General features: G+C 69.3%; 106 protein-coding genes, 1 tRNA gene and 11 pseudogenes (2 of these 118 only partly in view). 62 read left to right on the top strand and 56 right to left on the bottom strand.

Going from position 1 to position 110,398, the window contains the following annotated elements; all coding sequences use genetic code 11:
- Positions 1 to 776, top strand: the 3' portion of a protein-coding gene (locus MMR14E_RS17405; protein ID WP_331315961.1) for an AraC family transcriptional regulator. 124 nt of this gene lie to the left of the window's left edge; the window shows 776 of its 900 coding nt (coding positions 125-900); the start codon falls outside the window, past its left edge; it ends in the stop codon at positions 774 to 776.
- Between the two features lie 51 nt (positions 777 to 827).
- Here the strand turns inward: MMR14E_RS17405 and uraH are convergent, their stop codons facing one another.
- Positions 828 to 1,193 carry a hydroxyisourate hydrolase gene (gene uraH / locus MMR14E_RS17400; protein ID WP_331315960.1) on the bottom strand — a complete coding sequence of 122 codons (366 nt, stop codon included), beginning with the start codon at positions 1,191 to 1,193 and terminating at the stop codon, positions 828 to 830.
- Positions 1,194 to 1,467: 274 nt separating this feature from the next.
- Here uraH and MMR14E_RS17395 point away from each other — a divergent pair, with 274 nt between their 5' ends.
- Together MMR14E_RS17395 and MMR14E_RS17390 are read left to right on the top strand one after the other, a co-directional pair.
- On the top strand, positions 1,468 to 2,643 hold the full coding sequence (locus MMR14E_RS17395; protein ID WP_331315986.1) for a urate hydroxylase PuuD: 1,176 nt from the start codon (positions 1,468 to 1,470) through the stop codon (positions 2,641 to 2,643).
- Positions 2,605 to 2,681, top strand: a tRNA-Arg gene (locus tag MMR14E_RS17390). Before MMR14E_RS17395 ends, MMR14E_RS17390 begins: the two co-directional genes overlap by 39 nt.
- 24 nt (positions 2,682 to 2,705) lie before the next feature.
- Here MMR14E_RS17390 and MMR14E_RS17385 read toward each other — a convergent pair.
- From MMR14E_RS17385 to MMR14E_RS17365, 5 genes and pseudogenes are all read right to left on the bottom strand, one after another.
- Positions 2,706 to 3,240 (bottom strand): annotated as a pseudogene (locus MMR14E_RS17385) (transposase); the annotation flags it as partial.
- A gap of 153 nt (positions 3,241 to 3,393) precedes the next feature.
- Positions 3,394 to 4,245, bottom strand: coding sequence for a fumarylacetoacetate hydrolase family protein (locus tag MMR14E_RS17380; protein ID WP_331315958.1), 852 nt, complete (start codon positions 4,243 to 4,245; stop codon positions 3,394 to 3,396).
- A 14-nt stretch (positions 4,246 to 4,259) separates the two neighbouring features.
- Positions 4,260 to 4,919: an alpha/beta hydrolase gene (locus tag MMR14E_RS17375; RefSeq protein WP_331315956.1), complete on the bottom strand. Its 660-nt coding sequence runs from the start codon at positions 4,917 to 4,919 to the stop codon at positions 4,260 to 4,262.
- Positions 4,916 to 6,310: an MFS transporter gene (locus MMR14E_RS17370; protein ID WP_331315954.1), complete on the bottom strand. Its 1,395-nt coding sequence runs from the start codon at positions 6,308 to 6,310 to the stop codon at positions 4,916 to 4,918. The genes MMR14E_RS17375 and MMR14E_RS17370 overlap by 4 nt, the downstream gene beginning before the upstream one ends.
- Before the next feature lie 80 nt (positions 6,311 to 6,390).
- Positions 6,391 to 6,879, bottom strand: coding sequence for a carboxymuconolactone decarboxylase family protein (locus tag MMR14E_RS17365; protein ID WP_331315952.1), 489 nt, complete (start codon positions 6,877 to 6,879; stop codon positions 6,391 to 6,393).
- Positions 6,880 to 7,088: 209 nt separating this feature from the next.
- On the opposite strand from MMR14E_RS17365, the gene MMR14E_RS17360 reads away from it, so the two are divergent.
- The 11 genes from MMR14E_RS17360 to MMR14E_RS17310 all read left to right on the top strand — a co-directional run bounded on the left by MMR14E_RS17360 (position 7,089) and on the right by MMR14E_RS17310 (position 19,756).
- Positions 7,089 to 7,991 (top strand): LysR substrate-binding domain-containing protein, encoded by a 903-nt coding sequence (locus tag MMR14E_RS17360; protein WP_331315950.1) that lies wholly within the window; start codon positions 7,089 to 7,091, stop codon positions 7,989 to 7,991.
- A 74-nt stretch (positions 7,992 to 8,065) separates the two neighbouring features.
- On the top strand, positions 8,066 to 8,716 hold the full coding sequence (locus MMR14E_RS17355; RefSeq protein WP_331315949.1) for a polysaccharide deacetylase family protein: 651 nt from the start codon (positions 8,066 to 8,068) through the stop codon (positions 8,714 to 8,716).
- Positions 8,717 to 8,917: 201 nt separating this feature from the next.
- Positions 8,918 to 10,294 (top strand): MFS transporter, encoded by a 1,377-nt coding sequence (locus MMR14E_RS17350; RefSeq protein ID WP_331315947.1) that lies wholly within the window; start codon positions 8,918 to 8,920, stop codon positions 10,292 to 10,294.
- A 612-nt stretch (positions 10,295 to 10,906) separates the two neighbouring features.
- A complete protein-coding gene (locus MMR14E_RS17345) occupies positions 10,907 to 12,514 on the top strand; it encodes a sigma 54-interacting transcriptional regulator (RefSeq protein ID WP_331315984.1) in 1,608 nt (535 codons plus the stop codon).
- A 211-nt stretch (positions 12,515 to 12,725) separates the two neighbouring features.
- The gene (locus MMR14E_RS17340; protein WP_331315946.1) at positions 12,726 to 13,277 is read left to right on the top strand and encodes an OsmC family protein; all 552 of its coding nucleotides are present in this window, start codon (positions 12,726 to 12,728) and stop codon (positions 13,275 to 13,277) included.
- Between the two features lie 58 nt (positions 13,278 to 13,335).
- Positions 13,336 to 14,532, top strand: a complete 1,197-nt coding sequence (locus MMR14E_RS17335) for an acyl-CoA dehydrogenase family protein (RefSeq protein ID WP_331315945.1) — start codon at positions 13,336 to 13,338, stop codon at positions 14,530 to 14,532.
- Positions 14,529 to 15,863, top strand: coding sequence for an FAD-dependent oxidoreductase (locus MMR14E_RS17330; protein WP_331315944.1), 1,335 nt, complete (start codon positions 14,529 to 14,531; stop codon positions 15,861 to 15,863). Before MMR14E_RS17335 ends, MMR14E_RS17330 begins: the two co-directional genes overlap by 4 nt.
- 155 nt (positions 15,864 to 16,018) lie before the next feature.
- Positions 16,019 to 16,513 carry a sulfite exporter TauE/SafE family protein gene (locus MMR14E_RS17325; protein WP_331315943.1) on the top strand — a complete coding sequence of 165 codons (495 nt, stop codon included), beginning with the start codon at positions 16,019 to 16,021 and terminating at the stop codon, positions 16,511 to 16,513.
- Between the two features lie 55 nt (positions 16,514 to 16,568).
- Positions 16,569 to 17,924 carry a CmpA/NrtA family ABC transporter substrate-binding protein gene (locus MMR14E_RS17320; RefSeq protein ID WP_331315942.1) on the top strand — a complete coding sequence of 452 codons (1,356 nt, stop codon included), beginning with the start codon at positions 16,569 to 16,571 and terminating at the stop codon, positions 17,922 to 17,924.
- Between the two features lie 3 nt (positions 17,925 to 17,927).
- Entirely contained in the window at positions 17,928 to 18,767 is an 840-nt protein-coding gene (gene ntrB / locus MMR14E_RS17315) for a nitrate ABC transporter permease (protein ID WP_331315940.1), read from the top strand.
- Positions 18,768 to 18,775: 8 nt separating this feature from the next.
- Entirely contained in the window at positions 18,776 to 19,756 is a 981-nt protein-coding gene (locus MMR14E_RS17310) for an ABC transporter ATP-binding protein (RefSeq protein WP_331315938.1), read from the top strand.
- A gap of 225 nt (positions 19,757 to 19,981) precedes the next feature.
- On the opposite strand, the gene MMR14E_RS17305 is transcribed toward MMR14E_RS17310, so the two are convergent.
- Positions 19,982 to 21,388, bottom strand: a complete 1,407-nt coding sequence (locus MMR14E_RS17305) for an amidase (RefSeq protein ID WP_331315936.1) — start codon at positions 21,386 to 21,388, stop codon at positions 19,982 to 19,984.
- Between the two features lie 111 nt (positions 21,389 to 21,499).
- Between MMR14E_RS17305 and MMR14E_RS17300 the strand changes: the two genes are divergently transcribed.
- A complete protein-coding gene (locus MMR14E_RS17300) occupies positions 21,500 to 22,063 on the top strand; it encodes a TetR/AcrR family transcriptional regulator (RefSeq protein WP_331315934.1) in 564 nt (187 codons plus the stop codon).
- A gap of 137 nt (positions 22,064 to 22,200) precedes the next feature.
- Here the strand turns inward: MMR14E_RS17300 and MMR14E_RS17295 are convergent.
- From MMR14E_RS17295 to MMR14E_RS17265, 7 genes and pseudogenes are all read right to left on the bottom strand, one after another.
- Positions 22,201 to 22,608: pseudogene (locus MMR14E_RS17295) on the bottom strand (SRPBCC family protein); the annotation flags it as partial.
- Positions 22,609 to 22,859: 251 nt separating this feature from the next.
- Positions 22,860 to 23,117 (bottom strand): annotated as a pseudogene (locus tag MMR14E_RS17290) (aldo/keto reductase); the annotation flags it as partial.
- A gap of 264 nt (positions 23,118 to 23,381) precedes the next feature.
- The gene (locus MMR14E_RS17285) at positions 23,382 to 24,260 is read right to left on the bottom strand and encodes a helix-turn-helix domain-containing protein (RefSeq protein WP_331315932.1); all 879 of its coding nucleotides are present in this window, start codon (positions 24,258 to 24,260) and stop codon (positions 23,382 to 23,384) included.
- Positions 24,261 to 24,754: 494 nt separating this feature from the next.
- Positions 24,755 to 25,438 (bottom strand): type 1 glutamine amidotransferase domain-containing protein, encoded by a 684-nt coding sequence (locus MMR14E_RS17280; RefSeq protein WP_331315931.1) that lies wholly within the window; start codon positions 25,436 to 25,438, stop codon positions 24,755 to 24,757.
- A gap of 51 nt (positions 25,439 to 25,489) precedes the next feature.
- Positions 25,490 to 25,738, bottom strand: coding sequence for a hypothetical protein (locus MMR14E_RS17275; RefSeq protein ID WP_331315930.1), 249 nt, complete (start codon positions 25,736 to 25,738; stop codon positions 25,490 to 25,492).
- A gap of 86 nt (positions 25,739 to 25,824) precedes the next feature.
- Positions 25,825 to 26,427, bottom strand: coding sequence for a TetR/AcrR family transcriptional regulator (locus MMR14E_RS17270; protein WP_331315929.1), 603 nt, complete (start codon positions 26,425 to 26,427; stop codon positions 25,825 to 25,827).
- Positions 26,428 to 26,649: 222 nt separating this feature from the next.
- Positions 26,650 to 27,573 (bottom strand): LysR family transcriptional regulator, encoded by a 924-nt coding sequence (locus MMR14E_RS17265; RefSeq protein WP_331315928.1) that lies wholly within the window; start codon positions 27,571 to 27,573, stop codon positions 26,650 to 26,652.
- Positions 27,574 to 27,694: 121 nt separating this feature from the next.
- Between MMR14E_RS17265 and MMR14E_RS17260 the strand changes: the two genes are divergently transcribed.
- The 8 genes from MMR14E_RS17260 to MMR14E_RS17225 all read left to right on the top strand — a co-directional run bounded on the left by MMR14E_RS17260 (position 27,695) and on the right by MMR14E_RS17225 (position 37,812).
- Entirely contained in the window at positions 27,695 to 28,399 is a 705-nt protein-coding gene (locus tag MMR14E_RS17260) for an isochorismatase family protein (protein ID WP_091682123.1), read from the top strand.
- 65 nt (positions 28,400 to 28,464) lie between these two features.
- Positions 28,465 to 29,529, top strand: coding sequence for an ABC transporter substrate-binding protein (locus tag MMR14E_RS17255; protein WP_331315927.1), 1,065 nt, complete (start codon positions 28,465 to 28,467; stop codon positions 29,527 to 29,529).
- A gap of 4 nt (positions 29,530 to 29,533) precedes the next feature.
- The gene (locus tag MMR14E_RS17250; protein ID WP_331315925.1) at positions 29,534 to 30,439 is read left to right on the top strand and encodes an ABC transporter permease; all 906 of its coding nucleotides are present in this window, start codon (positions 29,534 to 29,536) and stop codon (positions 30,437 to 30,439) included.
- A gap of 4 nt (positions 30,440 to 30,443) precedes the next feature.
- On the top strand, positions 30,444 to 31,250 hold the full coding sequence (locus MMR14E_RS17245) for an ABC transporter permease (protein WP_331315924.1): 807 nt from the start codon (positions 30,444 to 30,446) through the stop codon (positions 31,248 to 31,250).
- A 44-nt stretch (positions 31,251 to 31,294) separates the two neighbouring features.
- Positions 31,295 to 32,368 carry an ABC transporter ATP-binding protein gene (locus MMR14E_RS17240; RefSeq protein ID WP_331315923.1) on the top strand — a complete coding sequence of 358 codons (1,074 nt, stop codon included), beginning with the start codon at positions 31,295 to 31,297 and terminating at the stop codon, positions 32,366 to 32,368.
- A gap of 11 nt (positions 32,369 to 32,379) precedes the next feature.
- Positions 32,380 to 33,351 carry a dipeptidase gene (locus MMR14E_RS17235; RefSeq protein ID WP_331315922.1) on the top strand — a complete coding sequence of 324 codons (972 nt, stop codon included), beginning with the start codon at positions 32,380 to 32,382 and terminating at the stop codon, positions 33,349 to 33,351.
- Positions 33,352 to 33,382: 31 nt separating this feature from the next.
- On the top strand, positions 33,383 to 34,513 hold the full coding sequence (solA, locus tag MMR14E_RS17230) for an N-methyl-L-tryptophan oxidase (RefSeq protein WP_331315920.1): 1,131 nt from the start codon (positions 33,383 to 33,385) through the stop codon (positions 34,511 to 34,513).
- A 596-nt stretch (positions 34,514 to 35,109) separates the two neighbouring features.
- Positions 35,110 to 37,812, top strand: a complete 2,703-nt coding sequence (locus MMR14E_RS17225; protein ID WP_331315918.1) for an EAL domain-containing protein — start codon at positions 35,110 to 35,112, stop codon at positions 37,810 to 37,812.
- Positions 37,813 to 38,205: 393 nt separating this feature from the next.
- Here MMR14E_RS17225 and MMR14E_RS17220 read toward each other — a convergent pair whose 3' ends face one another.
- Entirely contained in the window at positions 38,206 to 41,367 is a 3,162-nt protein-coding gene (locus tag MMR14E_RS17220; protein WP_331315917.1) for an efflux RND transporter permease subunit, read from the bottom strand.
- Positions 41,368 to 41,480: 113 nt separating this feature from the next.
- Between MMR14E_RS17220 and MMR14E_RS17215 the strand changes: the two genes are divergently transcribed.
- Entirely contained in the window at positions 41,481 to 42,698 is a 1,218-nt protein-coding gene (locus tag MMR14E_RS17215; RefSeq protein ID WP_331315915.1) for an efflux RND transporter periplasmic adaptor subunit, read from the top strand.
- Complete coding sequence (locus MMR14E_RS17210; RefSeq protein WP_331315914.1) at positions 42,631 to 43,023, top strand: DUF3862 domain-containing protein; 393 nt, start codon at positions 42,631 to 42,633, stop codon at positions 43,021 to 43,023. Before MMR14E_RS17215 ends, MMR14E_RS17210 begins: the two co-directional genes overlap by 68 nt.
- 476 nt (positions 43,024 to 43,499) lie before the next feature.
- Here the strand turns inward: MMR14E_RS17210 and MMR14E_RS17205 are convergent, their stop codons facing one another.
- The 3 genes from MMR14E_RS17205 to MMR14E_RS17195 all read right to left on the bottom strand — a co-directional run bounded on the left by MMR14E_RS17205 (position 43,500) and on the right by MMR14E_RS17195 (position 46,413).
- Positions 43,500 to 44,804, bottom strand: coding sequence for a TRAP transporter large permease (locus MMR14E_RS17205; RefSeq protein WP_331315912.1), 1,305 nt, complete (start codon positions 44,802 to 44,804; stop codon positions 43,500 to 43,502).
- Positions 44,801 to 45,355, bottom strand: a complete 555-nt coding sequence (locus MMR14E_RS17200; RefSeq protein WP_331315910.1) for a TRAP transporter small permease — start codon at positions 45,353 to 45,355, stop codon at positions 44,801 to 44,803. The genes MMR14E_RS17205 and MMR14E_RS17200 overlap by 4 nt, the downstream gene beginning before the upstream one ends.
- 80 nt (positions 45,356 to 45,435) lie before the next feature.
- Positions 45,436 to 46,413, bottom strand: coding sequence for a TRAP transporter substrate-binding protein (locus MMR14E_RS17195; RefSeq protein ID WP_331315908.1), 978 nt, complete (start codon positions 46,411 to 46,413; stop codon positions 45,436 to 45,438).
- 673 nt (positions 46,414 to 47,086) lie between these two features.
- Here MMR14E_RS17195 and MMR14E_RS17190 point away from each other — a divergent pair.
- The 6 genes from MMR14E_RS17190 (at position 47,087) to MMR14E_RS17165 (ending at position 51,979) form a co-directional block, all read left to right on the top strand.
- Complete coding sequence (locus MMR14E_RS17190; protein ID WP_331315906.1) at positions 47,087 to 47,491, top strand: hypothetical protein; 405 nt, start codon at positions 47,087 to 47,089, stop codon at positions 47,489 to 47,491.
- Positions 47,492 to 47,961: 470 nt separating this feature from the next.
- Positions 47,962 to 48,777, top strand: coding sequence for a universal stress protein (locus MMR14E_RS17185; protein ID WP_331315904.1), 816 nt, complete (start codon positions 47,962 to 47,964; stop codon positions 48,775 to 48,777).
- 484 nt (positions 48,778 to 49,261) lie between these two features.
- Positions 49,262 to 49,678, top strand: coding sequence for a BA14K family protein (locus tag MMR14E_RS17180; protein WP_331315902.1), 417 nt, complete (start codon positions 49,262 to 49,264; stop codon positions 49,676 to 49,678).
- 696 nt (positions 49,679 to 50,374) lie between these two features.
- Positions 50,375 to 50,830, top strand: a complete 456-nt coding sequence (locus MMR14E_RS17175) for a hypothetical protein (RefSeq protein ID WP_331315901.1) — start codon at positions 50,375 to 50,377, stop codon at positions 50,828 to 50,830.
- A gap of 138 nt (positions 50,831 to 50,968) precedes the next feature.
- Entirely contained in the window at positions 50,969 to 51,493 is a 525-nt protein-coding gene (locus tag MMR14E_RS17170; RefSeq protein ID WP_331315900.1) for a PRC-barrel domain-containing protein, read from the top strand.
- A 249-nt stretch (positions 51,494 to 51,742) separates the two neighbouring features.
- Positions 51,743 to 51,979, top strand: coding sequence for a ribosome modulation factor (locus MMR14E_RS17165; protein ID WP_331315898.1), 237 nt, complete (start codon positions 51,743 to 51,745; stop codon positions 51,977 to 51,979).
- Positions 51,980 to 52,338: 359 nt separating this feature from the next.
- Here the strand turns inward: MMR14E_RS17165 and MMR14E_RS17160 are convergent, their stop codons facing one another.
- From MMR14E_RS17160 to MMR14E_RS17140, 5 genes are all read right to left on the bottom strand, one after another.
- The gene (locus MMR14E_RS17160) at positions 52,339 to 53,082 is read right to left on the bottom strand and encodes a DUF4396 domain-containing protein (protein WP_419539362.1); all 744 of its coding nucleotides are present in this window, start codon (positions 53,080 to 53,082) and stop codon (positions 52,339 to 52,341) included.
- A 5-nt stretch (positions 53,083 to 53,087) separates the two neighbouring features.
- Positions 53,088 to 53,834 carry a glutaredoxin gene (locus tag MMR14E_RS17155; protein ID WP_331315894.1) on the bottom strand — a complete coding sequence of 249 codons (747 nt, stop codon included), beginning with the start codon at positions 53,832 to 53,834 and terminating at the stop codon, positions 53,088 to 53,090.
- A gap of 388 nt (positions 53,835 to 54,222) precedes the next feature.
- Positions 54,223 to 55,521 (bottom strand): DUF2254 domain-containing protein, encoded by a 1,299-nt coding sequence (locus MMR14E_RS17150; protein WP_331315892.1) that lies wholly within the window; start codon positions 55,519 to 55,521, stop codon positions 54,223 to 54,225.
- On the bottom strand, positions 55,518 to 56,483 hold the full coding sequence (locus MMR14E_RS17145; RefSeq protein WP_331315891.1) for a mechanosensitive ion channel family protein: 966 nt from the start codon (positions 56,481 to 56,483) through the stop codon (positions 55,518 to 55,520). The genes MMR14E_RS17150 and MMR14E_RS17145 overlap by 4 nt, the downstream gene beginning before the upstream one ends.
- Positions 56,484 to 56,613: 130 nt before the next feature.
- On the bottom strand, positions 56,614 to 56,874 hold the full coding sequence (locus tag MMR14E_RS17140) for a hypothetical protein (RefSeq protein ID WP_331315890.1): 261 nt from the start codon (positions 56,872 to 56,874) through the stop codon (positions 56,614 to 56,616).
- A 336-nt stretch (positions 56,875 to 57,210) separates the two neighbouring features.
- Between MMR14E_RS17140 and MMR14E_RS17135 the strand changes: the two genes are divergently transcribed.
- The 4 genes from MMR14E_RS17135 (at position 57,211) to MMR14E_RS17120 (ending at position 59,937) form a co-directional block, all read left to right on the top strand.
- On the top strand, positions 57,211 to 57,516 hold the full coding sequence (locus tag MMR14E_RS17135; protein WP_331315888.1) for a hypothetical protein: 306 nt from the start codon (positions 57,211 to 57,213) through the stop codon (positions 57,514 to 57,516).
- 134 nt (positions 57,517 to 57,650) lie between these two features.
- Complete coding sequence (locus MMR14E_RS17130; protein ID WP_331315887.1) at positions 57,651 to 58,229, top strand: endonuclease/exonuclease/phosphatase family protein; 579 nt, start codon at positions 57,651 to 57,653, stop codon at positions 58,227 to 58,229.
- Positions 58,230 to 58,284: 55 nt separating this feature from the next.
- On the top strand, positions 58,285 to 59,556 hold the full coding sequence (locus MMR14E_RS17125) for a sodium:proton antiporter (protein ID WP_331315886.1): 1,272 nt from the start codon (positions 58,285 to 58,287) through the stop codon (positions 59,554 to 59,556).
- Positions 59,557 to 59,679: 123 nt separating this feature from the next.
- On the top strand, positions 59,680 to 59,937 hold the full coding sequence (locus MMR14E_RS17120; protein WP_331315885.1) for a hypothetical protein: 258 nt from the start codon (positions 59,680 to 59,682) through the stop codon (positions 59,935 to 59,937).
- Between the two features lie 95 nt (positions 59,938 to 60,032).
- Here the strand turns inward: MMR14E_RS17120 and MMR14E_RS17115 are convergent, their stop codons facing one another.
- The 5 genes and pseudogenes from MMR14E_RS17115 to MMR14E_RS17095 all read right to left on the bottom strand — a co-directional run bounded on the left by MMR14E_RS17115 (position 60,033) and on the right by MMR14E_RS17095 (position 65,357).
- Positions 60,033 to 60,209: a hypothetical protein gene (locus tag MMR14E_RS17115; protein ID WP_331315883.1), complete on the bottom strand. Its 177-nt coding sequence runs from the start codon at positions 60,207 to 60,209 to the stop codon at positions 60,033 to 60,035.
- 77 nt (positions 60,210 to 60,286) lie between these two features.
- Entirely contained in the window at positions 60,287 to 61,468 is a 1,182-nt protein-coding gene (gene nhaA, locus MMR14E_RS17110) for a Na+/H+ antiporter NhaA (protein WP_331315881.1), read from the bottom strand.
- Between the two features lie 168 nt (positions 61,469 to 61,636).
- Positions 61,637 to 62,047, bottom strand: a complete 411-nt coding sequence (locus MMR14E_RS17105; RefSeq protein WP_331315880.1) for a DUF1850 domain-containing protein — start codon at positions 62,045 to 62,047, stop codon at positions 61,637 to 61,639.
- Entirely contained in the window at positions 62,044 to 64,305 is a 2,262-nt protein-coding gene (locus MMR14E_RS17100; protein WP_331315879.1) for a TRAP transporter permease, read from the bottom strand. Before MMR14E_RS17100 ends, MMR14E_RS17105 begins: the two co-directional genes overlap by 4 nt.
- A gap of 82 nt (positions 64,306 to 64,387) precedes the next feature.
- A pseudogene (locus MMR14E_RS17095) lies at positions 64,388 to 65,357 on the bottom strand (TAXI family TRAP transporter solute-binding subunit).
- A 345-nt stretch (positions 65,358 to 65,702) separates the two neighbouring features.
- On the opposite strand from MMR14E_RS17095, the pseudogene MMR14E_RS17090 reads away from it, so the two are divergent.
- A pseudogene (locus MMR14E_RS17090) lies at positions 65,703 to 66,043 on the top strand (transposase); the annotation flags it as partial.
- Between the two features lie 655 nt (positions 66,044 to 66,698).
- Here MMR14E_RS17090 and MMR14E_RS17085 read toward each other — a convergent pair.
- Both MMR14E_RS17085 and MMR14E_RS17080 read right to left on the bottom strand, forming a co-directional pair.
- Entirely contained in the window at positions 66,699 to 67,082 is a 384-nt protein-coding gene (locus MMR14E_RS17085) for a hypothetical protein (RefSeq protein ID WP_331315877.1), read from the bottom strand.
- A 214-nt stretch (positions 67,083 to 67,296) separates the two neighbouring features.
- Complete coding sequence (locus MMR14E_RS17080; protein WP_331315876.1) at positions 67,297 to 67,707, bottom strand: cupin domain-containing protein; 411 nt, start codon at positions 67,705 to 67,707, stop codon at positions 67,297 to 67,299.
- 316 nt (positions 67,708 to 68,023) lie between these two features.
- Between MMR14E_RS17080 and MMR14E_RS17075 the strand changes: the two genes are divergently transcribed.
- On the top strand, positions 68,024 to 68,263 hold the full coding sequence (locus MMR14E_RS17075) for a hypothetical protein (RefSeq protein WP_331315875.1): 240 nt from the start codon (positions 68,024 to 68,026) through the stop codon (positions 68,261 to 68,263).
- Positions 68,264 to 68,586: 323 nt separating this feature from the next.
- Here the strand turns inward: MMR14E_RS17075 and MMR14E_RS17070 are convergent, their stop codons facing one another.
- Together MMR14E_RS17070 and MMR14E_RS17065 are read right to left on the bottom strand one after the other, a co-directional pair.
- A complete protein-coding gene (locus tag MMR14E_RS17070) occupies positions 68,587 to 69,636 on the bottom strand; it encodes an acyltransferase (protein WP_331315874.1) in 1,050 nt (349 codons plus the stop codon).
- A gap of 365 nt (positions 69,637 to 70,001) precedes the next feature.
- On the bottom strand, positions 70,002 to 70,340 hold the full coding sequence (locus MMR14E_RS17065; protein ID WP_331315873.1) for a hypothetical protein: 339 nt from the start codon (positions 70,338 to 70,340) through the stop codon (positions 70,002 to 70,004).
- 294 nt (positions 70,341 to 70,634) lie between these two features.
- Between MMR14E_RS17065 and MMR14E_RS17060 the strand changes: the two genes are divergently transcribed.
- Positions 70,635 to 70,844 (top strand): cold-shock protein, encoded by a 210-nt coding sequence (locus MMR14E_RS17060; RefSeq protein WP_020094851.1) that lies wholly within the window; start codon positions 70,635 to 70,637, stop codon positions 70,842 to 70,844.
- Positions 70,845 to 70,881: 37 nt separating this feature from the next.
- Here MMR14E_RS17060 and MMR14E_RS17055 read toward each other — a convergent pair whose 3' ends face one another.
- Positions 70,882 to 71,133, bottom strand: coding sequence for a hypothetical protein (locus MMR14E_RS17055; protein ID WP_331315872.1), 252 nt, complete (start codon positions 71,131 to 71,133; stop codon positions 70,882 to 70,884).
- Between the two features lie 207 nt (positions 71,134 to 71,340).
- Between MMR14E_RS17055 and MMR14E_RS17050 the strand changes: the two genes are divergently transcribed.
- Together MMR14E_RS17050 and MMR14E_RS17045 are read left to right on the top strand one after the other, a co-directional pair.
- A complete protein-coding gene (locus tag MMR14E_RS17050) occupies positions 71,341 to 71,961 on the top strand; it encodes a hypothetical protein (protein WP_419539364.1) in 621 nt (206 codons plus the stop codon).
- Between the two features lie 218 nt (positions 71,962 to 72,179).
- Positions 72,180 to 72,455: a hypothetical protein gene (locus MMR14E_RS17045; protein WP_331315870.1), complete on the top strand. Its 276-nt coding sequence runs from the start codon at positions 72,180 to 72,182 to the stop codon at positions 72,453 to 72,455.
- Positions 72,456 to 72,507: 52 nt separating this feature from the next.
- Here the strand turns inward: MMR14E_RS17045 and MMR14E_RS17040 are convergent, their stop codons facing one another.
- The gene (locus tag MMR14E_RS17040; protein ID WP_331315869.1) at positions 72,508 to 72,906 is read right to left on the bottom strand and encodes a TIGR02300 family protein; all 399 of its coding nucleotides are present in this window, start codon (positions 72,904 to 72,906) and stop codon (positions 72,508 to 72,510) included.
- A 633-nt stretch (positions 72,907 to 73,539) separates the two neighbouring features.
- Between MMR14E_RS17040 and MMR14E_RS17035 the strand changes: the two genes are divergently transcribed.
- Positions 73,540 to 73,773 carry a DUF2171 domain-containing protein gene (locus MMR14E_RS17035; protein WP_331315868.1) on the top strand — a complete coding sequence of 78 codons (234 nt, stop codon included), beginning with the start codon at positions 73,540 to 73,542 and terminating at the stop codon, positions 73,771 to 73,773.
- 624 nt (positions 73,774 to 74,397) lie between these two features.
- Here the strand turns inward: MMR14E_RS17035 and MMR14E_RS17030 are convergent.
- Both MMR14E_RS17030 and MMR14E_RS17025 read right to left on the bottom strand, forming a co-directional pair.
- Entirely contained in the window at positions 74,398 to 74,697 is a 300-nt protein-coding gene (locus MMR14E_RS17030; protein ID WP_331315867.1) for a hypothetical protein, read from the bottom strand.
- 209 nt (positions 74,698 to 74,906) lie between these two features.
- Positions 74,907 to 75,099, bottom strand: a pseudogene (locus MMR14E_RS17025) (transposase); the annotation flags it as partial.
- 160 nt (positions 75,100 to 75,259) lie between these two features.
- Between MMR14E_RS17025 and MMR14E_RS29295 the strand changes: the two are divergent.
- A complete protein-coding gene (locus MMR14E_RS29295; RefSeq protein WP_419539361.1) occupies positions 75,260 to 75,526 on the top strand; it encodes a GCG_CRPN prefix-to-repeats domain-containing protein in 267 nt (88 codons plus the stop codon).
- A 197-nt stretch (positions 75,527 to 75,723) separates the two neighbouring features.
- Positions 75,724 to 76,755, top strand: coding sequence for a fumarylacetoacetate hydrolase family protein (locus tag MMR14E_RS17020; protein ID WP_331315866.1), 1,032 nt, complete (start codon positions 75,724 to 75,726; stop codon positions 76,753 to 76,755).
- A gap of 285 nt (positions 76,756 to 77,040) precedes the next feature.
- Here MMR14E_RS17020 and MMR14E_RS17015 read toward each other — a convergent pair whose 3' ends face one another.
- A complete protein-coding gene (locus MMR14E_RS17015; protein WP_331315865.1) occupies positions 77,041 to 77,577 on the bottom strand; it encodes a hypothetical protein in 537 nt (178 codons plus the stop codon).
- Between the two features lie 256 nt (positions 77,578 to 77,833).
- Between MMR14E_RS17015 and MMR14E_RS17010 the strand changes: the two genes are divergently transcribed.
- On the top strand, positions 77,834 to 78,724 hold the full coding sequence (locus MMR14E_RS17010; RefSeq protein WP_331315864.1) for a hypothetical protein: 891 nt from the start codon (positions 77,834 to 77,836) through the stop codon (positions 78,722 to 78,724).
- A gap of 300 nt (positions 78,725 to 79,024) precedes the next feature.
- On the opposite strand, the gene MMR14E_RS17005 is transcribed toward MMR14E_RS17010, so the two are convergent.
- Positions 79,025 to 79,561 carry a DUF2867 domain-containing protein gene (locus MMR14E_RS17005; RefSeq protein WP_331315863.1) on the bottom strand — a complete coding sequence of 179 codons (537 nt, stop codon included), beginning with the start codon at positions 79,559 to 79,561 and terminating at the stop codon, positions 79,025 to 79,027.
- Positions 79,562 to 79,835: 274 nt separating this feature from the next.
- Positions 79,836 to 80,567: an SDR family NAD(P)-dependent oxidoreductase gene (locus MMR14E_RS17000; protein WP_331315862.1), complete on the bottom strand. Its 732-nt coding sequence runs from the start codon at positions 80,565 to 80,567 to the stop codon at positions 79,836 to 79,838.
- 82 nt (positions 80,568 to 80,649) lie between these two features.
- Between MMR14E_RS17000 and MMR14E_RS16995 the strand changes: the two genes are divergently transcribed.
- Positions 80,650 to 81,042 (top strand): helix-turn-helix domain-containing protein, encoded by a 393-nt coding sequence (locus MMR14E_RS16995; RefSeq protein ID WP_331315861.1) that lies wholly within the window; start codon positions 80,650 to 80,652, stop codon positions 81,040 to 81,042.
- A 321-nt stretch (positions 81,043 to 81,363) separates the two neighbouring features.
- Here MMR14E_RS16995 and MMR14E_RS16990 read toward each other — a convergent pair whose 3' ends face one another.
- Entirely contained in the window at positions 81,364 to 82,086 is a 723-nt protein-coding gene (locus MMR14E_RS16990) for a YafY family protein (protein ID WP_331315860.1), read from the bottom strand.
- Positions 82,087 to 82,182: 96 nt separating this feature from the next.
- On the opposite strand from MMR14E_RS16990, the gene MMR14E_RS16985 reads away from it, so the two are divergent.
- Positions 82,183 to 82,791: a glutathione S-transferase family protein gene (locus MMR14E_RS16985; protein WP_331315859.1), complete on the top strand. Its 609-nt coding sequence runs from the start codon at positions 82,183 to 82,185 to the stop codon at positions 82,789 to 82,791.
- Positions 82,792 to 83,512: 721 nt separating this feature from the next.
- Here MMR14E_RS16985 and MMR14E_RS16980 read toward each other — a convergent pair.
- Positions 83,513 to 83,674 (bottom strand): YqaE/Pmp3 family membrane protein, encoded by a 162-nt coding sequence (locus MMR14E_RS16980; protein ID WP_331315858.1) that lies wholly within the window; start codon positions 83,672 to 83,674, stop codon positions 83,513 to 83,515.
- Positions 83,675 to 83,757: 83 nt separating this feature from the next.
- Positions 83,758 to 84,714: pseudogene (locus tag MMR14E_RS16975) on the bottom strand (glucosamine inositolphosphorylceramide transferase family protein); the annotation flags it as partial.
- 451 nt (positions 84,715 to 85,165) lie between these two features.
- On the opposite strand from MMR14E_RS16975, the gene MMR14E_RS16970 reads away from it, so the two are divergent.
- Both MMR14E_RS16970 and MMR14E_RS16965 read left to right on the top strand, forming a co-directional pair.
- The gene (locus tag MMR14E_RS16970) at positions 85,166 to 85,492 is read left to right on the top strand and encodes a hypothetical protein (RefSeq protein ID WP_331315857.1); all 327 of its coding nucleotides are present in this window, start codon (positions 85,166 to 85,168) and stop codon (positions 85,490 to 85,492) included.
- A 120-nt stretch (positions 85,493 to 85,612) separates the two neighbouring features.
- Positions 85,613 to 86,305, top strand: coding sequence for a helix-turn-helix domain-containing protein (locus tag MMR14E_RS16965; RefSeq protein WP_331315856.1), 693 nt, complete (start codon positions 85,613 to 85,615; stop codon positions 86,303 to 86,305).
- Between the two features lie 103 nt (positions 86,306 to 86,408).
- Here MMR14E_RS16965 and MMR14E_RS16960 read toward each other — a convergent pair whose 3' ends face one another.
- The 4 genes from MMR14E_RS16960 to MMR14E_RS16945 all read right to left on the bottom strand — a co-directional run bounded on the left by MMR14E_RS16960 (position 86,409) and on the right by MMR14E_RS16945 (position 90,881).
- Positions 86,409 to 87,263, bottom strand: coding sequence for a universal stress protein (locus MMR14E_RS16960; RefSeq protein ID WP_331315855.1), 855 nt, complete (start codon positions 87,261 to 87,263; stop codon positions 86,409 to 86,411).
- Positions 87,264 to 87,373: 110 nt separating this feature from the next.
- Complete coding sequence (locus MMR14E_RS16955) at positions 87,374 to 87,670, bottom strand: hypothetical protein (RefSeq protein WP_331315854.1); 297 nt, start codon at positions 87,668 to 87,670, stop codon at positions 87,374 to 87,376.
- 42 nt (positions 87,671 to 87,712) lie between these two features.
- Positions 87,713 to 90,391 carry a cation-transporting P-type ATPase gene (locus MMR14E_RS16950; protein WP_331315852.1) on the bottom strand — a complete coding sequence of 893 codons (2,679 nt, stop codon included), beginning with the start codon at positions 90,389 to 90,391 and terminating at the stop codon, positions 87,713 to 87,715.
- Positions 90,392 to 90,434: 43 nt separating this feature from the next.
- Positions 90,435 to 90,881 (bottom strand): DUF6455 family protein, encoded by a 447-nt coding sequence (locus MMR14E_RS16945; RefSeq protein WP_331315851.1) that lies wholly within the window; start codon positions 90,879 to 90,881, stop codon positions 90,435 to 90,437.
- 225 nt (positions 90,882 to 91,106) lie between these two features.
- On the opposite strand from MMR14E_RS16945, the gene MMR14E_RS16940 reads away from it, so the two are divergent.
- The 6 genes from MMR14E_RS16940 (at position 91,107) to MMR14E_RS16915 (ending at position 96,114) form a co-directional block, all read left to right on the top strand.
- Positions 91,107 to 91,919 carry a universal stress protein gene (locus MMR14E_RS16940; protein WP_331315850.1) on the top strand — a complete coding sequence of 271 codons (813 nt, stop codon included), beginning with the start codon at positions 91,107 to 91,109 and terminating at the stop codon, positions 91,917 to 91,919.
- Positions 91,920 to 91,932: 13 nt separating this feature from the next.
- Positions 91,933 to 93,279 carry a S41 family peptidase gene (locus MMR14E_RS16935; protein ID WP_331315848.1) on the top strand — a complete coding sequence of 449 codons (1,347 nt, stop codon included), beginning with the start codon at positions 91,933 to 91,935 and terminating at the stop codon, positions 93,277 to 93,279.
- Positions 93,280 to 93,384: 105 nt separating this feature from the next.
- Positions 93,385 to 93,738, top strand: a complete 354-nt coding sequence (locus MMR14E_RS16930) for a DUF1476 domain-containing protein (RefSeq protein ID WP_419539360.1) — start codon at positions 93,385 to 93,387, stop codon at positions 93,736 to 93,738.
- Between the two features lie 97 nt (positions 93,739 to 93,835).
- On the top strand, positions 93,836 to 94,486 hold the full coding sequence (locus tag MMR14E_RS16925) for a BON domain-containing protein (RefSeq protein WP_331315846.1): 651 nt from the start codon (positions 93,836 to 93,838) through the stop codon (positions 94,484 to 94,486).
- Positions 94,487 to 94,497: 11 nt separating this feature from the next.
- On the top strand, positions 94,498 to 94,974 hold the full coding sequence (locus MMR14E_RS16920) for a hypothetical protein (protein WP_331315844.1): 477 nt from the start codon (positions 94,498 to 94,500) through the stop codon (positions 94,972 to 94,974).
- Positions 94,975 to 95,484: 510 nt separating this feature from the next.
- Positions 95,485 to 96,114, top strand: a complete 630-nt coding sequence (locus MMR14E_RS16915; RefSeq protein ID WP_331315843.1) for a Crp/Fnr family transcriptional regulator — start codon at positions 95,485 to 95,487, stop codon at positions 96,112 to 96,114.
- 149 nt (positions 96,115 to 96,263) lie between these two features.
- Here MMR14E_RS16915 and MMR14E_RS16910 read toward each other — a convergent pair whose 3' ends face one another.
- Positions 96,264 to 98,819, bottom strand: a complete 2,556-nt coding sequence (locus tag MMR14E_RS16910; RefSeq protein WP_331315841.1) for a phosphoketolase family protein — start codon at positions 98,817 to 98,819, stop codon at positions 96,264 to 96,266.
- 232 nt (positions 98,820 to 99,051) lie between these two features.
- On the opposite strand from MMR14E_RS16910, the gene MMR14E_RS16905 reads away from it, so the two are divergent.
- A complete protein-coding gene (locus MMR14E_RS16905) occupies positions 99,052 to 99,228 on the top strand; it encodes a hypothetical protein (RefSeq protein WP_331315993.1) in 177 nt (58 codons plus the stop codon).
- Positions 99,228 to 99,302: pseudogene (locus MMR14E_RS16900) on the top strand (ornithine aminotransferase); the annotation flags it as partial. The gene MMR14E_RS16905 and the pseudogene MMR14E_RS16900, both read left to right, overlap by 1 nt.
- 437 nt (positions 99,303 to 99,739) lie before the next feature.
- Here the strand turns inward: MMR14E_RS16900 and MMR14E_RS16895 are convergent.
- From MMR14E_RS16895 to MMR14E_RS16865, 7 genes and pseudogenes are all read right to left on the bottom strand, one after another.
- On the bottom strand, positions 99,740 to 100,186 hold the full coding sequence (locus tag MMR14E_RS16895) for a host attachment protein (RefSeq protein ID WP_331315839.1): 447 nt from the start codon (positions 100,184 to 100,186) through the stop codon (positions 99,740 to 99,742).
- Positions 100,187 to 100,207: 21 nt separating this feature from the next.
- Positions 100,208 to 101,017 carry a universal stress protein gene (locus tag MMR14E_RS16890; protein WP_331315837.1) on the bottom strand — a complete coding sequence of 270 codons (810 nt, stop codon included), beginning with the start codon at positions 101,015 to 101,017 and terminating at the stop codon, positions 100,208 to 100,210.
- 71 nt (positions 101,018 to 101,088) lie between these two features.
- Complete coding sequence (locus tag MMR14E_RS16885) at positions 101,089 to 101,736, bottom strand: BON domain-containing protein (protein WP_331315836.1); 648 nt, start codon at positions 101,734 to 101,736, stop codon at positions 101,089 to 101,091.
- 48 nt (positions 101,737 to 101,784) lie between these two features.
- On the bottom strand, positions 101,785 to 102,240 hold the full coding sequence (locus MMR14E_RS16880; protein WP_331315835.1) for a histidine kinase: 456 nt from the start codon (positions 102,238 to 102,240) through the stop codon (positions 101,785 to 101,787).
- A gap of 107 nt (positions 102,241 to 102,347) precedes the next feature.
- Positions 102,348 to 102,591: pseudogene (locus MMR14E_RS16875) on the bottom strand (hypothetical protein).
- Between the two features lie 10 nt (positions 102,592 to 102,601).
- Positions 102,602 to 102,817 (bottom strand): hypothetical protein, encoded by a 216-nt coding sequence (locus tag MMR14E_RS16870; protein ID WP_331315834.1) that lies wholly within the window; start codon positions 102,815 to 102,817, stop codon positions 102,602 to 102,604.
- Between the two features lie 85 nt (positions 102,818 to 102,902).
- Positions 102,903 to 103,283: a potassium channel family protein gene (locus MMR14E_RS16865; RefSeq protein WP_331315833.1), complete on the bottom strand. Its 381-nt coding sequence runs from the start codon at positions 103,281 to 103,283 to the stop codon at positions 102,903 to 102,905.
- Positions 103,284 to 103,597: 314 nt separating this feature from the next.
- Between MMR14E_RS16865 and MMR14E_RS16860 the strand changes: the two genes are divergently transcribed.
- The 4 genes and pseudogenes from MMR14E_RS16860 to MMR14E_RS16845 all read left to right on the top strand — a co-directional run.
- Complete coding sequence (locus MMR14E_RS16860; RefSeq protein ID WP_331315832.1) at positions 103,598 to 103,837, top strand: biotin/lipoyl-containing protein; 240 nt, start codon at positions 103,598 to 103,600, stop codon at positions 103,835 to 103,837.
- A 17-nt stretch (positions 103,838 to 103,854) separates the two neighbouring features.
- On the top strand, positions 103,855 to 104,226 hold the full coding sequence (locus MMR14E_RS16855) for an SPW repeat protein (protein ID WP_331315831.1): 372 nt from the start codon (positions 103,855 to 103,857) through the stop codon (positions 104,224 to 104,226).
- A complete protein-coding gene (locus MMR14E_RS16850) occupies positions 104,223 to 104,597 on the top strand; it encodes a cytochrome C552 (RefSeq protein WP_331315829.1) in 375 nt (124 codons plus the stop codon). Before MMR14E_RS16855 ends, MMR14E_RS16850 begins: the two co-directional genes overlap by 4 nt.
- 104 nt (positions 104,598 to 104,701) lie before the next feature.
- Positions 104,702 to 104,782, top strand: a pseudogene (locus MMR14E_RS16845) (hypothetical protein); the annotation flags it as partial.
- A gap of 385 nt (positions 104,783 to 105,167) precedes the next feature.
- On the opposite strand, the pseudogene MMR14E_RS16840 reads toward MMR14E_RS16845, so the two are convergent.
- Positions 105,168 to 106,035: pseudogene (locus MMR14E_RS16840) on the bottom strand (IS256 family transposase); the annotation flags it as partial.
- Positions 106,036 to 106,247: 212 nt separating this feature from the next.
- Positions 106,248 to 107,339 carry an AI-2E family transporter gene (locus MMR14E_RS16835; RefSeq protein WP_331315827.1) on the bottom strand — a complete coding sequence of 364 codons (1,092 nt, stop codon included), beginning with the start codon at positions 107,337 to 107,339 and terminating at the stop codon, positions 106,248 to 106,250.
- A 386-nt stretch (positions 107,340 to 107,725) separates the two neighbouring features.
- Here MMR14E_RS16835 and MMR14E_RS16830 point away from each other — a divergent pair, with 386 nt between their 5' ends.
- Together MMR14E_RS16830 and MMR14E_RS16825 are read left to right on the top strand one after the other, a co-directional pair.
- Positions 107,726 to 108,811, top strand: coding sequence for an efflux RND transporter periplasmic adaptor subunit (locus tag MMR14E_RS16830; protein ID WP_331315981.1), 1,086 nt, complete (start codon positions 107,726 to 107,728; stop codon positions 108,809 to 108,811).
- A gap of 4 nt (positions 108,812 to 108,815) precedes the next feature.
- A protein-coding gene (locus tag MMR14E_RS16825; RefSeq protein WP_331315825.1) for a multidrug efflux RND transporter permease subunit crosses the window boundary here: on the top strand, positions 108,816 to 110,398 show its beginning. Its footprint extends 1,597 nt past the window's final position; only the first 1,583 of its 3,180 coding nucleotides appear in the window; its start codon is at positions 108,816 to 108,818; the stop codon falls past the right edge of the window.

Genomic DNA, 110,398 nt, shown 5'->3' with positions numbered 1-110,398 from the left:
GGCCGGTCGCACCGGGCGGACGCCTGGATCTGGATGTCGGCGCAGGTCACGTCCTCGTGGTGGTCGCGGGCGCCCTCCGTCTCGACGGCGACGGCGAGCCGCTCGCGGTCGGCGCCGGCGACCTGCTGTTCCTGCCCCACGGCCTGGGCGCCGGGCGATTGGTCGCCGTCGAGGACGCGGAGGTCGTCGTCTGCCGGTTCCGGTTCGATCCCTACAGTCTCCGCAGCATGATCGCCCTCCTGCCGCGGCACATCTGCATCCGGCGCGCGGAAGGCGCCGGGTGGCTCGACGGCCTCGTGCATTTCCTGCTCGTCGAGACGACCGACGCCGAGCCCGGCGCGGCCCTGATGATCTCGCGCATCATCGACCTCGCGGTGATACGCACGCTGCGGACCTGGGTTCATCTCGGCCGGACGTCCGGGTGGCTCGCCGGCCTGGCCGATCCCCGCATCGCCCGCGCCCTCAAGGTCATGCACGAGAAGCCCCTGCAGCGCTGGAGCGTGGAGACCCTGTCGGACGTCGCCGGCATGTCGCGATCGAGCTTCTGCGAGCGGTTCAACGCGCTCGTCGGTCGCTCTCCCCTGCGCTACCAGAACGAGTGGCGCCTGAACCTCGCCCGGGACATGCTCGCGGCGGGCGACGGGCGCGTCGGCGAGATCGGTCTGCGCGTCGGGTACGAGTCGGAGGCGGCGTTCAGCCGGGCCTACAAGGCGCTGTTCGGCCATTCGCCCCGGGAGGCGGCCGGTCGCGCCGCCGGAGCGCGGCCGGAAGGCTGAGGTCCGGCGCTCCGGCAGGCTCCGCCTGGGCCGATGCCGGCCGATCCCGTGTCAGCTCCCGCGATAGGTGGCGTAGCTCCACGGGGTGATGAGCAGCGGGACGTGGTACTTGGCGTCCGGGTCCGAGACGCAGAAGCGCACCGGCACGCGGTCGAGGAACGGTCGCTCGGCGCCGGCGCCGGTCCCGGCGAAATAGGCGCCGACGGCGAAGACGAGTTCGTAGGTCCCCGGCGTCAGGGCGTCGCCCGCGAGCAGCGGGCCGTCGGTCCGCCCGTCGCCGTTGGTCGTGGCCGACGCGACGGTCTCCCCGGGACCGTCCCCGGTGCCGTCCCCGGCGAGGCGCCGGAGCTCGACCGTGACCCCGGCCGCCGGCTTGCCCGCGGCCGTGTCGAGGACGTGTGTCGAAAGATGGCCCATCGGCGTCCTCCCGGACGGAGAGGCCCGCGCCTGCCGCCCGCTGCGGGCGAAGGTCCGTCGGGCTGAAGGAGACGGGGAAGAGGAGCACGCGGCAGGGGCTCGGACAACCCGGAAAGCGCCCGGCATCTTCCGAACGATTTTGAAGGTCCTTGGTGACGGGGCGGGTCGCGGCCGGCCCCGGTTCCGGGCACACCCGGGGCAGCGGCTCGGGCCGAACCACGAGCCGCGATCGAGGCCGAACCCGGCCCCCGACAGATCGCGGAGGATCCGTCCCATGTATCCGATCCTGCACGAGTGGGGCGGGTTCCTCATTCGATGGACCCACGTCGTCGCCGCGATCGCCTGGATCGGCGCGTCGTTCTACTTCATGCATCTCGACGCCAGCTTGCGCGCCAGTCCGGCAATCCCGACCGGCAAGGGCGGCGAGGCCTGGGAGGTGCACGGCGGCGGCTTCTACCAGGTGCGCAAGTATCTCGTCGCGCCCGACCGCATGCCGGAGCACCTGATCTGGCACAAATGGCAATCCTACGCGACCTGGCTGTCGGGCTTCTCGCTGCTGTGCTGGGTCTATTACGGTCAGGCCGACCTCTACCTGATCGATCCGGCGGTCCGCGCGATCACGCCGATGACCGGGGCGGCCATCGGCCTCGGCGCCCTCGCCCTCGGCTGGCTGATCTATGACGGGCTCAACCGCTCGCCCCTGGCCAACCGGCCGCCGCTGCTCGCGGCCGCCGTGTTCCTCACGGTCGTCGCCTTCGCGTACGGCTTCCAGCAGGTCTTCTCCGGCCGCGCCGCGATGCTGCACACCGGCGCGGTGATCGCGACCTGGATGACCGGCAACGTCTTCTTCGTCATCATGCCCAACCAGCGCAAGGCGATCGCCGAGCTGGTCGCGGGCCGGCTCCCGAACCCCGCCTGGGGCAAGCAGGCGAAGAACCGCTCGTCCCACAACAACTACCTGACGCTGCCGGTGCTGTTCTTCATGCTGTCCGGCCACTACCCGATGGCGTGGTCCTCGCCCTACAGCTGGAGCATCGTCGGCCTCGTGGTGATCGCGGGCGGCGTGGTCCGGCACTACTTCAACGTGCGCAACGCCGGTGGGGGCGACCGCTGGTGGACTTGGGGCGTCGCGACGGCCTGCTTGGCGGCGGCGGTGGCGATCAGCGTCGCCTCGTCGCCGGGCGCCCGCGAGCGGATCGGCCTCTCGGCCGCCGCCGAGGCGGCCCCGGCCTCGGCCCCGGCGATCANCGGCGCGCAACCCCGGCCCGCGGCCGGCGCGGGCGGCGTGTCCCGGGCATCGCCGCACGACACCCTCTCCGCGTCCCCGGCCCGACCGGGGATGCCGGGCCGGTCCACGTCCCGCGCGCTTGACCCTCGGGCGAGCCCGTGGCTTCTGGGGCCGCCTGGTCCCGACTCCGTAGCTCAGCTGGATAGAGCAGCCGCCTTCTAAGCGGCAGGTCGTAGGTTCGAGCCCTACCGGGGTCGCCAGGTGTTTCAGCGGCTCGAAGCTCCCTAACGGGTGTGGCGCTTGACCTGGAGGCTGTTGCGGACTGCCGCGAAGTCGGCGGCCGTGCGAAGGAGCAGGACGCTGAAGGCGACGCGATGCAATCCGGCCGGAGTCCCGGGCAAGCGCTCGTAGTCGCGAGCCAGTCGGCGGAAACGGGCCATCCGGGCGAAGGCGCGCTCGACGACCCATCGGCGTGGCAGCAGCACGAAGCCGCGCTTGGCCTCGGGTGGCTTCACGACCTCCAGGGCGATGCCGTGATCGACGGAGGCGAGGTCCAGGCTGTCGCCGGTCGCCTCCTGCACGGCATCAGCCAAGGTGGCCACGGCGGCGCGGTCACCGGCATCGGCGGGCGTGACGTGCAGCGCCGGCACCTGACCGCGCGTATCGACGGCCGCGTGCGGTTTCGAGCCCCGGGTGCGCCTATGTCCGTCCCAGGCGGCGCGGGCCCCACTCTCGGGCGTCGAGCGCGGCGTCCGGCTGTCGAGCACCGCGGCCGAAGGGCCTTCGGCACGGCCCCGAGGCCGAGCGCAGCACGGCGCGGGCCGGCGCGAAGTTCTGCACCTGCCGCACACTGAAGCGGACCTACGGGCCAATGCTCGCGATCCTGCGGAATGCATGATCCGAGTGGGCCGCCGGCTCGGCCCGGATCGGATGGCGGGTCGCCCACTCGACCCTGACCCGGCCGACAGCGCCCTAGCCGTGATCGGCCCGCCGGATGCGCTGGCTCTGCTGCCCGAGGCCCTCTATCCCTAGCGAGACCGTGTCGCCCGGCTGCAACCAGACGGGCGTGGGCTTGATCCCCATGCCGACGCCCGGCGGCGTGCCCGTCGCGATGATGTCGCCGGGCAAGAGCGTCATGTATCGGCTGCAATAGGCGATGATCTCGCGAACGCCGAAAATCATCGTGCGCGTATTGCCCGTCTGACGGCGGGTTCCGTTCACGTCGAGCCACATGTCGAGCTGCTGCGGATCGTGGATCTCGTCCTTCGTCACGAGCCAGGGTCCGATCGGGCCGAACGTATCGCATCCCTTGCCCTTGTCCCATTGGCTGGACTGAAGCTGGAAGGCCCGCTCGGAGACGTCGTTCACGACGCAGTATCCGGCGACATGGTCGAGAGCCTGTTCCTCGGTGACGTACCGCGCCGTCGATCCGATCACGACGCCGAGCTCCACTTCCCAGTCGAGCTTCGTGGAGTCGCGGGGCTGGATCGTGTCATCGTTCGGCCCGCAGACGGCGCTCGGAGCCTTGAGGAAGATGATCGGCTCGCTCGGGATGGCCATGCCGGCCTCGGCCGCGTGGTCCGAGTAGTTGAGCCCGATGCAGATGAACTTCGAGAGGCCCGTGAACGGAACGCCGAGGCGGGGGCTTCCTTCTACCTGGGGCAGGCGCGTCGGATCCGTCTGCGTGATCCTGGCGAGACCGTCGGGGGTGAGTTCGGACGGGCCAAGATCGCGGCACACCGACGAGAGGTCGCGGAGGACGCCCGCAGCATCGACCAGAGCAGGCCGCTCGGACCCGACCTCACCGTAGCGACAGAGCTTCATCGATCATCTCCGGATCAGGGGCGATTCAGGTGGGCGGAAACCGGTCCAGCAGGTACCCCTTCAGCGAAGGAGCCGAGCCAGTCGCGGGCGAGGGTCACGTCGGCCGCCGTCAGGTCATGGCCGCAGGGTAGGACATGGTGGGCCGCCTCGGCGCCCTGCTCGGACAGGCGAAGCGTCAAATCAGCCCCGAGTTCCGGCGGCGCGATCGAATCCATCTCGCCCGAGACGACGACGGCGCGCCGCCCGACGAGGGCAGCGGGCGCGGTACCGGTCAGCGGTGGAACGGCGCGCAACAGCATCGCGCCCGTCAGAAGAGCGGGATGCAGAAGCATGAGTGCGGCCGCGATGTTGGCTCCGTTCGAGAAGCCGAGGGCAAGCGGGGGCCCGAAGCCGTAACGGTCGCGGGCGGCCGCGACGAAGGCCGCCAGCTCATCGGCTCGGCGGACGACCTCGGATGAATCGAAACGACCGTCCGGATGGCGGGCGAAGTGGCGCAGCTTGCCGCCTTCCGATACGGCCCCGCGGACAGCCAGCATCGGCGCGCCGGAGGCCGCTGCCTGAGCAAAGGGCACAAGCTCGTCTTCGTCACCTCCGGTGCCGTGCAGGAGGAGGAGGAGCGGCGACCCACCCCCTTCCGACGCATGCCAGCGGTGGGCCAAGCTATCGAGGCTCACCGGCCTGCCTCCGGCCCGAAAGCGAGCCCGGAGGTGGCGGGGTGGGGCGTGACTCGCGTGAACGGGCGGCGTGTCGCCAGGAGTAGCACCAAGATGCCCGTCAGCATCAGGCCCGTCATGAACCACAGGCCGGGCGTCAGGCTCCCCGTCGCGTTCCGGATCCAGCCGAGCAGGAAGGGGCTCACGAAGCCACCCGTGAGGCCAAGGCAATTGATCAGCGCGAGCCCGCCCGCGGCCGAACGCTCGGGAAGATAGGCCATCGGGATGCCGTAGAAGATCGGCATCGCGCCGAAGAGCGTCGCGGTCGCGACAGAGAGCAGTGCCAGGACCACTGGAAGGTTCGCGCCGGCGAGGGACGCCCCGACCAGCGCGCAGGCACCGACACCGACACAGACGGCGTAGTGCCACCGCCGCTCCTGCCGCCGGTCCGAGCGTCGGGACAGCCACACCATGCCGATGCCGCCGACCGCATAGGGGATTACGGACCATAGGCCGATCGCGGCGGCTCCCTGGACTCCGGCGGCCTGCATCATCACGGGCATCCAGAAGGTGATCGCGTAGAGCCCGCAGACGAGGGTGAAGTACGCCAGCGCGAGGACGTAGATCCGCGGGTCGCGGAACGCCGCACCGAATGCGTGACCGCCGGCAGCCAAGTTCGCGTCCCTGTCGATCTCCGCCAGTAGGCGCGTCTTCTCAGAAGGTGTCAGCCAGGGAGCATCCTGAGGCTTATCGACGAGGATCCGGAGTGCGACGAGCCCGAGAAGCACGGCCGGCATGCCCTCCAGAAGGAACATCCACTGCCAGCCCCTGAGCCCGAGGACGCCCTGCATGCCTTCGAGGATGAAGCCCGAAACGGGCGCGCCGATCACGCCGGCGAGCATGCTGCCGCTCAGGAAGATCGCGGTCATCTCCGCCCGGCGCCGGTTCGGATACCAGAGCGTCAGGTAGTACATCACCCCGGGAGCGAGGCCAGCCTCGAACGCGCCCAGGATCAGCCTCAGCGCGTAGAACGAATGGGGCCCGGTGATGAACATCGTCGCCGAGGAGGCGAGCCCCCACAGGATCAGGATGCGCGCCAGCGTCCGCCGGGCGCCGACGCGCTGAAGGACGGCATTGCTCGGGACTTCGCACAGAAAGTAGCTGACGAAGAACAGCCCGGCGGCGAGGCCGTAGACCGCGTCGTTGAAGCCCAGCTCCGCGCGCATGTGCAACTGCGCGTAGCCGATGTTCACCCGGTCGAGATAGGCAGCCACGTAGCACGCGAAGAGGAACGGCAGCAGCCGCCACTGCAGTTTTCGATAGAGTGCGGCGCCATCCACATCATCCGTCGCGAATGACTCGGCCGGCGGTCGGCCGAGCACGGGCGGATCACCTCCGGGCGTCACGTCCATATTTATGATCTCCCTATCCTGTTCCGGAACTTCCGTCCGGTTCGAGGGCGCGCCGGGCGCAAGCTCTCTCGCGCACGCCCTCAGAGGCGTGAGAACCAGTCCTCCAGTTCGATATTGAGGGGGAGGAGGATGCGAACGACGCAGTTGTACCAAGCCGTCGTCAGGACCAATTCCAGTCGCTCCTGCTCGTCCAGGAATCCGCACAATTCGGCCCAGAGGCCGTCATCGACACGGCCGGTCCGCGTCACGTCCCGGGCGAAGCGCATGACGGCGCGTTCGGAAGTGGTGAACTGGTCATCCGTCTCAAACTCCGCGAGCTGCTGCAGCTTGGCTCGGGGCAGCCCGGCCTTCACCGCCGAGTTCCAGTGATGCGCGACCTCGTAGTCAGCCCGCGTCTCGAGCCCGACGGTCAGGACGGCCAGTTCGCGAAGTTGCCGGTCGAGCAGAGTGCTCTGGCGCAGCGACATCGCCATCGCGAGGACCCCGTCACACAGGGCAGGCGCGTTCGCGACGGCGAGAAAGACGTTCTCGACCGGCTTTCCCCGCAGCGCTTCCAGGCGGTCGAACAAGCCCTGGTGATCTGGTCCGACGCTGTCCCGGCTCGCGTTCCCAATCCTCGGCACTTCGAGCTCCCAATCAGGGCGTTGCGCGGGGTGGCGGGCCATGAGGGAGGGGGCCGCCGGCCCGGCACCAGCACCGTATAGCGCGCCGGGTTGCATCGATATAATGATATCGATGCATTCAATTGATCGATGCCGTCGATCGAACGGGCAGACCGATGGAACTCCGTCACCTGCGTTACTTCGTGGCTCTGGCCGAGCACCTGAGCTTCACCCGGGCCGCGCGGCAGACGCACATCACCCAATCGACCCTGTCTCACCAGATCCGGCAACTGGAGGATCAGGTCGGGCAGCGCCTGTTCGACCGCGTCGGCAAGCGCGTGTTCCTCACTGAAGCCGGGCAGAACCTGCTGCCCCGTGTCCTGCGGGCCCTCGGCGAACTGGACGAGGGGCTTCGGGCGCTCTCCCCCCAGGATCAGGTCCTGACCGGTTGGCTCAGGATCGCCGCGACGCATACCTTCAACGTCAATCTCGTCCCCGCCTGCCTGACCGAGTTCCTCACCCGCAATCCCTCGATGCGCGTCGTCGTGGAGGAACTCGCCGCGAGCGTGATCGAGGAGCGGCTCCTGGCCGGTGCCCTCGATCTCGGTATCTCCTACAGGCCGGACCACCAGCAGGATCTCGCCTTCGAACCCCTCTATGACGAGCCTCTGGATCTCGTGCTGTCGCCTGACCACCGATGGGCAACCAGGAAATGGGTCCGGATGGCGGAACTCCACCATCAGCCGGTCGTGTTGCTCTCACCGGAATTCACCACGCGCAGGCTGCTGGATGAGTGCTTCCGGCAATGCGGTGCCGTCCCGCACGTCTTCGCGGAGATGAACACGATCGGTCCGATCCTCGGCCTCGTTCGGCGCATGAACATCGTCGCGATCCTGTCGAGACAGGCCGTCCCAGAGGATGGGACGCTTCTGTCGGTTCCTCTGGAAACGCCCACGCCTGTGCGGAGCCCCGGCGTGCTACTGCGCCGGAACGAAGTGCCGCCTCCGCACGTCGCATCCTTCCTGCACACGCTCCGTCGAGCCTGCGATAAGATTTCTCGCCCGCCACGTCAGTTGTAACGGGGATGTCCTCGCGGGGGCTCGCAAGTATGTCCACGACCGCTACGGCGAACGAGCCCGAATTGGAGTGAGATATGGCAGCCAAGCAGGTCACCCTTACCTTCGACAACGGCCCCACACCACATGTGACGGATCGGGTCCTGGAAATCCTCGACCAGGCCGGCATCAAGAGCACCTTCTTCGTGATCGGGCAGAGGCTCGACGACCCCGCTGCAGCCGATCTCATGCGGGCCGCGCATGCAGCGGGGCATTGGATCGGGAATCACACCTTCACACATTCGGTGGCGCTCGGGGACCGGACGGACCGGGACTACGCGCTCCGAGAGATCGAGGAGACGCAGCGAAGGATCGGTTCGCTGACGCGACCGGAGAAGCTCTTCCGCCCCTACGGGAACGACGGGCTGATCGGCCGGCATCTGCTGAGTCGAGCGGCGCTCGACCACCTCCTCGCCGAACGCTACACGACGGTCACCTGGAATAGCGTTCCCGGTGACTGGAAGGACGCGGACGGCTGGGTCGAAACCGCGATGGCCCAGGTGTGGGTGCAGGACTGGAGTGTCATGGTCATCCACGACATCGAGGCCGGATGCCTCGCCCGGCTGCCCGAGCTGATTCGACGTCTGACGGATCTTGGGGTGACCTTCGAGCAGACCATTCCGCGCTCGGTGATCCTCACCGAGGCCGGACGGCCCGTATCGATGTCTCCGGACTTCATCGCCGATTGATCGGCGCGCACCCTTAGGACACGCGACAGAGTTGCCGGCATCATCGATCGAAGGCATCGATCGAAACGATGCAAAGATATCATCGCGACACTGCAAAATCGCCTGCTATGCTTCTTCGCGAGACTTGGCTCGGTCGGGACGGCGCGAACTCCTCGAACACGGTAGCGCCGCTGAAGCCAAGCTCGCGACGGGGGATTCGGAATGGCCGATGCGTCCGCGACGCGCGTCGCTATCGAGCAGGTGTCTGAAAACGAGCGAGCCATGATCTATCGGAAGATCGGCTTTCGGCTGATCCCGGTGATTTTCCTCTGCTACGTCCTGAACTACATCGATCGTGTAAACGTCAGTTTCGCCAAGTTGACGTTCCAGAGCGACATCGGCCTGTCGGACGCGAGTTACGGCTTCGGCGTCGGCATCTTCTACGTTGGATATATTCTCTTCGAAGTGCCGAGCAATCTTCTCCTGGGCCGCATCGGCGCGCGGAAGACGCTGACGCGCATCATGTGCCTGTGGGGCCTCGTGTCCTGCTCCATGGCGTTCGTGACGACCCCGGCGACCTTCTACCTGGCTAGGATCCTCCTCGGTGCGGCCGAAGCTGGCTTCTTCCCGGGCATCGTCCTCTACCTCACATTCTGGTTTCCCCATCGCGTGCGTGGGCGGGTGATGTCGCTGTTCGTCCTCGCCATCGCGGTGTCGGGCATCGTAGGCGGACCAGCCTCCGGTTGGATCATCCAGAACCTCGCCGGGGCGGCCGGCTTCAAGGGCTGGCAATGGTTGTTCCTCGTCGAGGGAGCGCTGCCGGTACTCGCGGGGGTCGGCGCGTTCTTCGTGCTGAGGGACCGACCCGCGGATGCCGCTTGGCTGACGCCGCGGGAGAAGGCGATCGTGGCGGCCGATCTCTCGTCCGGGACCGCCGAACAGGGACATGCGCCCGCGAGAGCCTTCCTGTCGGCGCTGCGGAATCCGAAGCTGTGGATCGCGACCTTCGGATATTTCTCCATCACCTGGGCTGGGACCGTTCTGAACTTTTGGGCGCCGACGATCATTCAGCGATCGGGCGTGGCCGACGTGTTCAGCGTCGGACTCCTATCGGCGATCCCATATTCCGTGGGTGCCGTCGGCATGCTCCTGTTGTGCCGCAGTTCGGACCGACTGCTCGAGCGGCGCTGGCATTTCGCCCTGGCCGCCTTCCTGGCCGCGACGGCCGCCCTCGCCATCTCGATCGTCGCGCAGAACGTTGCGGCGGCCATCGCCTGCCTTGCCTTGCTCGCCATCGGTTATCTGTCGGCGACCGCCCTCTTCTGGACCATACCGGTGCGCTTCCTTTCCGAAGCCGAAGCCGTGGGAAGTCTGGCCTTCATCAGCAGCATGGGGCAGGTCGGAAGCCTGACGGCGCCGGTCGCGTTCGGATTTTTCGCGGGTCTGACCGGCGGTCTCGCCGTCTCGACGGGCCTCGTCGCTTTCGTCCTCGCCGCCGGCGGAATGGCTATTCTCTCCCTCCGCAACCCGCGTTTGGTCGAAGGGCCTTCGTCATCGAAGGCGATCAGCACGCGCAGCGATTTCGGCACGCGGTCGTGACATCGCTCTCATCGCGAGTGTCCGATTCCACAGCGGGCATACTCTGAGGCGGACGCGCCGCTCTCGGCCAGACTGCGTCATGCCGATCGTCGACGTGCGCAGAGCCGGACGTTCCGCTTCGCACCCGTCTCGGCCGTTCAATGGCGCTCGGCGACTTCTCCGGAGCAGACATCGGCTCAAACCCAACGGAACGCCTGCATCTCGTCACGTCCGGTCCTCCGCTTGGAGCCGACAGAATGGCCGCTCGGCACGCAACAGCTGCCGCTCGCGCGAAGATGGCTGCGTACGATGCGCCCGGCTCGATCAAAGCCGACCGTGAGGAGTGCGGGAGCCATGCCACATTCGCCTCCAATGAGCGACTTCAGCACAAGAGATGAAGAACGATCGATAACCGAATTCAGCAAGACATTATATTTTCAATATGGCGACGTTATTTGCGCACCAACCAGTCAATCGGGTGCAGATTTTTGGATTGCTGCCCCTTCGATGGCGCATTGAACGGCGCGCCTTCGATGCGCCATCATAGGGATGCGGCAAGGGTGCTGCGCCTCTCTGCTCGCACGGGCCTTGCAGGTTGTCGGCGGCAACCGGGTGATCGAGGTGCGTCGAGGGATGGAGGGGCGAGCGAGCAAGGCCGCGTCGGGCGCCCATTGGCGCACACAGGAGATGTTCCTCATCCAAGAGGTCATGAATCTGATCGGCAAGGGCATCCGCCTCGATCAGGTCGCCCGCGAGATGCTGCATCTCCTCTCGGAGATCGTCGGGCTCAACCGGGGACGCATCGTCCTGAAGGACCCCGACGGGGACGGTTACCACATCGCCCATTCCTACGGCCTGACCCGCGAGGAGGTCGCCCGGGGCCGCTACGCGCTTGGCGAAGGCATCACCGGGCGCGTTATCCAAGACGGCCATCTCATCATCGTACAGGACATCGACAAGGATCCGATCTTCCTCGCGCGCGCCGTCGAGCGGGCGAAATTGCCCCGGGGTGCGGTGTCGTTCTTGGTGCTCCCGATTCGGGTCGACCAGAAGACGGTCGGCGCTATCGCCTGTCACCGGATCCGCCATCGGGAGCGGGCGCTCTCCGACGATCTCGCCATCCTGCGCATCATCGCGACCATGGTCAGCCAGTTGCTGACCCTGAACGAGCGCGTGGAGCGGAAGACGCGCGCGCTCGAGGAGCACAACGACATGCTCGCGCGCGAGCTGCGCATCAAGCGAGCCCGGTACGGCATCATCGGCACCTCGCCGGCCCTGCTGCGCGCGCTCGTCCAGATCGAGAAAGTCGCGGATGCGACCGCGAGCGTGCTGCTGCTCGGCGAGTCCGGCTCTGGCAAGGAACTGTTCGCCCGGGCGCTCCACCTCGCGAGCCCACGTCGCGACCGGCCCTTCATCAAGGTGAACTGCGCGGCCATCCCCGACAGCCTGTTCGAATCCGAACTGTTCGGCCACGAGCGCGGCGCGTTCACTGGGGCGGTCGAGGCACGAGCCGGCTGGTTCGAGCAAGCGAGCGGCGGCACCATCTTCCTCGACGAGATCGGCGAGATGCCGGCGATCCTCCAGACCAAGCTGCTGCGCACCCTGCAAGAGGGGACGGTCGTGCGCCTCGGCGGGAAGCGCGAGATCCGCGTCGACATGCGCCTCGTGGCCGCGACGAACCGGGATCTCGCCACGGAAGTCGCCCACGGCCGCTTCCGGGAAGACCTGTTCTACCGGCTCAATGTCGTCCCGATCACCCTGCCGCCGCTGGCCGAGCGCCGGGGCGACATCCCGGATCTCGTGCTGCACTTCCTGACCCAGGCCAACCAAGCCAACCAGCGCAACGTCAACTTGACGCAGTCCGCCATCGCGCACCTCGCCCGCCAAGCTTGGCCGGGCAACATTCGCCAGCTCGCCAACTTCATCGAGCGGCTCGTCCTGCTCGCCAGCGAGGGCGTCCTCGACGTCGACGATCTGCGCCCCATGCTGGGAGGCGCGGCCGCAGGCAAGCCAGCCATGCCGAGTCCAGGGCTGTCACAGTTGGGCCTGCCTGGAAGAGGCGCTTCGATCCAAGCGGTCGGTACCGTCCGCCCGTATCTATCTGCCGACTCGCACGATCCCGAACAGCTGCGCGTGGCCCTCGCGCAGGCCGGGGGCAACAAGACTCGTGCAGCCCAGCGGCTCGGCCTGACTGAGCGACAGTTCTCCTATCGTTGGCGCAAGCTGCGGACGGAGCCGTGAACGGTTTCGACAAAGACCGACAATGTCGACAGATTGTCGACATTCGTAGCGGCAACAGAGACGCGAAGCGATCGTGAAATCGACGTAAACACTTGATAGGCATCGGGTTTCTAAAATAAACCTTCGCCGGCCTGCTCTGGCACCTGCCTTGCGCAACTGTCTTCGAGCCGAAACCGCCGATCGCGGGGTCGAGCCGGAAGAGGAGCAAGACATGAGCGCCAGCGCCGCCCCGAAGACCGTGACTACCTACCTGCGCCCGATCGACCGCGACGGCCTGATGCAGTTCGCCGAGAAGGGCCGCGGCAATCCCGGCTCGCGCGGCACCAACAAGGTGCACACCGTGGTCGACGGCCAGTACCGCACCCTCAGCTACGTCGGCGACCACGCGCCCGTCGTGGTCGACGAGCCGCTGCACCTGTTCGGCGAGAACACCGCGCCGGCCCCGGGGGAGATCGTACTCTCGGCGCTGGGCGGCTGCCTGGCGGTCGGCATCACCGCGGTGGCGACCTGGAAGCAGGTACGCCTCTCCCGCCTCGAGCTGCACCTCGAAGGCGACATCGGTAACCCGGCCGCCTGGGGCGCCGGCGGCGCGGAGAAGAAGCCGGAGGACATGGGCTTTCAGGAGATCCGGGTCGCCGTGACCATCGAGGGCGACGCGACCCGCGAGGAACTCGACGCGATCGTGCGCCACGCGAACCACTTCTCGCCCGTGGCCAACACCATGCGCAACCCGGTCCCCTTCAAGATCGGCCTGGCCGACTGAGGTCGGTGGCGGGACCCGGCGGCCCCGCCCCCTTTCCCCTTCCTGAGGAGATTGCACGATGTCGAGCGCCCTCGCCCTTCGGCCGGCCGAGCCCCCCGTGACGGAGACGCCGTTCGCGACACCGGTCGGCGACGCGTGGACGGACGAGGCCGTCCTCGCCGAGACGATCGCCATCGCCGACGGTCCCCTGGCCGCGGCGGCAGCCAAGATCGACCATGGGGCGTACCCGCTCGACATCATGGGCCGGCTCGGGGGTGCGGGCGCGCTCGGCGTCCACCTCGACCGGCACGGCGGTCGGGTCGGCCTCGCGATCGCCGCCATGCAGGCCGCGAGCCGGGCATGCGGCGCCACCGGCTTCCTCATGTGGTGCCACGACGTCTGCGGCCTCTACCTGGAGCGCTCGGGTAACCCGGCGCTCTCCGGCGCCGTCCTCGACGACCACGTCGCGGGCCGCAGCTTCGGCGGCACGGCCCTGTCCAACCCGATGAAGGCGTTCGCCGGGATCGAGCCGATCCTGCTCCGCGCCCACCGCGTGCCCGGCGGCTACCGGGTCAGCGGGATGCTCCCCTGGGTCAGCCACATCGGGCCCGGACAGTACTGTGGCGCCATAGCGGGCGTGCTCGGCGCCGGCGACGCGATCAGCCACGAGATCATGTTCCTGCTGCGCTGCGACCGGGCGGAGCTGCGGCCCTGCCCGCAATTCTCCGGCATGGAGGGCACCAGCACCTGGGGCGTGCGGCTCGACGCGTACTTCGTCGGGCAGGACGACCTCATCGCCGACCCGGCCCGCCCATTCATCGGCGGGATCCGGGGCGCCTTCATCCTGCTCCAGTGCGGCATGGGCCTCGGCGTCGCCGAGGGCAGCCTCGACGCCATGCTGGCGGTCGAGGAGACCCTCGGGCACGTCAACCAGTTCCTCGACGATCGCCCCGACACGATCGCGGCCGAGCTCGCGGAGCTTCGCGCCCGGGTGATGCGGCTCGCCGAGACGCCCTACGACGGATCGACCGACTACCTGATCGACGTCCTCGATGCCCGGGCCCAGACCTCCGAGCTGGCGCTGCGCGCGTCGCAGTCGGCGCTGCTGCACCAGGGGGCGCGGGGCTACCTGATGTCGGCATCCCCCCAGCGCCGCGTCCGCGAGGCGCACTTCGTCGCCATCGTCACGCCGGCGATCAAGCACCTGCGCTGGGAGATGGCGCGCCTGTCCCGTGAGGTCCTGCCCAGCGGCGCCCACACGGGGGGCCGGGCATGACCATCCAGGAACCCACTGACGGCCTCGGCCCCTGGAAGCAGTTCCTCTGCCGGGCCTGCGGCCTGATCTACGACGAGGGCGAGGGCGATCCCGACAGCGGCCTGGCGCCCGGGACGCGCTTCGCCGATATCCCGGACGACTGGGCCTGCCCGATCTGCGGGGTGACCAAGTCCGACTTCGAGCCGTACCAGCGGCGGGCCCCGATCGCACCGGTGGCGGCAACCGCGGTGCCGCAGCGCCGGCCGGGCGTAGTGATCGTCGGCGCAGGCGTCGGCGGGTGGGTCGCCGCCGAGGCGATCCGGGCCGAGGACGCCCGGGTTCCGATCACGCTGGTGACGGCCTGCAGCGGCGACGTCTACCACAAGCCGGAACTCTCGGTCGCGCTCGGGCGTGGCCTGTCGCCGGACAGGCTGCGGCGGGAGACGGGCGCCGCGGCGGCGGCGCGCCTGGGCGTGCGCCTGATGGCCGACACGGTGGCGGTGGGCCTGACCCCGGGGCGGCACAGCCTGCGCACCACGCGCGGCACCCTCGCGTACACCGCCCTCGTCCTGGCACACGGCGCGCGTCCGGCGCTGCCGGCCTGCCTCGACCCGGCCCTGTGCTGGCGCGTGAACGACCTCGCGGCCTGGGCCGCCCTGCACGCCGAGCTCGCGCGCGGACCCCGCGCGGTCGCGGTGATCGGTGCCGGCATGGTCGGCTGCGAGCTCGCCGAGGATCTCGCCCGGGCCGGTCACGCCGTGACGCTCGTCGGAGCCGGGGCGCTGCCGCTGCCCGAGCTCCTTCCGGACCTGGCGGGCCGCCGGCTCCTGGCGGGCCTCGAGGGGCTGGGCGTGCGCCACCGGTCCAACGCCCTCGTGTGCGGCCTCGACCGCCGGCCGGACGGCGACGTCGCGCTCGCATTCTCGGACGGGACGACTCTGGTCGCCACGACCGTGATCGCCGCGACGGGGCTCGCCACGCCCTCGCGGCTCGTGCGCGGGGCCGGGCTCGCCTTCGACCGCGGGATCGTCGTCGACCCGGCGACCCTGCGCACGAGCGGACCCGACATCTTCGCGCTCGGCGACTGCATCAGCATTGAGGGGCGACCCTGCCGCTTCATCGAGCCGGTCGCCCGTCAAGCCGAGGCCATCGCCCACGCGATCCTGGGCCGGGAGCATCCGGGCTACGCGCACGCCGTGCCCGTCATCCGGTTGAAGACGCGCTCGACGCCGATCGAGCTGCACGGCGCGCCGCTCCCGGGAGAACCCTGGCACGTCGTCGAGCACACCGAGAGCCGGCTCGCGATGGAGCAGCGGCGCGACGGCGAGGTCACCGCCTGGCTGGCAGCCTGAGGAGGGGACGATGACGCACGAACCCCGCGCAACCGACCCCGCCCTGGCGCAGGCGCAGGTCGAGGCGCGCCTCTCGGGCACGAACCCGCGGCCCGTCGTGCACGGCCTCTTCGACGAGCCGACGAACACCGCGACCTTCGTCGTGCGCGATCCCGATGTTGATCCACGTCGTCGGGCTCAGGGACGCGCACGTCGCGGTGGGGACGGGCGCGTTCGCGGTCGCGGCCTGCTCCCTTTTCGACCTCGTCGGCCCTCTCCGGATCGCGCGGTTTCCCTGGGAGGCCGCGGGACTGTTCGGCTGCGCCGGGATCCTGGCGGCGACGCTCGGCGCCGGGCTCGGCAAGCAGCTCGACGGGCACCGGCTGCAGTGCCTGTTCGCGCTGGTCATGCTCGCGGCCGCGTCCATGACGTTCAGGCGGCGGTTCAATCCGGCCTCGCCGGGCTCCGGCCGCGTTCCGCCTGCGCCGCCCGGAAGGACCTGCTCGATACGGTGCTGGCGACGATCATCGGAAGTGCAGGCCTCGCACTGTCGCTCCGGCGACTTAGGGCGGTCCGACGATGTCGAGAGTCCGTTGCCGGGTCACGTGCTCGATCTCCGTCGATCCGAAATGCGGTGGGATGCTGATCATGGCGGACAAGTCATGAGCTAACGCGCTTGGCGCGACAGTTGCTGCGGATTCCAAGACTACGAAGCCGGAGTTTTCGATGGCCCTATTCGACAATCCTTTCGATGCCCGACGGCGCTCCGGCGGTTGCTCCTGCGGCGCGCACGCGGACCAAACCGAGCACGAGGCTTCCGTCACGTCGGGCGACGCCGCGGTGGTGCGCGTCGTCGAGGCGGCGATGATGCGGGCCCTGTTCCCGCACGATGGCAGGCGCCGCGCCTTCCTGAGGAGCGTCGGCGCGGCAACCGCCGCCGCGGCGGTCGGCCAGTTCCTGCCGACGCGGTTCGTGGCCGAGGCCCTCGCCGAGGCCGGCAGGCCGGAGAAGGCGGATCTCAAGGTCGGCTTCATCCCGATCACCTGCGCCACGCCGATCATCATGGCCAAGCCCATGGGCTTCTACGAGAAGCAGGGACTGAACGTCGACGTCGTCAAGACCGCCGGTTGGGCGGTGGTGCGCGACAAGACCCTGAACAAGGAATACGACGCCGCCCACATGCTGGCGCCGATGCCGCTCGCGATCACGCTGGGCCTCGGCTCGAACCCCGTGCCCTTCGCGGTGCCGGCGATCGAGAACGTCAACGGCCAGGCGATCTGTCTCGCCAACAAGCACAAGGACAATCGCGACCCGAAGAACTGGAAGGGCTTCAAGCTCGCCATCCCGTTCGACTACTCGAACCACAACTACCTGCTGCGCTACTACCTGGCCGAGCACGGCATCGATCCCGATACCGACGTGCAGCTCCGCTCGGTGCCGCCGCCGGAAATGGTCGCGAACCTGCGCGCCGACAACATCGACGGCTTCCTGGCGCCGGACAACATCGTCCAGCGCGCGGTCTACGACGGCGTCGGCTTCATCCACGTGCTGTCGAAGGAGATCTGGGACGGGCATCCCTGCTGCTCGTTCTCGGTCGCGCAGGACACGATCCGCGAGATGCCGAACGCCACGGCCGCGCTCCTGCGCGCCATCCTCCAGGCGACCGCCTACGCCTCGCGGCCGGAAAACCGCAAGGAGATCGCCGCCGCGATCGCGCCGGCCAACTACCTCAACCAGCCGCTCACCGTCGTGGAGCAGGTCCTGACCGGCACCTACGCGGACGGCCTCGGCAGCGTGAAGAAGGATCCGAAGCGGGTCGCCTTCGACCCGTTCCCGTACGAGAGCTTCGCGATCTGGACGCTCACCCAGATGAAGCGCTGGGGCCAGATCAAGGGCGACGTCGACTACGCCGCCGTGGCGCGGCAGGTCTACCGCGCCACCGATGCCGCCAGGCTGATGCGGCAGGACGGCCTCGCGCCGCCGGAGACCACCACGAAGACGTTCGTGGTGATGGGCAAGCCGTTCGATCCGGCCAAGCCCCAGGAATACCTGGATTCCTTCAAGATCAAGCGCGCGAGCTGAGCCATGCAACGCCCCCTCTCCCTGCGCGCCGGAATCCTCTCGCTGGCGCTACTCGCGGTGATCCTGCTCGGCTGGCAGGTCGCGGTGAGCGGCACGGCCAAGACCGAGGCCATGGACCCGGAATACGCGGCCCTGATGGGACAGACGGCCACCACCGGCAAGTCGGCCATGCCCGGCCCGCTCGATGTCGGGGCGACGATCTGGAGGCACCTGAAGGATCCGTTCTACGACCGGGGCCCGAACGACAAGGGCCTCGGCATCCAGCTCGCCTACTCGGTCGGGCGCGTGGCGCTCGGCTACGGTCTGGCGGTTCTCGTGGCGATCCCGATCGGCTTCCTCATCGGCATGTCGCCGCTGATGAGCCGGGCGCTCGATCCGTTCATCCAGATCCTCAAGCCGGTCTCGCCGCTCGCCTGGATGCCGCTCGCCCTCTACACCATCAAGGATTCGACGCTGTCGGCGATCTTCGTGATCTTCATCTGCTCGCTCTGGCCGATGCTGATGAACACCGTGTTCGGCGTGTCGAGCACCCGGAAGGAATGGCTCAACGTCGCCCGGACTCTGGAGGTCGGGCCGGTGCGCCGCGCGTTCACGGTGATCCTGCCGGCCGCCGCGCCGACGATCCTCACCGGGATGCGCATCTCCATCGGTATCGCCTGGCTCGTGATCGTCGCGGCCGAGATGCTCGTGGGCGGTACCGGCATCGGCTACTTCGTCTGGAACGAGTGGAACAACCTCTCGATCACCAATGTGATCACCTCGATCCTGGTGATCGGCCTCGTCGGCATGGCCCTCGACCAGCTCCTGGCGCGTGCCCAGCGCCTCGTCACCTTCCCCGAGTGAGGCACCCGATGAGCAAGCTGCTTCCGTTCGTGCGCCGCTCCGGCCGCGCCGCTCCCGACACCGTCCAGGGCGGGCCCAGCCGCATGTCCAACTCCGAGAGGTTCATCTCCATCGAGGGCATCGCGCGGCGCTACCCGGCACCGGGTGGCAAGACGAGCACGATCTTCGAGGACCTGTGGCTGCCCGTGCGGAAGGGCGAGTTCGTGTGCATGATCGGGCACTCGGGCTGCGGCAAGACCACGGTGCTCAACATCCTGGCGGGCCTCGAGACGCCGTCCGAGGGCGTCGTCATCGTCGACGGTCGGGAAATCGACGGCCCGAGCCTGGACCGGGCGGTGATCTTCCAGGGCCACGCCTTGCTGCCCTGGCGCAGCGTGCTCGGCAACGTCGCCTACGCGGTCTCAGCCCGCTGGCGGAAGGCGGGCAGGGCCGAGGTCGAGGCGCGCGCGCGGAAGGCCATAGCCACGGTGGGGCTGGCGGGCTCCGAGCACAAGCGCCCGTCCGAACTCTCGGGGGGCATGAAGCAGCGCGTGGGCATTGCCCGGGCGCTCTCGATCGAGCCGAAGATCCTGCTGATGGACGAGCCCTTCTCGGCCCTGGACGCACTGACCCGTGGAACCCTGCAGGACGAGGTGCGCCGGATCTGCGTCGAGACCGGGCAGACGGTGTTCATGATCACCCACGACGTCGACGAGGCGATCTACCTCGCCGACCGGATCGTGCTGATGACGAACGGACCGCAGGCTAAGGTCGCCGAGATCGTCGAGAACCCGCTGCCCAAGGACCGGAGCCGCACGCAGCTCCACCATGCGCCCGGGTACTACGCCCTGCGCAACCACCTGATCGACTTCTTGGTGACCCGCTCCGCGACCCTGCGGGACGCGATGCCGGACGGGTACGATCCGCGCCATCCGCCGGTCGTGCGCCCCGCCCTGAGCGAGGCGGACGCGGCGGCCATCGCCGCCGAGCCGCCGGCCAGGCGGGCCTGACCCGCGGACCAACCCGCCACGAGGAGGGTGCTCGCCGCCGGATCGCGCGGACGGCATCGGCAGTCCCTCCGACAGATCGCCACTCCCGAATCCCTCTCTGACGGAGAGGGCACGATCCCCCGACACCCGCCGTTGATCCGGCGGCCACGTCATAGAGGGCCGCCGTACGATTCTGCCGTCCCAGAGGTCCGGGGCCGGACAGATCACCGGCCCCGGTCACATCCGTCAGAGGCTCGGATGCAGCCCGCGGACCGGGCTCACGCCCTCGAGCACCGATGCCGCGTGCAGGAGTGTCGTCTCGGCCTGCCAGCTTCCCACCAGCTGCACGTTGATCGGCAGGCCCTCGCGGCTCGTCCCGAACCGCATCGACAGCCCCGGCAGGCCGGTGACGTTGAGGGGCACGGTCGCGCCCTGCAGGTAGGTCAGGTCCACCGTCTCGCCGTTGACGACGAGTTCCTCGATGCCGTGCTTGTGCGCCGGCACCGGCAGCACGGGGGTCAGGAGCACGTCGAAGTCCCGGAAATAGGCCGCGTAGCCGTCCCGGAGCCGCTCCGCCGCCTGCTCGGCCGCGACGTAGTCCTCCACCGTGGTGTCGGGCAGCGACAGCATCGTCTTGGCCATCCTGTACATCTCGTCCTCGTGCCCGGCCGTCGCCTCGCGGAAAGCCGGCTTCATCTCCATGACGTGGAGCTTGTTGAACACGTCGAGGGCGAAGTCGCGCTCCAGCGCCGGGATGCGGACTTCCTCGACGTGATGGCCCTCGCCCTTCAGGGCCTCGGCGGCCGCCTTCACCGTCGCCGCGACCTGGGTGTCGATCGGTCCGAAGCCCGGCCCGACCATCCAGCCGACGCGCAGCTTGCGGTCGGGCGTGGCGCCGAGGCCGGCGTCGAACGGGACGGTGCTGGTCGCGAACGCGTCCTGCCCGTCCGGGCCGGCCAGTTGCGAGAAGGCGAGCGCGAGGTCGCGGATCGAGCGGGCCATCGGGCCGACGTGCCAGAAGCGGCGCGGCGCCCGCGGCCAGATGCCGGTCATCGGCACGCGCCCGTGGGTCGCCTTCAGCGAGACGATGCCGGTCTGGGCGGCCGGGCCGCGCACCGAGATGGCGAGGTCGGTGCCGAGGCCGAGCGGCGATAGGCCCGCCGCGATGGCCGCCGACTCGCCGCCGCTGGAACCGCCGGGCGTCCGGTCGAGGTCCCACGGGTTGTTCGAGCGGCCGGAGAGCAGGTTGTCGCTCTCGATCCAGTAGGAGAACTCGGGAAGGTTGGTCTTGGCGAGCAGGATGCCGCCGGCCTTCTTCATGCGGGCGACGCTCGTGGCGTCGGCGTCGGGGGTACGGCCCTTGAAGATCGGCGAGCCGCGCTGGGTCAACACCCCGGCGGTGTCGATGGAGTCCTTCACGGTGAACGGCACGCCGTGGAGCGGCCCGATCTCCTTACCGGCCATGACCGCCGCCTCGGCTTCCTTCGCGGCGGCGAGTGCGCCCTCCGCGACGGTGACGATGGCGTTGACCTTGGGATCGACCGCCGCGATGCGGTCGAGATGCGCCCGCACGACCTCGACGGGCGAGAGCTGCTTGGTCCGGACCAGCTCGGCGAGCCGGGTCGCGTCGGAGAAGATGATGTCCTGGGTCATGGCCGCTGTTCCTGCCTAACGTTCGGTAGGCTGAGAGTTAGAGCTGGATTTTCCGGTCGTCAACCCCTAACTAACGATTGGTAGGTCATTGAGCCCGGAACGGAGGCAGGGGTGAGCACGAACGCGAAGGAGACGATCTTGGCCGCCGCGCGGAGGACCGCGCAGGCGCACGGCTACGGCGGGTTGAGCTACCGCGACCTCGCCGCCGAGGTCGGCATCAAGGCGGCGAGCATCTACCATCACTTCGCCAGCAAGGCGGACCTCGGCGCGGCCGTGGCGCGGCGCTACTGGGAGGACATCGCGGTCGAGCTCGACGCCATGCTGGAGAAGACCGGCGACCCGATGGAATGCCTGCGGCTCTATCCGGGCACCTTCCGCCGGTCGCTCGAGGACGGGAACAGGCTCTGCCTGTGCAGCTTCATGTCGGCCGAGTACGCCAACCTGCCGGAGGCCGTGCAACGGGAGGCCCAGGGCTTCGCGGACGTCAACGTCGCCTGGTTGGCGAAGGTGCTGGTGATGGCGGGGGCGGTGCAGCCGAAGGAGAGCGAGGCGCGGGCCCGGGCCGTCTTCGCCGCGGTGTCCGGCGCCCAGCTCTATGCGCGGAGCCGCTCGGACGTCGCGGAGTTCGACAGGTTGGTCGAGAGCTACCGCGCCTCGGGGCTCCTGCCGGCCTAGGGCGATCCTGACCTTCGGGGATGGACCGGACGTTCCGCATCCGACCCGGCGTGGTCGTTCACGCACAGCCGCGCCGTCCCTGGAAACGGGCGCCCGTTCCACCGCCTCTATGGCAGTGATGCGGTGGCCTCGGCCGTTCAGCCCCTGTCTGCGTAGTGCTTCCTCAGGGCGGCGAGACCTTCCTCGTAGATGCCCTGGAAAAGCTTCGCGATCTCCGCGTCGCTGACCCCGACCGGCTGGAAGTCGCCGAACCACTCGACGCGCGACCGCTGCCCGTCGCCGGTCTCCCGGACCCGCAAGGTCGAGAGGTAACCCTGTTGCGGAAAGGGGGACTGGAGGATGTGGTAGCTGTAGCTCCGTCCGGTCTCATCGAAGGCCATCAGCCGCTCGACGATGAGGCCGCCGTCGGGGTTCGCCAAGTGCCGGACGCGGCCGCCCTCGTGCAACTCGGACTCGGGGATGTAGGGCAGCCAGTCCGGCAGGGAGCCGAACCCGCCGATGAGCCGCCAGACTTCGGAGGCTGGAGCCGGGATCTCGACGCTGGCCGATGCCGTCGCCGTGGCCGCGCCCTACTGACCGGACGGGAGGGGCGCGTCGGGCGCCACGACCCCGCTCCGGCGCAGGTCGCGCCAGAAAACCCCGGGCACCTCGAAGCTGATGGCGGCATGGTCCTCCGCGATCCGCTCCGGGCGGCTCGCCCCGGGGATGACCGCCGCGGAGGCCGGATGAGCGAGCGAGAAGTGCTGTCCTCGATGGACCGCTTCGCGCCGTCGGCCGTGTAGTCGTAGACGACCTTGTTCGGGCGACCGTACTTGAAGATCTCGCCCTTCTCGCCCTGGTCGCGCACGCCGGTCTCGACCTCGTCGAGGATGATGCGGCCCACCTTGGTGCTGAGGCGGTAGGCGTCGCGCGGGTACTTCGACAGGGCCTTGCCGAGCCTGACCTCGGACAGGCCGCTCCCGTAGAAGGGCGCGGTGTCGAAATAGCGCGTGCCGGCCTGCCACGCCGCGTCGACCGTGGCGTCCGCCTCGTGGTCGGGGATATCGCGGAACATGTTGCCGAGCGGTGCGGCGCCGAAGCCGAGCGGGCCGGCGAGCAGGGCGTCCCTGATGGTCATGGCTCCTCCGAGCGTGGGGAAGTCGGCGCGACATCGGGGCCTGCGTCTGCGAGCTGTCGTCGCGAGCCGTACCGCGTGACCGTTCTGCCAAGCCCCACATGACGGCGTACAATCTCCGGGGCGCTGTCGTATCGGCCGTTCTTGCGGGCCTTCCGGCCACAATTGCGGTGTTTGCAGCGAACGACGAGGTTATGTGCCGTCTCAGCGGCGGAACATGGCCCGGTACTGCCCAGGCGTCAGGCCGGTGCTCCTGCGGAACACCCTGGTGAAATTGTCCTGGGAGCCGAAGCCGTGCTCCACCGCGACCTCGGAGAGCGTGAGTTGGTCGCGCGCCAACGCCTCTCGCGCGGCGCGAACCCGTCGCTCCGTCACGTAGCGATGCGGGGTCAGGCCGGTCGCCTCCCGGAACAGGCGCGAGAAGTGGAAGGGGCTGAGGCAGGCCTCGACCGCGAGGCGTTCGAGCGGGATGGGTTCGGCGTAGTGGGCATCGACGTAGTCGGTCACCCGCCTGAGCCGTCGCTCGTCGAGCCTTCGCGCCGTGCTGGACGGCTTCCAGCGGTCGACCGTGTAGTTGGCGATCAGGTGGGCTGCCAGCGCGGCCGTCAGACCGTCGACGAACAGCCGGTCCGTCGGCAACTGCGGCCTGCCCAGCATGCCCTCGAACGCCCGTGCGAAGCTGACGAGGAGCGGGTCGGCCAAGCCGCCGACGAAGGCGAGTTCGATCAGCGAGGCGTCGATGCCGTAGTCCGCCAGGGCACTGTGCTCGATGAGGGCCGGCGGTAGGCACACGTGGAGGCACGAGATGGCCTCCGAGAGTTCCGCCTTCTCCACGAAGCCGACCGGTCCGGTCCAGGCCGTTCCGGCCCCGGCGAGGCACTTCTCGTCCTGACCGTCACCGGTGCGTCGTACGACCGCGCGGCCGCTGAGCATCACGATGAGCTCGTTGCAGGGATAGGCTTGCCTCGGGTGCGATCCGGCGCCGTTGATCCGGCGTTCGACGACCAACCGGGCCCGATGGTCGATCCGACCGAGCACCTGGCATGTACCGCGCCGCTGGTCCCCCATCGTCTCGAACGACATCAAGGCACCTCGGGTCGGAGCGCTGGCGCATCGAAGCCGCGTACGGTCTTCCGGGCCGATCCTGACCCATCGCGAGCCGTTACGGCAAGCGTGCCCGCGATCGTGGGCCGACCGCCGCGGTGAGCGTCTCGGGCCGGCCGGCGCAACCATCCTGCCCGGGATCCGATAATTCGCAGAGCAGGTGGAGCGCCCGGGGTTCGCCGGCCGCTTGGCCATCGCCGATCAGGCAGCCAAGCTCGCGAGCACGAGGGACTGGTGGACCGGGACACCCGCCGTGCCCCCGTCCGCCACGGCCCAACTCACGCCGTGGGGCGCCCCTGCGATGTCGCCCGCCGCGGACACCCCCGCGACGGTCGTCAGCTTGGAGGCATCCGTGTGGATGACCGGACCGAACGGCCCGTCGTCGAGCTGCCGTCCTGGCCGAGGAATCCGTGGGAAGCCGCAGCGAACCGGTTGCGCGGGCTGCCCGCGTCGATACCGGTCGGTGCGGGCAGTCAGCCCTCGCGGAGATGCGTCAGGAGCCGCTCCGCCGCCGGCCCGGACGAGGCCGGATTCTGACCGGTGATCAGCAGGCCGTCGGCCACGACGTAGGGCTCCCAGTCGCCCGCCTTCGAGAACGCTCCGCCGTTCCGCTTGAGCTCGTCCTCGACGAGGAACGGGACCACCGCGGTCAGGCCGACCGCCTCCTCCTCCGTGTTGGTGAAGCCGGTGACGGCCTTGCCCTCGATCAGCGGCTTGCCGTCGGCCGACCTGGCATGACGCAGCACGCCGGGCGCGTGGCACACGAGGGCGACGGGCTTACCGGCGCCGAGGGTCGTCTCGATGAGCTTGATCGAGGCGGCGTCCTCGGCGAGGTCCCAGAGCGGACCGTGCCCGCCGGGGTAGAACACCGCGTCGAAGCCGTCGTGAGTGACGCCGTCGAGCCGAGCCGTGTCCGCCAGAACCGCGTTGGCCTCGGCGTCCGCCTCGAAGCGGCGGGTCAGGTCGGTCTGGAAGCCCGGCTCGTTGCTCTTCGGGTCGAGCGGCGGCTTGCCGCCCTTGGGCGAGGCCAGGACCACGTCGGCGCCGGCGTCCTTGAACACGTAGTAGGGCGCGGCGAGCTCCTCCAGCCAGAAGCCGGTCTTGCGGCCGGTGTCGCCGAGCTGGTCGTGGGAGGTCAGCACCATCAGGATCTTCATCGTCGTTCTCCGGGGTCGTGGGGGTTGGACGTTCGGACGGTCGCGGCCGGGCTAGTTGTGACGGGCCGCCGTCCTCTCGATCGAACGCTCGGCGCTCGCGTCGCGCGCCTGGGTGCGCTCGGCCCTGACGGACGTCGCGTCCGTCTGGCGGATCATCTCAGGACCGGCCATGCGGACGGCCCCGATGATTTCCAGGGTGATGCGCTCCTCGGCCGAGGCGGCAGTGCCGCCGAACAGGGCGGCTCCGAGCTCGGCGAGCAGCAGGTAGGGGGCGACGGGATGTGCGGTTCGGGGTGTCATGGTCTTCTCCACGGGTCAGATTTGAGTAGACTGGTCGTCTATGAATTGCCGACGGTCATGCCTGGCTTCACCGTCGGCTCGCCCAGTCAGGCTCGTTGCGGGTTCAGGATGCGCCGCGTCATTCTCATCGCGGCGTCGAACGGGGCATCGTCGCGCTCGATCTTCGCCATGAGGCTGGCACCGAGCCACAGGTGGTAGAGGGTCTCGGCCGCGGCGCGCGGCTCGCCGTCGACGGTGAGCGACCCCTCGGCGACGCCCGCCTCGATGGCGCCCGCCACGCGGTCGATGATCCCGGCCGTGCCGGCCTTCAGGGCCATCCGCATCGGCTCGGACAGGTCCGAGACCTCGGCCGCCAGCTTCACCGCGAGGCACTTGCGCTGGTAGTCGATGCTGCCCTGCGTCGCCTGCCACTTGCGCCAGTAGTTCATCAGGCGGTCGGCATGGCTGAGGCCGGGCTCGGCGAGGGTGGCGTCGATGTCGGCGAGGTACGCCTCGAAGTAGTCGGCCAGAAGCGCCTCGCCGAAAGCCTCCTTCGAGCCGAAGTAGTGGTAGAAAGAGCCCTTGGGGACCCCAGCCGCGGCCAGGATCTCGTTGAGGCCGACACCCGAGAACCCCTTCGCGCCCACGATACGGTGGGCGGTGTCGAGGATGCCTTGCCGGGTGTCGGTGTTGCCGCTGACATGTGCCATGATCCAGACATAGGCCGGATTAGACCGGTCGTCTAGTAGGGCGTAGCGACTTTCTCGAGGCGATCGCAGAGCCGGATCGAGCGGTCGGCGTGAGCAAGGCCACGTGACCTTCGTGATCGCATCCCCAGACAATATCCCGCTCTCCGGAGTTGGCTTCTGACTGGTAGCCGGCGTCGCCCGAAGTCGCGGGAGAGCAGAGGCAGACCGCCTCCGTTCGCGTTCTCAAAGCTTAGACCGCACAATGTTGCTTGCTGGCGCAGCACCCCACACAGTCGCCAGGAAGGTGGTGAAGGCTTCGAGGCTGGTGGATCGGGCCGGCTTCATCCAAGTGGCGTAGGTTGCGATGGTATCGGGGACATCGTCGAGGGAGCGGATCACGATCCCGCGCCGCTGCACGTTGCGCACACAGCTCGCATAGGTGCTCACGCCGGTTCCCGCCGCGACGAGACCGAAGATACCCTCGCTCGACGAGGCCTCCTGGCTGATGGTCGGGTGAAAGCCGCGTCGATGGCAGATCGCGAAGAAGGCCTCGCGATAGGCGCTCCAGCTCCCGCCAGACCCCAGCACGAACGGCTTGCCGGCGAGATCCTTGAGGGTCAGGCTGCGCGCGTTCGAGAGTGGATGGGTTACCGGCAGCAGGGCCACATAGGAGTCGCGGTCGAACAGCAGGCTCTCGAAGTGCTCGTTCTCGACCGCGCTGAGCGTGAAGCCGACGTCGATGCGGTCGTTGAGCAGGGCCTCGCGCTGGGATTGCGAGGGCACGTGCGACAGCTCCAGCCGGATCGCCGGTCGCACCTCGCTGAAGGCGCGGACCAGCTCCGGCAGACGGCCGTTGATCGCGAAATCCATGTAGCCGACGCGCAGGACGCCGGCCATGCCGGTCGCCGTGCGCCGCGCCAGCGTCACGGCCCGCTCCAGATGGTCGATCCCGATCCGGCACTCGGCCAGGAAGGCACGCCCGGCCTCCGTCACCTCGACCGTTCGGGTCGTACGGCGGAACAGCTTCACGCCGACCTCCGCCTCGAGGTCTGAGACGAGCCGGCTGAGACCCGGCTGCGTCGTCGCGAGGCGCTGTGCGGCCCGGCCGAAGTGGAGCTCCTGCGCAAGGACGAGGCAGCTCGAGACGTGCCTGAGGTCAAACCGCATTGATGCCGTATCTCGTATCAATCACGCTGGATTCATCATTTCACACCGGGGGCCGTCTGCAACATCCTCGCCTCGATCCCGCTGCGGCGGGCTGGAACGAACGATGCAAGGGACGCGACAGATGGCCTTCAACACCGAACTCGACAGCGCTCTCGAAGCGGCGTTCGCGGAGGCGAGCGCGCTGTACAAGGAGCGCGGTTTCCAGCGCCGCGTCGGGTTCGGCCGGCGCCCCGCCCTGATCAACGTCGATCTCGCCAATGCCTGGACGCGGCCGGGGAATCCCTTCACCTGCGAGAACATCGACGACCAGATCATCCCCGGCGTCCAGGCGCTCCTGGCCGCCTGCCGGCGCAACAACCACCCGGTCGTGCACGTCACCACCTGCTATCAGGTCACCGACGTCGACAGCCCCAAGACCGACATGGGCCTGTGGCACCGCAAGATCCCGGTCGAGGTCGTGGATCAGAACAAGCCCGAGCTCTGGGCGATCGACAGCCGCATCGAGCCGGTGCCGGGCGAACAGGTCCTGGTGAAGAAGCGGGCGAGCGCCTTTCACGGGACCTACCTTGCCGGGTTCCTGCGCGCCAACAACGTCGACACGATCCTGGTCACGGGCGTGACCGCCTCGGCCTGCGTGCGCACCACGCTCTGCGACGGTCTCGCCGAGGGCTTCCGGACCATCGCGGTGCGCGAGTGCATCGGCGACCGCGTGCCGGGCGCCGTCGCCTGGAACCTCTTCGACATCGACGCGAAGTTCGCCGACGTCGAGCCGCTGGAGCGCTGCGTCGCCTACCTCGACGAGGTCGGCCTGCGCAACGCCGCCTGACGACCCGGGCCATCGCCCGACGCGATCCGATCCTCGACCCGCCGCCCATGCAGGAGTGTGAGCCGATGCGTGCTGACTTGTCTCTCGATCGATTCTCGCCGACGCGCCGGCAGGCGCTCCTCGGCGGCGCGGCGGCCGTCCTCACGGCGGGGGCGGGACGCGAGGCGCGCGCGGCGGCCGGAACGGTCGTCGTCTCCAACTGGGGCGGCGACTGGAACCAGCGCACGGTGCGCTTCGTCGAGACGCCCCTGGTGGAGGCGCAGGGACTGACCGTCGTGCGCGATCTCGGCATGGAACCGGAGCGCAAGGCCAAGCTCCTCGCCGAGCGCCGCCTGCGCCGGGGCAGCATCGACGTGATTCATCTGAACGACTCGGACGGGTTCGAGATGATGAAGCAGGACGTGCTGGCCGACCTCGACCGGTCGCGCATCCCGAACTACGGCGACGTGGTACCGGCCCTGCGCAAGGATTATTTCGTGCCGTGGCTCTACAGTGGCGTGGTGCTCATCTACAACAAGGACAAGATCAAGGATCCGCCGAAATCTTATGCGGAGCTCTGGGACAAGAAGTGGGCCGGCCGCCTCGGCCTGACCAATCAGCTCTACTTCAACTACATGATGATGTCCGGCCTGATCCAGGGCGGCAACATGACGAGCGTCGAGACCGGCCGCGAGCGGCTCGTCGCGCTGAAGGAATTGGTCCAGCCCCGGCTCTACGCCGCGCATCAGCAGCTCGGCGCGGCGCTGGCCACCGGCGAGGTCGACATCGCCCTGAACTACAAGGCCCGCGGCCTGCAATGGATCGGCGAGGGCTCGCCGCTGGCCATCCAGTATCCGAAGGAGGGCGCGATCGCGATCACCTTCGGCGCCGGGATGCCGAAGCGCGCGCCGAACCCGGACGGAGCCTACGTCTACCTGAACGCGATGCTCGACCGGAAGGCGATGGCCGAACTCGCCGCGGCGAGCTTCTACGCGCCGGCCAACGGCGCGGCCGAGCTGAGCCCCGAGCTGCGCGCCCGGATCGACTTCTCCCCCGAGGAGCGCGAGCACCTCAACTTCCCGGATTATGCCTACGTCTCGAAGAACACCGCCGAGTGGCTCGAGTGGTGGAACAAGACGATGGCGCGCTGATCCGATGGCCACCCTCGCACGCTCGGAGGTCCTGGCGCCCGATCGCGCGGCGCGGGCCCGGCCGCGCATCCCCCCGGGGGTCGGCGGCGTCCTGCCGGGCACGCTGCTGGTCGTCCTGGCGCTTCTCGGGCCGCTCGCCCTGATGCTCCGCTACAGCTTCAACCGGTTCGTCCCCGGTGAGCTGATGGTCGAGGGGCTCACTGTCGCCAACTACGCCAAGTTCCTGCACGACAGCTTCTATCGGGACGTCCTGCTGACGACACTCTGGGTGGCGGCCCTCTCGACGCTGATCTGCCTCGTGCTCGGCTTCCCGGTCGCCTATGCCCTGGTGCGGCAGGTCGGGCCACGCTGGAAGTCGAAGCTCCTGATCCTCATCATCCTGCCGCTCCTCATGGGCAACGCGGTCCGCACCGCCGCCTGGATGGTCATTCTCGGCGACAAGGGCCTTCTCGCCGCCCTGCTCTCCGGGATGGGGCTCACGCCGCCCCGGTTGATGTACACCCCCAGCGCCGTGGTGATCGGCCTCGTCTCGGTGACGCTGCCCTTCATGATCGTGACGCTGCAGAGCGTGCTCGAGCGGATCGATCCGGTCCTCGAGGAGGCGGCCGAGAGTCTGGGCGCCGGGCACCTCACGATCCTGCGGCGGGTCGTGCTGCCCCTCGCGCTGCCCGGGCTGCTCGCCGGCACGATGCTGTGCTTCATCCTGTCGATGAACGCCTACGCCACGCCGGTGCTGATCGGCGGACCGCAGTTCCACATGATGGCGCCCGAGGTCTACCAGCAGGTCGCCAAGGCGATGAACTGGCCGTTCGGTGCGGCCCTCGCCTTCGTGCTGATGACGGTCACCCTCGTGCTGACCACCACCGCCAACGTCCTCGTACAGCGCCGCTACCGGCGCTGGTCGGAGTAGGGCCATGTCGCGCGCAGGCATCCGCCGGACCTACGGCGCCATCTCGGGCGCGGTCCTCGCTTTCATCGTGCTGCCGCTGGTGGTCATCGTCTGGGTGTCGTTCTTCGCCAACCGCATCCTCGCCTTCCCGGCGAGCGGCTACACCCTCGACTGGTACGCGCGCGCCCTCGACACGGACGCCTTTCGCGACGGCTTCGTCACCAGTGTGGAGACGGCGCTGTTCGCCACGGCGGCGAGCCTCGCCCTCGGCGTGCCGGCGAGCCTCGGCCTGGTGCGCGGCCGCTTCCCCGGCCGCGACGCCGTGCAGGCCCTGCTGCTCGCACCGATGGTCGTGCCCGGCATCGTCGGCGGCGCCGCCCTGTTCATCGCCTTCATCGAGGTCGAGGCGCTGCTCGACATCCAGGTGGCCGGCACGCTCGGCGGCCTGCTCGTGGCGCACACGCTGATCGCGCTGCCCTGGACCATCCGTCTGGTCAGCGCGTCCCTCGCGTCGGCCGATCGGGCGATCGAGGAGGCCGCGGCGAGCCTCGGAGCCGACCCGCTCACCGTGCTGCGGCGCGTGACCCTTCCGGCGATCCGGCCCGCGATCGTCGCGGCCGCCCTGTTCTCCTTCGTGATCTCGTTCATCGATCTGGAGAAGTCGATCTTCCTCGTCGGGCCGGGCCGCACGACGCTGCAGATCGCCCTGGTCAACTACCTCGAATGGAACCTCGACGGGACGGTCGCGGCCGTCGCCGCCGTCCAGATCCTGATCGTCGGGACGGCGCTCCTCGTCAGCGACCGCTACGCGCGTCTCGCCCAAGCCTTCTGAGACGGCCGTCTGAGACGGCCACCTGACAGCCCGGAGATCGGACCATGTCGACGACGGTCGTCCTTCGCTCCCTGATCAAGCGCTACGGCAGCTTCACGGCCGTGGACGACATCACCCTCGATGTGCCCGAGGGCCAGCTCGTCGCCCTGCTCGGACCCTCGGGCTGCGGCAAGACCACGACGCTGCGGATGATCGGCGGGTTCGTCGAGGCGGATGCCGGCAGCATCCTGATCGGCGGCCGCGACGTGACCCGTCTGCCGCCGGCCAAGCGCAACATCGGCTTCGGCTTCCAGAGCTACGCCCTGTTCCCGCACATGAGCATCGCCCAGAACGTCGCCTTCGGCCTGGAGATGCGTCGGCTTCCCCGGGCCGAGATCGCGTCGCGCGTGGCCCGGGCGCTCGACCGGGTGCGCCTGTCGGCGATGGCGGATCGGCTGCCCAAGCAGCTGTCCGGCGGCCAGCAGCAGCGGGTCTCGCTCGCCCGCGCCCTGGTGATCGAGCCCTCGGTGCTGCTCCTCGACGAGCCGCTCTCCAACCTCGACGCGCAGCTGCGCGGGGAGATGAAGCTCGAGATCCGCCAGATCCAGAAGGCGATGGGCATCACCACGATCTTCGTCACGCACGATCAGGACGAGGCGCTCTCGATCGCCGACCGTATCGTCGTGATGCGCGCCGGGCGGATCGAGCAGGACGGCAGCCCGGAGGCGGTGTTCGGTGCGCCACGCTCGCGTTTCGTGGCGGAATTCATGGGCGTGACGAACCTCCTGCCGGGGACGGTGGAGGGACCGGGCACGTTCCGGCTCGCCGACGGCAACGCGATCCGCGTCCCGGTCGCTGGCGCCGGCCGCGGGGCGACGGTCCTGGCGATCCGGCCCGAGCGCGTCCGGATCACGCCCTCCGGCGCGGACACCGAGCCCGACACGCTGGATGCCGAGATCGAGGCGGCGACCTACCGGGGTCTCTCCGTCGAGTACCGGCTGCGGACCCCGTCCGGCCTGTGCCTGACGGCGCGCCGGGCGACCCCTGCAACCGGCGGTCCGGCCATGCTCGAACCCGGCGCGCGCGTTCACGTCGCCGTCCCGCCGGACGCCTGCCACTTCGTCCCTGTCGAACTCTGAGAGGACCCCCCATGGCCATCCGGCACGACGACCTGATCGTGATCGACGGGCTGATCGTCTCCGACTTCGGGCCCGAGGTCTTCGCCGACATGCGACGCGGCGGCATCACGGCGGCCAACTGCACCTGCTCCGTCTGGGAGGATTTCGCCACGACCATGCGGACGATGGCGCGCTGGCGGCGCTGGTTCCGCGAGCACGCCGACCTGATCGCTCCGGTCCACGGCGTCGCCGACATCCACCGCGCGAAGGCGGAGCGCCGCACCGGCATCATCCACGGCTGGCAGAACACCAGCGCGATCGAGGACCGGATCGAGTACCTGGAGCTGTTCCACGCGCTCGGCCTACGGATCGTCCAGCTGACCTACAACACCCAGAACCTCGTCGGCTCGGGCTGCTACGAGTCCCGCGACGGCGGGTTGTCCGATTTCGGCCGCGACGTGCTGGCCGAGATGAACCGCCTCGGCATCCTGTGCGACCTCTCGCATGTCGGACCCAAGACCAGCGAGGACGCGATCCGCGCCTCGCAGCGACGCGTCGCCTACTCCCACTGCCTGCCCGCCGCCCTGAAGGATCATCCGCGCAACAAGACGGACGCGCAGCTGCGCTTCATCGCCGAGCGGGGCGGCTTCGTGGGCGTGACCATGTTCCCGCCGTTCCTGGCCCGGGGCGCGGCCGCGACGATCGAGGACTATCTCGACGCCATCGCGTACGTGATCGATCTGGTCGGCGAAGAGAACACCGGCATCGGCACTGACTTCACCCAGGGCTACGGACAGGCCTTCTTCGACTACATCACCCACGACAAGGGTGACGGTCGCAAGCTCACGGATTTCGGTGAGGTCCTGAACCCCGAAGGCATCCGCGTCATCGGTGACTTCCCGAACCTTACCGCCGCGATGGAGCGGCGCGGCTGGCCCGCCGCCCGCATCGAGCGCGTCATGGGCGGCAACTGGCTCGCCCTGCTCGGCGACGTCTGGGCCTGAGCGCGTCTCGCGCAACTTCGGAGATCTCACGATGTCTGCGAACACCTACGACGTCATCGTGCTCGGCGTCGGCGGCATGGGATCGGCCGCCTGCTGCCATCTCGCCCGCCGGGGCGTCCGGGTCCTGGGCCTCGAGCGCTTCGACATCCCGCACGCCATGGGGTCCTCGCATGGCTTCAACCGGATCATCCGCCTCGCCTACTTCGAGGACCCCTCCTACGTGCCGCTGCTGCGCCGCGCCTACGAGAACTGGCGGGACCTGGAGGGACGCTTCGGCGAGCAACTCCTCTTCATCACCGGCTCGATCGATGCGGGGCCGGAGGGCAGCGCCATGGTCGAGGGCTCGCTCGCGGCCTGCCGGATGCACGACCTCCCGCACCGTCTGCTCGACGGCGCCGAGCTGCGGCGCGTGGCGCCGGGCTACAACCTGCCCGACACGCACCGGGCCGTCCTCCAGCCGGACGGCGGCTTCGTCTCGGCCGAGCGCGCGATCGTCGCGCACGTCACGCAGGCGCAGGCGGCCGGCGCCGAGATCCGGGCGCGGGAGCCGGCGCTGAGCTGGGAGCCGACGGCCTCGGGCGTGCGCGTCCGGACGGAGCGGGGCACCTACGAGGCGGGGCACCTGATTCTCTCGGCGGGCTCGTGGATGGGTGAGTTCGTGCCGCAGCTCAGGACGACCGCGGTGCCCGAGCGGCAGGTGCTCGGGTGGTTCCAGCCGCAGGACCCCGCCCTGTTCGCGCCCGACCGCTTCCCGGTGTTCAACATGGAAGTCGACGAGGGCAAGTTCTACGGCTTCCCGATGTGGCATGTGCCGGGCTTCAAGATCGGCCGCTGGCACCATCTGGGCGAGACGGGCAGCGCCGACGGGCTGTCGCGCGAGTGCAGCGCCCGCGACGAGGAGGTTCTGCGCCCCTGCGTGAGCCGCTATTTCCCGCTCGCGAACGGTCCGACCATGGCGCTTCGCGCCTGTTTTTTCACAAACACACCCGACGAGCACTTCGTGATCGACACGCTGCCGGACCTGCCGCAGGTGGTCGTCGCTTCGCCCTGTTCAGGCCACGGCTACAAATTCTGCAGCGTCGTCGGCGAGGTTCTGGCCGATCTCGCCACGGGCAAGACGCCGGGCTTCGACCTCAGCCTGCACGCGCTCGGCCGATTCTGACCAAGGCTGCAGACGCGCGCAGAGCGAAGCTCTGTGCGGTCAGCGTGACGCGCTCAGACCTCTACGATCCCGTTGCTGGAGAGGTGCGCACCCCTGAATTCGGATCGCCGTCCGCTTGAACCTGACGCCCGTCTTCGCGAGGTGGGCTGCTCATGAGCAGAGTCGTCGTCGCGCCATGAATCGGCTGAACCCGCGAACGTCCGCTCCCGCCCCAGCTACGGGCGGAAGCGGACCGGCGGAAATCCACCCCGAGCGGTCATTCCGCATGCCACCCGACGCGGTCGTTCGGACCGCTATCGGCGTTGCCCGGACGCGGCCGTGTCAGCATAGCAACGATGCATTAGTCGATTGTGTGCGACTTATGTGCGGCGTGGCGCACCCGGCCGCCCCGAGGCCAGCCGCAAGATGGCTCGGATGATCATCTGCCAGAGCCGGTCGCCCTGCTCTGTTTTCTGACGCGGACACGACGACCAAGCTCCACGCGCTGGACGGCAAGAGCCTGAACGTGTGCGAAAGCCTGGAAATTGCGCGCCCAATCGGATCATGCCCCAGTTTTCGCTTCCGTCTTTCGCTTCCGCGCCGGAGAAGTTTGCATAATGAGGGCCGGCACCGCAGTGATGTTCGGATCGCCCGATCGGTCATACGCCGCCCTCGTCACGTCGCTTGTCGTTCTCGCCATCGCGATTGCGTCAGGCGGGATCGTCTTGATCGCCGACATGTACGGTCAGGCGCTGCAGGATACCGAACGCAACCTCGTCGGCCTCTCAACGATCCTCGCTGATCAGGCCGATCGCTCGCTCCAAGCCCTCGAAATCGTTCAAGAAGCCATCATCGGGGATATGGCCGGCGCACAGGTCGCAACGCCCTCAGAGTACGCGGCAGCGGCGAGCCGGCACGACTTACACGAGGCCCTCAGAGCCCGCGTGGCGGCCTTGCCGCAGGTCAACGCGGTCACGATCGTCGATCATACCGGCCGGCTCCTGAACTTCAGCCGCTTCTGGCCGATCCCGAACGTCAACATCGCAGATCGTGATTACTTCAAGGCGCTCGCTTCGGACCCGAAGCTGCAACGGTTCATCAGCCAGCCGGTTCGGAACCGCGGCGACGGTGCCTGGACGATCTACATCGCGCGGAAGGTCACGGCGCCCGACGGGACGTTCCTCGGCCTCGTGCTCGGCGCGATCGAACTCGGTTATTTCGAACGCCTGTACCGGCAGATCGCGCCGACCGACGACGCGGTTGTCTCGGTCTTCCGCCAGGACGGGATGCTGCTCGTCCGCCACCCCTCTCGGGAAAACGTGATCGGAAAGATCCTGCCGACCACGGGGGCCGCGCTGATCGCCCAGAAGAGTCCCCAGGGCGGCGTGATGCGCAACGTGAGCCCTGTCGACGATCAGGAACGCATCATCGCGACGAAGGCGCTGGCCAGCTACCCGCTCATCCTCAGCATCAGTCGCACGACGAAAGCGTGCTTGGCCGCCTTCCGCAGGCAGGCGCTCGCGGTCGGTTCAGCAACAGCCCTCCTTCTGGTTTGCATCGCGGCCCTGTTTCGGCTCTTTCTTCGGGGCGCGAGCGCCGAGCGGCGGATCGCGAGCGCCGAGGAACGCGCCCGCAGCGAGCGCGACTTGCGCGCCCATTACGAACGGTTCGGCGTCGCGCTCGACAACATGGTCCAGGGACTATGCCTCTTCGACGCCGACGCGCGGCTCGTCATCTTGAACGAGCGCTTCGCCGGTCTCTACGCGATCCCCGATCACCTTCGGCAACCCGGCACGAGAGCCGAGGATCTGCGCAGTTTCGTCCTCGCGCAACACCGCGGCGCGGGGGGGGCCTGGGATGAGGTGCTGACGCCACCCTTACCCCGCGTACCTTCGGACACGGCGAGCGTCGTTCATATGGCCGACGATCGGGACATCAGCGTCCTCCGTGTGCTCCTCCCGGACGGAGGCTGGATCTCGACGCATGAAGACATTACGGAGCGCCGTCGGAGCGAAGCGCGTCTGCGCTTCCTCGCGCGGCACGACGTTCTGACCCAATTGCCGAACCGTCTGCATTTCGAGGAGGTCGTCGAGCTCGAACTGGCCGCCAGCGCCGATCGGGCCGGGGATGTGGCCCTTCTCTGTCTCGATCTCGACGGCTTCAAGCAGGTCAACGATCTCTTCGGCCATCCGGCCGGAGACCGCCTGCTGGTCGAGGTCGCCGGACGCCTGAAGGACTTGGTCGGCGCGCGCGGCGCGGTCGCCCGCCTCGGTGGCGACGAATTCGCGGTGCTGGCGACGGATCTCGCGACCACCGGGCAAGCTGCCGCGAGGGCCCAGGCTATCATCGAGGCGATCTCAGCGCCCTACGCCGACGGTGAGCTGCGGTATTCCGTCAGTTGCAGTGTCGGCATCGCCCTCTTCCCGCACGATGGCGACACTTACGAGGCGCTGCTGTCCGCTTCCGATATGGCGCTCGTGCGCGCCAAGAAGGAGAGCAAGGGCACCTACCGCTTTTTCGAGGCGGAGATGGATAAGGTGGCCTTCGAGCGGCAACGATTGGCTCTGGACCTGCGCGCGGCCATCGGGACGGGTCAGTTCGAACTGCACTACCAGCCCCAGTTCAGGGTCGCCTCGGATCGCGCCTGCGGCTTCGAGGCGCTCCTGAGATGGACCCACCCGACCCGCGGAACGATTTCGCCGGCGGAGTTCATCCCCCTGGCCGAGGAGACAGGGGCGATCCTCCCGCTCGGCGAGTGGGTGCTCCGTGAGGCTTGCCGAGAGGCGGTGCGTTGGGCCGTTCCCCTCGGCATCGCCGTCAATCTCTCGATCGCGCAGCTCCAGCAGGCCGCCCTGTGCGACGTCGTCGCTGCAGTGCTCGCGGAGACCGGGCTGAAGGCCGACCGTCTCGAGATCGAGGTGACCGAAAGCCTGTTCCTGAAGGGCTCGGCGCGCGCGCAGGAGATGCTGCGCGACCTGAAGGCGCTCGGCGTGCGCATCTCGATGGATGACTTCGGAACGGGATACTCATCACTTGCCACATTGGAAGCTTTTCCGTTCGACAAGATCAAGATCGATCGGTCGTTCGTGTGGCAGATCGGCGTGACCAGCAAGGGCGGGGCGATCGTCCGGGCAATCCTCAGTCTCGGCGAGAGCTTAGACATTCCGGTCATTGCGGAAGGCGTCGAGACCGAGGGGCAGCTGACCTTCTTACGGCAACACGGTTGTGCGGAGATCCAAGGCTATCTGCGCGGCAAGCCGCAACCGATCGCCTCTTACCGCCCGCTGGTCGATCTCGCCTGTGACCTCCAGGTCGCCTAGCGGAGCTCCGCGTTGCGCCGCCCCAATCAATGATGGCGTGCGCGCAAGCCAGATCGACTGGCCGATTCACGGATCGCGATGCAGAAGATCTCGAAAGATCTCGAAGCGGCGCTCAATCACGATCTATGTACGCGTCACGATCTCGATTCCCGCAATCTCAGCGACGCGTTGAGCCAGACGCCGCCTGTCGGATCACGCTGAGAGCGATCGACCTGCCGATGGACGGCCTGCCCAGATCGGCGTGGAGCGGATATGGATGCCCGTCGGCTTCCCAGCATCGTGGCCCGGAGCGGGCCGACGGACCAGGCAGGAGACGGCCGAGAGCCGCCGGTCGCTCCTCCGGAGCGGACCCTTCTCGAGGGCGGGCACCGCCTTCGGAGCGGCGCCGCCGCTCTACTCGGCAGGCTGAGCCGCGACTCCGCTCCCAGGCGTCTCCCCGGCAGCGTCGCCGCGCCCGAGCAGCCGCTCGAAGGCGACGTAGAAGGTCGGCGTGATGAACAGGGTGATGAAGGTTGCCACGACCAGCCCGCCGATCACCACCGTGCCCATGGAGACGCGGGCATGCGCTCCGGCACCGCTCGCGATGGCCAGCGGGATCGATCCGGTGATGAACGCGAAGGAGGTCATGAGGATCGGGCGCATGCGCAGGCGCGCCGCGTCCTGCGCCGCTTTCAGGGCGTCCTCACCCTGGCGGCGCAGATCCTCCGCGAAGGAGACGAGCAAGATCGAATTCTTGGCGGCCAGCCCCACGAGCAGCAACAACCCGATCTGGCCGAATATGTCGAGTTCGAGCCCGCGCACCGCCAGGAAGCCGATCGCGCCGAAGATCGCGATCGGCGTCGCGAGCAGGATCACGAAGGGCAGGCGCAACGACTCGTACTGCCCGGCGAGCAGCAGGAAGATCATCAGGACGCCGAGCCCGAAGATCAGCGGCGCGTAGCCGCCCGCGACCTTCTCCTGATAGGCGACATCGGTCCATTCCACCGCGTAGTCGCTGGGCAGTCGGCTCTTGGCCAGGGCCTCGACCTCCTTGAGCACCGTGCCGGAACTCGCGCTGGACGCCACCTCGATCGCCACCTCGATGGCCGGATAGGTGTTGTAGGATAGGACCGCGGTGGGCCCGGTGGTGAACTCCGCCCGCACCAGCGAGCCGATCCGCACCGGCGCGCCCCGGCTGTTGAGGACCGGCAGGGCCTCCAGATCCTGGATCGTGCGCCGTCCCGTGGCCTCGCTCTGCACGTAGACCTGATAGACGAAGCCGAAGCGGTTGAAGAGGTTGACGAAGCTCGACCCGACATAGGTCCCGAGCGCGTCGAACAGGTTCTGGAGGGGCACGCCGAGCTGCTCGGCCTTGGCCCGGTCGATCTCCAGGCGGATCTGCGGCACGCCGTAGCTCGTCGTCGGCAGCGCCTGGGCGATGTTGGGGCTCTTCTCCATCTCGTCGATGAAGCGCTGGGCCGCCTCGGCGAGCTTGATGCCGCCCGCGCCGCTGCGGTCCTGGATCTCCAGCGTCAGGCCGCTGCGGGTGCCGAGGCCGGGCAGCGGCGACGGGTTGACCACCCGCACCTTCCCGTCCGGATCGTGCCGGAATTCCTTCTGCACGCGGGCGATGATGGCGTCGGCCGAGGCCGCCCGCTCGCCCCAGGGCTTCAGGACCGGGATCTGGAACCCGTAGAACGGCGCCACCGCGTCGGCGAGGATGCTGCGGCCGACGACGCCGATCGTGTGATCGACCTCCGGCATGTCCCGCAGGCTCCTGCCGAGCCGCTCGACCATCCGGTCGGTGCGCGCCACCGCGGCGCCCTTGGGCAGGGCGACGTCGGCGAAGAAGTAGCCCTGGTCCTCGTTCGGGACGAAGCCGGTCGGGCGCTGCATCACGAGGAGCACGGTGAGCGCCGCGAAGACCGCGAAGGCGAGGCCGACCAGCGCCAGGTGGCGGGTGAGCCGGCCGATGATCGCGGTGAGGAGGCCCGCGGCCCGCTCCAGCGTCCGGTTGAACCAGCGCAGCGGCGCCCTCCACCGACTCCGGTGCGCCCCGGCGCCCTCCGGGCGGTGCTTCAGGATCAGGCCGCAGAGCGCCGGCGTCAGGGTCAGCGAGACCACGGCCGAGATCATCACCGAGATCGCGATGGTCAGGGCGAACTGGTTGTAGAGCTGGCCGGTCAGGCCCGGGATGAAGGCCACCGGCACGAACAGGGCCGCCAGCACCAGGGTGGTGGCGATCACCGGGCCGGCGACCTCGTTCACCGCCTCCCGGGAGGCCGGGCGCGGCTCCATCCCCTCGTCCATCAGCCGCTCGGTATTCTCGACAACGATGATCGCGTCGTCGACCACGAGGCCGACCGCCAGCACCATGCCGAGCAGGCTCAGGGTGTTGAATGAGAAGCCGAGCAGCGCCATCGGCCCGAAGGTCCCGACCAGCGCGACCGGCACCGCGATCGAGGGGATCAGCGTCGCGCGCCAGTTCTGCAGGAACAGGTAGGTGACCACCACGACGAGGATCAGCGCCTCGAACAGGGTGTGCACCACCTCGCGGATCGCCTCCCGGACGAACTCGGTGCGGTCGAGGGCGATCTTGTATCTGAGCCCGGGCGGGAAGCGCCGCGCCAGCTCGGCCATGGTGGCCTTCACGCCGTCCATGACGTGGACGGCGTTGGCGCCGGGCGTCTGGTAGAGGCCGAGCGTCGCCGAGGGCTGCCCGTCGAAGCTCGATCGCACGCCGTACTGCTCCGAACCCAATTCCACCCGCGCCACGTCGCGGACCCGGACCACGGAGCCGTCGGGGTTCGCCCGCAGCAGGATGTTGGCGAATTCCTGGGGCTGGCTGAGCCGTCCCTGGGTCACGACCTGCAGCTCGAAGGCGGTGGGCTTGCCGTCGGTCGGCGGCTTGCCGAGGGAGCCGGTGGTGATCTGCTCGTTCTGCTGGCTCACGGCCTTGATGACCGCGTCGGGGCTGATCGCGAGCGCCTCCATCTTCACCGGATCGAGCCACAGGCGCATGGCGTAGCGCTTCTGGGAGAAGTTCTGGATCCGGCCCATGCCGTCGACCCGGCGCAGTGGCTTGATCACCTGGGTCTCGGCCCAGTTGGCCAGGAACAGCTCGTCGTAGGGCGCGCCCGGATCGGCGTAGAGCACGATGTTGCCGAGCCGCTGGCGGGAGCTCTTCTGGATCTCCAGACCCTGCGCGCGCACCGAGGCCGGAAGCTTCGCCTCGGCCCGGTTGGCGCGGGTCAGCACCTCGGCGGCGGCGGCGTCGAGGTCGGAGCCGATCTCGAAGGTGGCGTCGAGGTTGACGCTGCCGTCGGTGTTGCTGGTCGAGGCGATGTAGAGCAGGTGCTGGGCGCCGTTGATCTCCTGCTCCAGGGGCGTCGTGACCGCGTCGTAGGCCTGCTGCGCGCTGGCACCCGGATAGGTCGCCTGGATGTTGATGATTGGCGGCGCGATCTCGGGGAACTGCGCGATCGGCAGGGTCAGGCCGGCCACGGCGCCGATCAGGGTGATCAGCACCGAGATGACGGCCGCCAGGATCGGCCGGTCGACGAAGCGGGCGAACATCGCACCTCGGCGCTGCGGGGAGGGCCACGAGGACCGGGCGTGCAACGCGAGCGCGTTTGGCGTGTTCCCTGTCCGGTCCGGCGCGCGCAGCGCCGCAAAGGGGAGCGGACGGCGTGCGGGCGGGGGTGCGATACGGATTGCTCGGCTGCGGGGCAGCCCTGGTCCTGGCGGCGGGTGGCTGGTTGGCCCTGGGCCGGCCGCAGCCGTCCGCCGTGATGGCCGCTCTGCCGGGGTCGGACAAGCCCGCCGCGACCGCCGAGACCGAACCGACCCTCGCCGTGACAGTCGTGGCGGCGCGGACGGAATCCGTGCCGATCAGCTTCACCTACACGGGCACGATCATCGCGCCCCAGGACGCGGCCCTGCAGGCCCGGGTGACCGGCAACGTCACCGAGCGTCCCTTCGAGCCGGGCAGCCACGTGAAGAAGGGACAGGTGCTGTTCCGGATCGATCCGCGCCCGTTCCAGGTGGCGCTGGCCCAGGCCAAGGCGCAGGAGGCGCAGGCCAAGGCGCAGCTCCAATTCGCCCAGGCCGAGGTGAGCCGCACCGACACCCTGGCCGACAAGGGCTACGCCTCCGAGCAGCGGCTGCAGCAGCTCCAGTCGAACGCGGCCTCGGCTTCGGCGCAGGTCCAGGGGGCCGAGGCCGCGATTGCCCGGCAGAACCTCAACCTCGACTACGCGGTGGTCAACGCACCCTTCGATGGGCGGGCGAGCCTGTCGATCATCAACCCCGGCGACCTCGTCATCGAGAACCAGACGGAGCTGGTCAGCGTTGTCCAGCTCGACCCCATCGACGTGCAGATGGCCCTGTCTTCCGAGGATTCCGAGGCTCTGCGCGAGGCGATGCAGAACGGGCCCGTGAGCGTGGAGGTGCTGGACGAGGCCGGCAAGCCGGTGCGCGACGCCAAGGTCTACCAGCTCGACAATCGGTTCGATCCCCGCACCGCCCGGCGCCTCGTGCGCGCGCTGCTGCCGAACACCGACGAGCGCTTCCTGCCCGGTCAGTTCGTCCGTGCCCGGGTCAAGACCGGCACCGAGGAGAAGCTCCTGGTCCCGACGGTCGCGCTGTCGGCGCGGCTCGCCCAGCAGATCGTCTACGTCGTGGACGATGAGGGCGTGGTGCGCCAGAAGCCCGTGACCACCGGCGACAGCTTCGGCGACGCGACCGCGATCCTGACCGGGCTCAGGGCCGGCGAGCGGGTGGTGACCGATCACCTCCAGGACATGCGAGAGAACCTCAGAGTGGAGATCCGGTCCGCGGATGCCGGGGCTGCGGTCGAGCCTCAAGCGCCGGACGCCGATCGGCGTGCCGCGGGCAACCCGGGCTGACCGGACGATGCGATTCTCACTCGCTGTCGCACTGGTCTCGGCCCTGCTTCAGATGGCATCCGTCACGCCGATATGGGCCGCATGGCGGACAGGCTGCCGCGTCGACCGCGCGCAGTACGCCTCTCTCGCACGGGGGATGACATATCGGCAGGTGCGCTCCCGTCTGGGGTGCGACGGCCGGCGGGTTTCCCACCTGCTCATCGGGGACGTCCAGCGCGCGACGTATTCCTGGCTCGGGCGCGGATCGTACGGCGCCAATCTCACGATCACATTTCGCAATGACCGGCTCACCGATAAGTCGCAACTCGGCCTGCGCCCGGATTGAGTTATTCTTGCAGTTTTTACTGCCTGTCTGCTCGGCCTGGATGGGGCAGGGGGATGGCTTCCGACACCCCATCGCGCACCTGACCGCAAATAATTGCCGGACAGCCTGGCCCATCCCCCCATCGCGTGAATGATCTCTGGTGGTCAGCGCCATCGGCGCGAGGGTCTGCTGGGAATCCGTGGCGCGACGAGCGGCCTGTCTGGGCATGGGGCGGGCGAAAGCGACGCGGTGCAGGTCCGCCAGGGTGCCGGCACAGCGCTCGGAGTCGTTGACGAGCCTGCGGAAACGGGTGGCCGGCAAAGGAGCGCTCCACGCCCCGACGGCGTGGGTAGACTGCCGTTTGCCGGGTCCGCCGCGGCGCGCCGTGCCGTCCGATGCCCGCCTTCCTCGGGCCGCGGGCGGATCCGGTCACGCTCTCAGGCCCTGCCCGCCGGACGCGCCGGTACCCGCAGCCCCGGCGCGGCCGCGGGCGCCCCTCAACCCCCCGCGGCCGCGCCGTAGAACCAGTGGATCGGCGCCAGGGCGAGCCAGGGCAGGTAGGTGCAGATCAGCAGCACCATGAGCAGCACGCCGATATAGCCGAGATTGACCTTGGTGGTTTCCCAGATGTCCGCCTTGGCGATGGCGCAGGCGGCGATCAGCACGGAGGCCACCGGCGGGGTCTGCTGCCCGATGGCGAGGTTCAGGGTGAGAACCAGCCCGAAATGGACCGGATCGATGCCGACCTGCTGGATCAGCGGCAGCACGATCGGCACCGTCAGGATGATAGCGGCCGCCGAGTGCAGGAACATGCCGAGGATCAGGAACAGGACGTTGAGCAGCAGCAGGACCAGATAGGGATTGGTGGTGTAGCTCTGGATCGACCGGGCGAGGGCCTGCGGCACCTGCGCCTCGGTGAGCAGGACCCCGATCAGCGCCGACGCCGCCACCAACAGCATCACGACCGCGGTCTGGATGGCCGCGTCGACCAGCGCCTTGTAGAGATCTGCCAGGGAGAGTTCGCGGTAGACCAGCGTGGCGATCAGCAGTGCCGCCACGACCGCGACGGCGGCCCCCTCGGTGGCCGTGACGAAGCCGCCGAAGATCCCGCCCAGGATGATGACCGGCAGCATCAGCGCCCAGAGCGCCTCGCGCAGGGCTGTTCCCAGCACCGCCAGCGAGAAGCCCTGCTCGACCGGGAAGTCGTACTTGCGCGCGTAGCCGTAGCTCGCCAAGGCGAGGCCGGCCGCACCGAGCAGACCCGGGAGCAGGCCGGAGATGAACATCTTCACCACCGAGACCTGCGCCATGACGGCGTAGAGGATCATCGGGATCGAGGGGGGAAGGATGATCGCGAGGCTCGCCGACGACGAGGACACCGCTGCGGAGAACTCCTTCGAGTAGCCCCGGCTCTTCATCGCCGGGATCAGGAGCGTGCCCAGGGCTGCCACGCCGGCCACCGCCGAGCCGGAGATCTCTGCGAAGAACATCGAGGCGCCGATGGTCACCATCGCGAGGCCGCCGCGGACGAAGCCCAGCATGGCGGAGGCGAGATTCACCAGCCGCCGCGAGATCGACGACGAGTTCATGATGCCGCCCGCGAAAATGAACAGCGGGATGGCGAGCAGCGGAAAGTTCGTCGCCCCCTCGAACATGACCAGGGCGGCGTTCGGCAGCGAATCGGCTCCTTGCGTGAACCACATGGCGGCCACCGCCACGACGCCCAGCGCCACCGCGATGGGCACGTTCAGGAGCACCATCCCGAACAGGCCGCAGAACATGCAGACCAGGAGTGCGGTCATGACCGGGCCTTCCCGAGTGCGGGTTCCCGCGCCGAGTCGGTCGAGCCCAGCGCTTCCTTCAGTTCATGGTCCTCGAACCCTCCGGTGCGGGCGTCGTGGATCACCTCCGGCAGGCGCAGCAGCTCGGCGACGATGAACAGGACCGAGGCGATCGGGATCACGGACTGCGTGACCGTCTGGGAGACGGCGGGCAGCGACACCAGCGTCGAGCCCTGGAGGACCATGACGACCTCCGTCCCGTAGACGGCCAACAGCAGGAAGAAGCCGATCACGATGGCTTCGGCCACCAGGGTGACGGCGACGCGCAGCCCCGGCGGGAACGCGTTGACGATGCCGGGGAAGCCGATATGCGCCTCGCGATGCGCCGCGAGCGCACTGCCGTAATAGGTGAGCCAGGCGAGCCCGATCGACGCGACCTCATCGTACCAGACCAACGACATACCGAGGAACCGGTAGACGAAGCCCAGGACGAGGATGATCGTCAGCGCCGCCATCAGGAGCGCCGCGATGGCCTCCAGACAGCGGTCGAACCAGCGGCGGACGGTTTGCATGCGTGGGTCTCAGGCTCCCGCGCGATCCCGCCTGGACGGGATCGGGACGTGCAGGGATCGGTATCCGGTGGGGTGGCGGATCAGGATCCGTTGCCGAGGGCCAGCGCCTTGTCGATCAGCTCGCGACCGCCGGAGACGTCCTTGGAGAACTCGTCGTAGACCGGCTTCGACGCGTCGATGAAAGCCTTCTTGTCCGCTTCGTTCACCTGCATGCCCGCCGCCTTGAGCTTGCCGAGCAGGTCGTCGTCGAGTTTGGCGGCGATTTCGAGCGCCCGGGGCTCCATCTCGACGGCGGTCTCCTCCAGTGCCTTGCGCACGTCCTCGGGCAGGCCCTTCCAGCGGCGCCCGGCGATGAGGCAGGCCGGCGTGTAGACGTGGCCGGTGAGCGAGAGGTACTTCTGAACCTCTTGGAAGCGGGCCGGGTAGATCTGCGCCAGGGGGTTCTCCTGGCCATCCATAACGCCGGTCTGGAGCGCCACGAAGACCTCCGAGAACGCCATCGGGCTCGGCGTCGCGTCGTAGGCCTGGAACATCTTCACGCGCCACACGCCCTTCGGCACCCGGAGCTTGATCCCCTTGAGATCCGCGGGCTCCTTGATCGGGCGCTTGCTGTTCGTGATCTGGCGGAACCCGTTCTCCCAGGTGGCGATGATCGTGTAGCCCGCCTTGGCGGCGATGGGCGCGAGGACCGGCTTGATGATCGCGTCGCGGATCTTGGCCGCATGGGCCCGGTCCTTGACGAGGTAGGGCATCTCGAACAGCCCGAATTCGGGCGCCACCGTGGTCATCACCGTCGAGGGCAGGGCGAGATCGAGGGTGCCGAGCTTGAGCTTCTTCAGCATCTCGTCGTCGCTGCCGAGCTGGCTGGACCCGAACACGACCACCTTCGCCTTCCCGGCGAGCTTCGTATTCGCGCGCTGGGCAAATTCCGCGGTCGTCTGATCGAACAGCGAGCCGGGCTCGCCGACATGGCCGAGCTTGACCTCGACCTGGGCAATCGCCGTATTCGCCACGAGTGCCAGCGCGGCGACGAACAGGGTCGTCCTGAAAAGCTTCACGACGCTTCCTCCAAGTGCTTTGCGCGCGGCCGGTTTTTCCGACCTGCTCGCCGTATCCCATCCGGGATCGATCATTTGAGTTTTGAATACAATTCCTCAGATGACAAGCGGTGATTGTCGCCTCGCGCCAGCTCTGTCGTCATCTGCCGTGATTGAAGGTGAGATCGATGCCGGAGCCAAGATCAGCCCCGGCCGTGTGTCCCCGAACGACTGCGATGATGGCCTGCTTTTACTACAAGCAGGTCAGTGGGCGAATATCGGGCCCCGGCGGGTTCGATCGCTCCCGCTCGACAGATCGTCGAGGCGCCTCGATCTGGTCGCCCGCCACCTCAGATTCGTGGTGCAGAACCCTCCCGAATGTCTCGGAGTCGGGAGCTGCCAACGGATGGCCAGCAGATCGCCAGCCGGGCGAAGATCCGTTTCACGCCGGAGATCATAACGGCTGACTCGGTACCGCGGTCTCTCCGTGGCGGCACAGGCGGGAGATTTGTCGCGAGGAGGCACATACATAGCTGGAGAAGACCGCAGTCGTGTCAGGACAAACCTGACATCGGCGCGATCTCGTGTCGGGAGGTACGGCAGCAAGCCTGCCCATATGGCTCCCGCGCCGAGGCGGTGACTGGGCATTAACCGGACCTCACGGATCCGTGATCCGTCCACAATGGGAAGGCTGATGCCGAAGCACTTCACACTCGCGATCCCTCATCATCTGAGCGTCGCCGAAGTCCGGCGCCGCTTGGATCAGCGGCTGGGACCGGTGCTGCGCCGGCTTGAGAAACGAAACGTCCGCGTCGCGACGACGGACTGGTTCGAAGGCAGCCGCACCTTCGCCGCACGCGTGCTCGGCCAAAACCTGAGCGGCAACCTCTGCGTGGCTGCCGACAGTCTCTGGCTCGAAGGGACCCTGCCGTGGTCGATCAGTGCGTTTGCACCGCTCATCCGCGCGTTGGCGACGCACTACGTTGCACACCTCCTCGCCTCGGAAGGAGGAGCTTCAGACGAAGTTGCTCACTTCGGTGGGCGGCCGGGTTCTGCCATGCCAGATTGCCGGTACATCGCGGCCGCGAAGCGCAGCTGAAGCTGGAACAGGATCAAATCGTCGACCAAGGCGCGCCGGATGCCCACGCGCGTGCCAGAGTGGGACGGCGGCACACAATCGGTATCCACCTTGCGCAGCGAACACGCCGTCTGCTGACGAGTGAAGTCGTCCGGATCAGGCGCCGAGCGCGAGACGCCGTCACCAGGACCGCCTCACATTCAGAATGCTTGGCGCTTGCGTCAGCGTAGGCCGACGATTGGACCGCCGATTGCCGGCCAGACACCCCGATTTTCGCGACGATGCGTAGGGGTTATCCTGACGGCAGGACGGGTTCGCACGGACTCGATGCGAACACCAAAACAGTTAGGCTGTCGACGTCCATTCAACGCCCAGCCGGCGATGTCTCCGCTCCGACACTGGCGAAGGCTCATATCTTCGTCCGCGGCGATTGAGCGTCGTCCGATGCTGGGCTTCGCTGCGGATGCTCGCAGGCTCTCTGACAGGTCGTCATGACGCTTTCCAATATCATGGTCAGCCTCGATGCCAGCAGCAGCACTACGGGACGGGTCCGACTGGCCTGCAACCTGGCCAGGCGCTTCGATGCGCGCCTGACCGGCGTTGCGGCGCAGAACCCGCTTCCGATCTCGATCTACGGAAAGGGATCGTACCTGGACAACCAGATCATCGAGACGGCCGCCGCCGGTGCGCGGGATGAGCTGTCCAGACAGGAGGCGGTCTTCCGGGAGATGACCAGCGGTTACGGCAAGGCCCGGTTGCGCGTTTACGAGCGGGAGCCCTTGGAGTGCGTGGTCTCGGAATGCGCGCGCTGCGACCTGCTGGTCGCGCGAGGCCTGGACGACGGCGACCCGGGCGATATCGTCCAGGCGCTGAGCCCGGCCGAGATCATCCTGCGCGCGGGTCGCCCCGTGCTCGTCACACCGTCGGATCTCGATGACCTGCCCCTCAAATGCGCCGTCATCGCATGGAAGGACACGCGCGAGGCCCGGCGTGCCGTCGCGGACGCCTTGCCGCTGCTGCGGGAGGCGGAACGTGTCCTTCTCCTGACTGTCGCCTCGGCGAAGGCGGAGACAAACGCCGGGGCGGCCGAGGCTTACCTGAAGAGCCACGACGTGCGGTGCGAGCGGGTCGAGCTTTCGGAGACGACAAACGTCGTCGAGGCTGTGATCAGGCTCGTCCGAGACGAGGCGGCAGACCTCGTGGTGGCGGGGGCCTACGGGCACTCGAAGATGCGCGAGCTGGTGTTCGGCAGCCTGACCCACGAGCTTCTCACGACGCTTCGCACGCCCTGCCTTTATAGCCATTGAGCGCCGTTCACGTCGGTCGGAGCGGTCGGTCGGAGCGATGGTGCCGCTCCCGGGCGACGAGCGCCGACACGGCCCTCGGGCCTGACCGGTGCCCGCCTGAACCGGCACGATCTCAGTTTGCCGAAGGAGGGCACGGCAGAGGGCTCCCGAAGAGGCGAGCCGAACGAGGACCACAGGTCCCGAGCCCCCGATAAGTCTGGAGCGGAAACGCGAAGGCCGCCCGCCCATGCGGGGCAGGCGGTCACGAAACCGGGGGACGAAGGCCGCGGCGGTTGTCACGGCAGTTTCTGGATACGCGGCAAGTACCGGGAACGCTCCGGTGCCCACCATCAGGGTGCTGACTCCGCAACGGCCGAATCCTCGGCTTCCGAAACGCCCGAACCGAACGTCGGCATCGGTCATCTCATGGGTTCCCGATCCTCAACGCGACTGCCGGCCTATCCGCAGTCAATCCAGCCCTGCGAACCGAAGGACATCGTTCGACATGAAGCTCACTCCCGTCCTTACCGTCGCGGTCCCGGCATTGCTCCTCGCCCAGCCCGCCATGGCCGAGCCGCCCGGAAGCCCGATCGAGGCGTTGTCCGCCGGAGCCCTGCCGACGAGCTACGCCCAGTACCGCCGCTTCGGTCATCGGCACCATCGCTACGGCCGCCCTGACGGGTACCGGCGCGGCTACGGCTACCGCAGGGGGCCTGGTGTCGGTGGCGCCGTCGGCGCGGGTCTCGGCGGCTTGGCCGCCGGGGCGCTCATCGGCGGCGCCATCGCCAATTCGCAGGCGCAGGCCGCCCGGGGCGCGGCGGAGGCCGAGACGGTCGCCGCCTGTGCCCGTCGGTTCCGCTCCTACGACGCGGCGAGCGGCACGTACCTGGGCAACGACGGCGCACGCCACCCTTGCCCCTGACCTTCCGGACCGCTCCACCGCGCTCGCTGATCCGGCGGCGCGATGCGGCCGCCACCCGAAGACACGCTCACCCCAAGGATACCATGCGTCTGCGCACCCTCGTACCGCTCGCCGGCCTGCTGGCACTCGCCGCATGCAAGGACGAGAAGAAGGCGGAGACGCCACCGGCCAGCCCGGTGGCTACCCCTACGACACCGGCACCGGCCAACCCGGCTTCCCCCGTCGCACCGGCACCGGCCGCCGCGCCCCCGGCCGAGAAGCCCGCAGGCCAGTGAGCCGGGGCATCACCTGAGGCGCCGGCGCTCCGGGCACCCGTGCGCCGCGGGAGCGCCGGCGTCTCAGGACCTTATCCGACGGCCTCCAGCGCGCCGGCAACGAGGTCGGAGGCCATCAGCAGGCAGAACGCGGCGAGCATGACCGTCGTGACGGGGGCTCCCCTCTGCGCTGTCAGGGTTGTCCCCACAGGCCTGCGGTCTTCTCCGACTGCAAGCCCGCGCCCCGCACCACAGATCACCTGTCGAGCGGGATGGGCGCCGCCCTCCGAGCCTGAACGGTATCCAGGGCGCGGCGACACCGGCGGCCGAACTGCGGTCGCCGATCCGAACCGTTCCGTAGGCACTTCGACCATCGAGACCGTCCCGCGGCTCAACAGCCAGCCGCGGACGGCCACCCCGAAGCCATCAGGGAGCCGAGTTGATGAAACGCCTTTCGATCGCCCTCGCGGCAGCATCCAGCCTCGTCCTGTTCTCGCCGTCGAGCGAGGCGCGGCCCTTCGGTCGGGGACATGGCTTCGTCGGCCATCACCACGGCGTCCACGGCCACAGGGGGCTGGGCTTCCGGGGCCATCATCGCGGCTTCAGAGGTCATTACCGAGGCTTCCGAGGCCCTCGTCACGGCTTCCGGGGCCATTACCGTGGGTACCGCGGCATCGGCTTCCGTCCGGCGCGCTTCGGCTACGGGCACCACTACGGCCGCTACGGCTACCGCCGCGGCTATCGTAGCCTGGGCCTCGCCGCTGGTTTGGGCTTCGGGCTCGCCGCCGCGGCCGGCCGACCCGCCTATTACGGGGCGTCCTACGGCTACGGGTACCCCTATGCCCCGGTCGGCTACCGCTACGGCTACGGCGTGGGCCGCCCTTACTGCGGCTACTAAGATGCGGGCGAAGCGCGGCGAAGGTCGCTCGGTGCCGGACAAGGCTCCCCTCCGCCACGCGGCCGAATTCGGCTGGCATCGCGCGGTCCACGGACTGCCGGTGCCGGGTCGTCCATGCGAAAATCCGAGGTCCAAGCCATGAAGAACGCACTCATCAGCACCATCGCTGCCAGCGCCCTGTTCGCGATGCCCGCCCTCGCACAGGACAAGCAGGCGGCCCAGCCCGCGAACGACCCGGCGAAGCCGATGGCGATGCCGCCGGCCGCCGGCACCGCGATGCCGGCGGCCCCGAACGGCGGGGCTACGGCCGCCGGGGGCGCGGGCGGAATGACGATGGCCGACACGGCGACCGCCAAGATCAAGTTCGTCACGGCCAAGCCGGCCGAGGTCACGTCCTCGAAGCTCGTGGGCAAGAACCTCTACAACAACAGGAACGAGAATGTCGGCGAGATCGAGGATCTCGTCATCGACAACGGCAAGACGGTGACCGGCGTCGTCGTCAGCGTCGGCGGCTTCCTCGGCATGGGCGAGCGCTACGTGCTGGTCGACCCGTCATCGATCTTCCTGCATCGCGCCGATGGGTCGCTCAAGGCGATGGTGGACACTGACAAGGACGCGCTGAAGAGCGCGCCCGAGTTCAAGTACAGCAAGAAGAACACCTGATCGTTCACGTGTTGGGGGGAGGGGGCACAGGGCGCGCCCCCGAGCTCTACCGGTGTTCGCCCCGCCCAACCGAAAGCAGCTGTCCTGGCCGCAACGGTCAAGCTTGTTCCGCACAGAGGTTTGTCAGTGCGAGCCTGACGCCTGTCGGAGAGAACGGCCGATCGAGGGAAAACTCCTTGTCGGCCGCTTCGCCATGGCCGTTCCTCGTCGTCGACACAAACGCTTCGTGCCGGCTGCAAGGCGGTGCTCATGATCATGGACATCAACAAGCAAGGCGCGCGTGCCCGGACCGTCGGACGGCCGCGCTACGCCTGTCCTTACCCGGCGGACTCGCGTGAACGCAGGGCCTGGTTCGAGGGATTCGACGGTTCCGCATGGGATTGCGGCACGCGGACCCCTCGTCCGACTGGAGCGCTCGCAGCCACCGCGTCGACGGGCGGCGGCATGGCTGGCCTGGACGGGTCGCGGACCCTGCCCCAGCTCTGAGGGCGGTACGGGTCGGTACGCCCCATCATCCCGGTCGCCTGCTCGGCGGGAGACGGACGTGAGCGGCGCCTCGGGGGCGCGGATGGAAGGTCGTCGGAAAGAGCGGTCAAGGCGTTGATGCGACGCTGCCAAGCGGCGGCGATCCTGGGCCGCGAGCTGCCGTCGATAGGCCCGGTCAGTCGTCAGGCAGACATGAAGGGTCAGAGAACGGGCGAGCGGCCAGGAACGTTCGCGCGGGTTGAGTCCGCGCCGGACGCTGCGTCAGCGTGCTCGGATGGGGGCCGACCGGCTTGTCGTCAAAGAGGGTACGGTCCGGCGATGCACGGCCCAATCGGCCTGTCGGTGAACGGGGGGCGGTCTCACATGCGCTCCTTGATGCCTGCCGCCACGAGCCACCAGTTCACCGGGTAGGCTGTGACGAACCCCGCGGCCATCGCGAGCTGCATCACGAACCAGAACGCGACCGTGTTCACCGCGACCCTGGGCGCACCCAGGGCGGGCAGGATGGAGAACTGCGCCAGCGCCATGAAGCCGTACATGCCGACCTGCCAGGAGATCAGCGACAGGGTGTCGGCCTTGAGCGCGGCCCAGATGCCCTCGCCCGGCGACAAGCCCCGCATCGGCACGATGGCGAAATACTGGAATACGATGCCGAGCCAGAAGGCGAACAGGAAATCCAGCACCCAGACCGCATACATCTTCTCCGCGAAGATAGAGTGCCAGCCGAACCAGACAGCCACCGCGGGGACCAGGAACGCCAGCCATTCCGCGGCGACGTCGCCGAGCATGCATCCGGCGCCGCAGTGGAGCGCGCCCTTTCCCACCATCACCGGGAAGGGCGTGTCAGTCATGTTCGGCGGCTTCTCGCCCCGCTCCTCGGCGTGATGGTGCGCCTCCATCGTGGCGAGGCGGCCGTAACGGAAGTAGGCCCAGACGACGGCGAGTGTGCCGAACAGCGCCGTCACCGGCCAGACCACGTTCATCACGGCCATGTGCTGCGGCCGGCGGATCACGTCGACCGAGACGATGAGGGCGCATGCCGCCCCGAGCAGCAGACAGGACGCGGCGAGGACGTGCAGCCAGTGGGGAACCGTCATGGCCATCCCACTCAATGGTGAGCGATCAGCATCCAGACGGCCATCGCGACCATCATCAGGTTCTCGGTCAGCGAGACGAAGCCGAGCGGCACGCTGCCCGAACCACCGACGCAGGCGCACTTGATCTCGCGCTTATCGACGTAGACCGCCTTGAAGACTGAGACCGCACCGACCGTGCCGATGACCAGGGCGACGGGAATGGACAGCCAGTTCAGGGCGCCCGCCACCATCAGAACGCCGGCCAGCGCCTCGCAGAAGGGATAGGCGTAGGCGTAGCGCACCCAGCGCTGGGCGAGCAGGTCGTAGCCCAGGAACATCGACGAGAAGGTCTCGACGTCCTGCAGCTTGAGGATGGCCAGCACGCACATGCTGAAGGCGATGAACCACTCGCCGGCCCGTACCGTCAGGGGCGTGCCAGAGACGGCGTAGCTCGCCGCCAGCGCCATCAGGGCGGTCATCGCGAACACCGCAGCCACGGGCGCGTAGCTGGTGGCCTTCGGGTCCTTGACCGCCTTGCCGAGGTGGCGGCGCAGGTCGTCGTAGCCACCGACCCGCTCGCCGTTGATGAAGGTCTGCGGCGTCGTCTTCACGCCGTGCTCGGCCTTGAAGGCGTCGGTCTCGTCGCGGGTCGTCAGCCAATGGTCGTCGACGGTGAACCCCTCGCGTTCGAGCAGGTCCTTGGTCTTCAAGCCGAACGGGCAGACGTGCTTGTCCATCACCATCCGGTAGACGGTGGCCTTGCGGGTCGTGTCGAGCATCACGGTTTCCTTTCGAGCGAGGAGCGGGGGCTGTGCCGACAGTCCAACGCGGGCTGACGGCCATCGTGACGGCCATCGTGACGGCCATCGCCTCCCGACCAGGCGTCGCGAATGCCCGCTGGTCGGCGTGGGCCGGATGCGCCACGCCATCAGCCTCGTCGATGCGAGAGGTGGGGCTTCCAACAGTTGGAAGGTCAACCGTCAGATTCCGCAATTCCACGAAAGGGAAAGAAGGATTGCCGGGGCTGCGTTCCGCCCCGGACCAGGGTCGGCGTCCATGGCCGGCTTGGCCGATGACGGGGCAAGTCTGCCGGACGAGTTTCCGGCATCGTCGCGCGGCCGCCCCGACGACGAGACGCGGGTTCAGGCCGGTGAGGATGTCGAGGTCTCAGACGACCTCACCCTCCTCGTGCATGGCGACGAACTTGGCGTGGCGCTGACGGAGGTCGTCGAGGTCGTGGGGATCGGCCACGTCCCGCTCGGCCGCGGCCTGCACGAGGTCGGCGTGACGGCGCAACTCGCGCAGGCGCGTCGTGAGACGCTCGACCTCGGCGACGCGTGCCAGCACGTCGAGCATCCGACCGAGGACGAGCACGGACCCGGCGGAGTTCTGCCGGATCATGTGGAACATGGCGTCGCACAGGCCGTCGTAATCGGTCACGGGATGGACCAGGACGACACGCCCCGTCCGGACGACAGCGCCGGTCGGCAGGTGGCGCGGCGCGATGCGGCACAGGGCGTCGCCGAGATGGTCCACGACGCTGCCGGCCGTGAACGGGTCGTTGATGCCCGGCGACAGGGCCCGGACCGCGATCTCGACCAACTGCCGGATCGAGTATTCCAGGTCCTGCAGCGAGGTGGGTCGGCGCCCGAGGGTGACCGCACGCGCGATGGCCGCGTCGGCGCCCTGGACGCCCGCGGACAGGAACGCGACGGGGAAGCCGCTGGGCACGTAGTCGCCGGGGCGGACCCGCAGGACGACGGTGACGCGGCGCTCCTCGGCCCAATCGGCCAGGGCGTCCGTGTCGACGGCCTGCAGGTAACCGCCTCCGGTGGTGGCGACGGCGCTGCCGGTCGACGCGTCCGCGGGCCTGGCCGCATCGGCCGCGTCGAGGGTACGGGCCTCGATGGCCTTGCACAGGTCCTGCTGGACGGCGTCGACCACGGTCTCGATGTTGATGCTCGTGGCGATGTGGTGGACGAACCAGACCAGCGTCCCGAGTGCGACCAGGGCCAGGACAAGCGCGCCGGTGATGGCGAGGTGCGGGACGAACGGGTCCTCCTCGACGGTACGGACCGTCCGCAGGACCATCAGGGAATAGGCGAAGGTCCCGAGGAAGATGCCGAGCACCGTCTGGTTGCGGGCGTCGCGGATGAAGTTGCGCAGGAGTCGGGGCCCCATCTGGCCCGAGGCCAGGGTGAGCGCGGCGATGGTGATGGAGAAGGTCGTGCCGGCGACCCCGATGTTGGAGGACGCGATGGCGCTGAGAAGGCCGCGGGCCCCCTCGGCGCCGCCGGAATAGCCCCAGTTCGTGTCCGGCGAGGAGGCGTCGTAGCCGGCGACGTGGGCCGTCTCCAGCCAGACCCCGAACTGGGCGAGCAGGATGCAGCCGAGCACGATCAGGGCCGGCCGGAGCCAGAACAGGTCGCCGAGGATCTCGATCCACGCTCGCAGCCGCGCCGTCACGCCCGCTCCTCCGCACGGTGGCCGGCGGCGGCGTCCTCTCGCAGCACCCGCCAGCGGGCACGCGGCGGCCCCTTCCCCGCGGGCCAGCCCTCGCGCTGTCGCGTACGATCGCCGTCGGTCTCCTCGGTCTGGTCGTGGAACAGCACTTGGCTCGTCGGGTACGGCAGGTCGATGCCGGCCGAGGTGAGCGCTTCCTTCACGTTGGCGATGGCGTGGTCGAGGGCGTCGACCGCATCCCGGCGACGGGGAGGGTCGATCCAGAGACGGGCGGTCATGTCGACACCGGCCGCACCGAGCCCCGTGACCAGCGCCTCCGGCGGCGGGTCGGCCAGCACCCCTTCCGTCCCTTGCAAGGCCTCGACGATGACCCGGCGCGCCTCGCGGATGTCGTCGCCGTTGCCGATGGTCAGCGGGAAGGAGAGGCGCCGCTTGTCGTGGGCGGTGATCACCGTGATCTTGTCGACGAACAGCGTGGCGTTGGGGATCAGCACGCGCTGGTTGTCGTAGGTCCGCAGCACCGTGGCGCGCACCCAGACGTCCTCGACGGTGCCCTCGTGCGAGCCGGCGCGGATCTGGTCCCCGATCACGAAGGGACGGGTCAGCAGGATCAGGATGCCTGCGAGCAGGTTCTGGAGGACGTCGCGGAAGGCGAAGCCGATGGCCACGCCGCCGATGCCGAGCAGGTTGAACAGGTCGGCCGCCGAGACCGAGGGAAAGGCCACGGACGCGGCCACCAGGAACGAGACCAGGACCGTCACGCCCCCCGCGATGCGGCCGAGGACGGAAGCCGAGCCCGGGGAGGCGTCGCGCAGTTCCGCCGCGCGTCGGACGGCGGCGCGCACGCCCTTGGCGATCAGCAGGCCGATGCCGAACAGGACGAGCGCGATGGCCAGCCCGGGCAGGAGTGCCACGGCCGAGCGACCCAGTTCTTCGAGCCGCCCGAGCGCTTCGGAGAAGATCATGGAGCCCCGCGGGGCCTGAGAAGGCCGCCGGAGGCGGTCGTGCCATCCGGCGGCGCATGGTCACCCGCGGCGCTTCGAGCCGCCATGGGTCGAGGCGCCATGGGTCGAGGCGCCATGGAGTGGCTGGAGATCAGCGCCGCGGACCGCCGGTGGTCCCGCCGTACTGCTGCCCGCGGGCGCCGCGCGAGGGCATGCCGGCGTTGCCGCGGCTGGCCGAGCCCTGGCGCATCCGGTGGCGCCGGTGCATGCGCACCTGCACGAGGTCTGCATTGGCCGGGGCGGTGACGCCGGCCGCGTTCATCGGCAGGGCCGCGGACGGCAGGGTCGTGGTGGCAAGGCCGATGCCGGCCAGGCCGGTGACGGCGAGTGCGGCGAGGAAAGTCTTCTTCACGCTGGAACTCCGTGTGCAGGGCCTCCGCCGACCGAGCCCGGGCCTCCGGCCAACGGCAGCGGCGCGCCCCCGCGGGCGCTTTATCGCGGTCGGTAACGTGCGGCGCCGGAAACCGTTCGGCAAAAATTCATCTGCACGGGAGCCGCCCCCCTGGACGGGTTGAAGAGGGCTTCCCCGACCGAAGACCACGAGGCCGACCTGCCTGAGTCGGACATTCCGGTCAGGAACCAAGGCGGACGGGGGATGCTTGCAAGTCGGCATGCCTATCGGTCGTGTGCCTGAACAGGAGCACGTTTCTCAGTGTCTACGCATCGACATGTCCGCCCTGTGCGGACCATGGCCAGGTTGCTCGCCTGCACCGCCATCCTGTCTTCGGGGGGCTTAGCTTCGGCGCTCCCGGCCGCCGCGCAGTCGGCCAGGAGCGCCATCGACCAGCCGACGGCCGGGACGCTCCCGCCCGGGACGTCGACGGTGACGGGCAACGGCGCCGCACCGCGCGACCAGTCCACCGGACAGGTCGCTCCGCCGAGCGCCATCCAATCCTCGACGGACGTGATGCAGTCGGAAGGAACGGTTCAAGGCAAGGACCAGGGTGGGCGGACCGACCCGATCAAGCACCTGCCCAAGGACATGCGCCGCTGATCGACTCTCGCTCCTGCGCCGGGCCGACGTCCCGTCACCCCACGCAGGCGTTTTGCCCCGGTGGGCGTCGTGTCCCCGGCCGATCGCTCATCCTGTTCTCGACCTATCCGGCAAGTGCATCATGAACAGGATCGATGCGACCAGTGCCGGATCGCGAGTTCGATGCGCCGCCAGCGCGAGAGTGGATCGGGCCGCGCAGGGCCGCTCGTGAGCGCCCTCGCCCGCCTCGTCTTGATCGTGCTCGCCGGGACCCTCGCGGCCGCGAGCCTCGTCCCGCTGGTCCCGACCGATCGGCCCGCAGGCGCGACGCCCAGCTCTACGCGGCGGCGGTCGTGCTGCGTGAACGGGTCGAGCCGGGCGTGATTGCCGGCGACCTCAACGCCACGCCCTGGGAGATCGCGGTCGCGCGCATGGTGAGGCTGTCCGGGCTGATCGACCCGCGCCGAGACCGCGGCTACGTCGCCACTTGGAACGCCCGCTCGTCCCTGTGGCGGTGGCCGCTCGACCATGTCTTCCACGAAGGGGGCTTCGAGACTTTGTCCATCGAGCGCCTCGACGCCTTCGGCTCGGACCACTTCCCCTATCTCGTGCGCCTCTGCCGCCGGTCCGGCGATGGCCCGGCGTCGGAGATGCCGCGGGAGGCCGGCGACGTCGCCGCCGCGAACGCCGTGCTCTCCGCCGCAGGCGCGACCGAACGCGTGCAGGCGCGTTGAGCCCTCTCACCGTGAAGCCCCCCGCACCCTCCCGCGGCCCGGGCGGGGAAAGCCCGTGATCTCCATCTTCGACCTCGCCGCCCTGCTTCTGACCCTGTCGGCCCTGTTCGGCTGGCTGAACCATCGGTTCCTGCGGCTTCCGCACACCATCGGATTGCTGGTGATGGGGTTGCTCGCGTCGCTCGCCCTTCTGGGTCTCGATCTCGCTCTCCCGGGCCAGCACCTCTACGAGGACCTCACGACGATTCTCCGCCAGGTCGACTTCACCGACGTGGTGATGAACGGCATGCTGGCCTTCCTGCTGTTCGCCGGCGCCATGAGCCTGGATCTGCGGGCGCTGCGCGACCGGGCCTGGGCGGTGGCGACGCTCGCCCTCGTCGGCACGCTGATCTCCACCGCCATCGTCGGGGGCGCGTTCTGGTTCGCGGCCGACGCCCTCGGCCAGCCCGTCCCGCTCGCTTGGGCCCTCGTGTTCGGCGCGCTGATCAGCCCGACCGACCCCGTGGCGGTGCTGGCGACGCTGAAGAACGTGCGGGTGCCGGAGGCGCTCGAGGTCGAGATGCAGGGCGAGGCCCTCTTCAACGACGGCATCGGCATCGTGCTGTTCACGGTCCTCGTCGCGTTCGCCGCCGGCTCGGGCGGGGAGGCCAAGAGCGCCGGCGGCGTCGCCCGCCTGCTCCTGCAGGAGGCCGGCGGCGGGCTCGTCCTCGGCATGGTCACCGGCTACGTCGCCTACCGGGCGATGCGGGCCATCGACGACTTCCCGGTCGAGGTGCTGATCACCCTCGCGCTCGTCGCCGGCACCTACGCGCTCGCTCAGAAGCTCCACTTCAGCGGCCCGCTCGCGGTGGTCGCGGCGGGGCTGCTCGTCGGCGACCGCGCGCCGCGCGACGCGATGAGCGAGGAGACGCAAGGCTACGTGTCCTCGCTCTGGACCCTGATCGACGAGGTGCTGAACTCGGTCTTGTTCCTGCTTATCGGCCTGGAGGTCCTGGTGCTGCGCTTCCAGGCCGGCGGGCTCGTCCTCGCCGCGTGCGCCGTCCCCATCGTGCTGATCGCGCGCCTCGCGGCGGTCTCGACGCCCCTGCTGGCGTTCCGTTGGGGCGGCAACCTCTCCCCGCGCAACGTGCCGTTCCTGACCTGGGCCGGGGTGCGCGGCGGCATCTCCGTGGCGCTGGCCCTGTCCGTCCCTGAGAGCGACGCCAAGCCGGCCATCCTCGCGGCGACCTACGCGGTGGTGCTGTTCACCATCGTCGTCCAGGGCTCGACGCTGGGCATGGTGGCACGCCGGACCCTCAAGGATCTGCCGGAGCGGGACGCCGCCTGACGACAGTCGGCCGGCCTCGCCCCCTCCGCCAACGCGCCCCTCCGGAGCACCACCCATGAAACGGGGCGGCTCGACCACCGTCGTCCACGCCGCGCTCGGGGCAACCTCGCCGTGGCGTAGACGATGCCGGTCATCGTGAACACGAACACCGCGAGGTTGGTCGGGCGCGAGCAACGAGGCGACCGCCCCGAGGTCCGTCCAGGTGCTCGGGTGCCTGAACTCGCGCAGCGGCGCGCGGCTGATGCCGAGACGGGCCGCGAAATCGAGCAGGATGCACAGGCCCAGCGCCACGTCGCAGAAATGATCCAGGCCATCAGCGGCAGGATTGACGTGACGATCACGAAGGCGAGGGTCGCCACGTCGAACACGAGCAGGGCGTAGCGGAAGCGGTAAGCGCGTCGCGTTTCCCCCTCGTACAACCCGCGCAGCGTCGCTGTCAGGGTCGTCATCGGTCGTCAGTCCATCAGGGGCGGAGCTCAGGAGCCCCGCGTCGGCACGTACCCCGCTGCGGCGCCCTCGGCGTCGCCCGTCAACCACGAGAGCCCCAGCAGGATCATCGCCCCGAGAAGCAGGACCCCGGTGAGGGCGAGCACGAGGTCCGACAGGCGGCCTTCGATGGCGCCGGGACAACGCCGAGGGAACTGACGAGGCATGGTGCTTCACCTGGTTCATGGATGTCGACGCGGGGAGGCGGTCGCGCGCCGGAGGCACGGCGACGGCTGGTCTCGGCTCAGCGGTGAGCCGGACTCTGCGGGGCGAGCCGCAGCACCAGGGCCCCGGCCGCCATGCACGCCAGCGAGCCGAGCAGCACGCCGACTTTGGTCTCGGCTTCCAGATCCGGCCGCTCAGCGAAGGCCAGCAGGCCGATGAATAGGCTCATCGTGAAGCCGACCCCGCAGAGGACGGTGACGCCGTAGACCTGCGCCCACGTCGCGCCGGCCGGGCGCTGAGCCCAGCCGAGCCGGACGGTCGCGATCACGAAGCCGAACACGCCGAACTGCTTGCCGAGGAACAGGCCGAGCGCCACGCCGAGCGTCACCGGATCGAGCAGCATCGCGGGCCCGAAACCCGCGAAGGACACGCCGGCATTGGCGAATCCGAACACCGGCAGGATCAGGAAGGCCGTCCACGGGCTGATCGCGTGCTCGAGGATGTGCAGCGGCGAGGTCGGGTCGTCCGGCCGCCCGACGCTCAGCCGGAGCGGCACCGTCAGGGCGAGCAGGACGCCCGCGATGGTCGCGTGCACCCCCGACAGGAGGGTGAACACCCACAGCACGGCGCCGAGGGCGAGGTAGGGCCACAGGCGGCTGACCCCGGCTTTGTTGAGCCCATACAGGGCCGCCAGGACCACGGCCGCGCCGCCGAGCATCGGCAGCGACAGATCCGCGGTGTAGAACAGGGCGATGATGATCACCGCGCCGAGGTCGTCGATGATGGCGAGCGCGGTCAGGAACACCTTCAGGGAGACCGGCACCCGGGAGCCGAGCAGGGCCAGCACGCCCAGCGCGAAGGCGATGTCGGTGGCGGTCGGGATGGCCCAGCCGCGCAGGGTCTCGGGCGCGTGCCGGTTGACAGCGGCGTAGACGAGCGCCGGGAGGATCATGCCGCCGAGCGCGGCGACCCCCGGCAGGATCCGGTCCGGCCAGGTCCGCAGGCGGCCGTCCAGCAGCTCGCGCTTGATCTCCAGGCCGACGAGCAGGAAGAACACGGCCATCAGGCCGTCGTTGATCCAGTGCAGGACCGAGAGCGGCCCGAGATGGGCCTTCAGCGCGGCGAAGTAGGTGTCGGCCAGCGGCGAGTTCGCGATGGCCAGGGCCAGCGCGGCGCTTGCCATGAGCACGAGACCGCCGCCGGCGGCGCTCGTGAGCAGGTCGCGCAGCGACGAGAAGGGACGACGGGGAAGAGACGGCACGCGCACACGCCCTCTGCCGCTGGCGGCCCGACCAGCGCAGAAGCCTGCCGACCCGACCTCCGGATCGCGCACCCGGGGCCGCCTATCGCATCGTTTCCCGCTGCCAGCAACCTGCAGCCGGCGCCTGTCGGGAATGGTTTGTCGCGCAAGGGCGGCGCGGCGGCCGGATCAGTCGGACGGCCGGCCTGAGGGCGCGCCCTTCTCGCCACGCGGGCCGGGTTCGCACGAGGTCAGCGTCACCGGATCGGCCAGCGGTCCGACATACGCGCTCATCGGCTCGCAGCGCCCCTGTCGGCAGACGGACCAGTCCGCCGTCGCTCCCGAGCGCCGGAGAATGACCGCGCGAAGCGGGTTCACGTGCGGCTGCCAGGTCCAGGCGCCGTCGACCCAGCGCGCATCGGCGGCGGGCTCCATGCCGGCGCCCGAACCCCGGACGCGGCTCGCGGTCAGGGTCAGGCCGGCGGGCGCGTCCACCCAGTCCTCCTCCCACACGATCTTCTCGACCGAGTGGGTCCAGCGCAGCGTGATGGCCTGCGCGCCGAGTGGGGCGAGCACGCCCGCGGCGAGGAGGCAGATCACGCCGGCCGGGCCGCGACCCCGCGCAGCCGCCAGAGATGCGCGCCGACCGCGACGGCCCCGAGCAGGAAGCCGACCTGATCGGTCAGCGGCAGGGCGACCACGAGCAGGAGGGCGCCCAGGACGGCGACGCCCCGCTCCCACGCCCGCATCGGACCGCGGAGGAAGCCACTCGTGGCGGCGCCCCACAGGAACACCGCGGCGGCGGCTTTCACGCACATGTAGGCGACGGCCGCCGCGAAGGCCGGTCCGCCGATCCCGGTGGTGTTCTGCGCCATCAGCGCCGGATCGTAGACCGCCATGTAGGGCACGACGAAGCCGGGCAGCGCGATCCGGATCGCCTCCAGGCTGATCTTGAAGCCGCTCTCGCGCGCGATCGGCGCCGCCGCGAAGCAGGCCAGCGCCACCGGCGGCGTCAGGTCCGCCATGATGCCGAAGTAGAACACGAACATGTGGCTGACGATGAGCGGCACGCCCAGCGTCAGGAGCGAGGGTGCGGCGAGCGACGAGGTGATGATGTAGTTGGGGATCGTCGGGATGCCCATGCCGAGGATCAGGCTCACCACCATCGTCAGGATGAGGGACGCGATGAGCGAACTCTGGCCGACCGACACGACGTAGTTGCCGAAGATCGTCCCGACGCCGGTCAGCGTCATCGTGCCGATCACGATGCCGACGACCGCGCAGGCCAGACCGACCGGAAGGGCCTGCCGGGCGCCGTCGGCGAGGGCGTTGCGGCAGGCGACGAGCGTGTCGCGACCGCCGTGCGTGAGCAGACTGGCGGCCACCATGACGAGGACGAGCGCCAGGACGAGCATGACCCCGACCCAGAGCGCCGCCGCGGCGATGAGGCCGAGCGCGACGTAGAAGATCGAGCGGACGGCGTCGCGGCCGAAGCCGAGGGCGATGGTGCCGCCGAGGATCAGGGTGACGGTGAGCGCGAGGCCGACCGACCCCGCGAACAGCGGCGTGTACCCCGCGAAGAGCAGGTAGACGAGGACGGCGAGCGGCAGGATGAGGAACCAGCGCTCGCGCAGGGCCGCCTTGGCGCTCGGCAGCTCGCCGCGGGGCAGCCCGACCAGGCCGCGCCGGCCGGCCTCGAAATGCACGGCCAGGAAGGCGGAGAGGTAGTAGAGGAGAGCCGGGATGATCGCCGCCTTGACGATCTCGACGTAGGGCACGTCGATCGTCTCGGCCATGATGAACGCCACCGCCCCCATCACCGGCGGCATGATCTGCCCGCCCATGGAGGCGGTCGCCTCGACGCCGCCCGCGAAGGCCGGCTTGTAGCCGAAGCGCTTCATCAGCGGGATGGTAAACTGGCCGACCGCCACGACGTTGGCGACGCCGGACCCCGAGATCGTGCCCATGAGCGCGGAAGAGAACACCGCGACCTTCGCGGGGCCGCCCCGCGCCGAGCCGAACAGGCTCATGGCGAGATCGGTGAACAGCGCGATCATGCCGGCGCGCTCGAGGAAGGCGCCGAACAGGACGAACAGGAAGATGTAGGTCGATGACACGTAGACGGGCGTGCCGTAGATGCCCTCGGTGCCGAAGGCCATGTGCTCGACGACCTGCTCGAGGCCGTAGCCGCGATGGTTGAGCGGCGCCGGCAGATACTGGCCGAGCAGGCAGTAGGCGAGGAACGTGCCTGCCACGATGACGAGGGCCGGCCCCATGATGCGGGCGACGAAGTAGAACAGCAGCGCGATCAGGGCGAGCCCGACATAGAGGTCGGCATCCGTCAACTCGCCCGCGCGCGAGACGAGGTCGTCGTAGAAGGCCCACTGGTAGGCGCCGATCAGGAAGCCCGCGACCGCGAGCGCCCAGCCCAGACCGCGCGTCACGCCCGTGCGCGACCGGTGGTTCGCCAGCAGGCCGCCGCCGACAAGGCACAGGAAGCCGACGTGGAGCGTGCGGACCGCCTGGCTCGGCAGCCCGCCGGGGAACTTGGTCACCAGGCCGACGGTGAGCGCCAGCGCGCCGACGGCGAACAGCCCGTCCGGCAACGGACGCCGCCGCGCGGCAGACCAGCCGATGAAGATGGCGCCGGCCGCCAGGGCCGCCCACGCGAGATCGAGCGGCGTGACGCCGAGCACGATCGCGCGGTCGAGCGGAACGCCGAAGGCGGTCACGATCTGGAAGGTCGAGAAGGCCACCGCCAGCCAGAACAGGAGGCGGCCCGGCCAGCCGGCCCCGAAATTCTCCGGCAGCCCGTGCTCGGGATTCTGCAACTCGGCCTGGTCGACCCGCTCGTTCATGGAGTGCCTTCCATCGGCGGGCCGAGCCGATCCTCCGAGCCCGCCCAGACGCATCGTGATCTCGGATCCGTCGCCGCGCGCGTCACGGGGTGGCGACAGGCACGCCCTTCTCCTTGAGGTAGCGGGCCGCGCCGGGATGGAGCGGCACCGGCATACCCTCGGCCGCCTTCTGGACATCGATGGCCTTCGCGGCCGAGTGCGCGGCCTGCAATTCGGGCAGGCTCTCGTACATCGCCTTCGTCATCCTGTAGACGAGGTCGTCGGAGAGGTCCGACCGGGTCACGAGGTAGTTCACGACCGCCGCCGTCTCGACCGGCTCGGCCTGTCCCTCGTAGGTGTTCGCCGGGATCGACTGCTTGACGAAGGGGGCGCCCGCCTTGTCGACGAGCGCCGCCGGAATGGCCACGACCGTGATCGGCGTCGAGGTCGCGAGGTCGCGGATCGAGGAGACGCCGAGCCCGGCCGACTGCAGCGTCGCGTCGAGCTGACGGTTCTTCATCAGTTCGACGGACTCGCCGAAGGGCAGATACTCGACCTTGCCGAGATCCTTGTAGCTCAGGCCGGCGGCGTCCAGGATCGCGCGCGCGTTCAGCTCGGTGCCCGATTTGGGCGCGCCGACGGAGAGTCGCTTGCCCTTCAGGTCCGCCAGGGTCCGGATGCCGGATTCCTTGGACGCGACGATCTGGACGTAGTTCGGGTAGATCGCCGTGACGCCGCGCAATTTATCGAGCTTACGCCGGAAGCCCGCCTCCTCATCACCCTTCCATCCGGCCGCTAGGCTGTCGCCGAGGGTGAAGGCGAGCTCTCCCTTGCCGCCCTGGACCAAGTTGAGGTTCTCGACAGAGGCCTTGGTGGCCTGAACCGACGGGCGCGCACCCGATACCTTCTCGGTGAAGATCTTCGAGAGAGCGACCCCCATCGGGTTAGTACACGCCCGAGGTTCCTCCGGTGAGGATGGCAACGAAATCGTCGGCGCGCGTCGGAGTGGCGAGGCTCATGAGGGCAGCGGTCGCGAATGCGAGCCCCGCGAGGCGTTTCGGCAGACCTGACATGTCCCCTCCCATTTTCTATTGCCGCCTTGAAGCAGATCCGACCCGCCGCGTCGATGCTCAATCCATCGATCAGGCCGATGTTCGCTCGCCGGTTACGATCGACAGCGTTTGAACGGCTCGAAGTGGAACGGCCGTTTCTCGGAACAGGGCCGCCCACGCCGCGTTCGGCGCGTAACCGACCACTTCAGAGATACTGCAGAAGCCGGGGTCAAATTAGCCAGTTCTCGATCGGCCGTTCCCTCCTTGAGAGGATTCGACGGGATTTTCAGGCCGCCCGGCAGCATCCGCCCGGGGCGTCTCCGCAAAGGGGTGCGCAGGCTGGGTGGTCGGACCCCTGCCGGCTTGATGCGACGCTTCGAACTGACCGACGCGCGGTGGGAGCAGATCGCCCCGGTGCGGCCTCCGCGGAAGCCGCGCACGGGTCGGCCCGCGGAGGATCACCGGCAAGTCCTCGACGGCATGCTCCGGATCGAAGCGCACGGGTGCACCCTGGGAGGATCGACCGGCGCGCTGCGGTGCTGTGGGAGCGGTGTCGAGCCGGTTCTACCGGTGGCGCGAGGCCGGTGTGTTCGACCGGGTGCTGCAGCGGCTGCAGGCGCGGCCGGGGCGGCTGCTCGGCCGAGCTGCATCCGCGTGCCGAGGGCGGAGGTAAGCCGATCACGGCGGCGCCGACGGCAGGCGACCGGGGCGTTGCCCGCGTAGCACGTCCGGAAGTCAGCAGGTGACGGAGATGGATCGTGTCAGCCTCCCCCACCGCCGCCGCCGCCGGTGCCGGGGCCACCGAGGTTGCCGTCCTTGTTCGGCGTGTTCCAATGGATGATGCCGTCGGAAGGCGGCCGCAGCGTCGTGGCCGGCGATCGCGGAGATGCGAGTGGGGGCGCCCCGATCGTTCCCTGAGCAGTAGAGCTGCCCGCCCGATGACGTCGCGCGACGGCTTCGGTGCTCGCGAGGCCCGTAAGCGCGACAACGAACCATCTGACCGCCGCGCCTCTCATGGTCGACCTGCCGCGTGCTGAGGTGCGCCACACAGCGGCGACGGTTGTGCGCAGGTTAGCTGAGCCTCCGGCAGCGGCAACCTGTTCCGGCATGCCGCGCCGTATCGGAGAACGGGCTGTCTCGATGTCGAGGTCACCGAGCCGTCAGCCTCCGCGGGCGACGATCACACGCGGATCAACCACCGGACAGAAACCCGACCCGGCGGACGCCGCGAAGGCCGTCGGTGGACTGGAGCTTGCCGGCAAGAGCCCGATCGGCCGTTGGATAGCCGCCGGCGCGCTCTTCCACGGCATGCAGCCCCGGGCGGACGATGGCTCCGGCTGGCGGAATCCGGCTCGCCCTCTCTCAGCGCCCGAGCCTCGCCGGGAGCACCGACGGAGCGGCGCTCGACGCGGCGGAGGCAGCGAAGGAGGCCACGAAGCCTGCCAGGGAGCGGACATCATCCGGCTGGCGCGGGTCCCGGGCGACTGCCGCCGCCTCCCGCTCTAGCCGGAGATTGCAAGCCTTCGAGGGCAGGCCGACATCCGGCGTGCAGGCGTCGTGACGAGCACAGGCCGCGTCGAGCGCGTCGACCGGCGGCAACGGGGCATTGTTACCCGGACCGCAGTAGTTGCCGTGGATCAGGATCTTCGGCCCGCCATTGGCGGCGGGCTGGGCCAGAGACGGACCGATCCACGCGGCGACGAGGAAGACGGGGGCGGCGAGCCCGACGACGGTGCGAGTCAACATGGTGGAGACCCTCCAGCACCGACGCCGCATAGTCTCATCGGCGATGGCGGTGCGATCCATGATTAAGCACCGCACATCACTGCGCGACGTGCTCCGGAACACCACCCCCATTTGGATGACGCCCTACCGCCGCGGCCGACATCGTGCAGGCTCATGGCCGGCGGAAGGCGACGGCGGAGCGAACCTGATGTGCGTCCGCCCGGACGGTGCGCGTCTACGTTGGAGCCGGGGCCGGCGATGCCAGAGGCTTCCCCTTCTGCACCGTGAACGTGACGAGCAGCTTGGTTGCCTCGGATCCGTTCTGCAGCATGTGGGGCGTTTCGGCCGCGGTTACCCAGGACGAACCGGCCCTGAGCATCTGCGCGTCCTTGCCCTTGACGCGCAGTTCCCCGACGCCTCCCACCGTGTAGCCCGCCTCGGTGCCGGGATGCGTGTGCCAATCGAGCACGAAGTTCGGCTCAAGATCGACCACGACTTGAAGAGTCTCGTAACCCTCCATCGGACCATCGGCTCGCGACGTGATGGTCCGCTTTATGCCGCCGGGCCCCTGCGCCGACACGTCGTCGGCCACTACGCCGAGGGCCGCGCAGATCGCGCAGCCGGTGAACATGCGCCTGCTTAGCATGTGCCTCCTCCCATGACATCTGTCGATGAGCCACGGCATCCGGCCCGCGCCAGTTATGTGCGATCACGCCCACCGGTTCTCGTGGAACATTCCGCTCGCAGACGCGCAGCTTTCTCAATGAGATCTGATTATACTTATAATCAACTGTATTCGCAATCGAATTTTGTGACGATGCGCGATGAGACCGGCCGACGGGCCGGTGCGGCGGAACGCCCGCTCGGCGACGGCGCGAGCCTGCTGGAAGGCCGCCGACAACAGGCGCGCGCATGCACGGCCGCGCGCTGTGGCAAGCACGTTGCTTCGCTCAGGGATGGCTGTGTTCCACCTCGAATGCTCCGTGTACCGCCGATGCGCGAGCGGACTCTCGGTCGCTTCCGAGCGGATCGACGCATGGACGAACGCGGAAGCGATCAGTCAAGCTGAAGCGCGGTTCGTGGCCCTGCTCGCCGATCGCTCCGGTTCCGCGACGCTCTGGGACGATGCCGGCCAGATCGTCTGGTCGACCAAGCGCTTCATACCTGCAACGCGAGAGGCGACCGCGTCGAACAATCTGTAGCCCCTATCCGTCGCGGGAGATGCGGAGACCGATAGGGGAGGGGGCGACCAGGGAGCGGGGCCGAATCTCGCTCCGTTCCAGTAGAGCGTCGCGCCGCGTGCCTCTGCGCCGACCTGTCCGCGTGGGCTGTCGTGAAGGCCCGGCAGCGTCGCGGGACGGCCTCCGACGGTGGGTGGCGGCTTATCGCCGAGGCAGGTCAGAGCGAGGCGCAGGGTCCCGACGTCAAGTTGGTACCTCGCGCTTGCCATGACGCTCCCGTATCCCGAGCTTCGTTGCCCTGGGCGGCCGCCATCGCGAGCCCCGCCACAGTCGGAATTGTGCACTCAGCCCGCCTGCAATGAGGTCGCGCGCGACAATTGGATCCTCTTCAGTCGAAGAACAGGCTGCTCGAGAAAGCGCCACGACAATTCGGCAGCGATGAACGACAGGGCGGTGATCCAGATCAGATAAAATCCGCGCGACAAATACGTGTGAACGTCCGGAATGAATTTCTCACATATCTGTGGCACGAAATAATGATAGACATACAGCCCATAGCTTATCTTGCCCACATGCCGCAGAGAAGGCATGGCGAGCCAATCCAGAGGCCGGCACGCGACCCCGGACAGACTATGCCTGATCAGCGAAGCCATACATAGACATGTCGCCGAGAAGGCCACCATCTTCCCGCTTATTCCAGCCCAATCCATCAGATGCGCGTAGTGCGCCGCGACGACTGAGGACGCAGGCAGGGCAAATCGGAAATCCAGCGCCGCAGCCAGTCTTCGTTGCAAAGGACCGCCGCTCCGAAGCGCGGTCGCCAGCAGAGCGCCGGAGCACAGCAGATCAGCACTATTGATAGGCAACATCCATTCGTTAGGTACTCGATACAGACAGAAATGGAGTCGAGATAGTAGACTTGCGATAATAAGCGCGATCAGGATCGCCGGAATACGCCGGACAGGCGCCAACATCGCCACGGGGAACCAGAGCAAATAGAATTGCTCTTCCACAGAGAGCGTCCAGAAATGCCCCGACTCATTGAAATCGGAAGTTGCGAACATATTGATATTTGCGACATAGAAGGCGTTTGCCAGAAGCGTTCGGTGGGACCCTCCGACGCCCAAGGCAAGACAGACAGCTATAGCCAGATAGAAAGGCGGCGCGAGGCGCAGGAACCGGTGCCAGTAAAACTGCACGGCAGCTGGCTTCAGCGTCATTCTCTCGCGATAGTCGAGGATGATATCAGTTATCAAAAAACCGCTCAGGCAAAAGAACAACCCCGTCCCGAGACCGCCAACAGTGTCAGTCTTGACAAAATGTTCGTACATGACGGCGACTATCGCCAGCGCACGCAGCCCGTCAAATTTGGGGTGATATACGCGCGCCGCCATCTCCAAACCTTATAAAAATGGGCCGGAACATTCCAGCAAAAATATAATCCGGCTCGATCGTATATCGATTCGGCGAATACAGAATATAGGCATTTTAAGACGAGAGATGATGCATCAATACGCCTTTCGCATTATGTTTACTGCGGTTGTGTAGCGCTGCGACGCACCCCGATCGCTGCCCGGCCGGCCTTCGCCTCGTCCACGAGGCAGGGAGGGAAGCTTGGTAGGGGCGGAAAGTCGCGAACCTGCGACCGGCCGTTACGAGCGGTCGGCTCGGATCATCGCGCTACCGGCCCACAGATCTAGACCGCCTCCTCCTGCCGACGAGCGCGATCGGCGCCGTATCCAGGAGGCGAGGCACGGGGTCATCGAGGCAGCACCTTCAATTCGCCGGCCATCCACAGGTCCCCGACCATCGTGGACATGCAGGTCGACAAGGCTTGGTAGGAGGGCGTCACCAGCAGGAGTTCCTTCGCGCAGGTGGTCCGGACGCTGTCCGGCGTCTCCGCCCACAAGGCGCGAACGTGATTTTCCGCCTTCGCTTCACTGTCGAGGCATTGCTGCCTGAAGGCCTCGTCATCGACGAGTTCGGCCGTCGTGGCGCAGTAAGCCGCGCCGTTGATCGCCGGCGGTTGCTCGGCCGACCGGGCTGACATCATCGCCAGCACGCTCCCAGCCACGGCATAAGCGACGGCGCTGCGCATTACGATCGCTTCGTCTCCGAGGCCCCCCCGACGAGGCGGCGAAAGGCTACTCACTGTCGTCCGTATCGAGGCTCCGGTCCCGCCGGACCGGCGGCGCTTCCGGGTGCACGCACCGGCGAGAGATCCAGCCCTCCGCCTTCCGAGCGCGCCCGGGGACCCGATCTCCCTCGCGCGTCGATCGGGACTATACCGCGGCCGTCTGGAAGGATCACCTCTGGAACAGGCGGCCGCGGCGGCCAGTTCAGGCGTCACGGCCCGCCACGTCGGCGAGCCGGTCACGACCAGGATACAGCCATGGCTACAGGTACCGTGAAGTGGTTCAACGAGACCAAGGGCTACGGTTTCATCCAGCCCGACGATGGCGGCAAGGACGTGTTCGTCCACATCTCGGCCGTCGAGCGCGCGGGCCTTCGCTCCCTCAACGAGGGTCAGAAGATCTCCTATGACGTCGAGGCGGACCGTCGCAGCGGCAAGGAGAGCGCCGCCAACCTGAAGGCGGGCTGATCACCACGCGACGAGTGGCCTGTGTTGGGGCCGCTCGTCACATATCGGGCTTCGCGCTCGGAGCCGGAGACCGCGTCATCCTCTCGATCTCGCGCTTCGGCCTCCCCGACTTGCGGGCGATCTCCTCTTCCTGCGCGCTGATGAGAGCGCGTGCCGGCTCATCGCCGTCGAGGCCACCCAGGATCTCGGCCGGCACGCGTCGGTTCGAGGCGCGGCTGCCGTCGGCGTAGGTGACGTCGAACAGCACGAACCCCTGCACCTTGGGCAGAGACTTGGTACGCTTAGCCATGGGCGGTGATGCCGGCTTCTCGAACGAGGCGAGCGCTGTCGCGGCCCCTGCTTACTGCAGGCGCGACGTGCGGTCAGGAGCGCGTCTCATAACGCATCCTTCCCGGGCGCTGGAATATCCAGGGCGCCGGCCTTCGGAGAAACGCCTGTGACATCGTGGACGCATATCGACACCGGCATCGTTCCGGGCGGCACACCGCTGCACCTGATGCGGCGGGGCCACGAGTTCTCGATCGTCGCCGACACGATCGAGTTGATGAACAGCACGCGCGGAGCCTCCGAAGAGGCGCTGGCGATCATCGCTTGCGGCCGGGTGCGCGGCCGGGGTGCAGCGCGCGTGCTGGTCGGCGGCCTCGGAATGGGCTTCACCCTTCGCGCGGCCCTGCGCAACCTCGGGCCCGAGGCGAGCGTCACAGTTGCCGAGCTGGTGCCGACGGTCGCGGCTTGGGCGCGTGGACCGCTCGCGGGCGTCTTCGCCGGCTGCCTGGACGACGCGCGCGTCGACCTGCGCGAGGCCGATGTCGACCATCTCATCCGGTGCGGCCCGGCCGCCTGGGACGCGATCCTGCTCGATGTCGACAACGGACCCGAAGGGTTTGTGCGCCCGGAGAACGATCGCCTCTACAACAGCCACGGGTTGGAGTCGGCGCGGCGGGCGCTGCGGCCGGGCGGCGTGCTCGGCGTCTGGTCGGCGGCGCCCGACCGCAAGTTCAAAGCGCGCCTTCAGCGCTCGGGCTTCGTCGTCGAGGAGGTTCGCCCCCACGCCAACGGGCGCAGCGGACCGCGGCACGTGGTGTGGATCGCGACGTCCAGCGGCCCAGCAGCCTGACCGTCGCGTCTCGACAGGGTGATGTCGGCGCACCGGGCGCCGACGGCGTTGCTTCGGCAGCGAGAGCCCGTCACGTGCCCTCTGTCCTGCGCGCCTTCGGCATCTCACACTGCAGGGATCGCGCCGGCCGCTCAGCCGATACGCGCGCAGCCCGACGCCGTCGACGGAGGTCATGTTACAATGTTGCATATTCGCGCGGCGGGTGCGATACGCCGTGGATGTCAGATGAGGCCACGCTCTGGGATCTGGTGACCGCCGAGCGTATCGCCATCGAAGACGTCGGCGCCGCCGTCGACGCCTATCTGGCCGGACCGACCACGCAGGATCATTCGATCGGCCCAGACCACCTGCTCGATCTCGCGGCAGCGGTCGCGGCCCACCCCTCCGCGCCCGCGATCGTGGTTGACACCGAGGCCGACGAGCCGTCGCGCCGCATGGCGGTGCGGGCGGCCCTGCTCATGAGCCGCCCCACCACCAGATCGAACCGCGACTGAGGCTGCACGCATCATTGGCGGCCCGCCGAACGGCCGCCGATGTCGAACGCGGCTATTGATCGTCGTCGTCATCGGTGACCTCGACGAGATCACTGGTGTCGTCGTCGTCATCCTCGTCGACGACGAGGTTGTCATCGTCGACTTGCTCGCTGTCGTCCTCGATATCGAGAGCGTCATCGTCTTCGGTGTCGGTATCGGTGTCTTTGTCGGCCTCTTCCGCCGCAACCTCATCCAGCGAGACGAGTTCAGGCCCCTCCGTCTCGTCCTCTTCGTCGCTCGGCGCCTCCTTGCGCGCCGCCACGGGCGCGCTCCCCCTGGAGTACGATGTCGTCGCAGCGATGGGCACGACCTCACCTGAGTAGGGTGAGATCACCGGGCTCTTGCCGAGATCGTAGAATTTCCGCCCGGTCGTCGGGCAGATTCGCTTCGTGCCGAGGTCCGGACGCGCCACCGCAATTCTCCTCGAAGGCCGTAAGACGCTGGATCGCCAGCGGGCATTCTGTGCGTCTACCACAGTCAGCAGATCGCGACCCTGGGTTTTTACGCCGGTCCGAAGCATGTCTGGGCGCGCGCGACGCTTGGCCAAGCGTCGTTGTGGCGCCTGCCGCGATCGAGGCCCCAGGGACGACCGCGCGTCGGGGGACGCGGTCCGTCGCGGTGTGGCCGACGGCTCAGCGCGGCTGCTCGCGGCGCCGACACATCCGGTCGCCGCGCAGGCGTTCCTCGACAGGAACGCCCCTGCTCTCGACCCCGTGCGGGAAGGCGCGAGCGAACGGGCGCGCCGCCTCTCCACGGCAGCAGCCGGAATCTGAGCCGCCCGTCCCTGGACCGGGAAGCCCGTGATGACGGCGGTCATCACGGGCTTCCGCCGGCCGCGGTGGCATCGTGCGCGGGCAGCGTCTCCGCCGTCGGGTGCGACTCGGATCCAGGCGAACGGCCCGGCATCCTCGTCCTCCAGGTAGAACGCGGCTTCGCTGCCCCGGCCGTGACGGGGCTCGGCGCCCCCTCCGTCGGTGCGGATCGACTCGGCCGGAACATCGCCGTTCGGACGCCGGTTACGGCTGCTCAACAGGGAGTGAAACCGATGGTCGATGTCGCACGGATACAGGAACATGCCGAGGTCATCGGCTCTGACGGCCAACACGTCGGGACCGTCGATCATGTCGACAAGGGCGAGATCAAGTTGACCAAGAAGGACGCCGCCGCGGGTGGCCTGCACCACTTCATCCCGGTCGATTTCGTGCACGCGATCGAGGGGGGAAAGGTTCTTCTCGATCGGCCGGCGGACGAGGTCATGCGCGAGTGGTCGACGTCCTGAGACGTCCGCGCCGACGGCAGATGTGAACTCAGGACATCGGCCGGGCGGCCGTTGGTGCGATGGTCATGCGGTCCGCCGGGGCGCGATCTGAGCCCTGGCCCATGCTGCTCGGGCCCTCTGGGCGGCGGCCATCTCGGCAAACGCTCGGGCGGCGCCCGTCGCTTCCATGGCCCGCATCCTCTCGGCCAAGATCGCCGCTTTCATCGCCTCGGTCTCGGCCGCGATAGCTTGGGCAACGAATGGGTGGGTCACGGGCATCGGCTTCCTTCGGGCTCGGCCGGCCCGGAGGTCTGCGCGCGGATGGTTAATGAGAGGTTGACCGGCCTCGCCGGCGGAGCTGCCTGCAGGACCTGGAACACGGGCCATGGGAACGCCCGTCAGGTCCTGGCGCGAGACCTGCCGACCGGAAGCCCGCCGCGGCCCTCGGCGGGCCGGTCCTCGTCCTGATCCGCTTCTACTTCCTGCGCGGGCGGTCGATCGCAGCGCCGTACAGAGAAGCCCGCACCGGAAAACCGGGCGGGCTCACCCTGTTCCGCTCTGGCTGTCCGCCATCGCCATCGGCCGCCCACGGTCCGGCACGGTGCCGCAGAGCAGGGGGCCGGTGACGACGCCGCGAGTCGAAGCCTACTTTCCGCTGGGCGCGGCGTAGCTGCCGGTGACCCCATTGCCCCGACTGCTGCCGCCCGCGGCACCGCGTGTCTTGTTCCGGACGAAGCTTGCGCCGGGATGCCGCCGCTGGATCCGCGACATCGAGTGGCGCCGCATGTGATGGTGCCGCATGTGATGGCGCCTCATCCGAACGTTGGTGACCATGTCGGACGGCGACGCGATACTGGTCACGGGACCGGCTGGCACGGCCGAGGCGGGGACAGCCAGGACGCCCAGACCGACGCCGGCGAGCGCAGCAAGAACAAGAATACGCATGGAGTTCCTCCGTGCCTCGGCGCAGATGGATCGCGTCGGCGCATAGGGAAGAGCCGAAGCAGGCATCTGGTTCAACGATCCGACCGGGGAGCGGGCGTCCGCGCCAGGCGCATCGGGTGCTCCGCCCCCGGGACGCCGAACGTGCTCGCGTGCGTTCATGCCCGAGAGCCGGGGACAGGACCGTCCGGCCCGCGTTCCGCCGACGAGGCCGCAGGCGGCCACGCGCCGAGCCGTCGCCGGCGCGTCTCGCCACTGCCGCCTCCCTTCGGAACGCGGCAGGTGTTTCCACCGCAGGCCGGTGCGCAGAACCGGGATGATGCCCGCCAGCGCCGCCCGATCTGCGGCGCGCGGTCACCCGCCTTCCGGCTTCTCCGGCCCGGGTGGCAGAAGCAATGCGGTCACCGCTCAGAGGTCGTCGGGTCCGAGAGCGTCCGGGCCGGTCGTCGAGGCGACCCCTCCCGCGCCCGGCGGAGGTGACGTCTCGTTCACCCTTTCCGTGGCACCAGCGCACACCCGCTGGTCGTCTTCTGCGGCCCGCGGCTCAACCACAGGAGGTCTGACCATGACGCACCTGAAGATGCTCGCCTCCACAGCCGCTCTCGTTGGCGGTCTCGGCCTCGCATCCGCAGCCAGCGCTGCACCTCTTGCGCCGATCGGTGCCGGAACCCTCGCGGGCGCTGCCCACGTCACCACCGTAGCTATGGGCTGCGGTCCCGGCTTCGCTCGCGGCCCCCTCGGTCGATGCCGCCCGATCGCTCGTGGCTTCCGGCCCGGTCCGCATTGCTTCGTGCGCCGGACGCCGGTCGGCCCGCGGCGCATCTGCCGCTAAAGAGCACTGCCACGCCGGGGCCTCCGTCCCGGCGTGCTTCGAGCCGGGCAGGGACGCTCATTGCCTGCGACGCCCGCGACGACGCCGCGACGCGCGGCCTGAACTGTCGCACCCGGCGATTGCATTTTGAATGCGCAGGACTGAGGTTCCACGCGCGCAGCGCCTCAGCGAAGGGCGAGCGTGGAGGAGAATGGCTCATGAGCACCCGGCGCGACTTCCTCAACCTCACAGTAGCCGCCACCGCGGCGGGCGCGCTGGCGTCGTCCGCGTCGGCCCAGGCGCCCGCTTCGGCTCCCGGGCACCCGATCCCGCCGGCGGGCGGCGACGCCCTGCGCCTCGTGACCTTCATGCCCGATGCGGGTGCCACCCCGCGCCTCGGCGTCGTGCGCTCTGACGGGCGTGTCGTCGACCTGTCCCGCGCCGGACTGTCGGGCTTCGATCCGGCCCAGATGGTCTCCCTCATCGAGGCCGGCCCCGCGGCGCTCGACGCGATCCGCAGGGCCGCAGCTTCGGGCGATGGCCCACAGGTGGAGACCGTGCGCCTCCTGGCGCCGATCCCGGCGCCGACGCGCAACATCTACGCGGTCGGCTGGAATTACCTGGAGCACTTCGCGGAGGGCCAAGCGGTCCGCGGCACCAACATGGAGTACCCGGCGCATCCGGTGTTCTTCACCAAGGGCGTCAACACCGTGAACGGGCCCTACGACCCGATCCCGTTCGATCCGGAGGTCTCGACCGCGATCGATTGGGAGGTGGAACTCGCTGTCATCATCGGGACGGCGGGGCGGAACATCAAAGAGGCCGACGCCATGAGGCATGTGTTCGGCTACAGCGTCATCAACGACACCACCGCGCGCGACATGCAGATCAAGCTGCATGGTGGGCAGTGGTTCAAGGGCAAGAGCCTCGACAAGTACGGGCCGATCGGTCCGTGGATCGTTCCCGCCGCAGACCTCGACCCGTCCGACTTGCACCTTCTGACCCGGGTCAACGGCGTGGTGAAGCAGGACGCCTCGACGAAGCAGATGTACTTCAAGGTGGCCCGCATCATCGCCGAGCTCTCACACGGCCTCACCCTGGTCCCGGGCGATATCATCGCCACCGGTACACCGCCCGGCATCGGCAACGCGCGCAAGCCTCCGGAATTCCTCAAGCCCGGCGACGTGATGGAAACGGAGATCGTCGGGCTCGGAACGCTGCGGAACGTGATCCAAGCCGTACCGGCCTGAGGACGGCCGTTCCCTGTCACGTCACGGCACCGGTCGAGCGCGGTGAGTCGGTCCTGGCCCGCGCGCAGCCTCGCCCTGCAGCTCGCCGGAGGTCCGGTGCGAGCTGCGAGCCATGCCGACGGCCTGGCCCGCCCCAGGGCGGGATCTAACCACCACTTCGGGGACCGTCCGGCGAGTCGCCCTATGGCCGGACCTGGAGAGCCGCGGTCCGGGCCGGACTCGCGGGAACCGGCAGTTCTGCCGAGCCTCAGCCGCCGTGCGGCGCATGCCCCCGGCGGGAGCGTCTCATCTGCGGCGCTGGATCTCGTTCTGCAGCGAGACACCAGCATTGCCTTTACCGCCGAAGGTGACCCCGTTCGACGTGACAACCAGGCGGAAGGTGCCTTTCCCAGTCGGATTGGCTCGGCTGTCGTTCTGGCCGACGACCGTGCCGGTGTAGGCGATCGCGCCCGGCGCGAAGCGCACGTTGCGCGGCGAACTTCCCACGGTGTTGTCGGCCCGGCCGACTGGCAGCCACCGGTCGCCCTCCTTTCTGAACACGATGGCCATCTGGTCCATGCCGTTCCCGGTCGCATCATATTGATAAACGACGAACGCCACCGCCATCTCGGACATGCTGTCGGGCTTGCCGTAGAAGACCTTCGTGCCTTGGTTGAGCGCGGCAATGCTGCACCGCCCCTCTCCCGACGGCTTGTAACACGGGATCCCGGTCCCTCGCATGTAAGCGGCGATCGCCTGACCGGCGGGGCCCGACGGAGCCGCGATCGCCGGAGCGGTCGATACGGCCGCGAGGAAAGTCACGACGAACGATGTTCTGACCATTTTCGCTCACGACAACTCGCACGAACACATTCGCAACATCACAGAGATCGGCAATCCGATACAGCACGACGTGAAGTCAGCGTAATCATCCCCTTAAGACACGCCCATTGTGCTTCCGACGTCCTCGTGCTGCCGGACGCGCATGCTGCGGCGAACATCAACCCTTCCTGAAACATGATTCGATCGAGCGCACGACCGGTGCAATTTTATCGGACGGATACATTCAACATGCGCGAAGACGGGACATCCTGTTTGCATGAAGCGCAGCGCAGCCTTTCTCCTCGGCACATGTGGCCTCACAGCCAGCGCGAGTGCCGCGGAGTTGACGCTCGCGGTGGCCACGCGGACGCCGGCCGCGACGGTGAGAAGCTCATCGGGACTTGGAACGCGTGACGCACGCGCGACTGGCGAATTCACTGCGGCGTCGAAGCGGGAGCACTGCGGCGGCTTCTTCACGGCCGCCGCGGATATCGAAGCCTGCGTCGCAGATTGGGATGCGACCCTTCCGAAGGTGGTCGCAGCCAGCGCCGACTGCTCTGCAGGTGTTGTATTCTTCGCCGGCGGCGGACGTTACGAGTATATCGGCGTCTGGCCGGACACCACTGACGGCAAGCCCATCACGAAATGGCGGTCGGAGGACAGACGGGTCGTCGAATTGGGGATGGCGAGCGAAGCCTACCCGCTCGATCAGAACTGGAGAACCCTCTGCCCCGGCGCGGCGCCGCAGACCGTCAGGCCCATTCCGCCAACAGTCCAGCCCGGCGCCGCGGCCGCGATGCGGCGCCCGCCACCGATCGCACCCGGGGAAGTCAGCGGAAGACCCTGGATGCACAACGGCAGCGAAGTTGTTCAGGTCGACGATACGCTCATCTACAATCGCCCGAAAGCGTCGATCCGCTCGGCGGTTCAGCCCGGCACTGTGCTGTTCAAAGGCAATCTTTCACCCGGCCGAGTTCGAGGAATCGCTTTCGCCTTCAAGGATGGTTGCCCACCTGCGCCGTATCCGGTGAACGGGCACTTCTCTGACCACCTGTACACCCTGACCCTCCGGGGGGCGGGTCCCGTTCGTCGAGGATGTGACGTTGTCGGTTACTCCGCGAGCAGTCCGCACGCGGTCCTGAGATTCTCCTACGTCCTCGACGATTAGCCAACGTTCAGTGCTCGCTGCATAGACAGTCGCCGCGCTGAAACAGGGAGCCGTGCTGCTTCGGAACTCGGCGCCGCATGCTCATGACCGGTGGGGTGGGAGCTCTTGCTGGCGATCAGAGGCTCGGCAAGCCCCTCCGGAACGTCCGTGAAGGGTGGACATTGGCCCGACCGCTTTTGGGATGAGGCATGTCGGTCGCTGCCATCGTAGGGCGATGGCCGGCAGCTTTCGGGGCGCTCAGGATCCTCTGTCCCATACGCTCAGAAGCGGCCCCGGCGGCGCCAACGGACCCGAGATTCGTCAAACGCCTCGCCGACCGGCCTGGAATGCCACGGCCCTTTTCAGACCGGAGCGGACGACGAGGGCGTGCCCGGGCCTGATGAGCGCGAGATAGGCACGGCCGAGCTGGTTGCGGCAGCGCACGACCGTGGTGGCGACGAGCTCCTCCTGTCCGTCCGGCCGTCGGCTGAGAAGAAGCGACAGGCGAAAATCGAGATGGCGGTCGTCCTCGCCCAGGACGATCTCTCGCTCGGACCGTGAGCGTACTGGGAAGAAGTCGACCCGGTCCCGGCTGTCGGCCTTCAGGCGGGCCCTGATCTCCCCCGACGTCTGAACGCCGAAGAGGCCCACCGCCGCGTCACGCAGCGCCATGGCTGCCGTGACCCAGGGGGGCGGGTCTGAGAGTGCGGCTTGAGCCAGCCTGGACAGGTCATGCGGTCCGGGCCCGGGCAGCGTCACCGCGAAGGCATCGACGAGATCTGCGCCAGGATACCAAGAGGCCACCGCGCAATCGGCCGGCGGCGTCATGGTTCGGATCTGGGACGATCGCTCAGCCATGCTCACAGCTCCGGATTCCGGCTTCGAGGCGGCAGAGTCTATACCCGCCGCTTGCTGGAAGAGGGCTCTCATCCCAGAGTTGCCAGGCGTGACTCGAGGCCCTTCGCGGGCTGAACAACGCCCAAAGCACGGTCCGCTTTCGGGAAGCGCGCCTTTGCAGGCGTGCGACGAGTCTGGGCCGGAAGCGGGAGAACCGCGCGCCGTGGCTTTCGGCCGGTCCGCTTCGGGGAGGCAAACCTGCCGGAGCGGACAGACCGAAACCAACCTGGCGAGGCTAGATCTGGCGCATCCCGCCATCGACGCAGAGTTCGGCCCCCGCGACGAAGCTGGCCTCGTCGCTCAGGAGGAACAGGGTGGCCGCAGCCACTTCCTCCGGGCGCGCCATGCGTCCGAGCGGGATCGGCGCGATCAGCGCGGCCCGCCCCGCCTCCGGCACGCTCGCCATCATGGCGGTGTCGGTCGGGCCCGGGGCGACCACGTTCACGCGGATGCCCTGTGGGGCCAGTTCCGCCGTCCAGGTGCGCGCGTAGGAACGCAGGGCCGCTTTCGTGGCGGCGTAGGTTCCGTAGGGCGTCACCCCCATGACGTCGGCGATCGAGCCGACCAGCACGACTGCCCCGCCCCGCCCCATCGCGCCGAGCGCCGCCTGCAACCCGAAGACAGCCCCACGGACGTTGACCGCGAAGTGCCGGTCGAAATGCTCCGGCGTCCCGTCGCGCAGGGTCGCCGGTTCCGAGAGGCCCGCGTTGAGGACCAGCGCGTCGATCCGGCCATGCGTCTCCCGCACCGTGGCGACGACGCGGTGCAGATCCGCCTGTCGGGCTGCATCGGCCACGAGACCCCGCGCACCGCGGCCGATCCGCGCGGCGGCTGCCTCGACCTCGTCGGCGCGCCGTCCGGTGAGGATGACCGACGCGCCCTCGATCGCCAGCCGCTCGGCGACCGCGAGGCCGATGCCCTTCGCCCCGCCGACCACGAGGGCAACCTTGTCCACCATGCGAGCCATCAGCGCATCCCTCCATCCGCGATGGCTCAGCAGATACAGATCGTATATCTGCTATCAAGAACGCACCTAGAGTAGCCTAGATATGGCCGACGATACCGATCTCGAGGCCGCGGCCGCGTGCGCGCTCGCCAACATGGCGCGGGTCCGCCCGGTGCTGGACAAGATCGCCGACAAGTGGACGATCCTGATCCTCACGGTGCTCTGCCCGCGGCCGTCACGGTTCAACGCCATCAAGCGGCGGCTGGATGGCATCACGCACAAGGCGCTGGCGGACGCGCTGAAGCGGCTGGAGCGCAACGGACTGGTGACCCGGACGGTGCTGCCGACCGCCCCCATCGGCGTCGAGTATGCGATCACCCCGCTCGGCCATTCGCTGCGCCAGCCCTTCGAGGCGCTCTGCGCGTGGGCCCTGGACCATGGTGCAGAGATCGAGGCGGCCAACCAGGACCACGACAGCAGCAAGACGAGGCCGTGAGCGCGCGGCCGCTTTCGACCCGTCAGATGCTGAACCGCTGTGTCCCACGCCCGTGGACCCAGCGCATGAGGTCCATCCGTCGGATTTGGACCACCAGCGGGATGCCGTTCGTCCCGTCGAGGGCAGTGCGGCGACGTTCCTCGGCCGTTCCGACGACGCGCGATGAGCGACCGCTCTCCGCGTTGGGCCGAACCGCGAACCTGTCGGAATGCAGGCTGATCCATCGCGCCGCTGCGTAGCCCTCCCAGCGGCAGGCCGGAGGTTCGAGCCCTACCGGGGTCGCCTCGCCGTCCCGCGTGGCCCTGGCGTCCGGCCCCCCGCCTACGGCACGGCCGGCGAGGCGGGTGGCGCCGCCGCCTCCCGCCGGTCCGACAGGCTCCGCTTCCAGCGCGCGCGCAGGACGGCGGGCCGGAGGCCGTGCCGCTCCTCCAGGAACTCCGCCTCCGTGATCCGGTCCGTGCGGAAGTGCCGGAATTCCCCGCGCAGCTCGCACCAGCCCGCCACCATCCGGGCCTGATCGAAGAACCCGACGATCACCGGCCAGATGACGCGCTGGCTCGGATCCCCGCGGACGTCGCGGTAGCGGATGCGGATCTTGCGGCCCTCGCGGATCCAGGCCCGCGCGCGGGCGACGTCGATCCCGTCCGCGGCCTGCGCGAAGGCCGAGGGCGTGCCGATCGACGGATCGGCGATGAACGGGCGCAGGCGCTCGGGCACCACGGCGGTGATCTTGGCGATGAGGTCGCGCGCCGCCTTGGCCAGGACCGGCTCGCCCCGGCCCGCGACCCACTGCGCGCCGAGGACGGCCGCCTCGATCTCGTCGGGCGTCAGCATCAGCGGCGGCATGTCGAACGCCGCGCCGAGCACGTAGCCGAGCCCGGCCTCGCCCTGGATCGGCACGCGCTGGCCGACGAGGTCGGCGACGTCGCGGTAGACCGTGCGGACCGAGACCTCCAGCTCCCGTGCGATCGCGGCGGCCGTCACCGGGCGCGGCGAGCGGCGCAGGATCTGGATGATCTGAAACAGCCTGTCCGCGCGCCGCATCCACCGCCTCCTGCTGACAGGATGCTGTCAGCAGGGCGTCCCTACAAGTCCTCCCGCCACGGCCCTCCCGCGCGCCGTGCCGACAGGAACCGCGCCATGATCACCCTGTACCACGCCCCGCAATCGCGCTCCTCGCGCATCGTCTGGCTCTTGGAGGAGATGGGGGTGCCCTACACCATCGCGCCGGTCTCGATCTTCCGGCCGATGACGGGCGAAGGCGTGCCGGACGCCGCCAACCCGCATCCCGACAAGCGCGTCCCGGCGATCCTGCACGCGGGCGGTCTGGTCACCGAGTCCCAGGCCATCGTGCTCTACCTGGCGGAGACGTTCCCCGAAGCCGGGCTGGCGCCGGCGGCGGGCGCCCCCGAGCGCGGCGCGTACCTGACGTGGCTGGCCTGGTACGTCGCCGAGTTCGAGCCCGCGCTGTTCGCCGGCCTGACGGGTGAGCTCGCGGGATCGCCGCAGAAGCGCCGGAACCACGCGGCGGTGGTCGACCGCCTGGAAACCGCCCTGGCGCGCGGTCCCTACGTGATGGGCGCGCGGTTCTCCGGCGCCGACATCCTGATCGGCAGCGCCCTGGGCTTCGGCCGCGCGGCCTTCCCGGCGAGCGCGGCCCTCGATGCCTATCTGGACCGCTGCCGGTCCCGCCCGGCCGCCCTGCGCGCCGCGGCGAAGGACGGCGCGGCGGGGCCGCAAGCCGCCTAGCGCCGACGGCGCGCCGCTCCCGCGTTCCGGGTGGTCGGGAACGGCCCGGGCGCGGCGGATCCGAGCGGCTCCGGCGACCGCAGGTGTTCCGGGACACGCCGGGGCCGAAAGCTTGAGCATACATCGGGATCACACCGCGAACAGGGTCGCAGCCCGGTCGCGAACCCGATGGAGACGACCATGACCTGGACCAACCGCATCGCCCTGGCCGCGACCCTGATCGCCGGCGCCGTCGCCCTGATGACCTACGCGCAGGCCCTCAGCCTGCCGGCGCATTTCGCGTGAGCGAGACGGGCCCTGCGGCCGTCTCGCTCACCGTGGCAGCCTGAACCGGCGCCGAACGGTTCCGCGGTGCAGCGTGACTCTTCGCACCGCACGCGCGGGGCCGATCCGGCATCGTCATTGCAGACGAACCGACCGGGTCCGGCTGAGGACCCGCCGCTTGATGAAAGGAGTGCACGACATGGTCCTGAAGGGCTTCTCCTACGCGATGATCGGCGCCTTCCTGGGCGGCCTCGCGATGACGGTGACCGGCTCGGCCGGGGTGCTGATGGGCTTCTGAGCCGCGCGGTGCGCCGGCTCGGGTCCGCCCGAGCGCCGGACCGCCCGAACGGACGACGTGAGCGGCGGGGCGGGAGCCCCGCCGTTCTCGTGTGCGGGGATCGGACAGCGCGGCGGAGCCGCCGGCCCCGACCGCCCCGCCTCGGTCAGGCCGCCTCGGTCAGGCCGCCTCCTTGCGGGTGACGACGAGCGCCCAGATCGTCGCCGGGATCCATCCGATGATCGTCAGGTGGAGGATGATGCAGAGGATGCCCTGGAGCACCTTTCCGCGCAGGAACATGGCGAGCCACGGCGCGAGAAAGCAGATGAGGATCATGATCATGGGGCGACGGGTCTCCGCGTTCGTGACCGAACACGGATCGCGGCGGCTGGTTCCGGACGGTCGAGCTTCCGCCGCGGCCACGCCTAGGCGCCGGACCGCGCGTTCAGGTATGCCCTGAGACGCGAGGCCCGGCCGGAGCCGTCGATGCACTCGATCCCGCCGCCGGTGTTGAGCGTGTGGAGGCAGCTGCCGGGCCAGGCCGGGCCGGGCTCGATCCGGCCGAGGATGGTCTGGGCGAAGCCCTCCGGGTCGAGCCGGTCGATGCGCGCCAGCGACAGGGCGCGGCCGTAGCCGTGGGCGCAATCCTGGACCGGCCGGATCAGGGTCCCGTCGCGCGCGACGATCCGGCCCGCGGGCCGGGCGAAGGACGGGTCGACCAGCACGGGGTTGGCCGGATGCGGCGCGTACGGCCCGCGGAAGTCCGGCGCGGACCAGAGATACAGCGCGTCGTGGTGGCAGCCCGAGCCGGGCGGGGCGCCGACGGGCGCGTCCCGGACGGTGGCGAACATCCACCAGCGACCGCCGTGCTCGAGGAGCGTCGCGTCGCTGGCGACCACGCCGGAGAGGAGCGTCGCCTCCTTCACCCAGCCACCCGGATAGCGGGTCGCCCGGTAGAGATCGACCGTGCCGGCCGCGGAACTCTCCGGCACCATCCAGACGGAGCCGGCGCGCGCGAACACGAACGGGTAGGAGAGGTGGTGCGGCTCCTCCAGAACCGGGACGGGCGGCCCCTCGGGCCCGGCCGGACCGAAGCGGACCGCCGAGATGATCGCCTTGCCGGTCGCGTGCGGAAACTCCTCCACGAAGACGTGGGTCGTCCCGTCGACCGCGAGGGGGAACGGGTCGGCGTAGAAGCGCCGCCCGTCGTCGGGCAGCACCTGCCAGCCCTCCGCGGGATGGCGGCCCAGCGCGACGAGGTCCGGCCCGCGGAGGGTCCGCCACCCGGTGCGCCAGTGCGGGGCGTGGTAGCACAGCCTGTACAGGCGGCCGACGAGGCCCCGGGCGACGAGCCGCGCCGGCCGGGACGCCGGGATCCGCGCCTGTCTGGCGGGCGCGGCCGCGGCAGCTCGCGCGCCGCATCGCCGCGCGCGCGGGCGACCCCTCCGACGCCACCGCCGCCGTCCTGGCCGCTCAAGTCGCGCGGGGTAGCGGTCCCCTCGCGTGGCATCGCCTCGCGGCCGACCGACCGCTGCAGGCCCTGCGCGCGGATATCCTGTCCCTCTGCGAGCGCCGCGGAGCGACCGGAATGGCGGCGCCGGCGGTCAGGCCGGAGCCGATCCGCCGGGCACCGGCCGACTGACTGGCCGGACGACCAGTGCTTCCTCGTCGGCCGGAACGACGCGGGCGGCGATCGCGGATCCCGCCCGGCTGGTCGGCGCACGGCCGGCGGCGTTGCGGCCCTGGTCGAGGGCGACGCCCGCCCAGCAGGCCGGATTCCGCCTCCAGGAGGTGCGCCACGGCGTCCGGATCAAGGTCGCGCGCGCGGATGCGATGGCGTACCAGCCCGGGATCGACCGCGCCGGGCTGAAACGTCACGGCAACGCTTCCCGGGGCCGCTTCCCCGAGGCCGCTACCCCGAGGCCGCTTGCCGAGGCCGCCATGCCCCTCGATCCCATCGCCCTGGTCGCCGCCGCGGCGTTCGCAGGCGGCCGGGCGGGCATCCATGCCTGCGCCGCCACGCCGACGCCGTCGTGCTCGTGCGCGCCGCTCTGGCGTACGGTCTGGCCGCCGCAATCGGATGGCTGCTCGCCGGGCGGAGCGGCCCGCTCGGGTCGTCCGATCCCGGCCTGGGCGCTCGTCGCGGCGGCGGGCCTCTGACCGCGGCGCGCGGCTCCGCAGTTGCCCTTAAGGACTTTCCCTTAAGGCTTCGACCGGAATGTCTCGGTCTTCCGCCCGCTGCCAATCTCCTCTCCACCGAACCAGGTGAGGAGCGCAGCGATGAGCACCGAGTTCACGGCACGGACGGCACCGCAGGTGCCGGCAGCCCATTCCGCTCTCGTCCCGGACATCGACGGGAGCACCCTCTTCGCGGGCTGTCCCGACATCGTCGGGACTCCGTACTCCTACGCCCGCGAGGAGGAGATCTACGGAGAGGGCGAGGCGGCCGAGTTCGTCTACAAGGTCCTCGGCGGCGCGGTGCGCACCCACAAGGTCCTGAGCGACGGACGCCGCCAGATCACGGGCTTCCATCTCCCCGGCGACCTGTTCGGGCTCGGGCAGGGCGAAACCAATCGCCACACCGCCGAGGCTCTCACCGGAACCAGGGTGCTGATCTTCAAGCGGCGGCAGGTCGAGCGCGCCGCGACCGACCGGGCCGAGGTCGCCTGCCAGCTCTGGAACATGGCCACGAGCGACCTGCGACACGCTCAGGACCTGACGCTCCTGCTCGGACGGCGCTCGGCCCAGGAGCGGGTCGCCGCCTTCCTGCTGGAGGTCGATGACCGCCTCGGCTCCGCCGGCACCTTCATGCTGCCGATGACCCGCCGCGACATCGCCGACTACCTCGGGCTGACCATTGAGACCATATCGCGCACGCTCTCGCAGCTGGAGGAAGACGGGGCTTTGCGGCGCAATGGCGGCCGACAGGTCAGCCTGCATCGGACCCGGCTCCGCCGTCTCGTCGAGGATTGAGACAGACGTCGCCAGAGACGCCGGCCGGTACACGCGCCGCTCCGCGAAGTTGCGCCAGTCTCCCGCCGCGCCGGGCCGCGACAGCCGCGTCCCGCCTCGCCGGTCAATGGGCGAGAAAGAGCGGGACGCTGCTTCGAGCCAGGAGCGAACGGGTCACGCCGCCGAGGCACCACTCGTGCAAACGCGAGTGCCGATAGGCGCCCATGACCAGCATGTCCGCACGGAACAGGCCGACCCGGGTCCTGAGCGTTTCCGCGACGTCGCCGACGACCGGAAGGACGCTCACCGACACGGCGACTCCGTGGCGCGCGAGGTGCGGGGCGAAGTCGGCGCCGGCCGCCGAGGTCGGCAAGTCCGTCTCGCCGACGACGGACACGATCTCGACCGCCTCGGCTGCGCGCAGGAACGGCAGCGCGTCGTTCGCGGCCCGCGCGGCCTGGGCGCTGCCGTCCCAGGCGACGACGATGCGACCGGTGCCGAACGCCGAGCGCGCGGCCGGGACCACGATGAGCGGACGACCGCTCTCGATCATGAGCCCGTCGATCAGGGCGCGGTCGAGATCGATCTCCCGCGTCTCCGCGTCCAGGACGGTCAGGTCGGCGAGCCGGGACCGGGCCGTGATCCGCGCGATGAGATCCGGGTAGGCGAGCGCGGGAACCTCGGTCGTGCAGATCACGCCCGCCGCGGCGGCGTCGCGGGCGACGCGTTCGGCAAGGACCCGCGCGCGGACGCGCGAGCGCCAGTTCCCGTCCGCGACCAGGCTCCGGACGAAGCCGAGTCCCACCCCGCCGGCCATGGTCAGACGGCGGGCGGCGGACTGCACGGTCAGATGAGCGCCCGCCGTCGCGGCGAGCGTGAGGCCGTAGGCGAGGCCTGCCTCGGGCTCGTCGCCGCGGCCCTCCTCGGTGACGGCGACCAGGATATCGCGGAAGGCGGCGAGGGGCGACGGGACGGACATGGCATTTCCAGAGTGCCGTTCACCCGAGTGTCGCCGGACTCGGCCCGACCGCCTTGATCCAGCGCAACGTCACACCGTCGGGTGCGCGCCTGGGACCGCGCCGGGACCGATCACGGCTTCCTGAGGCGGGACAGCGAGCGCTCGAGCGCCCGCGCCGCCGCTTCGAGGCGCGGCTTCATCGCCGGGACGTCCTCGCTGAGGAGGGCGAGACCGAGGGGCAGCATCCAGAGGCCGAGGACCGGCAGGAACGACAGCAGGCCGCCCGCCATCAGGGCGAGCGCCGCGGCCAAGCGCACCGGACGTCGTGAAGGCTTCCTCAGCCACGCGATCGCATCGCGGATGCGCGCGGGGAGACGGCCGGTCAGCCGCTCGACCCGTTCATCCCAATCCACCGCCGTCGGATCCATCGCCGTCCTGCTTCAGAGGAGAGGCCCGCAGGGACGCGCGCATCATCCGTGCACTGAACCCACGGACCTCAGACAGGAACGCGCGTCCCGCCGCGTCCGCCGGACGGCTTCCGCGAGCACAGTTCCGAACTGGACGACGAGAAGAGGTGCGAGGCTCGCCGAGAGGACGAGCATCCAGCTGTTCCGATCGAGGGGGACGAGGCCGAGCACGGCGCCGACGGGTGGAAGGTGGGCCGGCCCGACGAGCAGCGCCGCGCAGATGAGCAGGGCTGCCCAGACCCAGGGATTGCGCGTGACCTCGTTTCGGACGGGGCTCGTTCCGGGCGCCCGCATGTTGAAGATCTGCCAGAGTTGCGCGAAGGCGAGCGTCAGGAACGCGACCGTCACGACCGACGCGCGGTCGAGCGCCAGCCAGAGCTCGGCGATAGCCAGACTCCCGAAGGTCGCCGCAGTCATCATGGTCGCGTCCAGGGTGATCCGCAGCCACTGCGCGCGCCCGAGGATCGGCTCCTCCGGGTCGCGCGGGGGACGCCGGAGAATGTCGTCCTGCCCTTCCCCCATGGCCAACGCGAAGGCCGGCAGGACGTCGGTCACGACGTTCAGGTAGAGGATCTGCAGCGGCAGGATCGGCAGCGGCAGCGTCGACACGACCGCGAGCCCGACGACCATCACCTCGCTCAGGTTGCAGGCCAGGAGGTACGCCACGAACCGGCGGATATTGTCGAAGATGATCCGTCCCTCGCGGATCGCTCCGACGATGGTCGGAAAGGCGTCGTCGAGGAGGACCATTGCGGCGGCCTCGCGCGCCACATCGGTCCCCCGCCGGCCCATCGCGATGCCGATGTCGGCCTGCTTCAAGGCCGGGGCATCGTTGACACCATCGCCCGTCATGGCGACGATCTCGCCGTTCGCCTGGAACGCTCGGACAAGCGCCAGCTTCTCGGCCGGGCTCACGCGGGCGAAGACGGCGACATCGCTCAACCCGTCGGGCAGGTCGATCCCGGGGACGCCCTCCGCCACGCGATCCTCCGGGCCGACGAGGCCGACGGCGAGGGCGACGCTTCGGGCGGTCACGGCATGGTCGCCCGTGACCATGACCGCGCGGATGCCCGCCGCGCGGCAGGCCGCGACGGCCTCCGGCACGTCCTGGCGGGCGGGGTCCTCCAGACCGATCAGGCCGAGGAATGTGAGCTGCTGGAAGGGCGGGACACTCGGGTCGCCGACCACCCTCTCGGCACAGGCGATGATGCGCAGGCCCCGCGCGCCGAGATCGGCCGCCCGGCGCGCCCATCTCTCCCGGGCGGCGGCGTCGAGCGGACGGTCGCGCGCGCCATCGCTGGTGCGCCACGAGGCGGCGAGCACCGCCTCCGGCGCGCCCTTGATCGCCACCACCTGGCACGGCCCGGCCGCGTGAACCGTGGCCATCATGCGCGTCGTCGCCTCGAAGGCGTACGTCCGCACGCGCGGTCGATCGTGGAGGATGGCCGCCCGATCCAGCCCGACGGAGCGGCCCGCCCGCAGCAGCGCCTGTTCCATCGGATCGCCGCTGCCGAGCCCGGGCTCGGAGCCGAGCGAGGCGTCGTTGCACAGGACCGCGACGCGCAGCAGCCGTTCGACCTCGCGCGGGCGATCCGACCCGCCCGCGAGCCCATCCAGGATGCCGGAGGGCAGCGCCAGCTGCCGCACCGTCATCCGGTTCTCGGTCAGCGTGCCGGTCTTGTCGGTCAGGATGACCGTCGTGGCGCCGAGTGTCTCGACGGCCGACAGGCGCTCGATCAGCGCGTTCCTCCGCGCCATCCGCCACATGCCGCGCGCGAGCGCCAGCGTGGCGACGATGGGCAGGCCTTCCGGGATGGCCGCGACCGCCAGAGCGATGCTCGCCGCGATCATGAGCCGGACATCCTTGCCGGTCGCGAGTCCGAGGCCGGCGAGCGCGGTCACGATGCCCAGGACGACCCAGACGATCTGGCGGGACAGGCGCTCCAGCCGGCGCTCCAGAGGTGAGCTGTCGGGAGCGGCCTGCTCCGCGAGCCGGGCGATGCCGCCGAGCTCGGTTCCCGCGGCGGTCGCGACGACGACGCCGATGCCACTGCCGCGGGTCACCAGGGTGCCCCGGAACAGCATCGACGAGCGTTCGGCCAAGCGGGTCTGGTCGGCGTTCGGGGCTGTCGATTTGTCGACCGGGACGGATTCACCCGTGAGCGCGGACTCGTCCGCGCTCAGGTTCGACGCCTCGACCAGACGAAGGTCGGCCGGGACCGCATCACCGCCCTCGAGCAGCACGATGTCGCCCGGAACGAGATCTTCGGCGGGCAGAACGCGGGTATGCCCGCCGCGACGCACGCGCGCCGCGTGGGTCCCCAGCGCCCGCAGGCCCTCGACGGACCGGGCCGCCTTGAGCTCTGTGAAGAAGCCGAGCGCCGTGTTGACGATCAGGACCGCGATGACCGCCGCGGCCTCCCGCCACTCTCCGAAGTAGAGGGAGAGCCCGCCGGCCGCCGCGAGGAGGTAGACGACGGGGCTCGCGAGCTGGTGCAGGAAGAGCACGAGCGCGCTGGCCGGAGCCCTCGCGGCGATCGCGTTGGGTCCGCTCTGCGCGCGCCGTCGCGCGGCCTCCGCGTCGGCCAAGCCCGCCTCGAGGGAAGTCTGGAAGTGCGCGAGGACCGCCGCGACCGGCAGGGCGTGGGCGGATCGCGCCGTCGCGTGCAGGGGAGTGGCCATGACCTGCGGGCCGGGCCGCGCAGCGATCGGCCCCGCGCTCGCCTCAGGCACGGCGCAACCGGTCGAGGCGGGCGGCATTCGGGCAGAAGTCCGGGTAGGTACCGGCCGCGGTCCCGGCCCACAACTCGCGCGCGCAGCGGCCGCGGTTCCGGCAATCCAGGCAGGCGGCTTCCAGCTGCCGCACGATTTCGGGGTCGCGCTGCCGGACGGCATCGGGGTCCAGGCCGAGGCTTCGCATCAGTCCGACGATGCTGCGCAGCTTCGCGGCGCCTTCAGGGGACGACGCGGCTGGGGCCGGTCCGCCGGCCTCCATCACCGTCACCATCATCTCGTGATCGATGTTCCGAAGCTCCTGTGCCGCCTTCAGCATGCAGCACCACTCGCTCATCGCGGCGGCGAGGCCGAACGGGTCGAACGGGTCGGGCTCCTCGGCTGACGTTGCCATCGCGGCCTCCTGAAAGCCCCAGGATGCCCCACCGCCGCGGCGCATCCCTTGATCCAGCGCAAAACCGGCGGCGCGCGGCCAGGGGCGCGGATCGATGGGCCGCGATCTGCGTCAGCGCCGACGGACGGGGTCGCGATAGAGCCCGGGCGCGACACGTCGGCGCCGCGACTTTGCGCTGGATCAAGGCGGGCTCTCGCGGGAGGACCAGAAGTCGAGCGACGGCTCAGCGCAGCGCCAGCTCCCTCAATCCGTCGACATGGATCGCCCGCCATGATCAAGGATCTGCTCATCGTCGCCGATGCGGTCGGCGATGCGGCCGGCCCGTACGGTGTGGCCCTCGCCAGGCAACTCGATGCGGCCACCAGTTGCCTTTGCTTGCAGCCGGAAGGCGACCGCGGCCTCGCGGAGGTCCGCTACGATCTCGTGGTCTCGGCCCGCGACGAGGCGCTCCGGACCGTCCGGGAAGCCGCCGAGAACCTGGCCTGTGCCGCCGAGGCCGCCGAGGTTCCGGCCCTGATGGAAACGATCCACGGCGCGCCGGATGCCCTGCGCACCCAACTGCTCGCGCGGGCACGGATGCACGATCTCGTGGTGGTGGAGCAGCCCGGTCTCCGGCATGAGAGGCCGGCGGACGCCTATGTCGACGACCTCCTGCTCGGCAGCGGACGACCGACCCTCCTGGTGCCCACCGGCTGGTCGGAGCCGGCCCGGCTCGACGCGGTCACAGTGGCCTGGGACGGCAGCGCCGCGGCCGCGCGGGCCCTGGGCGATGCCCTGCCGCTGCTCACGCGGGCCCGCCGCGTCGGCATCGTGACCGTCCAGACCGAGGCCGTCGCCGGGGTCGGCGAGAGCGGTGACCGACTTGTCCGACATCTGGCCCGCCACGGGATCGACGCCGCGTACCGCACGGTCTTCAGCGCCGTCACGGTCGTGGGCCACCTGATCGCCGAGGTCGCGGAGGCCGGCTCCGATCTCCTGGTGATGGGCGCCTATGGCCATTCCCGCTTGCGCGAGGCGCTTCTGGGCGGCGCGAGCCGGGATGCTCTCCGCCAGAGCGGCGTGCCGGTGCTGATGTCGCACTGAGCGGTGCCGGGCCTTGCGGACGACAGCGCCATCTCGGACGGCGCTCGATACGCCGCGCGCCGCCTCGGCGGTCCCGGCGCGCGCGGGTCGCCGGGCATCGTGGTGGATCGCCGTTCCCGCCGGACTCGTCGGCGCCGCGATCGCCGCCCTCGCGAGCCCGGACCGAACGGGTGATGCCGTCCGCGCGTCTCCGGCCGCGCGCCACCCCTACCGGGATCTCGCCCTCTTCGGGGTCGCGCTCCGTGAGGTTCGCAGGCGAGCGGACGCCGCGCGCGGTGACGGCGACCTCGTCGACGCCGCCATCACGGGCATGATCGCCTCGCTGGATCGACACGCGCGATACCTCACGGCGGCCCAGGTCCGGATGCTCGACGACCAGGATGCCGGACGCTCTGGCGGTCTCGGCGTCGAGGTCGAGGCGAGCGGCCGCGTTCGGAGCACGCTGCCGGACGGTCCGGCGGCGCGGGCCGGTCTCGTGCCCGGAACCGTCATCGAGCGCGTCGAGGATGTCGCCGTCGCGGATATCGGGCCCGTCCGCTTGGCCGACCGGCTGCGCGGTGCGCCGGGCTCCGCGGTACATCTGCGGGTCGTCCGGCCGGGCGCGCCGGCCCCGGTCGAACGCGTCCTCGTCCGGGTCCGGCTCGCGCTGCATCCGGTCAGGTTGCGCCTGCTCGGCACGGTCGCCTACCTGGGCATCGATTACTTCGATGCCTTGACGTCAGGCGGCTTGCTCGAGGCGATCGCGACACTCAAGGCCGGTCTCGACGGCAGCAAGCTCGCCGGGGTCGTCCTCGACCTTCGCGGGAACCCGGGCGGCCTCATCGGACAGGCCGTCGCCGTGGCCGGGGCGTTCCTGGGACGGGGCGAGATCGTCCGCCTCCTGGGGCGCAGCGCCGATGCTGTCGAGCGCTTCGCGTCGGCCGGAGCCGGCGGTGACCGGATCGACGGCGTCCCGATGGTCGTGCTCGTCGACGGCGGCACCGCGTCGGCGGCCGAGATCGTCGCCGCTGCCCTGCAGGATCACCGACGCGCGACGCTCATCGGCACGCGCACTTACGGCAAGGGCGCAGTCCAGACGACCTTCGCGCTCCGCGACGGACGCGGGCTGCGGCTCACGACGGCCTGGGCCGTCACGCCGGCAGGCCGTCGACTGGAAGGCGCGGGGATCGAGCCCGATCGCTGGGTGGCGACGGGCCGGGGCGCCGGGCCCCGCACCGACGGTGAGCCGCGTGGCCGGGCCGCTCCGGGATCGGGATCCTTGCGGGAGGGTCCGGTGGTCGATGCCGATATCGACCCGGGGCTCGACCCGCCGCTGCGGGAGGCCCTCGCGCATCTCGGAACCGTCGCGGCCGTCCGGTGAGGGGCGCCGGGACCCGAGCTTGATCTGCCTCAAGGCCAGCCGCCACGGCCCGCCGGATGGTGTCCGATACGCGGCCGACACGGTCCGGCCGAGGCACAGTCGGGAATGACCATGACCACGACATTCGACGAACGCGAGCGGGCCGCCGAGCTGCGCTTCGTCCGCGCGGAGGAGGCGCGGTTCCACGTCCGCAATCGCCGCAACGGACTCCTCGCCATATGGGCCCGCGAACAGATGCGCCTGAGCGGCCCGCCGGCGGAGGCGTATGAGAGCGCCTTCACCGAGTTCGCAGTCCTGGCCGACGACAACGCCCTGATCGAGCGCCTCCTGGCCGATCTGACGTCGGCCGGCATCGCGACGACGGCCCGCAGCCTGCGCGCGGAGATGGATCGGTGCGCGGCGCTCGCCCGGGCCGAGCACCGCGTCGGCGTTGCGCTGGATCAAGGCTCTTCCGTCTAGGGCGCGCAGGATCGCGCGACGGGCCCGTGCGGCAGTCCCGTGCCCCGCCATGCGCGGGCGGGACGCCCCAAGGAGGGTCGCCATGAGGAGGGATGACATGACCGACAAGGACTTGCGCCGCGCCGTGCTCGACGAGCTCGACTTCGACCCCAGTCTCGACGCGGGCGACATCGGTGTCGCTGTCTCGAACGGCGTCGTGGCACTCACCGGTCACGTCGGAAGCTACGCCGAGAAGGTCGAGGCCGAGCGCGCCGTGCGCCGCGTCAGGGGTGTGCGCGCCATCGCCGAGGCGATCGAGGTCCGCTACGCCGACGACAAGAAGGTCGCCGACGACCAGATCGCCGCGCGGGCCCTCGCCATCATCGACTGGTCCGTGCACCTGCCGAAACAGGCCATCCAGGTGAAGGTCGCCGGCGGCTGGGTGACGCTGACCGGCACGGTGGACTGGCAGTACCAGATGGCGGGTGCCGAGGCGGCCGTCCGGAAATTGACCGGCGTGCACGGGGTGACCAACCGCATCGAGGTCCGTCCGCAGGTTCCGCCGACGGCGGTCAAGGACAAGATCCTGGAAGCCTTCAGGCGGGGCGCCCTGTTCGAGGCGGACGGGATCAAGGTCACCGTCTCGGGTGACAAAGTGATCCTCGAAGGCGCCGTGACGGCCTGGGCCGAGCGGGACGCCGCCGAGCGGGCGGCCTGGTCGGTGCCGGGCGTGCGCGCCGTCGAGGACCGCATCGTCGCCTTGAGCTGAGGAGGAGCACCATGTCCGTCGAAGCGCACCGGCCCGGCGCGGCCGCTCCGGAATCCGGGCGGCTTGGTGACGGTCCCGACGGCGCGGTCGGGTTCTACCGCGTGACCCTGACGCTGGCGCGGTGTCCGGACCATCCGGACGGCAGCGCGGGGCGGGGCTACCAGATCGTGGCCCCGCTGGGGCCGGACGGCCGCCTCGACGCGAGGCTCTGGCACCACGGCCGCGACCGATGCCGCGTGCGCCGGTTCTGGACCGACGAGCGCGACCGGCACGGCCGGCTGGTTCACCGGGCCGGCGGCGAGGGCGGCGCGACGTGGCTGATCGACTACGACGACCGGACCGAGGCCGACGACGAGGCCGGCTACCGCCTCGGGTCCCACGCCTTCGTGGAGGGCGAATACGTCTCGATCCGGGATGCCGGTGACGCGACCTTCCGCACGTTCCGGGTCGCCCACGTCGGCCGCGAGGCGCCGGGGGACGGAGCCTGACGCCCGGATCGCCGACCCTGGCGGGCGCGGCCGGTCCCGGACGGCGCGGATCACCGTGCCACGCCACCGGTGAGGGCCGCGCACCCCGGTGGCGCGGGCCGTTCGGACCGCCGGACGGGTCGGGGCGGGAGCGACGCGCGCGGTCGCGAACCGGACATTGTTTGATCCATCGCAAGGCGCGGTCGCTTCGGGCGCCCAACCTGCCCGCCGTCCTGCGCAACGGGGAGGCGGGTCATGGCGGTGGGCGAGGAGGAGACACATCCGAGCCAGGGCCGAGGAGCGCTCACCGGCGACGGGCCCGGCGACTCGAAGGCCTCTTCGGGGGCGACTTCGGGGGCGGCGCGCCCGCCGAGGCCTCCGGAAGGCGCGCGATCGAGCGGGGAAAGAGCCGGGCGCGAAGCGACCCGTCCGTCGCGGGTGGATTGGACCTTGCCCGTCCGGCGCAGGCTGGATCGGTCCGGCGTCTGCGTCGCGGAGACGGAAGCTCTCGTCGCGGCCGTCTCACGGGTCGTGAACGTGGAGGCGGATACGGAGATCCTGCGCGCGGACGACGCGCCGTCCGCGTGCAGGCTGCTGCTCGATGGCTGGACCTGCCGGTACGTCCCCCTGAGGGCCGCCAGGCCGCAGATCCTGGCGCTTCAACTCCCGGGTGAATTCCTGGATCTGCAGGGCCTCCTGCGCGGGCGGTTGGATCATGGGATCGCCACGCTGACCCCCTGCCGCATCGGTCTCGTCCCGCACGACGCGCTGAAGGGGCTCATGGAGCGGCATCCGCGCATCTGCCTCATGGTCATGCTCGAGACCGCCGTCGAGGCGGCCACGGCGCGGCGCTGGCTCCTGAACGCCGGGCACCGCCACGCATACGAGGGGATGGCGCACGTGATCTGCGAGCTCTTCACGCGCGCCGCGGCCGCCGGCCTGGCCGAGGCCTTCCGGTTTCCGATGCCCCTGACCCAGACGGAACTCGGCAGCGCGCTCGGCCTGACGTCGGTTCACGCGAACCGGACGGTGAAACGCCTTCATGAGGCCGGCCTCGTGTCCTGGCGCGGCCGATGGATGATCATCGAGGATTGGTCAGGCCTCAGGCGGGTCGCCGAGTTCGATCCCGCCTATCTGAGCCTGGAACACGCGAGGCCCTGACCGCTGCGCCGAACGATCGGATCGATGTCGCGCCCGGTCGCCGGGACGGCTCGACCGCGCCGGCCGGGAGGAGGATGCTGGAGAGGACGCCGGGAGGATGCTGGACGGATCCGCGGTACCGGCTCCGGGGACGCGGATCACCGTCGGCTTCAGGGGACGATCGTCCAGTCGTCCACCGTCCCGGCCCGGCGAGCCTCGCCCGCCTCGACAGGGCCGCACTGCATGATGTCGCCCTCGGTCCGGCGGTCGTGATCCTCGGGGGCGTGCCGTTCCGGCCAGACCCAATCCCGCACCTCCGGCAGATCGTCGCCGGTCTGGCAGACGTAGGCGCGGTGCGCGGCCAGCGCGTCCCGGAGCGCCGCCTCGGCGTGCTCGGCCCGGGCGCCCAACCGCGGCGCGGCGCGCAGCGCGGCCTGCGCGAGGTGAAACCGGTCGAGCCGGTTCAGCACGCACATGTCGAAGGGCGTCGTCGTCGTGCCCTCCTCGATGAAGCCGTGGACGTGGAAGTTGCCGTGGTTCGTCCGCTTGTAGGTCAGCCGGTGGATGAGCCACGGATAGCCGTGATACGCGAACACCACCGGACGGTCCCGGGTGAACAGGCTGTCGAAGGTCGGGGCGTCGAGCCCGTGCGGGTGCGTCTCGGGCGCCGGCAGCGTCATCAGGTCGACCACGTTCACGACCCGGATCCGGAGGTCCGGGACGTGGCGGCGGAGCCAGTCCACGGCGGCGAGGGTCTCCTGGGTCGGCACGTCGCCCGCGCAGGCCATGACCACGTCCGGCTCCGCCTCGCCCTCGTTCGAGGCCCACGCCCAGACGCCGATGCCGGCCGCGCAGTGGCGGGCAGCCTCGTCCAGACCGAGCCACTGCGGGGCGGGCTGCTTGCCGGCCACCACCACGTTGATGCGGTCGTAGGTCCGGAGGCAGTGGTCCGTGACGCACAGGAGCGTGTTGGCGTCCGGCGGCAGGTAGATCCGCGCCGTGTCCCCCCGCTTGTTCGCCACGAAGTCGATGAAGCCCGGGTCCTGGTGGCTGAAGCCGTTGTGGTCCTGCCGCCAGACGTGGGACGAGAGCAGGATGTTGAGGGACGGCACCGGCCGGCGCCAGGGCAGGTCGCGCGAGGACTTCAACCACTTGGCGTGCTGGTTCACCATCGAATCGACGACGTGCGCGAAGGCCTCGTAGGTCGCGAACAGCCCGTGCCGTCCGGTGAGCACGTAGCCCTCGAGCCAGCCCTCGCAGAGATGCTCGCTCAGCACCTCCATGACCCGGCCGTCGCGCCGGAGGTGGTCGTCGCCGGGACGGATCTCCTCCTGCCAGGCGCGGCCCGTCACCTCGAAGACCGCGTCGAGGCGGTTCGAAGCGGTCTCGTCCGGGCCCATGATGCGGAAGTTCCGCGCCGCCGCGTTCAGGGTCAGGACGTCCCGCAGGTATCGCCCAAGCGCGCGGGTGGCCTCCGCCCGGGTGCGGCCCGGCTCCGGCACCGCGACCGCGGCGGCGCCCAGGTCCGGGAGACGCAGGGGGGCGCTCTTGTGCGCGTTGGCGTGCGGATTGGCCGAGATGCGGCGCGGTCCCTTCGGCGGAAGCGCGGCGAGGTGGGGGACGAGCGAGCCGTCCTCGGCGAACAGCTCCTCCGGCCGGTAGGAGCGCATCCAGGCTTCCAGGATCGCGCGGTGCTCCGCGTTCTCCCGCACGGCCGCCACGGGCACTTGGTGCGACCGCCAGGTGCCCTCGACCGGGTTGCCGTCCACCCATGCCGGCCCCGTCCAGCCCTTCGGGCTGCGCAGCACGATGACGGGCCAGCGCGGTCGCCCGGGCTCGCCGAGACCGGCGCACGTCCGGATCTGCGCGATGGCGTCGAACGCCGCGTCGAGGGCCGCGGCCATGGCCTGGTGCATCCGGGCCGGCTCGTCGCCGGCGACGAAGGTCGGCTCGTAGCCGTACCCGACGAGGAGGCTGCGCAGCTCGTCGGCGGGCATGCGGGCGAGGAGCGTCGGGTTGGCGATCTTGTAGCCGTTGAGGTGCAGGATCGGCAGAACCGTCCCGTCACGGCACGGATCGAGGAACTTGTTCGCGTGCCACGCGGCGGCGAGCGGCCCCGTCTCCGCCTCGCCGTCGCCGACGACGCAGGCGACGGTCAGGCCGGGATTGTCGAGGGCGGCGCCGAACGCGTGCGCCAGCGCGTAGCCGAGTTCCCCGCCCTCGTGGATCGAGCCGGGCAGCTCGGGCGAGGCGTGGCTCGGGATGCCGCCGGGAAACGAGAACTGCCGGAACAGGCGTTCCATGCCGTCGCGGTCCCGCGCCACGTTCGGGTAGATCTCGCTGTAGGTGCCCTCCAGGTAGGCGTTGGCCACGAGCCCCGGCGCCCCGTGGCCCGGTCCCCAGACCGCGATCAGGTCGAGGTCGCGCTGCCGGATGACCCGGTTCAGGTGCGCGTAGATGAAGTTGAGGCCCGGCGTGGTGCCCCAGTGGCCGAGGAGCCGCGGCTTGACGTGCTCGGGCTTCAGCGGCTCGCGCAGGAGCGGGTTGGCCATGAGGTAGATCTGGCCGACCGACAGATAGTTCGCGGCGCGCCAGTAGGCGTCGATCCGCCCGAGGCTGTCGGGTCCCAGCGGCCCCGGCACGAAGGCCAGGTCGTGCCCGGGGCCCGCCGCGTCGCCGTCGCGCCGCGCCTCGCGGGTGCTCTGCGACTCGCGCCTCACGTCCATGTCGGCCTCCCGGTGGCGGATGCCGGGGATCGTGCAGGCGGCCGGGATCGACGGCGTTGAGGTGGATCAAGGCGGCCCGGGACCGCGTCGGCAGGATGCCTCGCGTCAGCAGGACGGGAGCGAACGATGGCCCTGGTGCTCCGAACCACCTTGATCACGACGGTCGGCCGCGCGCGGGGGCCGGCCTCGCTCAGACCGAAGAACGACGCCGGTCGCCGGGTCGTCGCCGNCCTTGATCACGACGGTCGGCCGCGCGCGGGGGCCGGCCTCGCTCAGACCGAAGAACGACGCCGGTCGCCGGGTCGTCGCCGATGCGGCGCGCTACCGGTCCATCGGCAGCCTGCAGGCGCTGGGGCTCGCCGTCGCGGGCGCGGCGGTGACGCCGGCGCTCCTGTGGCTGACCCTCTGAGGGACGCGGCCGAGCGCGCCGCGTGGTCAGCCCCCGGCGTGCGCGCCGTCGAGGACCGCCTGACACTCGCGTGACGTGGAACGGCTCGCTTCGGGGCGAAATCAGCTTCCACTTCGGCGACGACATACCCTTCAGTGCTCACCGCTGGCCGGAGTTCTTCAACAGCCTGCTAAGGCGGCGAGTTCGTCCCAACCCTTTCGAGGCAATCTGCTCGCGAGTTGCCGGTACGCTGCCAGGATGTCCGCGCCAACTTGGGCGGCTTTGGCCTGAGCGCTTCCCTGACGGCAAGGGTGTCGTCGCCGATCATGTGGATCTCCAGGCTGGGCTGTCCGTCGGGCCGGGCACGGGCATGCGGCCCCGACGCACGGGCAACGACCGCCGGCAGGAAGTTGGATTTGCCGGGTGTGGTCGAAAGGTACGAGCGGCCCGGCCCAGGGCGGGATGAGGGTCGGGCCGCCGGGTGCCTTGGAGGGGTGATCGCCCCGGCCGAGGTCCGAAGTCCCGGCCTGACTCAGACCGGCCGCAGGTGTCTCTGGATCTCGTCGACGGGATGCTTAGTCAGGTCCTTGCCGACTTCAGCGATGATGGCGCTCCGCAGGCGGGCAGACAAGACTTCCCGAAGCTCCGCGAGCGTCCGCGGAGGGGCCACGAGGACCAAGGCCGGGATCGGGTCGACGGTGTCCAAGACCTGCGCGACCTCGCTCGCGAAACGACGCTCCGCGAGGTCGTGCCAGTCCGTCTGCTCGATGGCGCTGCGGCTGCCCCCGAGCCTGACCCGCGGAGGCCTGTCGGTTCCCTGCTCATGGGTCGGCGGGTTCGGTGGCGCCGCGAAGCCCCGCTGCAAACGAAGATCCGCGGCGAGGGGTCCGCCCTCGTTGCGGAGCACCAGGGCCTTGCGGCCGTCGCAGACGAGGACGTAGCCGCCGTGCGGGATCATGAGGCGACGCTGATCGGTCATGGTGTCCTCCCGGGCGTCGCTTCAGTGGCTCATGAGGCAACAGAGAGGGGCATAGGACAGTAGGTCCCGAGTGACGCCACCGAACACCCACTCGCGGAGGCGGCCGTGGCCGTAGGCGCCCGCGACGATCAGGTCGGCCCCGTGCTCGGTGGCCGCTTCGACGAGTGCCTCGGAGGCCGAGGCACCCAGGGCATCGTGTCTGACGCGGATGGCTGAGACGCCGTGCGCCTGGAGGAGACGAAGGGTGTCCTGACCCTCGGAGCCGGCGGCATCGTCGACGGAGACGACGAGGACCTCGGATGCCCGCTTCAGGAACGGAAGCGCGTCCAGCACCGCGCGGCGCGCCTCGCGGGTGTTCTTCCAGGCGACCACGACGCGCTTGGCGTCGAGATGGTCGACGCTTGGCGGCACCACCAATACCGGGCACCCGAGATGCATGACCGCGTCGGCCGGATCGACCGCTAACAGCGCGGGCCCGGGGTCCGTCCCTCGGCCGACCACCACGAGGTCGGCGGCCGCCGCCTGGGCGACCAGGAACGCCCGCGGGAATTCGAGGTTGGAGCGCCACTCGACACGGCTGCGTCCGCCGGCGGCTTCCTCGAAGGCCTCGTGGGCCACCCGGAGGTCGTTCAGGACCGCCTCCTGAATCGAGGAAATGCGGAACGACCCTCCCGGCGTCGGGCCGGCCGGAGCCCAACTATAATCCGGCATCTCCGCCGCGACGCCGGTCAGGCGGGCGTGGAAAGCGTCGGCGAGGTGCGCGGCCAAGCGTACGCGGCTTCGCGCGCCTTCCGACAGGTCCACGGCAACCATGATGCTCGCGTAGGTCATGGAACGTCTCCGGATCGGAAGGCATGGAAGGGCTGCGCGCGGGCCTTGCGGCCTCGCCCATCCCTCTGGTTTCAGCCGAGCGTGAGGCGGTCCTCGACGGCGCGCACGCCCGGCGCCGACCACGCGGCAGTCTCGGCGAGGCGGCGCTCGTGCCAGGCGTTGACCTTGCCCTCCAGGACGACCTTCGCGTCCTTGACCGTCACCTTGATCGCGTCGGCCTCAAGTTCGGCGTTGCGCTTGAGCGCCGCCAGGATCTTCGCGCGTACGTCGGGCGCGCTCGCCTTCGGTGCCACCTCGATATTGTTAACGATGCCGGTCACGCCGGCGAGGCGCCGGATAGCCCGATAGGCTTCCTCCTTCTGGTACTGCCAGTCGACCTTGCCGGAGAGCGTCACCCAGCCGGTCTGGACCTTCACCTGCACCGCATCCTTGGGCACTGTCGCGGACCAATCGAGCATTTGCACCGCGCGCTGCGCGAGGTCCTCGTCGCGAGGCGGGGCTTCGCCGCCGAAGCGCACCTTGATCTCCTCGACGACGCCGCGGACGCCGCGGACCTTCTGGGCCACCTTCTCGGTGGCGACGCGCGCCGCGAAGCTGGCGACGTGGCCGCTTAGCGTGACGATGCCCTTATCCACGGCGACGCCGATATGGGCGGCGTCGATGCTGGGGTCGAAGTCGAGTTCGTCTACGACATTCTGGCGGATCAGCTTATCGCCCATCGGAAATCTCCTCGATGAGGGCCAGGTCGCGCCTGGCCGAGCCCGAGGCTATGCCCGGCAGGCGGTCGGACATTGATCCAGCGCAAGCTCTCTGCCGGCCGCGATACGAGCGAGCATCGGGCAGGCCCGAGGGCAACCCGGGGCGGCGCAGCCGGCGGCCACGGCGGAGACCATGTCCCGGGCATCGAACAGCCGGCCGAGCAGCGGCACGTCCGCGAAGGCCTTCGGGACCCGGGCGTTCCCGGCAATCAGGGCGAAGGGGATGCCCCTCCGGCGAAGGTCGCAGGCGAGCGGGAAGCACGGCCCCTCGTTCAGGTCGACGCTGACCACGGCGAAGTCTGGACGCTTCGCGTCGAGGCTTCCGATGGCATCGCCACCGGTTCCGTAGGGGCCGCTCACCGCACAGCCGGCGTCCGCGAGGGCGTCCTCCAGCCACATGCCCGGCAGCGCCTGTGGCTCGGCGACAAGCACGATCGGCCGCCTCTCACCTGCGTTCGCCCGCATCGCCCGATCCTCATTCCTGGTCGCGATGGGAGGAGGATGGATCCGCCGGGCCGACTCGCCTTGCGCTGGATCAAAGGACGCCGGGGCGCCGCGAGCGGCCGGTGCGCTCAAGCAGATGATGCCGCGGCGTCCTGTCGGATCGAGCGCGCGACCCTCAGGGCCGCGTCAAGGTCGTTGCGGTCCGTCCCGTAGCGCCGCCATAGACCGTCCAACCACCCCGGCAGTCCGGCCTCGGCGTCCAGGATCTCGGAGAACGGGATGATACATGCCGTCGAGCGCCCCGATGCCGTAGCCGGTAACGGCCCATTGCCGCCCTTCCCAGTGCACGGGTTCGGTGAGTCCGTGGCTCATCCCCGCCTCCTCACGCCGCCTGCCCGTCGAGCTCGGCCACCTCGCAGGTGTCGGCCCGCATGCGCCAGTCGACGATACCCGCCGTCTGGCAGAACAGCGCCTGGGCCGCACAGGCGGCGGCAGCCTGCGAGTGGGCGGAGACAACGGTCTGCCGCTGGATGGTGGTGTGTTCGTGGCCGCCGTCGTCCGGCACAACCTTAAGGAAGGTGACGAGGTACTTGTGCATGGCGCGCCTCCGATCGCGATGTGGCGGAGACGGTGGGCGCCCGCCGGAGCGGCGGCCTTGATCCAGCGCAAGGCTCGACGCGCGATCATAGACCCGGTGCCGGCGGGGAGAGGCGTTCCCGACCCGGATCGGCCCCGTTGTCGTGGCTTGTCCGCGCGGTTCGAGGCGCGTGCGCCTTGCCGTGCAGTGGCCAGTATCGCTCCATCGCCAGGTAGGTGAACGAGGCCCACCAGCCGATCAGGAGCAGGCCGTTGAGCGCCTCGACGCCGGCGAGCAGCCGGGTATGAGAGGTCGGGAAGTGGTCGCCGAAGCCGAGCGAGGAGGAGGCCACCACCGAGAAGTACAGGCAGCCCTCGAAGGACGTTACCGAAGTGCCTGCAAAGGCGCCGACGCCGAAGCGGAGCACGGGAAGCCAGTAGACGCCGGCGTAGATCCAAACCGCGACGGTGTGCCCGACGAAGGTCATCAGCACTACCGAGGATACGGGCGCAGGGCGGGACCGGGAGCTCGGACAGGTGCTCCGATGACAGCCGCAGCGTCTCGTAGAGCACCAGGATCGTGGTTCTGACGAGGACGACGCTGGCCGTCATGGCGAGGAGCATGCGCGGCCCCGGGTGAGCGCGGCGGCCCGAGCCTGCCCGACAGGGCGAGCGCGTCCTTGGCCTAGCGCTGGTGGGCAGGCGTCGAGGCGCCTTTGACCGAGATCAACGCCGTCCTCCACGGAACGGCATTTCCTCATCGAAGCGCCGCAAACCGGGCGCCGGGATGTGGGAGGTGACCATGGCCGAAGTGCATGTTGCCGAGGAGCTCTGGTCAACGGGGATGCTGCCCGAGGGCATTCTGGAGCGGTGGTTCGTTGCGGACGGAGCGCGTGTGCGGGCCGGAGAGGCCGTGGCGGCCGTGCGCATTGGCGAGGCCCTCCACGACATCGCCTCGCCGACCGGCGGCCGCCTCACGGTCTTGGCGCCCGTCAACGAGGTCGTCGACCCCGGCAGCATCATCGCCGAGGTCCACGCCTGACATCCGGGAGGCAGACCATGTCTCAACCCGACGCGGCCACGTCATCACCGGCTTGGCGGACGCAGGAGATCCTGATCGGCGGCCTGCAGCACGCCGCCGGCGTCGCGCTGGTGCTGGCGGCATGGGTGCTGGTCTTCACTGATCATGCCCGCGCGGCCGGTTCCGCGCTCCTGCCGGGCTTGCTCATCGTCACGCTCTACGGCGCCAACGAGGTCCGCTTCCGGGCGGTGCTCGAAAGGGCGGTGCTGATCGTCGGGGCCTGGACGCTCGTCGCGCCCTGGGCGCTCGGGTTCGCGGCGAACGACGGCGCGACCTGGGCACACGTCGCGCTCGGTGGCGTGGCCATCGCGACCGCCATTGCACTGCTCCGGATCGCGAGGCGGCCATGACGTTTCAGTCGGCCGCCACCCGCGCGGCCGTTCTGGCCGCCTCCCTGGCGGCTTGCACCGGCGCTTCGGCCGCCGGTCCCGAGGAAGACCATCGCGTCCGTGGGTGGGCCATCGCCGCGCAGCTCTGCAGGGAGTGCCACGTGATCGGCCGCGCCTCACAGCCCGGCGCATTCGCCGGCCCGGCCTTTCTGCGGGTCGCCAACATGCCGTCGACGACCGGTCCGGCGCTCGCGGTGTTCCTGCAGAGCCATCACCAGCGGATGCCGAGCCTGAGGCTCGACCGGGACGAGATGGACGCAGTCATCGACTACATCCTCAGCCTCAAGGCCCGGACGGCCGCGACGCCTCCGGACATCACCTCGAAGGATTGAGGGTGACGCTGCTGCATCCCGTGCTGCTGGCCGATATTGGCGGCACCTAAGCCCGCTTCTCCGTCCTTCCGGAGCCGGGAGGACGTTCAGGCCCAATCCGGAAGGTGCCGACGGCCGGCTTCCCCGGCCCGGTCGACGCCATTCGGGCCTATGTCAACCGACAGGACACGGTCCGGCCGCGCTCGGCCTTCCTCGGCGTCGCGGGGCGGATTACCCCTGGCATCACGCGCCTGACCAACGCGCCGAGGACCCTGGTGGGATCGGCGAGGCGTTCGGTTTGGAAGCGGTGCGGCTGGTCAACGACGACGTGCCGCTCGCCGTCACCGTCCTCGACCCGGACGATCCGGCCGACTTGGCGCGGAACTGACGCATCGTGTCGGCGCGCGTCTCGTCGGCGCCGCCGCCTGCATGCCGGACTATCCCCGAGGCTATGGCGAGACCGCCGTGCCCATGGGCATGATCGTCGAGGAGATCCGCCAAGCGGCGTTGGACCGGCTCGCGAGCGTCGAGCAGGTTCTTCGGCATGCCTCCTGCCTGAACAACCGCGTCGCGTGGCGCTCGGACCTCGGTTCACCGGCCTCGTTTCTCGAAGGCCAGTTGCGGGCGGCGGACCTCATCGTGGTCGGGCGCTACGCGGATGACGGGGGGGTGACGGTCGGCATGGCCGTCGACGCCGGCGACGACCGTCGGCGATTGGTTTACGCCCTTCAGCCGGCGCCAGGTTTTCGACGCCGGCATCACCAGCTTGAACACCATCAGCTTGGCGCTCGTGGCCGAGAGCGCCCCCTTGGTCCGGACCGTGCGATGGCGGACGGTGGCGAAGACGCTCTCGATCGGGTTCGAGCTGCGCAGGTGATCCCAGTGCTTGGCCGGGAAATCGTAGAACGCCAACAGCCTGTCACGATCCTTGGTCAGGCAGGCGGCGGCCCGAGGGTACTTGGCCCCGTACTTCTCGACGAAGACGGCCAGCGCCGCCTCGGCCGCCGCCCGGGTCGGCGCGCCGTGGGTCTCGCGCAGGTCCGCCTTCATCGCCGGCTGGTCGGATCTCGACACCGTGTCGAGGACGGTGGCCGTCTTGCGGACCCAACACCGCTGGTGAGAGGTGTTGGGGAAGACCGCGTCCAGCGTCGCCCACCGCAATCTCGGGCGCGATCGACAGCCCGCACCGATTCACGTCGGCGAGCAACTCGCGCCAGCTCTGGGCACTCTCAAGCACACCCATCTGGAACCTGGCGAGCTCCGTGCGACCCTCGGGCGTCGCCCCGATCGGCACGAGCATGCAGTCTGCCTGCTCGGCCATCCGCGCCTGCAGAGAGACGCCGTCAGCCCAGATGTAGGCGTAGCGGAGCGCCGAGAGATCGCGGCCCTGCCAGCGGGCGTACATATCCGCCCAAGTCGCCGTCAGCCGGGCGATGACGGCGGGGACGGGTCCGTCCCGCGAGCCGATATTGCTGTCGGCTCAGCGGCCATCCAAGCGCCGCGCTGAAACCGCGGCACCATCGCGCTCGTCCCGGTCCCGCGCGGATGGCCTGCACGCCCACCGGCGCGGCAGGCTTCATCCCGGTGCGCAGCGGCCTGGACTGAATTACAAACGGCTTGGCTGGATAGATGTCCCCTGGTTAGTGCGTACGTTCGACCGGTGCGCTCCGCCTACGGAGGCATTCCTGCATCCATCTCGTCCCGTCGCATCCACTCGATCAGCAGCACGTAGCCCATGGCCAGCAGAACTGGCCCGACGAACAGGCCGAGAAGGCCGTCAGCAATCATGCCGCCTATGACACCGGTCAAAATGACCGGCATGGGCACTTGCATGCCGCGTCCGAGCAGGAACGGTTTGAGGATGTTGTCGCTGAGCCCGGCGCTGATGGTCCAGCCGAGGAAGATGACCGCCGGTTGTGTCGCCTTCGTCGCGAATACATAGACGATGATCGGCAAGGTCAGGAGAACTGCCGGCACCTGCACGATGCAGAGGAAAAACGTCGCGAGCGTCAGAAGACCGGCGGCTGGAAGCCCGATGGCAAAAAAGCCCGCACCGAGCAGCAACGCCTGGACCGCCGCGACGCCGACGATGCCCAACGCGACGCTGCGGATTGTCGCGACGATCAACGCCGCGAGCTGAGAACCTCGCGCCTTATCACCCGTGATCCGGCCCAAGAATTCCCGCGAAAACGCGGCTGCATCCTCGCCATACGCAATGACCACGGCCGCAATCGCGAACGAGAGAACGAACGAGATTTCGCTGGTCGCCAAGCCCCGCACAGCCGAAAGAAGCCAAGCCACGGGTCTCTTTAGCATCGAACCGTATCTCGCGAGGGCTTGTGGCGCATTGGCGGCAGCAAGTGCCCATGCCTCTGCCAGCTTCTGACCGACCAGCGGCACGCGGGCGAGCCAATTCGGGACAGGCGGCAAGGCCAGCGCCTGATTCTGAACGTCCAACAGGAAGGCGTAGATTGAGGATCCGGCCGACGTCACGACTGCAATCGTCGGAATGGTGACGATGGTACCACCGACGAGCCCGATCAGCAGGGCTGACCAGCGATCCCCAATCCGGCCGAGCAATCGGGCATGCATCGGATACAGCATCACGGCCAAGATCGCTGACCAGATCAGGACTTCGTGCAGCGGAAGGATGATGCGGCTACATGCATAGATCAGCGCTGCAGTCAGTCCGATCCGAATTGCGGTATCAAGCAACGTAGCCCGTGAGTGTTCGCGGTCAGAGCCGGGCGCACGCGGATCCATCCTATCCTGCCCCAGTTACACGGGCCGCTAGGGCGCCGGTATTTCGCTCGTCGAGCGCGCAGTGAATCGTGCCGCACACAGTTGCATAAGCCGAATCCGGCAATCATCCGGGCCGCTCCAGACGATCTTCGGCGTTGTTCCTGCGCGATATCCCCGAAATTTCATAGCCTATGCCCACGGAGGAACTCTTCTTTGCGCTAGATCAACGTCCTGTGCGCAACGGTCCATGCGCCAAATCTCATCCATCGAGCGGCTACGACTGGAGTGCCGATGTGTCACGTTCGATCAAGCGAAAGTTCTGAGAACCGCTAAATCTACGGGCCGCAGCCTCACAAGGAGACCGAGGCTTGGTCAAGAACCGCTTCATCACGCTCTTGCTAACCGTCATGCTGCCCGCCGGCCTCAGTCCGTCGGTTGGCGGCGAAGGTGAGCCCAGTCCGGCCCTGGCGGTCGGAACCATCACGGCGCAGCACAGGGCCTTGGACAAGGCGCTGGATTTTGTCGGCCGGGTCGAGGCGGTGGGGCGCGTCGAGGTGCGCGCCCGCGTGACCGGTTATCTCGACGCGGTCCTTTTCAAGGAGGGCGACCCGGTCAAGGCCGGAGCCCCCCTCTATCGGATCGAGCGCGACCTGTTCGTGGCCGCCGTCAAGCAGGCCGAGGGCGCACTGGAGCGCAGCAGGGCCGCCCAGGCTCTGGCCGCCATCCAGCTGCAGAGGGCGCAGGAGCTGCTCGACCGCAATTCGGGAACCGTCGTGGCCCGCGACCAGGCACGGGCTGCCCTCGATCAGGCGAAGGGCGCCGTCACGGGCGACGAAGCCAATCTCCAGACCGCCCGCATCAACCTCGGCTATACCGACATCACGGCCCCGATCGCCGGCCAGATCGGCCGCACGAGCGTGACGAAGGGCAATGTGGTGGGACCCGACAGCGGGCTACTGACCACGATCGTCAGCCAGGACCCGATCTACGTCACCTTCCCGGTGAGCCAGCGTGAGTTCCTGCGCTACCAGCAGGGTGCGAAGAGTCCGGACCGCAGCAAGGTCGGGGTCCGGATCCGGTTCCAGGACGGCTCGGAATACGGCCAGCTGGGCCGGGTCGATTTCGTCAATATCAGCGTCGACCGCACGACCGATACGGTCCTGGTCCGCGCCGTCATGCCGAACCCAGCGGGTGCATTGCGCGACGGGCAGCTGGTCCGGGTCGCGCTGCAGATCGGCAGGCCCGAGCAGAAGGTCGTGGTGCCGCAAGCGGCGCTCATCGCCGACCAGGGCGGCGTCTACGTCTTCGTCGTCGAGGACGGGCGGGCCGTGACCCGCCGCGTCAAGCCAGGGCCCGGCGGGACCGGCCCGGATACCGTCATCGACGAGGGCCTGTCGGGCGGGGAACTCGTCATCGTGGACGGCTTGCAGCGCGTGCGGCCCGGGATCGCCGTTCAGGCGAACCCGATCGCCCCGTCAGCCAGCGGAATCTGAGGCCATGTTCTCGGCGATCTTCGTCGACCGGCCGCGCCTCTCGGTGGTCATCGCCATCGTCACGTCGATCGCCGGGGCGCTGGCGCTGTTCACCATCCCGGTGGCGCAGTACCCCGATATCGTACCGCCCCAGGTTTCGGTGACGACGACCTATCCCGGCGCCTCCGCCGAGGTTGTGGAATCCACGGTCGCACAACCCATCGAGTCGCAGGTCGTGGGCGTCGACAAGATGATCTACATGAAGAGCGTCAGCGGCAACGACGGCAGCTATACGCTCACCGGGTCGTTCGAGCTCGGCACCGATCCGGACATCAACGCCGTCAACGTCAACAACCGGGTCCAGATCGCCCTGGCCAAGCTGCCCGAGGACGTGCGCAAGCAGGGCGTCACCGTCAAGAAGAAGTCCTCCGCGCTACTCGGCGTGCTGGCGGTCTACTCGCCCAAGGCCATGCAGGACCCGCTCTTCATCTCGAACTACGTCACGATCAACCTGCTCGACCGGATCAAGAGCACGCCCGGCGTCGGCGACGCGACACTGTGGGGGCCTCAGGATTACGCGATGCGGGCCTGGGTGCGGACCGACCAGCTCACCGGCCTCAACCTCACCACGGGCGACGTCATCGCGGCTCTGCGGGCGCAGAACGTGCAGGCGCCGGTGGGGCGGATCGGCGCCCGCCCGATCTCCGACGAGCAGCAGCTCCAGCTGAGCATCCAGACGCAGGGACGCCTGAACTCCGCGGAGCAGTTCCGTACCGTCATCCTGCGCACGAACCCGGACGGGTCCGTGCTGCGGCTCGGCGACGTCGCCCGGGTCGAACTCGGCGCCGCCAACCTCGACCGGGAGACGCGTCTGAACGGCAGCCCGGCCACCGTCATCGCGATCTATCAGTCGCCCGGGGCGAACGCCCTAGCGACCCTGAAGGAGGTCGAGCGGCGGGTCGGGGAGCTGGCGAAGGCCTTCCCCGAGGGGCTCACCTGGAAGGTGACCTATGACCCGACCGCCTTCATCACCGAGACGGTCCGCGAGGTCCGGAAGACCCTGGTCGAGGCCTTCGTGCTCGTCGTCGTGGTGGTATTCCTGTTCCTCGGCAGCCTGCGCGCGACGCTGATCCCGACGCTGGCCGTGCCGGTCAGCCTGATCGGGACCTTCATCGCCCTGAAGGCGGTGGGTTACTCCGCGAACTCCGTCTCGCTGCTCGCCCTGGTGCTCGCCATCGGGATCGTGGTCGACGACGCCATCGTGGTCGTCGAGAACGTCGAGCGCGTGATGGAGGAGCATCCGGAGCTGTCGCCGCGGGAGGCCACCAAACGGGCGATGAGCGAGATCACGGCGCCGATCATCGCCATCACCCTGGTCCTGCTCTCGGTCTTCGTGCCGGTCGCCTTCGTGCCCGGGATCTCGGGCGAGCTGTTCCGGCAATTCGCCGTCGCCGTCGCCGTCGCGATGCTGATCTCGGCGCTGAATGCGCTGACCCTGTCGCCAGCTTTGTGCGGCGTGCTGCTGCGGCCCCACCACGGCCCGCGCCGCGGCATCATGGGCGTCGTCATGCGGGCGATCGACTGGGTGCGCGACGGCTACGGCGCGGT

This window comes from Methylobacterium mesophilicum (assembly GCF_036441335.1).
Taxonomy (GTDB): domain Bacteria; phylum Pseudomonadota; class Alphaproteobacteria; order Rhizobiales; family Beijerinckiaceae; genus Methylobacterium; species Methylobacterium mesophilicum_B.
The sequence above is the reverse complement of the archived record's forward strand: the minus strand, read 5'-3'. Positions and strand labels throughout refer to the sequence as shown.

Excerpts from the sequence above, each read along its gene's own strand:
- MMR14E_RS17270 (WP_331315929.1), bottom strand. The coding sequence starts at position 26,427 with ATGGCACATGTCAGCGGCAACACCGACACCCGGCAAGGCATCCTCGAC.
- MMR14E_RS16895 (WP_331315839.1), bottom strand. The coding sequence starts at position 100,186 with ATGACCGATCAGCGTCGCCTCATGATCCCGCACGGCGGCTACGTCCTC.
- MMR14E_RS17015 (WP_331315865.1), bottom strand. The coding sequence starts at position 77,577 with ATGGTCAGAACATCGTTCGTCGTGACTTTCCTCGCGGCCGTATCGACC.
- MMR14E_RS16855 (WP_331315831.1), top strand. The coding sequence starts at position 103,855 with ATGTCTCAACCCGACGCGGCCACGTCATCACCGGCTTGGCGGACGCAG.
- MMR14E_RS17180 (WP_331315902.1), top strand. The coding sequence starts at position 49,262 with ATGAAGCTCACTCCCGTCCTTACCGTCGCGGTCCCGGCATTGCTCCTC.
- MMR14E_RS16930 (WP_419539360.1), top strand. The coding sequence starts at position 93,385 with ATGACCATGACCACGACATTCGACGAACGCGAGCGGGCCGCCGAGCTG.
- MMR14E_RS16850 (WP_331315829.1), top strand. The coding sequence starts at position 104,223 with ATGACGTTTCAGTCGGCCGCCACCCGCGCGGCCGTTCTGGCCGCCTCC.
- MMR14E_RS16910 (WP_331315841.1), bottom strand. The coding sequence starts at position 98,819 with ATGGACGTGAGGCGCGAGTCGCAGAGCACCCGCGAGGCGCGGCGCGAC.
- MMR14E_RS17155 (WP_331315894.1), bottom strand. The coding sequence starts at position 53,834 with ATGCTCGACACGACCCGCAAGGCCACCGTCTACCGGATGGTGATGGAC.
- MMR14E_RS16970 (WP_331315857.1), top strand. The coding sequence starts at position 85,166 with ATGGCGTACCAGCCCGGGATCGACCGCGCCGGGCTGAAACGTCACGGC.
- MMR14E_RS16870 (WP_331315834.1), bottom strand. The coding sequence starts at position 102,817 with ATGCACAAGTACCTCGTCACCTTCCTTAAGGTTGTGCCGGACGACGGC.
- MMR14E_RS17060 (WP_020094851.1), top strand. The coding sequence starts at position 70,635 with ATGGCTACAGGTACCGTGAAGTGGTTCAACGAGACCAAGGGCTACGGT.
- MMR14E_RS29295 (WP_419539361.1), top strand. The coding sequence starts at position 75,260 with ATGACGCACCTGAAGATGCTCGCCTCCACAGCCGCTCTCGTTGGCGGT.
- MMR14E_RS16835 (WP_331315827.1), bottom strand. The coding sequence starts at position 107,339 with ATGGATCCGCGTGCGCCCGGCTCTGACCGCGAACACTCACGGGCTACG.
- MMR14E_RS16960 (WP_331315855.1), bottom strand. The coding sequence starts at position 87,263 with ATGTCCGTCCCGTCGCCCCTCGCCGCCTTCCGCGATATCCTGGTCGCC.
- MMR14E_RS17160 (WP_419539362.1), bottom strand. The coding sequence starts at position 53,082 with ATGGCCATGACGGTTCCCCACTGGCTGCACGTCCTCGCCGCGTCCTGT.
- MMR14E_RS17130 (WP_331315887.1), top strand. The coding sequence starts at position 57,651 with ATGCGACCAGTGCCGGATCGCGAGTTCGATGCGCCGCCAGCGCGAGAG.
- MMR14E_RS17305 (WP_331315936.1), bottom strand. The coding sequence starts at position 21,388 with ATGACCCAGGACATCATCTTCTCCGACGCGACCCGGCTCGCCGAGCTG.
- MMR14E_RS17380 (WP_331315958.1), bottom strand. The coding sequence starts at position 4,245 with ATGAAGCTCTGTCGCTACGGTGAGGTCGGGTCCGAGCGGCCTGCTCTG.
- MMR14E_RS17210 (WP_331315914.1), top strand. The coding sequence starts at position 42,631 with ATGCCGGGGCTGCGGTCGAGCCTCAAGCGCCGGACGCCGATCGGCGTG.
- MMR14E_RS16880 (WP_331315835.1), bottom strand. The coding sequence starts at position 102,240 with ATGCGGGCGAACGCAGGTGAGAGGCGGCCGATCGTGCTTGTCGCCGAG.
- MMR14E_RS17320 (WP_331315942.1), top strand. The coding sequence starts at position 16,569 with ATGGCCCTATTCGACAATCCTTTCGATGCCCGACGGCGCTCCGGCGGT.
- ntrB (WP_331315940.1), top strand. The coding sequence starts at position 17,928 with ATGCAACGCCCCCTCTCCCTGCGCGCCGGAATCCTCTCGCTGGCGCTA.
- MMR14E_RS17175 (WP_331315901.1), top strand. The coding sequence starts at position 50,375 with ATGAAACGCCTTTCGATCGCCCTCGCGGCAGCATCCAGCCTCGTCCTG.
- MMR14E_RS16955 (WP_331315854.1), bottom strand. The coding sequence starts at position 87,670 with ATGGATCCGACGGCGGTGGATTGGGATGAACGGGTCGAGCGGCTGACC.
- MMR14E_RS17000 (WP_331315862.1), bottom strand. The coding sequence starts at position 80,567 with ATGGCTCGCATGGTGGACAAGGTTGCCCTCGTGGTCGGCGGGGCGAAG.
- MMR14E_RS17020 (WP_331315866.1), top strand. The coding sequence starts at position 75,724 with ATGAGCACCCGGCGCGACTTCCTCAACCTCACAGTAGCCGCCACCGCG.
- MMR14E_RS16885 (WP_331315836.1), bottom strand. The coding sequence starts at position 101,736 with ATGGGCGATAAGCTGATCCGCCAGAATGTCGTAGACGAACTCGACTTC.
- MMR14E_RS17205 (WP_331315912.1), bottom strand. The coding sequence starts at position 44,804 with ATGACCGCACTCCTGGTCTGCATGTTCTGCGGCCTGTTCGGGATGGTG.
- MMR14E_RS17065 (WP_331315873.1), bottom strand. The coding sequence starts at position 70,340 with ATGCGCAGCGCCGTCGCTTATGCCGTGGCTGGGAGCGTGCTGGCGATG.
- MMR14E_RS17115 (WP_331315883.1), bottom strand. The coding sequence starts at position 60,209 with ATGCCTCGTCAGTTCCCTCGGCGTTGTCCCGGCGCCATCGAAGGCCGC.
- MMR14E_RS16920 (WP_331315844.1), top strand. The coding sequence starts at position 94,498 with ATGTCCGTCGAAGCGCACCGGCCCGGCGCGGCCGCTCCGGAATCCGGG.
- MMR14E_RS16990 (WP_331315860.1), bottom strand. The coding sequence starts at position 82,086 with ATGCGGCGCGCGGACAGGCTGTTTCAGATCATCCAGATCCTGCGCCGC.
- MMR14E_RS17190 (WP_331315906.1), top strand. The coding sequence starts at position 47,087 with ATGCCGAAGCACTTCACACTCGCGATCCCTCATCATCTGAGCGTCGCC.
- MMR14E_RS17240 (WP_331315923.1), top strand. The coding sequence starts at position 31,295 with ATGTCGACGACGGTCGTCCTTCGCTCCCTGATCAAGCGCTACGGCAGC.
- MMR14E_RS16865 (WP_331315833.1), bottom strand. The coding sequence starts at position 103,283 with ATGACCTTCGTCGGGCACACCGTCGCGGTTTGGATCTACGCCGGCGTC.
- MMR14E_RS17280 (WP_331315931.1), bottom strand. The coding sequence starts at position 25,438 with ATGAAGATCCTGATGGTGCTGACCTCCCACGACCAGCTCGGCGACACC.
- MMR14E_RS17030 (WP_331315867.1), bottom strand. The coding sequence starts at position 74,697 with ATGCGTATTCTTGTTCTTGCTGCGCTCGCCGGCGTCGGTCTGGGCGTC.
- MMR14E_RS17165 (WP_331315898.1), top strand. The coding sequence starts at position 51,743 with ATGATCATGGACATCAACAAGCAAGGCGCGCGTGCCCGGACCGTCGGA.
- MMR14E_RS17330 (WP_331315944.1), top strand. The coding sequence starts at position 14,529 with ATGACCATCCAGGAACCCACTGACGGCCTCGGCCCCTGGAAGCAGTTC.
- MMR14E_RS16945 (WP_331315851.1), bottom strand. The coding sequence starts at position 90,881 with ATGCGCCGCGGCGGTGGGGCATCCTGGGGCTTTCAGGAGGCCGCGATG.
- MMR14E_RS17250 (WP_331315925.1), top strand. The coding sequence starts at position 29,534 with ATGGCCACCCTCGCACGCTCGGAGGTCCTGGCGCCCGATCGCGCGGCG.
- MMR14E_RS17355 (WP_331315949.1), top strand. The coding sequence starts at position 8,066 with ATGGCAGCCAAGCAGGTCACCCTTACCTTCGACAACGGCCCCACACCA.
- MMR14E_RS17325 (WP_331315943.1), top strand. The coding sequence starts at position 16,019 with ATGTTGATCCACGTCGTCGGGCTCAGGGACGCGCACGTCGCGGTGGGG.
- MMR14E_RS17045 (WP_331315870.1), top strand. The coding sequence starts at position 72,180 with ATGTCAGATGAGGCCACGCTCTGGGATCTGGTGACCGCCGAGCGTATC.
- MMR14E_RS17220 (WP_331315917.1), bottom strand. The coding sequence starts at position 41,367 with ATGTTCGCCCGCTTCGTCGACCGGCCGATCCTGGCGGCCGTCATCTCG.
- MMR14E_RS16995 (WP_331315861.1), top strand. The coding sequence starts at position 80,650 with ATGGCCGACGATACCGATCTCGAGGCCGCGGCCGCGTGCGCGCTCGCC.
- MMR14E_RS17200 (WP_331315910.1), bottom strand. The coding sequence starts at position 45,355 with ATGCAAACCGTCCGCCGCTGGTTCGACCGCTGTCTGGAGGCCATCGCG.
- MMR14E_RS17005 (WP_331315863.1), bottom strand. The coding sequence starts at position 79,561 with ATGGCTGAGCGATCGTCCCAGATCCGAACCATGACGCCGCCGGCCGAT.
- MMR14E_RS17370 (WP_331315954.1), bottom strand. The coding sequence starts at position 6,310 with ATGGACGTGACGCCCGGAGGTGATCCGCCCGTGCTCGGCCGACCGCCG.
- MMR14E_RS17335 (WP_331315945.1), top strand. The coding sequence starts at position 13,336 with ATGTCGAGCGCCCTCGCCCTTCGGCCGGCCGAGCCCCCCGTGACGGAG.
- MMR14E_RS17010 (WP_331315864.1), top strand. The coding sequence starts at position 77,834 with ATGAAGCGCAGCGCAGCCTTTCTCCTCGGCACATGTGGCCTCACAGCC.
- MMR14E_RS17275 (WP_331315930.1), bottom strand. The coding sequence starts at position 25,738 with ATGACACCCCGAACCGCACATCCCGTCGCCCCCTACCTGCTGCTCGCC.
- MMR14E_RS17035 (WP_331315868.1), top strand. The coding sequence starts at position 73,540 with ATGGTCGATGTCGCACGGATACAGGAACATGCCGAGGTCATCGGCTCT.
- MMR14E_RS17070 (WP_331315874.1), bottom strand. The coding sequence starts at position 69,636 with ATGGCGGCGCGCGTATATCACCCCAAATTTGACGGGCTGCGTGCGCTG.
- MMR14E_RS17120 (WP_331315885.1), top strand. The coding sequence starts at position 59,680 with ATGCCGGTCATCGTGAACACGAACACCGCGAGGTTGGTCGGGCGCGAG.
- MMR14E_RS16890 (WP_331315837.1), bottom strand. The coding sequence starts at position 101,017 with ATGACCTACGCGAGCATCATGGTTGCCGTGGACCTGTCGGAAGGCGCG.
- MMR14E_RS17255 (WP_331315927.1), top strand. The coding sequence starts at position 28,465 with ATGCGTGCTGACTTGTCTCTCGATCGATTCTCGCCGACGCGCCGGCAG.
- MMR14E_RS17145 (WP_331315891.1), bottom strand. The coding sequence starts at position 56,483 with ATGATCTTCTCCGAAGCGCTCGGGCGGCTCGAAGAACTGGGTCGCTCG.
- uraH (WP_331315960.1), bottom strand. The coding sequence starts at position 1,193 with ATGGGCCATCTTTCGACACACGTCCTCGACACGGCCGCGGGCAAGCCG.
- MMR14E_RS17100 (WP_331315879.1), bottom strand. The coding sequence starts at position 64,305 with ATGAACGAGCGGGTCGACCAGGCCGAGTTGCAGAATCCCGAGCACGGG.
- MMR14E_RS17310 (WP_331315938.1), top strand. The coding sequence starts at position 18,776 with ATGAGCAAGCTGCTTCCGTTCGTGCGCCGCTCCGGCCGCGCCGCTCCC.
- MMR14E_RS17085 (WP_331315877.1), bottom strand. The coding sequence starts at position 67,082 with ATGTTGACTCGCACCGTCGTCGGGCTCGCCGCCCCCGTCTTCCTCGTC.
- MMR14E_RS17055 (WP_331315872.1), bottom strand. The coding sequence starts at position 71,133 with ATGGCTAAGCGTACCAAGTCTCTGCCCAAGGTGCAGGGGTTCGTGCTG.
- MMR14E_RS16985 (WP_331315859.1), top strand. The coding sequence starts at position 82,183 with ATGATCACCCTGTACCACGCCCCGCAATCGCGCTCCTCGCGCATCGTC.
- MMR14E_RS17260 (WP_091682123.1), top strand. The coding sequence starts at position 27,695 with ATGGCCTTCAACACCGAACTCGACAGCGCTCTCGAAGCGGCGTTCGCG.
- MMR14E_RS17185 (WP_331315904.1), top strand. The coding sequence starts at position 47,962 with ATGACGCTTTCCAATATCATGGTCAGCCTCGATGCCAGCAGCAGCACT.
- MMR14E_RS16965 (WP_331315856.1), top strand. The coding sequence starts at position 85,613 with ATGAGCACCGAGTTCACGGCACGGACGGCACCGCAGGTGCCGGCAGCC.
- MMR14E_RS17340 (WP_331315946.1), top strand. The coding sequence starts at position 12,726 with ATGAGCGCCAGCGCCGCCCCGAAGACCGTGACTACCTACCTGCGCCCG.
- MMR14E_RS17050 (WP_419539364.1), top strand. The coding sequence starts at position 71,341 with ATGCGGCGGGGCCACGAGTTCTCGATCGTCGCCGACACGATCGAGTTG.
- MMR14E_RS17225 (WP_331315918.1), top strand. The coding sequence starts at position 35,110 with ATGAGGGCCGGCACCGCAGTGATGTTCGGATCGCCCGATCGGTCATAC.
- MMR14E_RS17080 (WP_331315876.1), bottom strand. The coding sequence starts at position 67,707 with ATGCTAAGCAGGCGCATGTTCACCGGCTGCGCGATCTGCGCGGCCCTC.
- MMR14E_RS16830 (WP_331315981.1), top strand. The coding sequence starts at position 107,726 with ATGCTGCCCGCCGGCCTCAGTCCGTCGGTTGGCGGCGAAGGTGAGCCC.
- solA (WP_331315920.1), top strand. The coding sequence starts at position 33,383 with ATGTCTGCGAACACCTACGACGTCATCGTGCTCGGCGTCGGCGGCATG.
- MMR14E_RS17345 (WP_331315984.1), top strand. The coding sequence starts at position 10,907 with ATGGAGGGGCGAGCGAGCAAGGCCGCGTCGGGCGCCCATTGGCGCACA.
- MMR14E_RS17265 (WP_331315928.1), bottom strand. The coding sequence starts at position 27,573 with ATGCGGTTTGACCTCAGGCACGTCTCGAGCTGCCTCGTCCTTGCGCAG.
- MMR14E_RS17235 (WP_331315922.1), top strand. The coding sequence starts at position 32,380 with ATGGCCATCCGGCACGACGACCTGATCGTGATCGACGGGCTGATCGTC.
- MMR14E_RS17285 (WP_331315932.1), bottom strand. The coding sequence starts at position 24,260 with ATGTCGTTCGAGACGATGGGGGACCAGCGGCGCGGTACATGCCAGGTG.
- MMR14E_RS16980 (WP_331315858.1), bottom strand. The coding sequence starts at position 83,674 with ATGATCATGATCCTCATCTGCTTTCTCGCGCCGTGGCTCGCCATGTTC.
- MMR14E_RS16860 (WP_331315832.1), top strand. The coding sequence starts at position 103,598 with ATGGCCGAAGTGCATGTTGCCGAGGAGCTCTGGTCAACGGGGATGCTG.
- MMR14E_RS17170 (WP_331315900.1), top strand. The coding sequence starts at position 50,969 with ATGAAGAACGCACTCATCAGCACCATCGCTGCCAGCGCCCTGTTCGCG.
- MMR14E_RS16940 (WP_331315850.1), top strand. The coding sequence starts at position 91,107 with ATGATCAAGGATCTGCTCATCGTCGCCGATGCGGTCGGCGATGCGGCC.
- MMR14E_RS16925 (WP_331315846.1), top strand. The coding sequence starts at position 93,836 with ATGACCGACAAGGACTTGCGCCGCGCCGTGCTCGACGAGCTCGACTTC.
- MMR14E_RS17135 (WP_331315888.1), top strand. The coding sequence starts at position 57,211 with ATGGCCAGGTTGCTCGCCTGCACCGCCATCCTGTCTTCGGGGGGCTTA.
- MMR14E_RS17245 (WP_331315924.1), top strand. The coding sequence starts at position 30,444 with ATGTCGCGCGCAGGCATCCGCCGGACCTACGGCGCCATCTCGGGCGCG.
- MMR14E_RS16950 (WP_331315852.1), bottom strand. The coding sequence starts at position 90,391 with ATGGCCACTCCCCTGCACGCGACGGCGCGATCCGCCCACGCCCTGCCG.
- MMR14E_RS17360 (WP_331315950.1), top strand. The coding sequence starts at position 7,089 with ATGGAACTCCGTCACCTGCGTTACTTCGTGGCTCTGGCCGAGCACCTG.
- MMR14E_RS17350 (WP_331315947.1), top strand. The coding sequence starts at position 8,918 with ATGGCCGATGCGTCCGCGACGCGCGTCGCTATCGAGCAGGTGTCTGAA.